This window comes from Methylobacterium sp. CM6257 (genome assembly GCF_054611515.1).
The window spans coordinates 1,359,414-1,473,039 of sequence record NZ_CM137735.1 but is presented as its reverse complement, the minus strand read 5'-3'; the positions used below and the strand labels follow the sequence as shown (position 1 = coordinate 1,473,039).

104 protein-coding genes and 1 pseudogene (1 of these 105 running past the window's edge) are annotated in these 113,626 nt (G+C 69.3%); 38 read left to right on the top strand and 67 right to left on the bottom strand.

Annotation, left to right across the window (positions count from 1 at the left end; genetic code table 11):
* The first annotated feature begins 168 nt into the window (after positions 1-168).
* From ACYCO6_RS07050 to ACYCO6_RS07040, 3 genes are read left to right on the top strand one after another with little or no spacing between them, the layout of a single operon-like run.
* A complete protein-coding gene (locus tag ACYCO6_RS07050; RefSeq protein WP_459770555.1) occupies positions 169-2,475 on the top strand; it encodes an ATP-binding protein in 2,307 nt (768 codons plus the stop codon).
* Entirely contained in the window at positions 2,472-2,840 is a 369-nt protein-coding gene (locus ACYCO6_RS07045; protein WP_459770552.1) for a response regulator, read from the top strand. Before ACYCO6_RS07050 ends, ACYCO6_RS07045 begins: the two co-directional genes overlap by 4 nt.
* A gap of 15 nt (positions 2,841-2,855) precedes the next feature.
* Positions 2,856-4,004, top strand: a complete 1,149-nt coding sequence (locus tag ACYCO6_RS07040; RefSeq protein ID WP_459770550.1) for an adenylate/guanylate cyclase domain-containing protein — start codon at positions 2,856-2,858, stop codon at positions 4,002-4,004.
* A gap of 167 nt (positions 4,005-4,171) precedes the next feature.
* On the opposite strand, the gene ACYCO6_RS07035 is transcribed toward ACYCO6_RS07040, so the two are convergent.
* From ACYCO6_RS07035 to acuR, 9 genes are all read right to left on the bottom strand, one after another.
* Complete coding sequence (locus ACYCO6_RS07035; protein ID WP_459770548.1) at positions 4,172-5,236, bottom strand: patatin-like phospholipase family protein; 1,065 nt, start codon at positions 5,234-5,236, stop codon at positions 4,172-4,174.
* Positions 5,237-5,751: 515 nt separating this feature from the next.
* The gene (locus tag ACYCO6_RS07030) at positions 5,752-6,339 is read right to left on the bottom strand and encodes a c-type cytochrome (protein ID WP_459770546.1); all 588 of its coding nucleotides are present in this window, start codon (positions 6,337-6,339) and stop codon (positions 5,752-5,754) included.
* Positions 6,326-7,600, bottom strand: a complete 1,275-nt coding sequence (gene soxC, locus ACYCO6_RS07025) for a sulfite dehydrogenase (protein ID WP_459770543.1) — start codon at positions 7,598-7,600, stop codon at positions 6,326-6,328. Before soxC ends, ACYCO6_RS07030 begins: the two co-directional genes overlap by 14 nt.
* 132 nt (positions 7,601-7,732) lie before the next feature.
* Positions 7,733-9,130: a class I adenylate-forming enzyme family protein gene (locus ACYCO6_RS07020; RefSeq protein ID WP_459770542.1), complete on the bottom strand. Its 1,398-nt coding sequence runs from the start codon at positions 9,128-9,130 to the stop codon at positions 7,733-7,735.
* Entirely contained in the window at positions 9,127-9,948 is an 822-nt protein-coding gene (locus tag ACYCO6_RS07015) for an enoyl-CoA hydratase-related protein (RefSeq protein ID WP_459770540.1), read from the bottom strand. The genes ACYCO6_RS07020 and ACYCO6_RS07015 overlap by 4 nt, the downstream gene beginning before the upstream one ends.
* A 20-nt stretch (positions 9,949-9,968) precedes the next feature.
* Positions 9,969-11,207, bottom strand: a complete 1,239-nt coding sequence (locus ACYCO6_RS07010) for an MFS transporter (protein ID WP_459770538.1) — start codon at positions 11,205-11,207, stop codon at positions 9,969-9,971.
* Positions 11,208-11,213: 6 nt separating this feature from the next.
* Positions 11,214-12,434 carry an ABC transporter substrate-binding protein gene (locus tag ACYCO6_RS07005; RefSeq protein ID WP_459770536.1) on the bottom strand — a complete coding sequence of 407 codons (1,221 nt, stop codon included), beginning with the start codon at positions 12,432-12,434 and terminating at the stop codon, positions 11,214-11,216.
* Between the two features lie 149 nt (positions 12,435-12,583).
* Positions 12,584-13,567: an acrylyl-CoA reductase (NADPH) gene (acuI, locus tag ACYCO6_RS07000; protein WP_459770534.1), complete on the bottom strand. Its 984-nt coding sequence runs from the start codon at positions 13,565-13,567 to the stop codon at positions 12,584-12,586.
* 23 nt (positions 13,568-13,590) lie between these two features.
* Complete coding sequence (gene acuR / locus ACYCO6_RS06995) at positions 13,591-14,217, bottom strand: acrylate utilization transcriptional regulator AcuR (RefSeq protein ID WP_459770532.1); 627 nt, start codon at positions 14,215-14,217, stop codon at positions 13,591-13,593.
* A 120-nt stretch (positions 14,218-14,337) separates the two neighbouring features.
* Here acuR and ACYCO6_RS06990 point away from each other — a divergent pair, with 120 nt between their 5' ends.
* Both ACYCO6_RS06990 and ACYCO6_RS06985 read left to right on the top strand, forming a co-directional pair.
* Positions 14,338-14,505 carry a nitroreductase family protein gene (locus tag ACYCO6_RS06990; RefSeq protein WP_459770530.1) on the top strand — a complete coding sequence of 56 codons (168 nt, stop codon included), beginning with the start codon at positions 14,338-14,340 and terminating at the stop codon, positions 14,503-14,505.
* Positions 14,506-14,618: 113 nt separating this feature from the next.
* Entirely contained in the window at positions 14,619-14,750 is a 132-nt protein-coding gene (locus ACYCO6_RS06985) for a hypothetical protein (RefSeq protein WP_459770528.1), read from the top strand.
* A gap of 26 nt (positions 14,751-14,776) precedes the next feature.
* Here ACYCO6_RS06985 and ACYCO6_RS06980 read toward each other — a convergent pair whose 3' ends face one another.
* Entirely contained in the window at positions 14,777-16,420 is a 1,644-nt protein-coding gene (locus ACYCO6_RS06980) for an isovaleryl-CoA dehydrogenase (protein WP_459770526.1), read from the bottom strand.
* A 365-nt stretch (positions 16,421-16,785) separates the two neighbouring features.
* Between ACYCO6_RS06980 and ACYCO6_RS06975 the strand changes: the two genes are divergently transcribed.
* Complete coding sequence (locus tag ACYCO6_RS06975; RefSeq protein WP_459770523.1) at positions 16,786-18,051, top strand: class I SAM-dependent methyltransferase; 1,266 nt, start codon at positions 16,786-16,788, stop codon at positions 18,049-18,051.
* An 81-nt stretch (positions 18,052-18,132) separates the two neighbouring features.
* Here the strand turns inward: ACYCO6_RS06975 and ACYCO6_RS06970 are convergent.
* Positions 18,133-18,381 (bottom strand): annotated as a pseudogene (locus ACYCO6_RS06970) (lysozyme inhibitor LprI family protein); the annotation flags it as partial.
* Between the two features lie 83 nt (positions 18,382-18,464).
* Positions 18,465-19,619 (bottom strand): hypothetical protein, encoded by a 1,155-nt coding sequence (locus ACYCO6_RS06965; protein ID WP_459770520.1) that lies wholly within the window; start codon positions 19,617-19,619, stop codon positions 18,465-18,467.
* A 326-nt stretch (positions 19,620-19,945) separates the two neighbouring features.
* On the opposite strand from ACYCO6_RS06965, the gene ACYCO6_RS06960 reads away from it, so the two are divergent.
* The 4 genes from ACYCO6_RS06960 (at position 19,946) to ACYCO6_RS06945 (ending at position 25,789) form a co-directional block, all read left to right on the top strand.
* Positions 19,946-22,276: a heavy metal translocating P-type ATPase gene (locus ACYCO6_RS06960; protein WP_459770518.1), complete on the top strand. Its 2,331-nt coding sequence runs from the start codon at positions 19,946-19,948 to the stop codon at positions 22,274-22,276.
* Positions 22,277-22,722: 446 nt separating this feature from the next.
* Positions 22,723-22,995 (top strand): hypothetical protein, encoded by a 273-nt coding sequence (locus ACYCO6_RS06955; RefSeq protein WP_459770516.1) that lies wholly within the window; start codon positions 22,723-22,725, stop codon positions 22,993-22,995.
* Between the two features lie 575 nt (positions 22,996-23,570).
* Positions 23,571-24,515 (top strand): exopolyphosphatase, encoded by a 945-nt coding sequence (locus ACYCO6_RS06950; protein WP_459770514.1) that lies wholly within the window; start codon positions 23,571-23,573, stop codon positions 24,513-24,515.
* 239 nt (positions 24,516-24,754) lie between these two features.
* Positions 24,755-25,789 (top strand): TRAP transporter substrate-binding protein, encoded by a 1,035-nt coding sequence (locus ACYCO6_RS06945; protein WP_459770508.1) that lies wholly within the window; start codon positions 24,755-24,757, stop codon positions 25,787-25,789.
* 251 nt (positions 25,790-26,040) lie between these two features.
* Here the strand turns inward: ACYCO6_RS06945 and ACYCO6_RS06940 are convergent, their stop codons facing one another.
* Entirely contained in the window at positions 26,041-27,933 is a 1,893-nt protein-coding gene (locus tag ACYCO6_RS06940) for a TRAP transporter large permease (RefSeq protein ID WP_459770506.1), read from the bottom strand.
* Positions 27,934-28,842: 909 nt separating this feature from the next.
* Between ACYCO6_RS06940 and ACYCO6_RS06935 the strand changes: the two genes are divergently transcribed.
* Complete coding sequence (locus tag ACYCO6_RS06935; protein ID WP_459770504.1) at positions 28,843-29,904, top strand: patatin-like phospholipase family protein; 1,062 nt, start codon at positions 28,843-28,845, stop codon at positions 29,902-29,904.
* Positions 29,905-31,837: 1,933 nt separating this feature from the next.
* On the opposite strand, the gene ACYCO6_RS06930 is transcribed toward ACYCO6_RS06935, so the two are convergent.
* From ACYCO6_RS06930 to ACYCO6_RS06910, 5 genes are all read right to left on the bottom strand, one after another.
* Positions 31,838-33,895: an ATP-binding protein gene (locus ACYCO6_RS06930; protein WP_007565629.1), complete on the bottom strand. Its 2,058-nt coding sequence runs from the start codon at positions 33,893-33,895 to the stop codon at positions 31,838-31,840.
* Positions 33,892-34,347, bottom strand: a complete 456-nt coding sequence (locus ACYCO6_RS06925; protein ID WP_230364976.1) for a hypothetical protein — start codon at positions 34,345-34,347, stop codon at positions 33,892-33,894. Before ACYCO6_RS06925 ends, ACYCO6_RS06930 begins: the two co-directional genes overlap by 4 nt.
* A 74-nt stretch (positions 34,348-34,421) precedes the next feature.
* Positions 34,422-35,705, bottom strand: coding sequence for an SIR2 family protein (locus ACYCO6_RS06920; RefSeq protein ID WP_007565626.1), 1,284 nt, complete (start codon positions 35,703-35,705; stop codon positions 34,422-34,424).
* A gap of 312 nt (positions 35,706-36,017) precedes the next feature.
* Positions 36,018-36,686: a uracil-DNA glycosylase gene (locus ACYCO6_RS06915; RefSeq protein ID WP_007565624.1), complete on the bottom strand. Its 669-nt coding sequence runs from the start codon at positions 36,684-36,686 to the stop codon at positions 36,018-36,020.
* Positions 36,683-37,834, bottom strand: a complete 1,152-nt coding sequence (locus ACYCO6_RS06910) for a nucleoside triphosphate pyrophosphohydrolase family protein (RefSeq protein ID WP_007565623.1) — start codon at positions 37,832-37,834, stop codon at positions 36,683-36,685. The genes ACYCO6_RS06915 and ACYCO6_RS06910 overlap by 4 nt, the downstream gene beginning before the upstream one ends.
* 204 nt (positions 37,835-38,038) lie before the next feature.
* Between ACYCO6_RS06910 and ACYCO6_RS06905 the strand changes: the two genes are divergently transcribed.
* Both ACYCO6_RS06905 and ACYCO6_RS06900 read left to right on the top strand, forming a co-directional pair.
* Positions 38,039-38,566, top strand: coding sequence for a hypothetical protein (locus tag ACYCO6_RS06905; RefSeq protein ID WP_007565621.1), 528 nt, complete (start codon positions 38,039-38,041; stop codon positions 38,564-38,566).
* Between the two features lie 7 nt (positions 38,567-38,573).
* On the top strand, positions 38,574-39,167 hold the full coding sequence (locus ACYCO6_RS06900; RefSeq protein WP_007565619.1) for an Nmad2 family putative nucleotide modification protein: 594 nt from the start codon (positions 38,574-38,576) through the stop codon (positions 39,165-39,167).
* Positions 39,168-39,784: 617 nt separating this feature from the next.
* On the opposite strand, the gene ACYCO6_RS06895 is transcribed toward ACYCO6_RS06900, so the two are convergent.
* From ACYCO6_RS06895 to ACYCO6_RS06885, 3 genes are all read right to left on the bottom strand, one after another.
* On the bottom strand, positions 39,785-43,078 hold the full coding sequence (locus ACYCO6_RS06895; protein ID WP_007565618.1) for an efflux RND transporter permease subunit: 3,294 nt from the start codon (positions 43,076-43,078) through the stop codon (positions 39,785-39,787).
* 3 nt (positions 43,079-43,081) lie between these two features.
* Entirely contained in the window at positions 43,082-44,311 is a 1,230-nt protein-coding gene (locus ACYCO6_RS06890) for an efflux RND transporter periplasmic adaptor subunit (protein ID WP_007565617.1), read from the bottom strand.
* 70 nt (positions 44,312-44,381) lie between these two features.
* The gene (locus ACYCO6_RS06885; RefSeq protein WP_007565615.1) at positions 44,382-44,693 is read right to left on the bottom strand and encodes a hypothetical protein; all 312 of its coding nucleotides are present in this window, start codon (positions 44,691-44,693) and stop codon (positions 44,382-44,384) included.
* 107 nt (positions 44,694-44,800) lie between these two features.
* Here ACYCO6_RS06885 and ACYCO6_RS06880 point away from each other — a divergent pair, with 107 nt between their 5' ends.
* Positions 44,801-45,073, top strand: a complete 273-nt coding sequence (locus ACYCO6_RS06880; RefSeq protein WP_007565613.1) for a metal-sensing transcriptional repressor — start codon at positions 44,801-44,803, stop codon at positions 45,071-45,073.
* An 8-nt stretch (positions 45,074-45,081) separates the two neighbouring features.
* Positions 45,082-46,416: an MFS transporter gene (locus ACYCO6_RS06875; RefSeq protein WP_007565612.1), complete on the top strand. Its 1,335-nt coding sequence runs from the start codon at positions 45,082-45,084 to the stop codon at positions 46,414-46,416.
* A 299-nt stretch (positions 46,417-46,715) separates the two neighbouring features.
* On the opposite strand, the gene ACYCO6_RS06870 is transcribed toward ACYCO6_RS06875, so the two are convergent.
* Together ACYCO6_RS06870 and ACYCO6_RS06865 are read right to left on the bottom strand one after the other, a co-directional pair.
* Complete coding sequence (locus tag ACYCO6_RS06870; RefSeq protein WP_007565609.1) at positions 46,716-47,840, bottom strand: nickel/cobalt efflux transporter; 1,125 nt, start codon at positions 47,838-47,840, stop codon at positions 46,716-46,718.
* A gap of 13 nt (positions 47,841-47,853) precedes the next feature.
* The gene (locus ACYCO6_RS06865) at positions 47,854-48,132 is read right to left on the bottom strand and encodes a metal/formaldehyde-sensitive transcriptional repressor (RefSeq protein WP_007565607.1); all 279 of its coding nucleotides are present in this window, start codon (positions 48,130-48,132) and stop codon (positions 47,854-47,856) included.
* 87 nt (positions 48,133-48,219) lie between these two features.
* On the opposite strand from ACYCO6_RS06865, the gene ACYCO6_RS06860 reads away from it, so the two are divergent.
* Positions 48,220-48,435 carry a DUF1289 domain-containing protein gene (locus tag ACYCO6_RS06860; protein ID WP_007565605.1) on the top strand — a complete coding sequence of 72 codons (216 nt, stop codon included), beginning with the start codon at positions 48,220-48,222 and terminating at the stop codon, positions 48,433-48,435.
* A gap of 78 nt (positions 48,436-48,513) precedes the next feature.
* Here ACYCO6_RS06860 and ACYCO6_RS06855 read toward each other — a convergent pair whose 3' ends face one another.
* The 16 genes from ACYCO6_RS06855 to ACYCO6_RS06780 all read right to left on the bottom strand — a co-directional run bounded on the left by ACYCO6_RS06855 (position 48,514) and on the right by ACYCO6_RS06780 (position 66,611).
* The gene (locus ACYCO6_RS06855) at positions 48,514-48,738 is read right to left on the bottom strand and encodes a hypothetical protein (RefSeq protein ID WP_007565602.1); all 225 of its coding nucleotides are present in this window, start codon (positions 48,736-48,738) and stop codon (positions 48,514-48,516) included.
* Positions 48,739-49,207: 469 nt separating this feature from the next.
* The gene (locus ACYCO6_RS06850) at positions 49,208-51,067 is read right to left on the bottom strand and encodes a TniQ family protein (protein ID WP_007565600.1); all 1,860 of its coding nucleotides are present in this window, start codon (positions 51,065-51,067) and stop codon (positions 49,208-49,210) included.
* Between the two features lie 10 nt (positions 51,068-51,077).
* A complete protein-coding gene (locus ACYCO6_RS06845) occupies positions 51,078-52,205 on the bottom strand; it encodes an ATP-binding protein (RefSeq protein ID WP_007565597.1) in 1,128 nt (375 codons plus the stop codon).
* 10 nt (positions 52,206-52,215) lie between these two features.
* A complete protein-coding gene (locus tag ACYCO6_RS06840) occupies positions 52,216-54,477 on the bottom strand; it encodes a DDE-type integrase/transposase/recombinase (RefSeq protein WP_007565595.1) in 2,262 nt (753 codons plus the stop codon).
* Complete coding sequence (locus tag ACYCO6_RS06835; protein ID WP_007565593.1) at positions 54,459-54,680, bottom strand: hypothetical protein; 222 nt, start codon at positions 54,678-54,680, stop codon at positions 54,459-54,461. The genes ACYCO6_RS06840 and ACYCO6_RS06835 overlap by 19 nt, the downstream gene beginning before the upstream one ends.
* A complete protein-coding gene (locus tag ACYCO6_RS06830) occupies positions 54,677-55,372 on the bottom strand; it encodes a TnsA endonuclease N-terminal domain-containing protein (protein ID WP_007565591.1) in 696 nt (231 codons plus the stop codon). Before ACYCO6_RS06830 ends, ACYCO6_RS06835 begins: the two co-directional genes overlap by 4 nt.
* A complete protein-coding gene (locus ACYCO6_RS06825; RefSeq protein ID WP_007565589.1) occupies positions 55,372-56,571 on the bottom strand; it encodes a hypothetical protein in 1,200 nt (399 codons plus the stop codon). Before ACYCO6_RS06825 ends, ACYCO6_RS06830 begins: the two co-directional genes overlap by 1 nt.
* A gap of 108 nt (positions 56,572-56,679) precedes the next feature.
* On the bottom strand, positions 56,680-56,850 hold the full coding sequence (locus ACYCO6_RS06820) for a hypothetical protein (RefSeq protein ID WP_007565587.1): 171 nt from the start codon (positions 56,848-56,850) through the stop codon (positions 56,680-56,682).
* Between the two features lie 464 nt (positions 56,851-57,314).
* Positions 57,315-57,728 (bottom strand): hypothetical protein, encoded by a 414-nt coding sequence (locus ACYCO6_RS06815; protein WP_459770488.1) that lies wholly within the window; start codon positions 57,726-57,728, stop codon positions 57,315-57,317.
* A 624-nt stretch (positions 57,729-58,352) separates the two neighbouring features.
* On the bottom strand, positions 58,353-59,759 hold the full coding sequence (locus ACYCO6_RS06810) for a hypothetical protein (protein ID WP_007565582.1): 1,407 nt from the start codon (positions 59,757-59,759) through the stop codon (positions 58,353-58,355).
* A gap of 510 nt (positions 59,760-60,269) precedes the next feature.
* Positions 60,270-61,145 (bottom strand): 3'-5' exonuclease, encoded by an 876-nt coding sequence (locus ACYCO6_RS06805; protein WP_230364973.1) that lies wholly within the window; start codon positions 61,143-61,145, stop codon positions 60,270-60,272.
* A gap of 68 nt (positions 61,146-61,213) precedes the next feature.
* Positions 61,214-62,194 (bottom strand): metallophosphoesterase family protein, encoded by a 981-nt coding sequence (locus ACYCO6_RS06800; RefSeq protein WP_007565578.1) that lies wholly within the window; start codon positions 62,192-62,194, stop codon positions 61,214-61,216.
* Entirely contained in the window at positions 62,191-64,134 is a 1,944-nt protein-coding gene (locus tag ACYCO6_RS06795) for an AAA family ATPase (protein WP_007565576.1), read from the bottom strand. The genes ACYCO6_RS06800 and ACYCO6_RS06795 overlap by 4 nt, the downstream gene beginning before the upstream one ends.
* A gap of 84 nt (positions 64,135-64,218) precedes the next feature.
* Positions 64,219-65,010 (bottom strand): metallophosphoesterase, encoded by a 792-nt coding sequence (locus tag ACYCO6_RS06790; RefSeq protein ID WP_007565574.1) that lies wholly within the window; start codon positions 65,008-65,010, stop codon positions 64,219-64,221.
* Positions 65,011-65,061: 51 nt separating this feature from the next.
* A complete protein-coding gene (locus ACYCO6_RS06785; RefSeq protein WP_007565572.1) occupies positions 65,062-65,493 on the bottom strand; it encodes a hypothetical protein in 432 nt (143 codons plus the stop codon).
* Positions 65,494-65,582: 89 nt separating this feature from the next.
* On the bottom strand, positions 65,583-66,611 hold the full coding sequence (locus tag ACYCO6_RS06780) for a hypothetical protein (protein WP_007565570.1): 1,029 nt from the start codon (positions 66,609-66,611) through the stop codon (positions 65,583-65,585).
* A 759-nt stretch (positions 66,612-67,370) separates the two neighbouring features.
* Between ACYCO6_RS06780 and ACYCO6_RS06775 the strand changes: the two genes are divergently transcribed.
* From ACYCO6_RS06775 to ACYCO6_RS06760, 4 genes are all read left to right on the top strand, one after another.
* Complete coding sequence (locus tag ACYCO6_RS06775; RefSeq protein WP_007565568.1) at positions 67,371-68,156, top strand: hypothetical protein; 786 nt, start codon at positions 67,371-67,373, stop codon at positions 68,154-68,156.
* Between the two features lie 17 nt (positions 68,157-68,173).
* Positions 68,174-68,506 (top strand): hypothetical protein, encoded by a 333-nt coding sequence (locus ACYCO6_RS06770; RefSeq protein WP_007565566.1) that lies wholly within the window; start codon positions 68,174-68,176, stop codon positions 68,504-68,506.
* A gap of 628 nt (positions 68,507-69,134) precedes the next feature.
* Entirely contained in the window at positions 69,135-69,449 is a 315-nt protein-coding gene (locus ACYCO6_RS06765) for an ArsR/SmtB family transcription factor (RefSeq protein ID WP_007565564.1), read from the top strand.
* Positions 69,450-69,636: 187 nt separating this feature from the next.
* A complete protein-coding gene (locus ACYCO6_RS06760; RefSeq protein WP_007565562.1) occupies positions 69,637-70,959 on the top strand; it encodes a hypothetical protein in 1,323 nt (440 codons plus the stop codon).
* Between the two features lie 200 nt (positions 70,960-71,159).
* Here ACYCO6_RS06760 and ACYCO6_RS06755 read toward each other — a convergent pair whose 3' ends face one another.
* The 23 genes from ACYCO6_RS06755 to ACYCO6_RS06645 form a co-directional block, all read right to left on the bottom strand.
* The gene (locus ACYCO6_RS06755; protein ID WP_007565560.1) at positions 71,160-72,548 is read right to left on the bottom strand and encodes a DNA-binding protein; all 1,389 of its coding nucleotides are present in this window, start codon (positions 72,546-72,548) and stop codon (positions 71,160-71,162) included.
* Positions 72,549-73,185: 637 nt separating this feature from the next.
* On the bottom strand, positions 73,186-73,920 hold the full coding sequence (locus ACYCO6_RS06750) for a DUF4396 domain-containing protein (RefSeq protein WP_007565557.1): 735 nt from the start codon (positions 73,918-73,920) through the stop codon (positions 73,186-73,188).
* A 92-nt stretch (positions 73,921-74,012) separates the two neighbouring features.
* Positions 74,013-74,846, bottom strand: a complete 834-nt coding sequence (locus ACYCO6_RS06745; RefSeq protein ID WP_007565555.1) for a hypothetical protein — start codon at positions 74,844-74,846, stop codon at positions 74,013-74,015.
* An 11-nt stretch (positions 74,847-74,857) separates the two neighbouring features.
* Positions 74,858-76,219, bottom strand: a complete 1,362-nt coding sequence (locus ACYCO6_RS06740) for a hypothetical protein (RefSeq protein ID WP_007565553.1) — start codon at positions 76,217-76,219, stop codon at positions 74,858-74,860.
* Between the two features lie 609 nt (positions 76,220-76,828).
* Positions 76,829-78,001: an SIR2 family protein gene (locus ACYCO6_RS06735; RefSeq protein WP_007565552.1), complete on the bottom strand. Its 1,173-nt coding sequence runs from the start codon at positions 77,999-78,001 to the stop codon at positions 76,829-76,831.
* A 99-nt stretch (positions 78,002-78,100) separates the two neighbouring features.
* Positions 78,101-78,403, bottom strand: coding sequence for a metal-sensitive transcriptional regulator (locus tag ACYCO6_RS06730; protein ID WP_007565550.1), 303 nt, complete (start codon positions 78,401-78,403; stop codon positions 78,101-78,103).
* Positions 78,404-78,470: 67 nt separating this feature from the next.
* A complete protein-coding gene (locus ACYCO6_RS06725) occupies positions 78,471-79,226 on the bottom strand; it encodes a DUF4111 domain-containing protein (RefSeq protein ID WP_007565548.1) in 756 nt (251 codons plus the stop codon).
* Between the two features lie 10 nt (positions 79,227-79,236).
* Positions 79,237-81,675: a heavy metal translocating P-type ATPase gene (locus ACYCO6_RS06720; RefSeq protein WP_007565546.1), complete on the bottom strand. Its 2,439-nt coding sequence runs from the start codon at positions 81,673-81,675 to the stop codon at positions 79,237-79,239.
* A 68-nt stretch (positions 81,676-81,743) separates the two neighbouring features.
* The gene (locus ACYCO6_RS06715) at positions 81,744-82,235 is read right to left on the bottom strand and encodes a DUF305 domain-containing protein (RefSeq protein ID WP_007565544.1); all 492 of its coding nucleotides are present in this window, start codon (positions 82,233-82,235) and stop codon (positions 81,744-81,746) included.
* A 56-nt stretch (positions 82,236-82,291) separates the two neighbouring features.
* Positions 82,292-82,624: a four-helix bundle copper-binding protein gene (locus tag ACYCO6_RS06710; protein ID WP_007565541.1), complete on the bottom strand. Its 333-nt coding sequence runs from the start codon at positions 82,622-82,624 to the stop codon at positions 82,292-82,294.
* A 412-nt stretch (positions 82,625-83,036) separates the two neighbouring features.
* Positions 83,037-83,471 carry a hypothetical protein gene (locus ACYCO6_RS06705; protein ID WP_230364971.1) on the bottom strand — a complete coding sequence of 145 codons (435 nt, stop codon included), beginning with the start codon at positions 83,469-83,471 and terminating at the stop codon, positions 83,037-83,039.
* A gap of 130 nt (positions 83,472-83,601) precedes the next feature.
* On the bottom strand, positions 83,602-83,814 hold the full coding sequence (locus ACYCO6_RS06700) for a heavy-metal-associated domain-containing protein (protein WP_007565540.1): 213 nt from the start codon (positions 83,812-83,814) through the stop codon (positions 83,602-83,604).
* Between the two features lie 281 nt (positions 83,815-84,095).
* Positions 84,096-85,811 (bottom strand): DUF2326 domain-containing protein, encoded by a 1,716-nt coding sequence (locus ACYCO6_RS06695; protein WP_007565538.1) that lies wholly within the window; start codon positions 85,809-85,811, stop codon positions 84,096-84,098.
* Positions 85,801-86,043: a hypothetical protein gene (locus ACYCO6_RS06690; RefSeq protein ID WP_007565536.1), complete on the bottom strand. Its 243-nt coding sequence runs from the start codon at positions 86,041-86,043 to the stop codon at positions 85,801-85,803. Before ACYCO6_RS06690 ends, ACYCO6_RS06695 begins: the two co-directional genes overlap by 11 nt.
* The gene (locus tag ACYCO6_RS06685) at positions 86,036-86,995 is read right to left on the bottom strand and encodes an SMEK domain-containing protein (protein WP_007565534.1); all 960 of its coding nucleotides are present in this window, start codon (positions 86,993-86,995) and stop codon (positions 86,036-86,038) included. The genes ACYCO6_RS06690 and ACYCO6_RS06685 overlap by 8 nt, the downstream gene beginning before the upstream one ends.
* A 230-nt stretch (positions 86,996-87,225) precedes the next feature.
* A complete protein-coding gene (locus tag ACYCO6_RS06680; RefSeq protein WP_007565532.1) occupies positions 87,226-87,702 on the bottom strand; it encodes a DUF411 domain-containing protein in 477 nt (158 codons plus the stop codon).
* Positions 87,703-87,722: 20 nt separating this feature from the next.
* Entirely contained in the window at positions 87,723-90,875 is a 3,153-nt protein-coding gene (locus tag ACYCO6_RS06675) for an efflux RND transporter permease subunit (RefSeq protein WP_007565530.1), read from the bottom strand.
* Positions 90,872-92,395: an efflux RND transporter periplasmic adaptor subunit gene (locus tag ACYCO6_RS06670; protein WP_007565528.1), complete on the bottom strand. Its 1,524-nt coding sequence runs from the start codon at positions 92,393-92,395 to the stop codon at positions 90,872-90,874. The genes ACYCO6_RS06675 and ACYCO6_RS06670 overlap by 4 nt, the downstream gene beginning before the upstream one ends.
* Positions 92,392-92,796 (bottom strand): FixH family protein, encoded by a 405-nt coding sequence (locus ACYCO6_RS06665; RefSeq protein ID WP_459770474.1) that lies wholly within the window; start codon positions 92,794-92,796, stop codon positions 92,392-92,394. The genes ACYCO6_RS06670 and ACYCO6_RS06665 overlap by 4 nt, the downstream gene beginning before the upstream one ends.
* Before the next feature lie 81 nt (positions 92,797-92,877).
* A complete protein-coding gene (locus tag ACYCO6_RS06660) occupies positions 92,878-93,291 on the bottom strand; it encodes a hypothetical protein (protein ID WP_007565524.1) in 414 nt (137 codons plus the stop codon).
* 577 nt (positions 93,292-93,868) lie between these two features.
* The gene (locus ACYCO6_RS06655; RefSeq protein ID WP_039903393.1) at positions 93,869-94,111 is read right to left on the bottom strand and encodes a hypothetical protein; all 243 of its coding nucleotides are present in this window, start codon (positions 94,109-94,111) and stop codon (positions 93,869-93,871) included.
* A 359-nt stretch (positions 94,112-94,470) separates the two neighbouring features.
* On the bottom strand, positions 94,471-95,121 hold the full coding sequence (locus tag ACYCO6_RS06650) for an NrsF family protein (RefSeq protein WP_007564152.1): 651 nt from the start codon (positions 95,119-95,121) through the stop codon (positions 94,471-94,473).
* On the bottom strand, positions 95,118-95,672 hold the full coding sequence (locus ACYCO6_RS06645) for a sigma-70 family RNA polymerase sigma factor (RefSeq protein WP_039903061.1): 555 nt from the start codon (positions 95,670-95,672) through the stop codon (positions 95,118-95,120). Before ACYCO6_RS06645 ends, ACYCO6_RS06650 begins: the two co-directional genes overlap by 4 nt.
* Positions 95,673-96,194: 522 nt before the next feature.
* Here ACYCO6_RS06645 and ACYCO6_RS06640 point away from each other — a divergent pair.
* The 11 genes from ACYCO6_RS06640 (at position 96,195) to ACYCO6_RS06590 (ending at position 105,828) form a co-directional block, all read left to right on the top strand.
* Positions 96,195-96,806, top strand: coding sequence for a DUF2231 domain-containing protein (locus tag ACYCO6_RS06640; protein WP_007564148.1), 612 nt, complete (start codon positions 96,195-96,197; stop codon positions 96,804-96,806).
* Between the two features lie 236 nt (positions 96,807-97,042).
* Complete coding sequence (locus ACYCO6_RS06635; protein WP_307354561.1) at positions 97,043-97,480, top strand: hypothetical protein; 438 nt, start codon at positions 97,043-97,045, stop codon at positions 97,478-97,480.
* Positions 97,481-97,648: 168 nt separating this feature from the next.
* Positions 97,649-97,945 (top strand): hypothetical protein, encoded by a 297-nt coding sequence (locus ACYCO6_RS06630; RefSeq protein ID WP_007564146.1) that lies wholly within the window; start codon positions 97,649-97,651, stop codon positions 97,943-97,945.
* A 47-nt stretch (positions 97,946-97,992) separates the two neighbouring features.
* Positions 97,993-99,525, top strand: coding sequence for a TolC family protein (locus tag ACYCO6_RS06625; RefSeq protein WP_007564144.1), 1,533 nt, complete (start codon positions 97,993-97,995; stop codon positions 99,523-99,525).
* A gap of 41 nt (positions 99,526-99,566) precedes the next feature.
* Complete coding sequence (locus tag ACYCO6_RS06620; protein ID WP_043380886.1) at positions 99,567-100,985, top strand: multicopper oxidase family protein; 1,419 nt, start codon at positions 99,567-99,569, stop codon at positions 100,983-100,985.
* Positions 100,986-101,148: 163 nt separating this feature from the next.
* Positions 101,149-101,439 (top strand): copper-binding protein, encoded by a 291-nt coding sequence (locus ACYCO6_RS06615; RefSeq protein ID WP_007563975.1) that lies wholly within the window; start codon positions 101,149-101,151, stop codon positions 101,437-101,439.
* 75 nt (positions 101,440-101,514) lie between these two features.
* Entirely contained in the window at positions 101,515-102,225 is a 711-nt protein-coding gene (locus tag ACYCO6_RS06610) for a copper-binding protein (protein ID WP_007563973.1), read from the top strand.
* Positions 102,225-102,935: a transglycosylase SLT domain-containing protein gene (locus ACYCO6_RS06605; RefSeq protein ID WP_007563971.1), complete on the top strand. Its 711-nt coding sequence runs from the start codon at positions 102,225-102,227 to the stop codon at positions 102,933-102,935. The genes ACYCO6_RS06610 and ACYCO6_RS06605 overlap by 1 nt, the downstream gene beginning before the upstream one ends.
* A 121-nt stretch (positions 102,936-103,056) precedes the next feature.
* Positions 103,057-103,854 carry a GNAT family N-acetyltransferase gene (locus ACYCO6_RS06600; RefSeq protein WP_007563967.1) on the top strand — a complete coding sequence of 266 codons (798 nt, stop codon included), beginning with the start codon at positions 103,057-103,059 and terminating at the stop codon, positions 103,852-103,854.
* A 66-nt stretch (positions 103,855-103,920) separates the two neighbouring features.
* The gene (locus tag ACYCO6_RS06595; RefSeq protein WP_007563965.1) at positions 103,921-105,225 is read left to right on the top strand and encodes an ABC transporter ATP-binding protein; all 1,305 of its coding nucleotides are present in this window, start codon (positions 103,921-103,923) and stop codon (positions 105,223-105,225) included.
* Between the two features lie 201 nt (positions 105,226-105,426).
* Positions 105,427-105,828: a MerR family DNA-binding transcriptional regulator gene (locus tag ACYCO6_RS06590; protein ID WP_328505086.1), complete on the top strand. Its 402-nt coding sequence runs from the start codon at positions 105,427-105,429 to the stop codon at positions 105,826-105,828.
* Positions 105,829-105,957: 129 nt separating this feature from the next.
* On the opposite strand, the gene ACYCO6_RS06585 is transcribed toward ACYCO6_RS06590, so the two are convergent.
* Together ACYCO6_RS06585 and ACYCO6_RS06580 are read right to left on the bottom strand one after the other, a co-directional pair.
* Positions 105,958-106,182: a GDCCVxC domain-containing (seleno)protein gene (locus tag ACYCO6_RS06585; RefSeq protein ID WP_007563961.1), complete on the bottom strand. Its 225-nt coding sequence runs from the start codon at positions 106,180-106,182 to the stop codon at positions 105,958-105,960.
* Positions 106,182-106,604: a hypothetical protein gene (locus tag ACYCO6_RS06580; RefSeq protein WP_007563959.1), complete on the bottom strand. Its 423-nt coding sequence runs from the start codon at positions 106,602-106,604 to the stop codon at positions 106,182-106,184. The genes ACYCO6_RS06585 and ACYCO6_RS06580 overlap by 1 nt, the downstream gene beginning before the upstream one ends.
* A gap of 69 nt (positions 106,605-106,673) precedes the next feature.
* Between ACYCO6_RS06580 and ACYCO6_RS06575 the strand changes: the two genes are divergently transcribed.
* Positions 106,674-107,099 (top strand): MerR family transcriptional regulator, encoded by a 426-nt coding sequence (locus tag ACYCO6_RS06575; protein ID WP_007563956.1) that lies wholly within the window; start codon positions 106,674-106,676, stop codon positions 107,097-107,099.
* Positions 107,100-107,244: 145 nt separating this feature from the next.
* Here ACYCO6_RS06575 and ACYCO6_RS06570 read toward each other — a convergent pair whose 3' ends face one another.
* Positions 107,245-107,790, bottom strand: a complete 546-nt coding sequence (locus ACYCO6_RS06570) for a MerR family transcriptional regulator (protein WP_007563954.1) — start codon at positions 107,788-107,790, stop codon at positions 107,245-107,247.
* A 67-nt stretch (positions 107,791-107,857) separates the two neighbouring features.
* On the opposite strand from ACYCO6_RS06570, the gene ACYCO6_RS06565 reads away from it, so the two are divergent.
* The 6 genes from ACYCO6_RS06565 to ACYCO6_RS06540 all read left to right on the top strand — a co-directional run bounded on the left by ACYCO6_RS06565 (position 107,858) and on the right by ACYCO6_RS06540 (position 112,794).
* Complete coding sequence (locus tag ACYCO6_RS06565) at positions 107,858-108,613, top strand: cation transporter (protein ID WP_043380901.1); 756 nt, start codon at positions 107,858-107,860, stop codon at positions 108,611-108,613.
* A gap of 47 nt (positions 108,614-108,660) precedes the next feature.
* The gene (locus ACYCO6_RS06560) at positions 108,661-109,647 is read left to right on the top strand and encodes a cation diffusion facilitator family transporter (RefSeq protein WP_007563951.1); all 987 of its coding nucleotides are present in this window, start codon (positions 108,661-108,663) and stop codon (positions 109,645-109,647) included.
* Positions 109,648-109,654: 7 nt separating this feature from the next.
* A complete protein-coding gene (locus ACYCO6_RS06555; protein WP_007563950.1) occupies positions 109,655-110,341 on the top strand; it encodes a ZIP family metal transporter in 687 nt (228 codons plus the stop codon).
* A 12-nt stretch (positions 110,342-110,353) separates the two neighbouring features.
* Positions 110,354-111,100 (top strand): response regulator transcription factor, encoded by a 747-nt coding sequence (locus tag ACYCO6_RS06550; RefSeq protein ID WP_007563949.1) that lies wholly within the window; start codon positions 110,354-110,356, stop codon positions 111,098-111,100.
* Complete coding sequence (locus ACYCO6_RS06545; RefSeq protein WP_007563947.1) at positions 111,097-112,431, top strand: ATP-binding protein; 1,335 nt, start codon at positions 111,097-111,099, stop codon at positions 112,429-112,431. Before ACYCO6_RS06550 ends, ACYCO6_RS06545 begins: the two co-directional genes overlap by 4 nt.
* 99 nt (positions 112,432-112,530) lie before the next feature.
* Complete coding sequence (locus ACYCO6_RS06540) at positions 112,531-112,794, top strand: hypothetical protein (protein WP_007563945.1); 264 nt, start codon at positions 112,531-112,533, stop codon at positions 112,792-112,794.
* 213 nt (positions 112,795-113,007) lie between these two features.
* Here ACYCO6_RS06540 and ACYCO6_RS06535 read toward each other — a convergent pair whose 3' ends face one another.
* Complete coding sequence (locus ACYCO6_RS06535) at positions 113,008-113,247, bottom strand: hypothetical protein (RefSeq protein ID WP_007563942.1); 240 nt, start codon at positions 113,245-113,247, stop codon at positions 113,008-113,010.
* A gap of 172 nt (positions 113,248-113,419) precedes the next feature.
* On the bottom strand, positions 113,420-113,626 hold the 3' portion of the coding sequence (locus tag ACYCO6_RS06530) for a hypothetical protein (protein ID WP_007563940.1). The gene runs 30 nt beyond the window's last position; only the last 207 of its 237 coding nucleotides appear in the window; its start codon lies off the right edge, out of view; the stop codon is at positions 113,420-113,422.

Below are 113,626 nucleotides of genomic sequence, written 5' to 3'. Positions count from 1 at the left end.
GTGCGCGTCAGAGTCTCGCGCGAACGCAGGTGATCGAGCAATAGCTTGTTTTCAGTTGCTCAAAGTTCGCTGTTCGACCATGCTGGTTGTAGAGCATTCGATCGTGGTCCACGCCACCCATTGTGGGGACGGGCCGTCCCTGCCGGCCCGGCATTGTGGAGTCTGCCGATGCGGACGCGAGGCGCACTCTCGTCGGCGCCGAGCTTGACCTGGCGAGGCAGCCTGTTCCGCAAGTACGTGCTCACGCTTGTGAGCCTTGTCGCCCTCGTCCTGACGATCAATGCGGCTGTCGAGACGTGGTTTCTGTACCGGGAAACCGTCGAGCGCGTCGCCCGCTCCCAGGCCACCTACGCGGCCGGCGCGACGGCGGCCGTCGAGGAGACGCTGGCAGAGATCGAGCGAGAGGTCGGCTGGGTAACGCGGGCGAGCGCGCAGAGCCTCGCCCAGCACCGCGAGGACTACGCAGCGCTTCTCGACCAGACGCCGATCGTCCTGACCCTCGCCTACTTCGACAGCGAGGGTCGCGAGCGTGTCCGGGCGCGTCGTCCAAACAGTCCTGACCCCATGGCCTCGGCCGATCTCGGGCCGGTCCCGCAGCGCAAGGGATTTCAGGACCTTCAGATCGTCGGGGGCGAGATCTACGCGAGTCTTCTGCTGCCGCATCCGGCCGCGGGGACAGGCGTCACCCTGGCCCGCGTCCGGCTGGCCGCCCTGGCGGGGAGCCTTCCGCTCCCGACCGCGGGTGCCGGAAGCTACGCCGACCTCGTCACGCCGGACGGGATCGTCGTTGCCCACTCGGACAGAAGCCCGCATGCGACGGGCGATCGCCTAGCGCTGCCGCCCTCCGATTCGGTGGCGTATGCCTACGATGCCGCGGGGAGGCCAGTCCTGGCCACGCCATATCCTCTCGGCGTGCTGCCCGCCTCGCTCGTCGTCGCACAGCCCCTCAACGAGGCGCTCGCGCCTTTGCGCGACCTGCTCATCCGTCTCGCCTGGCTCCTCGCGTTCGGCCTCGTCGTCGCGATCTGTGCCAGTCTCCTGCTGGCCCGCCGCATGCTGGTGCCGATCCGAGCGCTGCATGCCGGGGCCGAGCACTTCGCGGCCAACCGCTTCGAGCATCGCATCGCGGTGCACACGGGGGACGAGTTCGAGGCTCTGGCGACGCGGTTCAACACCATGGCCGATGCACTCTCGACCTCGTACGCGCGGCTCGAGAGCGAGATCCAGCGTCAGACCCGGGACCTTGCCCGCTCCGTCAGCGAGTTGCGCGCCCTTGAGGAAACCGGACGTGCCATCGTGGCCTCGCTGCATATCGATGATGTCGTTCGGGCGATCGCCGCGCGGGCAGCAACCCTCGCAGGTTCCGACGCCAGCGCCGTCTACCTGGTCGAGGCGCCGGGCGAGACGTTCCGCCGCGCTGGCGGCCACAACCTCCCGCCCAGCGCGGTCAGCGACATTCTCCCTGCAAATGCCCTGGCGAAAGCCGGCGACGCCGCGGCTGAAGTCATCCCGGTCCGCGATCTGACCACGATCAGCGGGCTTCTGACTGGCGCCGCCGACGGGTTCCGGGCAGCCACGCTCATCAACCTCGTCGACAGTGACGGTCGCCTCGGCTTCCTCCTCCTGCTCGCCCGCGACGAAACCCCGCCCGTGGGCAGTTCCGAGCATGTCCTGCACACCTTCGCGCATCAGGCGGCCCTTGCGCTCCGCAACGCGCGCCTGTTCCAGGAGGTCGACGAGAAGGGCCGGCAGCTCGCCGCCGCCGATCTCCACAAGACGCAGTTCTTCGCCAACATGAGCCACGAGCTCCGCACGCCACTGAACGCCGTGCTGGGCTATTCGGAGCTGCTCGCCGACGGCCTATACGGCCCGCTCAGCGAGAAGGCGAGCGAGGCGTTGGAGCGGATTCAGATCAACGGTCGTCACTTGCTGAGCCTGATCAATGACGTCCTCGATTTCACGAAGATCGAGGCTGGCCTGCTCACGCTTGATGTCCAGGATTACGCGCTGGGCGCCCTGATCGAGTCCGTCACGGTGGCGGCCTCTTCGCTGGCCCACGCGAAGGGTCTCGCCTTGAAACTCGACGTCCCGGAGACATTGCCGATCGGGCAAGGCGATGAGCGGCGGCTTACACAAGTGCTCATGAATCTCGTGGGCAATGCCATCAAGTTCACGCAATCCGGCTTTGTGGAGGTGGCTGCCCGGGCCGTCGACGACACCTTCGTCATCACGGTTTCCGATACTGGCCCCGGCATCTCGCCCGCCGATCAGGCGCGGATATTCGACGAATTCCAGCAGGTCGACAGCTCGAGCACACGCCAACAGGGGGGCACGGGACTGGGTCTCTCGATCGCCCGCCAGCTCGTCCTCCTGCACGGCGGCCGGATCGAAGTGCGATCGGAACTGGGACAGGGTGCCGTGTTTCAGGTGACCCTTCCGATCCGGACATCGATCGAGAGGAAGAAGGCCTCATGAAGCGCATCCTGATCGTCGAGGATACGGAGGACAATCGCCGCATCCTGCGCGACCTTCTCTCTGCTGCGGGCTACGGCATCGTCGAGGCTCCGGATGGGAGGCGCGGCGTCGAGGTGGCTCAAGCCGAGCAGCCCGACCTCATCCTGATGGATATTCAGCTTCCAGTGATGGACGGTTATGAGGCCGCGCGGCACCTGAAGGCTGATCCCTCCACGCGCCACATCCCCGTCGTTGCCGTGACCTCCTACGCCCTTTCGGGGGACGAAGAGCGAGCCCTCGCTGCGGGCTGCGACGGCTATGTTGCCAAGCCGTTCAGCCCGCGCAAGGTCCTGAGTCTGATTCGCCAGATGCTCGTTGATGCCTGAGGCGGAGCGGAGGCCGTGCCGGCGCATATTCTCGTAGTCGACGACAGTCCTGAGAATTTGGAAATCCTGCGCGTGCGCCTGGAGGCGCAGGGCTACGAGGTCGGGATCGCGCCGGACGGCGAGACAGCCCTCGCGCAGGCGGCTGCCAGTCCGCCGGACCTCATCCTGCTCGATGTGATGATGCCGCGTCTCAGCGGACTGGATGTTCTGCGCCGCCTCAAGGCGGACGAGGCGCTGCGCTACGTGCCCGTCGTGCTGCTCACCGCCCGTGCTGAAACGCGCGACGTCGTGGAGGGGCTCGATGCCGGCGCAGATGAGTACCTGACGAAGCCTTACGAGCATGCTGCTCTGATGGCGCGGGTCCGCTCGATGCTGCGCCTCAAGGCGCTGACCGACACGGTGCGGGCGCAATCGCGTGAGCTTGCGGATCAGAAGTCAGCACTCGCCGAGGCAAATCGTGATCTTGAGGGCCAAGTCGCCGTCAAGGCCGCCGAGCTCCAGCGGATCGGGCGATTGCGGCGGTTCCTCTCGCCCCAGATCGCCGATCTGATTGCCGCCGACCGCGGCGACCACTCGCTTTTGGAGCCACACCGGCGTGAGATCACGGTGGTGTTCTGTGACCTGCGCGGCTTTACGGCTTTCACGGATACGGCCGCCCCAGAGGAGGTGGTCGCGGTTCTTCGTGAGTACCACACGACCGTCGGCCAAGCCGTGTTCCAATACGAGGGAACCCTGGAGCACTTCGCTGGCGACGGGATCATGACCTTCTTCAACGATCCGTACCCGTGCGCGGACCACACCGAGCGCGCAGTGCGCATGGCCTTTGCCCTCCGCGAGCGCGTCGGCCGCCTGTCCCGGCACTGGGAAACGCGCGGCCATACCATCGGCTTCGGGATCGGCCTCGCCAGAGGCTATGCAACTCTTGGACAGTTCGGCTTCGAGGGTCGCTTCGAGTACGGGGCTCTTGGGAGCGTGACCAATCTAGCATCCCGCCTCTGTGACACGGCGCAGGCAGGGCAGATCGTGGTGAGCCGGTCCGTGTTGAGCGCTGTCGAGGCCGTCGCTCAAGCGAGGCCACTCGGCAACCTGGCCCTTAAGGGCTTCCTGCGCGAGGTGCCGGCGTTCGAGCTTGTGGCCCTATCGGAGGGTCGGACCGACCCCTGACCCATGCTCCTGAAAAGCCTTCAGGAGGCCGCCAGACGTCTAATCACGAGGCGAGATGCATCATCATAGACTGGTTCGCACTTGACTGGCCGCCTTACATATATGTCTCGCGGAAGCTGCCCGGCTCTCCGGGCGACCGCCGTGCGCGCATCTGAAACCGTCGTGGGTCAAAGGTACTTGGCTTGCAGATCGACCGTCGAGCGCTCGCCAACTTCGGCAAATTCGCGGGCGAGCCACGCGTCTGCCCGTTCTCTCCCGATTCTATGCAGGTGAAGCAGGAAGTTCAGATCTGCGTTAAGCTTTGAGGCGGCGCCGAGCGTCTGCATGACGGTCTCGGCCTCAATCGCGTGGATGCGGATCGTTCTGATCTGATTGCCCTGTAGAATGCCGTCCTCAATCAGCTTGTTGGCAAAGCTGATCGCGCGCATCTCGCGCATAAGCGAGGAGTTGAAACTGATCTCGTTGATCCTGTTCATGATTTCCGGTGCACTGGTGGGCACGTCCGGGCGATAGATTGGATTAATATGCACGATAACGACATCCGAGCAGTCGCACTCGTAGATCAGCGGGAAAACGGCCGGGTTGCCCATGTAGCCACCATCCCAATAGTGTTCCCCATCAATTTCTATGGCTTGAAATAGAAATGGCAGGCACGCCGAAGCTAGAACGGCATCGGCGCTGATCTCGCCCGCGCCGAAGACGCGGACCTTGCCAGTCCGCACGTTGGTGGCGGAGAGAAAGAGCTTGACGACGGAGCAGCGGCGCAACGCGGCAAAGTCGATGCTGCTCTCCAGGACCTGGCGGAGTGGATTGTAGTTCAACGGATTAGTTTGGTAGGGCGAGATGAGCCGCGCAAGAGTATCGAAGAGCGGAAAGATGACGGATGTTTCGAGCCCGTAATTGCCGAAGATCCGGTCCCATGGCGAGGCTTGAAGTGGGCTGAACAACGCTGCCTGCGCGATCTGCCGCCAGAATGTGTCGAGAGCCCGTCGGGCGCCTTTACGGCCGCCGACCGTCAATCCGTAAGCGAGAACTGCAGCGTTCATCGCCCCGGCGCTTGTGGCGCTGATGCCCTCGATGGTGGGTCCATCTTCTTCAAGCAGGCGGTCTAGAACGCCCCAGGCGAAAGCTCCGTGCGCCCCGCCACCCTGGAGGGCGAGATTAACGCACTTGTTAGCCCCTTCCCCGTCACTGCCAGTCGCGAGATGGCCCGGTTCCAAACGCTCGACCATGCCGGGGGCTCCTCTTCCGGAGATCGGACACCGAAGCGTCGCACCGAACATCACCGGAGCCACCATGTCCATTAGGTGCCTTGCTCCCACAGTCGCAACCTGCTGCAGGATTTCGGCAAAGAGGACTAATGCCAGCGACCGCCTCGATCTGCGCAGCCTCCCCGGCGCTCTCGGCGCTGCCAGGATGTTTGGTCGTGGCATTCGCTGGAGCGGATAGGCCCGGAGCGGTCGGGCTCAGCGGCCCGGGCATTGCAGAGAGCCTCGCCTTGTATGACGTTCCGTCAAGACTTGAAGAGACGGCTAAAAGTGTAGGTGCCGCCGAAGTCTGCGAAGTGAGCACGTAGCGGCTCGCGACTGTCGTAATGCGGACTGTTGGTTGCGAGATGCTCGCGGCCCGGCCCCTCGTACCCGTCCACCATGAGGGCACATGGCCTGATCGCTTCGATGCGGGTGGACCGACGCAAGGTTTCCGCCCGCACCCCAGATACCAAGCACCAGCATGCGCTTGAGACGCGCTATCGGTACAGACTCAGCTCAGGCCGAGGATCGAGAATGAATCCGTCACGGTTCGGCATCTGGACTTTCGGCAGGCTGGCCGCGTCCAGCGTTTCGTCTGGCCTGATGACATGTCCTTCCGACAGGATATAGGCGACGACCGCGTAGACTTGATCGTCCGTGAGCGAGCCCGGCGCATTGAATGGCATGGCGCGCTTGACGTAGTCGAACAGCGTCGTGGCGTACGGCCAGTAGCTCTCGGTCGTCTTGATCGGATTCTCCGACGCGAGACTGCCGCGACCGCCGACCAGTCGGTCTGCACCGATGCCGGGCGCCATGTTGCCCTGGAGCTTCTCACCGTGACAGGCGGCGCAGTGCTCCTGAAAGACCGCAGCGCCTTCCCGGGCGCTGCCGTGACCCGGCGGCAAGCCCTTCCCGCTCGGCGGGATCGAGAAGTAGGCTCCAAGCTCGGCTTCGGTGACCGGCTTGCCGACGCCGAGCCGGGTATCATCCGCCGTCTGAGACCCCGCGGGCGTCGCGAGAAGCACAAGGCCGAGAAGAACTGACGACGTCGATCCGAGGCCGCGTACGCACTCACGCATGGACATTGCTGACCTCCCCAGTGCTCGAGACGGCCCAGCTCTGGATCGCGTTCAGGTGGTAGATCGAGGCGGATGGGCCGTGATCGCCGCGGATGGCGAGCAGTTGCTGGCGCGTCGGCTGGACGTAGCCGGTCTCGTCCATGCACCGGCTCTGCAGAATGGCGGGCGTCCCATCCCAGGTCCACGGGAAGGTGAAGCGTACCGTACACATTGGCTCTGGCGTGGAGCCGAGATAGGCCGGATACCAAGTCTTGCCCGCATCCAGCGAGACGTCGACTGACTGCACGCGCCCGCGTCCTGACCAGGCGAACCCGGTGACACTGTAGATGCCGGGACCCGGCAGACGCATGTCGCCGGACGGGAACGTGATGACCGACTTCGCGTCCATGTCGAGCGTGAACTGCCGCGCGCGGCCGTCCGCCATCAGGTCCGTGTACTTGGAGGTTTCCTCCCGGGTCATGAAGGGCTTGTCGCTGACCTCCAGCCGCCGCAGCCACTTGATGTGGGTGTTGCCCTCGTAGCCGGGCAGCAGCAAACGGACCGGGTAGCCCTGCTCGGGGCGGATCGCCTCGCCGTTCTGGCCATACGCGATGATCCCATCCCTGAGCAGCTTCTCCAAAGGTATGGAGCGGGTCATCACCGCGGCATCCGCGCCTTCGGCGAGAACCCATGCGCCTCCTTCCTTCAGGCCGACCTCGCGGGCCAACGTCGAGAAGAGCACGCCGGTCCACTCCGACGTGCTGAGCAGCCCGTGCGTGCCCTGGACCGTCTTGAGCGTCGGCTTCTTCCACTCGGTCAGGCCGTTGCCGGAGCACTCGATGAAGTGCTTGCGCGTCACCGATGGCAGCCGCCGGAGGTCGTCCATGCTGAACCGCTTCGGGGTGCCGACCATGCCGTGGACGACGAGGCTGTGGCGGTTGGGATCGATGGTCGGAATGCCGCCGTGGTGCCGCTCGAAGTGCAGTCCGGAGGGCGTGATGTTGCCGACCAGCGCGGCGAGCGGGGTCAAGGACCAAGATGTGTTCTCGTTGGGCGTCGGGTAGCGCACCCGGGCGGCCTTCTCGAACTGGGATCGTGTGCCATAGCCGCCGTCCGCGCCGACGGCGCGACCCTGCTCCTTGGTCGGATCATCGGGCACGTCGAAATGGCGCGCGCCGGCGGGGGCTCCGTCGTCGGCCAGAGCCCGACCCGCCGAGAGAGCTGCAGCGACGCCGGAACCCGCGGCGAAGAGAAAGCGGCGTCGGTCGGCGCCGCGCCTGGCGAACATCCCGTCGCGACAGGGACAGGCGTCGTCTTCGGTCGTGGGCGAGGGAGCATGCTGGACTGGCATCATTTCCTCCGCTTCGTTCTAGGATTCCATCGGTGGGCAATGCATGCTGGCCGACGATATATCGGCGCCTCACAGCGTGAGCGTACTGACCATCGCACGGCTCGCCTTGCCGGTCGCTCCCGATGGCAGCATGTCACTGAAGACGATCACGTCCGGTACTTTGTAGCGTTCGAGATTGGCCGACGCCCAGCGCCTGAGCTCGTCCGCCGTCAGCGCGAGTCCGGGCTTCAGCACGACGACCGCGTGGATCGCCTCGCCGAGGCGCTCGTCGGGGACGCCGGCGCACAGAGCGGCCGCGATATCCGGATGCGCGCACAGGGCGTTCTCGATCTCCAGCGGAGAGATCTTGTTGCCGCCGCGCGCGATGATCTCCTTCGAGCGTCCGACGAGCTCGACCTGACCGTCTGGACGCAGGCGCGCGAGATCGCCCGTCCGGAAGTGATCCGCCTCGAACGAGGCTCGGGTCAGCTCGGCGTTGTCCAGGTAGCCCAGCATGCCGCACGCGGTGTGGATCCGCAGCTCCCCGACCTCACCCGGCGGAGCTGGCGTGCCATCGTCCCGGACGATGCGGAAGGATACGCCCTCAGTCGGTTCGCCGATGGAGCCGGCCTCCGCAGCGTCCCGCGGCCGGTTGCAGAAATCGCACGAGCCGGTCTCGGTCGAGCCGTAGAGGTCGACGAGCTCGGCCTCCGGCCAGCTGCCGCAGACCGCCCGGGCCAGGGACGGGCTGAGCGCCTCGCCGCCGGTCAGCACCGCGCGCAGACGCGGTGCCGGCGGGACATCCTCGGCGAGCAGGACCCGCAGCATCGTCGGCACCGCGGCCAGGACGGTCGCCTGCGCCGCGAGCAGGCCCGAGAGCGTCGCGGGGGTGAACTTCTGGACGAGGACGAGAGTCGCTCTGGAGCGGATCGCCAGGAGGCTCGCCCAGATCCCGAAGATGAAGGTCAGCTGAAGCGGGACCACGACCATGTCGTCCGGGTGGAAGCCGAGCAGTCGGTCGAGAACCGCGAGCTTGCGCGCCAGGGCATCGTGCCCGAGCACCACGCCCTTCGGTGCGCCTGTGCTGCCCGAGGTGAAGACTACGAGCGCGGCCCCGTCCAGAAGAGGCCGCTCCGGTGGCGCCTCGTCCGCGAGCCTATCCAGGCTCAGCCCGTCAACCAAGAATCGGGCGCGCGTCGCCCGCTCGACCGCCGCACGGGTGAGCGGCGCGGCGGCCCGATGCACGGGCACTGCGACGGCTTCCGCCCGCCAGACGCCGAGCATCGTCCCGAGATCCAGGGCCCGGTTGCCGATGGCCACGTGCACGGGCTCGTGTGGGCGCACGCCTGCCCCACGCAGCAATCCCGCCACGAGGTCCGCGTGCGCGTCGAGCTCGCGCCCCGACATCCCGGGGCCGGAGACCTCGTCCACCCGACTGCCTTGGCGGGCGAGCCCCTCCCGCATGATCGTCGCGAGTGCGCCCGTCACTTCTCGGCTCCCGGAAAGCGGCTGTCGCGCCACGCCAGCGCGGCCTTGAGGCCCTGAGATCGGGCGATGTCCATGAAGGCCCGCTTGTCCGGCGAGCCCTCGCCCTCGATCAGCAGGTCGATGTCGAGGGCCGTCTCCAGGGCTTCCAACATGCCACGCGCCTCGACCGACCGGTTGATCGCCCGCTTCGTCTCCTTGACGAGATTCGGGTCGATCGCGGCGATGTGCCGGGCGAAGTGAAGCGCGCTTGCGTCGAGGTCGGCGGCGGGCACCACCCGATTCACCATGCCGATCTCGTAGGCCCGCCGCGCCGGGATGCGGTCCTCGCCGGTGAGGATGATCTCCTTGGCGACTTTCGGGCCGACGATCCAGGGTAGAATCATCACGACGATGCCGGCCCCGAACTTCAGCTCCGGTTCGCCGAAGAATGCGTCCTCGGCCGCTACGGTCAGGTCGCAGGCCAGAGCCAGCTCGCAGGCGCCCGCGAGGCACGGGCCGCGCACCGCCGCGATCGTCGGCTTAGGACAGTGCCAGAACCGCATCGGCACGTCGAAATCCTTGCGCAGGATCGGGCGCCATTGGCTCACCCCCTCGGGGCGCAGCGCCATCTGATCCTTGAGGTCGAAGCCCGAGGAGAAGGCCGTACCGGCCCCGCGTACAATCACGGCGCGCACCGCGACGTCGGCCTCGGCTGCGTCCATCGCCCGCGCGAGTTCGTCGAGCATGGTCGCGCTGATCGCGTTGGTGCGCTCCGGGCGGTTCAGCGTGATCCGGGCCACGGGCGCGAGCGTCTCGTAGGTGATCGTCGTGAAGGCCACTGCCGGTTTCCTCCTCGCTGTCACTTGCGTCCTCCGGCCAGCCGCTTGGCCTCGGGCAGGCGTCGCAGGCGCAGCATCGAGGCGAGACCCAGGAACGGCCCGATGGCGAGCAGCGCGAAGGCGAAGCGCCAGCCGAGGACGGTGCCCGCGAACGCGATGAGCTGGATGCTGACGAGGGTGAGCAGGAAGCCGACGCAGGTCTGCACGGTCAGCATCGTGCCGATCAGCCGGCGGTCGCTGAGCTCGCTCACCGCAGCGGAAAACTGCGCCGAATCCGCGATCACGGCCACGCCCCAGAGCACACCCACCGACAGAACCGCCCAGGCGGGGCCTCCGAAGAGGAAGCCGACCGCGATGGCGCAACTGCCGCTGGCAAGCATCGAGGCGCCGGTGACGAGGGTGCGGCCGAACCGGTCGGCCGCCCAGCCTCCCAGCATGGCGCCGAAAGCCCCGGCCGCCACGACGGCGAAGGCAGCGAGTTCCGGCGGGAACGGAGGGGCGTTGCCGTAGCGTTCCCGAAAGCTCGCCGCCATGAAGGCGCCAATCCACGCCCACATCGCGTAGAGCTCCCACATGTGGCCGAGATAGCCGAGGTTGGCCAGGCGCACCCCGCGGTTGCGCCACGCCTCCAACGCGTTCTCCAGACGCAGGGGCGGCGCCTCGGAGCGGAGCGGCCCGAGACGCACGAAACGGATCAGGGCTGCCGACAGGAGCGCACCGAGCGCCGCGCCGAGCACGGGCAGGTGCCAGTCGAGCTGGCCGAAGGCCGCGACGAGGTGCGGCAGTGCCGAGCCGAGGGTGAGCGCGGCCACCAGCAGCCCGATCAGCAGCCCGAGATCGCCGACCGCCCAGGTCGCGGCGATCTTCATGCCGACGGGGTAGACGCCGGCCATGCAGGCCCCGGTCACGAAGCGCAGCAGCGGCACCACCGGCGAGGTCGGCTCGAAGGCCAGCATCAGGAGGTTGGCGAGGCCGGCCGTCGCGGCGGCCCCGCAGAACAGCCGGCGCAGGTCGAACCGATCGGCCAGCCCGAACAAGGCGCTCACCAGAGTGCCAGCGACGAACCCAGCCTGCACGCTGTTGGTCAGCAGCGCCTCCTGGAACGGGCTCAGCGCCCAGTGTGTGCGGATCGCGCCGATCGAGGCCGTCGTAGCGAACCACGTCGCCATCGCCGCCACCTCGCTGAGGAGCAGGAGCACGACCGCCGTCCGCTTGGCGGCGGCGTCGCCGTCGACCGCGTCAGGAAGCGCCTTGGCCACAGCGCCTCACTTCGCAGCCGTGTAGGCTACGAGGGGGCAACTCCCGTCGGCCATGGGCCGGAACGCCTGGTCGCCGGGGATGGTGTCGAGGAGCTTGTAGTAATCGTACGGTCCCTTCGACTCTGAAGGGTCCTTGACCTGGAACAGGTAGAGGTCGTGGATGGTACGGCCGTCGGCGCGGATCGAGCCGTGCCCGAACAGCGGATCGTCCGTCGGCATGGCCTTCATCTGCGCGACAACGTCGGTGCCGCGATGCGCTTTGTCCTTGTCGAGGGCGGCGATAGCCTTCATCCAGTGGAGCATCGAGGCGTAGGTGCCCGCTTGGTTCATCGTCGGATAGCGGCCGCCGTTGCGCGCGGCGAACCGCTTCGCCCAGGCGCGCGTACCGTCGTTGAGGTCCCAGTAGAACGCCTCGGTCAAGGTGAGACCGTGGGCGACCTTCAGACCGACCGAATGGATGTCGGAGATGAAGGCCAGGAGCGCGACGAGCTTCTGGCCGCCGTCGGTGAGGCCGAACTCCGACGCTTGCTTGATGGCGTTGATCGTGTCGCCACCGGAATTGGCGAGCGCGACGACCTGCGCGCCGCTGCCCTGGGCCTGGAGCAGGTAGGAGGAGAAGTCGGTGCTCTGGAACGGGGCGAGGACGTGGCCGAGAGACTTGCCGCCGGCCTTCGTCACGGCTTCGGTGGCGTCACGCTCGAGGGCGTGGCCGAACGCGTAATCCGTTGTGAGGAAGTACCAGGATTTTCCGCCTTGCTTGATCACCGCACGCGCCGTGCTGTTGCCGAGTGCCCAGGTGTCGTAGGTCCAGTGGACGTTCGTGCGGGTGCAGTTCTTTCCCGTCAGATCCGAGGAGCCCGCGCTGGCGATCAGGAACGCCTTGTCCTTCTCGCTCGCGATGTTCGACACAGCGAGCGCAACCGACGAGGTCGGCACGTCGACGATGGCGTCGACATGGTCGACGTCGAACCAGCGCCGCACGATGGCCGCGCCGATGTCGGGCTTGTTCTGGTGGTCGGCGGATAGAACCTCGACCCGAAAGCCCTTCGCTTCCGGCTTGAAGTCCTCGACAGCCATGCGCGCAGCCTCGACGGAGCCGGGACCGGCGATGTCGGCGTAGAGGCCCGACTGATCGTTCAGCACGCCGATGCGGAAGGTCGGCAGCGGATCGGCGTGCGCAACAGATATGCCGCCGAACAGCATCGCCAGCGCCAATACACCCTTCATGATTGTTCCTCCATTGTCATGAACGGACTGCGATTGTTTTTGTCAGTCCGGCGGCGGCGCCGCATTCGTCGCTAAGCCATCGCGCCCAGATATTCCCTGTCTGTTTTCAATTGTTCTGCTGCTGGACTACTGCTTGGGGATGAGGGCGCCTAGCGATTGACGTCGACCACGACGCGCCCGCGCACCCGGCCCGCCATCAGGCGCTCCGCGGTGGCCACGACATCTGTCAGGCCGATCTCGTCCGTGATCGCGTCGAGCTTGGCCGGGTCGAGATCGCGGACCAGCCGGTCCCAAGCCTCGAGCCGCTCGGGCCGCGGGCACATTACGCTGTCGATACCGATCAGGCTGACGCCGCGCAGGATGAAGGGTGCGACGCTCGCCGGCAGGTCCATGCCCTGCGCCAGACCGCAGGCCGTGACGACGCCACGGTACTTCGTGGCGGCGCAGACGTTCGCGAGCGTATGGCTGCCGACCACATCGACGGCCCCGGCCCAGCGCTCCCGAGCGAGCGGCTTGCCCGGCGCAGAGAACGTCGCCCGGTCGAGGATCTCGGCCGCGCCGAGACCGCGCAGGTAGTCGGCCTCCTCGGGGCGCCCGCTGACCGCCACGACCGTGTAGCCGAGGCGCGATAGGAGAGCGACCGCCGTGCTGCCGACGCCGCCGGCCGCGCCGGTGACGACGATTTCGCCCTTCTCGGGGCTGACGCCGTGGCGTTCGAGCGCGATCACGCACAGCATCGCGGTGTAGCCGGCAGTGCCGATCGCCATCGCCTGACGCGGCGTGAACGCCTCGGGCAGCGGCACGAGCCAATCGCCCTTGAGGCGCGCGACCTGCGCGAGCCCGCCCCAGTGGGTCTCGCCGACGCCCCAGCCGTTCAGGATGACGCGGTCGCCCGCTCGATAGCCGGGATGTCGGGATTCGCGCACAGTGCCGGCGATGTCGATGCCCGGCACCATCGGGAACTTGCGCACCACCGGACCCTTGCCGGTGATCGCAAGGCCGTCCTTGTAGTTCAGCGTCGAGTAGGCGACGTCCACGGTAACGTCGCCCTCGGGCAGCTGCGCTTCATCGATCTCGCGCAGGCCGGCGCGGTAGCCAGCCTCATCCTTCTCGATCAAGACTGCCTTGAACATCCGCTATACTCCGAGGGTGGCGCTCAGCGCGCCAACGAGGTCAGGAACAGGTTGGCGAAGAGGTCGAGGGGCTCAGGACTGCGCTCAAGCTTGGCGCGCAGGACAGCGCCCTCCCAGCCGATCCAGAAGAAGGCTGCCAGTGCCGCGCAATCCGCCTCCGCGCCGATTTCGCCGGCGGCCTGGGCGTCCCGGAGGCAGCGCTCCGTCCGCGCCTGCCAGTCCAGCAGAACCCCATGCAGGCGGCCCCGGAAGAGCTCCGGCAGGGCGCTCATCTCCTGCCCGAGATTGCCGACGACGCAGCCGCGGCGAAACGCGTAGCGCGCCATGCCGGTACGTGCGTCGGCGACGAAATTCCTGAGTCGCTGGAGCGGAGCCGTGCTCTCGTCGAGCAACCAACGGTCGAGCTTGCGCGCGAAGTAGGTCGCGTATGCCTCAATCAGCTCCGCACCAAAGACGTCCTTGCTCGTGAAGTAGTGATAGAATGAGCCCTTCGGAACGCCGGCGTTGCGCAGCACCTCTTCGAGACCGGTGGCCGAGTATCCCTTCTCAGCCAGAAGTGCGACCCCGGCGCGGATCAGGGCCTCGCGCGACGTGCCGTAGGCCGGCTCCAGCCGCGGGGGGCGCCCCCTCCTGCGTGCCGTGCCTGTCATGGCTGATTCGAGCGTCATGATTTGGAAATAGACCGGTTGATTACTAAATACAACCACCTTCAGGCGCCGCTGCTGAGCTTGTCTCCTGTCCGGCTTTCACACGGAGGCGAGGCCTCTCAGATGAATCGGCTCCCCGATGGGACTCTGGAGACGACCGTTGCGGCCGCGTGGTCGCCATCGAGCTCGCCTGGCCTGCAGCAGTGGAGCGTCGTGGCGGTCTCGGGCGAGCAGAAGCAGAAGATTCAGGAGCTGGTCGCGGCCACGATTCCAATGGACCGCATCCCGTAGATGGCCGACATGCCGGTAGTGGTGCTGCACCATGACCGTTACCTCACAGGGGCCATCGGGACCACCCCCGCGGTTGCGTAGAGGCTTTCCGGACCTCCTGCGAAGAGCGGGGCATGAGCGACGAGACATGGCAGGAGGCTATCTGCATGTCGGCCGCCGGCATGGCTTACATGAGCGGCCGCGAGACCCTGCGCGAAACGGTCGTCGCTTCAAGTCGCCCGGCTGATTTCCTCCGGATTCCTTGATCTACAATCTTAATCTGAGCCCTCCTCTAGCTCAGTTGACGCGCAAGGATGCTGCGCACGTCCGCCTTCATCGGCAGGACACCATACGAGTGGGCCCAGTCTCCTGATAAGCGCGTTGCGCAGAAGGCATCCGACACAGCAGGCGGAGCAAACTGCACGAGCAGAGCGCCTTGCAACACCAGCGCCATACGCTCCGCGAGGAAGCGCGCCCGCGCCTCGGAAGGAGGGCCCATCGCGAGTTCATCGACAAGGTTCCGAGTAGCGGTATCCAAATTGGTGTCGGCACCGCCCGCCTCGGTCACAACCTCGCGGTATGCCTCGTACGCGGCCGGGTCCCGCGCCAGCGTGCGCAGGATGTCGAGCGCAATGACGTTGCCCGAGCCTTCCCAGATCGCGTTGACGGGCGCCTCCCTATAGAGCCGCGGCATCGGTGTCTCCTCGACGTAGCCGACGCCACCGTGGCACTCCATGCATTCGAACACGAAGCCGGGATTGCGCTTTGTGAGCCAATACTTCGCGATCGCGACAGCCAGGCGCGCGTAAGCCCTGCTCTTCTCGTCCGTCCTTCCGAAGGCGCGCGCCACCTGGGTCGCGAGGACGACAGCCGCCTCGTACTCGACGCAGAGGTCTGCGATGACAGCGCGCATCAGCGGCTGGTCAATCAGCGCCCTTTGAAAGGCCCACCGTCCGACGACATGGTGGACGGCCTGTGCCAGCGCCATCCGCATGATGCCCAACGTGCTCGCGACGGTGCCGAGGCGGGTATGATGCACCATGTCGATGATGACGTTGACGCCGCGACCTTCCTCTCCCAACAGGATCGCCGAGGCGCTTTGATATTCGATCTCCGCAGACGCGTTAGACCGGTTTCCGAGCTTGTCCTTGAGCCGCATCAGATGAATGGCATTCCGCTCACCCGCAGACGTGATGCGAGGGACGAGAAAGCAGCTCAGACCGCCGGGAGCTTGAGCCAGCGTCAGAAAGCCATCGCTCATGGGCGCGGAGCAAAACCACTTGTGTCCGACCAGTCGGTAATCACCATCTCCGGTCGGCTCGGCTCGCGTAGAGTTCGCGCGAACGTCGCTGCCGCCCTGCTTCTCGGTCATCGCCATGCCGATCGTTAGGCCGGCCTTGTCACCGATTGGGCGCAGCGGCCCGTCGTATCGTCCGCCCAGCAGCGTCTCAAGCCAGACGCGGCCCGCCGCGGGGAAAGCGCGCAACACCGGCACGGCCGCGTAGGTCATGTTGATCGGGCACATCACGCCGGCTTCCACTTGCGTGAACAGTGCGAGCAGGGCCAGATGAGCGACATGAGCGCCCGGCTGATCACAGGTCCAAGCGATATCGTGAATGTTGTGGCGCATCGCGAGCGCCATCAGCGCGTGGTAGGCGGGATGGAATCTCACCTCATCCAGCCGCCGCCCGTACCGATCGAAGGTTAGCAGTTCAGGCGGAAAACGGTTCGCCAACTCGCCGAGTTCGCGAACTTCCTCCGATCCCATCTCAGCCCCGAGCGCATTCATGCGGACGTCGAGCCAGGAGCCCGCCTCGCGCATCACCGCATCGCGTAGAGGCTGATCCACGCCGTAGAGGTTCAACTCCGGAAAGTCCGGCGGTTGGTTCGTGATCTCATGTGTAGGGAGATGCGTCGTTGGGGCATAGCGGGGCATGCGCGAGGACTCCCGAGGCACTCGCTGAAACTTCATCATATTTCTACATTGGCAGCAAATCGGCCCCGCGGAACGCTCATGTTCCGCCGGCCATCAATCATCTGCGGATGTATTTGCTGAGTGCTGGGAGGGCGGGGCCTAGAACACAGAGGTTCCTAGCTTTCTCAGATTGCGGATAGCCATATTCAGGGCGGGGCGTCTCTATTCGCCCGCAGAGCACGCATAACAGCATCTTTTTCCTTGCAGAACTATCGCCGGAACTCCTGTGGTGGGAGTGGCGTCTTATCATAAAGGAGATTGCGTATCAGACTAGTTCCTTCGCGCTGAGGCTCGGTCACGGCCCTGTCTGCTCGAAAGCTACCCCGATGACGACTGTCACAGAGAAGGTCTTCAGTTGGATATTGCAGGCGCTGCCGCTCGCAGGCCGCCTCGCTGTTGTTGCGCCCGACGGCCGCAGGATTGTGGCGGGGCATGGGGGCGGGCCGGCCGTGACGTTGCGGCTGCAAGATCCGGCGGCACCTCGCAGCCTGCTCCTCGATCCGGAACTCAGGCTAGGGGAGCTCTACGTCGATGGCGGGGTCGTCCTGGAAGAAGGAACGCTGCCTGAGTTCATGGAAATCCTCCTCGCCCGCAGTCATGGCCAGGTGCCGCTGCCCTCGATGACCGCGATGGCGGCCCTGCGCAGCCTCGTCCGACGCATCGGGTTGGGCAACACGCCACGACGCGCGCGCCGCCATGTTGAGCACCATTACGAGCTTGACGAACGCCTATACGCTCTCTTCCTCGATCCCGCATGGCAGTATTCCTGCGGATATTTCACGTCCGATGCGGATGATCTTGAGGCGGCACAGCGAGCCAAGATGCGCCACATCGCTGCGAAACTTATGGTCGGGCCTGAGCAGCGCGTGCTCGACATCGGGTGTGGCTGGGGCGGCCTGGCTCTCTACTTGGCCGGGGTAGCGGGATGCGATTTCGTACGCGGGATCACCCTATCGGAAGGGCAGCTCGCCCGGGCCCGCGCACAGGCCGAAGCGCATGGTCTCGCCGAACGGGTCCAGTTCGCTCTGGAAGACTTTCGTCGAACCACGGGCACATACGACCGCATCGTCTCGGTTGGCATGTTTGAACACGTCGGCCCCGCAAATTACGGCCGGTTCTTTCGCGTTGCTCACGAGCGTCTCGCCGAGCGGGGCGTGATGCTTCTACACTCGATCGGCCGCACGGGCGTGCCCTATCCGACGAATGCCTGGATCACCCGATACATCTTTCCGGGTGGCCATCTGCCGACGCTGTCCCAGATCATGCCGGCGATTGAGCGCTCGGGCTTGATAGTGACAGACGTCGAGGTACTGCGGCTCCATTATGCCCGTACGCTCGCCGCTTGGCGCGAACGCTTCGAAGCAGGGCGGCCAGCCGCGCGTGACCTTTTTGGCGAGCGCTTCTGCCGGATGTGGGATTGGTACCTAGCGAGTTGCGAGGCTGCATTCCGTTACGAGGACGCGGTCGTGTTTCAGATCCAGCTCGCACGCCGCAACGATGTGATACCGCTCACTCGCGAGTACATCGCTGCAGCCGAAGCCAGGCTGCAGCGGCGGGAGGAGCTGTCCGGAGTGCCAGCCGTCGCCGCCTGAGCGCGCTGTTCCGTTCCGTGCGCTCCTGACCGGATGCGGCAGGATACAACAATGCAAGCATGAGGCTGATTACTATAACTTTCACGAAATTCTTGGGCGCCTGCGCGGGCACACCGACTGACGTGCATCGATTGTGGCACCTCCGCCGATGCCTCCGGATAGCTCTTGATGGAGCAGGTGGCGGCTGAGGAGGTCAGCGATCCGCTGTATAGCCCTTTCGTAACGGCGAGCGGGGATTGCCGGGTTTGCGCCACCGCCATCGGCCCACTCACCGTAAGTGAGATCCCCGCAATCGGCGTCACGGAATGCGATCCAGGCGCGCTGCGCCTTCTCGAGCTGAGGCTTTCAAAGCTTTGCGCAGCACGGGGAGCCCGAAGTTCGGGAGGGAGCCCGTGCGCAGGATGGTCCGGCGTCTACGGTTCAACGGCTGTCCGGGGCGGGCTTTGAACGCGGAAGCCGTAGTAGCCCTGGTCGGCGTCGTAGAGGACGTCGAAGCCGTTAAGCACGTGCAGTCCGGTGTTGACGAAGCGCAGAGGCCGTGTGGTGTTGAGGGTGATGCGTTCGGGCGCGAGCGGCGCGTCCCGGTCGCCGACGGTGACCGCGTAGCCGGCCGCGTCGCCGAACCGGAAGCTCAGGCGTGTCCCGGGCCGCAGCGTGGCGGGACCGCTCGCCGCGCTCAGGACGCTGTCGGCGACCTGCTCGGGCGGCAGCGTCAGGAACATCTCGGTGACGCCGGTGTCGAGCAGCGCGCGGCCGCAGGCGCCCGGCTCCCGCCCGTCGACGGTGATGCATACGCCAACACCGAGCCAGTCGCCCGGGACGCGCGGGTGCGGATCAAGCTTCACGAATCGGTAGAGGCCGCGCGTGTTGGCCCGGGTCAAGCCGACATGCACGCCCCGCCGGGTCAGCACGTAACCGCGGCGGACCGCACCGGGTCCGGGCGGTTCGACGTTGAGCAGGGGATTGGTGTCCGGCGTGCTCTGGGCTTGGCTGTCGTCCTCGCGGCCGAACCCGATGCCCATCATGGCCACATGGGCCGGCGCATCCTCGGGCACGCAGTTGCGTGGTCGCGCGGTGCAGTCGATACGGTCGACCGCCAGGACCGGGATGGGCCGCGTAATCATACTTTCGCCGTCGCGGCCCCACACGGTCACAGGCATCCGCACCCAGCGGCCGACCATGATCCGGCCGGAACTCGTGTAGGTCAGGCGCCCGGGCCGGCTGGCCAGGGTCTCGAGACCGGAGATGCGGGCGGCCGAGACCACGATGCCGGTCGAGCCGGTATCCACCAGCACGGGACGGATCTCGCCGCCGAAGGAGAGGCCGAGTCGCGGCGACCGCGCGAGGTCCTCATCCGGTCCCGGCGCGGTGAGGAAGCGTAGGAAGATGCCGCGGTCGTCCGCCGCGTAATCCGGGCGCGGCTCGGCCGCGACCGCTCCGGCGAGTCCGAGCAGACCTGCACAGAGAACCCCGCAGCGCAGAAGCGCGAGGCGCAGACGGCCGCTTCGTTGGCGCGACGATACGGAGTCGCGGACCTGGCTGGAAAAACGCTTGCTGGCTCGTCGCATCTTCCCCCCGAACCGAGTGCGCCCGGCACCGAAATCGGAACATTCTCGGATCCGCCCTCCCAGGCGCATCGAGGCCGATCAAATGCGGCGATAATTCCCGGCCTCTCGCCAGAAGCTGCTCTCGACGGCTCGGGACGCTTCACTTGCCGCCATCATGCGCGACACTGCCACTTTTCATGAGGTGCCGGCACCCTCTTGCTCTGGATCAATGCTCGGACGGGACGACGAGATAGGCGTGCGATGATGCTGCGGACGGCCGCCGCGAGGATCTTGCGGCGCGGGACGGGGCGGTTCGACGACGTCGCCGGACGGAGGCTGACCCGAGCATGGCCGAATACAAGCGCGCGCTCAATCTGGCACTTCTTGGTCTGGCCCTCGCCGGATTGATCGGTGGGCTGATCGCCCGGAGCTTCCATCGCGACGAGTGGGCGGCCTGGATATTTCTCGCCGGTACTGGCCCGGTGCTCGTCGCCGTCCTCGCCGACAGCGTCGCGAGCCTGCTGCGTCGGGAGGTCGGGCTCGACATCATCGCCCTTCTCTCCATCGGCGGCGCTCTCCTGCTCCAGGAATATGTCGCGGCCGCCGTCATCGGACTGATGCTGTCGGGCGGTAGAGCATTGGAGGACTTCGCCGACGCGCGGGCGCGCCGCGAGATGTCCGCGCTCCTGTCCCGCGTTCCGCGCACGGCCAGCCGCTACGACGGCGGGCAGATCGCGAGCGTGCCGCTCGACGCCGTGCGTGTCGGTGACCGCCTCCTCGTGCGAGCCGGCGAGGCGGTGCCCGTCGACGGGTATCTTGCGGCGGGCACGGCCGTGCTCGACGAGGCCGCGCTCACGGGGGAGCCTCTGCCGGCACGGCGACTGCAGGGCGAGCGCTTGCGCAGCGGCAGCGTCAACGCCGGCGGCCCCTTCGACCTGACCGCAACGGCGACGGCAGCCGACAGCACCTTCGCGGGGATCGTGCGCCTGGTCCGAGCGGCCCAGGAAGCCAAAGCGCCATCGGCCCGGCTCGCCGATCGGGCTGCCTTCGTGTTCACGCCGCTCACGGTCGCGCTCGCCGGCGCGGCCTGGGCGTGGAGCGGCGATCCCGTGCGCGGCCTCGCGGTCCTGGTCGTCGCAACGCCCTGTCCGCTGATCCTGGCCGTGCCGGTCGCCATCGTCTCTGGTCTGTCACGCTGCGCCGGGCGTGGCGTGTTGGTCAAGGGTGGTGGCGCCTTGGAGCAGCTGGCGCGGCTGCGGACGCTCTTCCTCGACAAGACCGGGACGCTGACCGGTGGCCGGGCGCGCGTCGCGGTCATTGAGACCGAGGCGGGGGTAGGGAGCGACGAGGTTCTGCGCCTTGCCGCAAGCCTCGACCAACTCTCGCAGCACATCATCGCCGACGCGATCGTGGAAGCCGCTCGCGGCCGGACCTTGCCGCTCGGTGTTCCGTCTCACGTGGAGGAGGAGCCCGGAGCCGGGCTGACGGGAGTTCTGGAGGGCCGCCGCGTCTCGGTCGGGAGCTACGCATATGTGTCGGCCCGGGCCAAGCGATCCGACTGGAGCAGGCGCTTCCTGCAGCGGATGAGCTATGAGGGAGCAACGGGGGCCTTCGTCGCGGCGGACGGGCAGATGCTGGGCGCCATCCAGCTCGCCGATGAGATCCGCCCCGACTCGGCGCGCGCCCTGCGCCTGCTGCGCCGGGCTGGGATCGAGCGCACCGTCATGCTCACGGGGGACCGGCGCGACGTCGCCGAGCGGATCGGGGCGGCGCTCGGCGTGGACGAGGTCCGGGCTGAGCTGCAGCCGCATGACAAGCTCGCCGCCATCGCAGAGGCGAAGGCGGAAGCCGTCTGCGCAATGGTCGGTGATGGGGTGAACGACGCCCCTGCGCTCGCCGCCGCGGATGTCGGGATCGCCATGGGGGCCCGCGGCTCGGGGGCCTCTTCGGAGGCGGCTTCCGTTGTCCTGCTGGTCGACCGCCTCGACCGCCTGGCGGACGCACTCGCCATCGCCCAGGGCGCACGGCGTATCGCGCTTCAGAGCGTCTGGATCGGGATGGGACTGTCCATCGCCGCCATGGTCGTGGCAGCGCTCGGCTTCCTGCCTCCCGTCGCTGGGGCGCTGCTTCAGGAAGCCATTGACGTTGCCGCCATCCTGAACGCGCTGCGGGTACTGCAAGTGCGCATCCCCGGACATCCGCGTGTCAGCCTGCCCATCGCGGAGGTCGCGCGTTTGAGAGAGGAGCACGAGCGTCTCGCGGGACCTCTCGCGCGCGTGCGTGCGGTTGCGGATCAGCTGGCGACTCTGCCGCCCACCGAGGCGGTCGTGGCGCTCGGGACGGTTGAAAACCTCGTGCGTGAACAGCTGCTGCGGCATGAGCAGGAGGATGACGCGCAGCTCTACCCAAGGATCGAGCGGGCCCTCGGCGGTGACGATCCGATCGCAGCCATGCACCGAACCCATCGCGAGGTGCAGGAGTTGGGCATCTTGTTGAGCCGCATGGTGGCCGACCTGCCGCCGGACGGCCCGGACCCCTCGGCGATGAACGAATTCCGGCGCGTGCTCTACGGCCTCGACGCGATCCTGCGCTTGCACTTCGCCCAGGAGGACGAGCTGTATCATGGCCTGGCCAGCACCCGCGCGGTCCAAACCGAGCCTCAGGCGGCACCCGCCTGATCCTGGGGGCCGCGGTGCGGCTCCTCATACCTCAAAAGGGCGAAGGCCTATTGGCCAGAGGCGGCAGGACGCCCTCGCGATTCGCCTAAAACCGTGATGACCGCCTCCAAGAGGCCCGCTGCTGAGAAATGCCAAGTGGGAGGCGTCTTGCCTCCGCTCAGCGCCATATGTCAGCCTTGAGCATTGCTAATGAATGCGGAGCTCTCCAGATGATCAGAGCGGCAGCGCTGGGAATGTGCATAGCCTGCAGCGTCAACGCGGTCGCTCATGCTGGAGACCAGTGCCGCCGCATCGCTCCGAGGTTCGCGCAAGAGCGGTGCTACGCCCAGCAGCCAGGTATGAACACGGGCCTGGATGGTGAGCGACGGCGCACTCAAGCTGTACTCTACCTACGCATCGGTGAAGCCGTCGCAGCCTCATACCTAGCCTCGGAGCGATGCGACGAGATGAAGTTCAACACCACTCTGGCGATGTCTCAGCTCAAATCCTTCGGCTACACGAATCCGGAGGAGCTAAAGCCCTTCATTGATGATGTTGAGGCTCGGTTTGATGCCGACAATCAGCTTGCCTGCCGCGTGGCTTGGGCCATGCACGGGCCGACCGCGCAAAATGGATTTCGTTTTATCTATTTGGTGGGACCAAAATACTCAGATCCGCAGCAGACGCCTCCCAAGGGCTTTATCGATGCGTTCGAGCGCGGCCGTTCGGGCAACCGATGACCTTGTCGATGGCTCTTTTCGACATGCGGTCAGGAAAGCTGTCGCGGGGCACCTTCCTCTCGATTTGCGACGGACGTCCACTCCGCCGGATCTGCATAGGGTGTCTGCATCTGGAGTCCCTCCAAGCTTCTCGGAAAGGCAGCAATGGGCGGATTGTATTGAAAATCTGGGAGGAAGCGTCTTAGACGTGATTCAAGGTGTCGGCCAGGGGAATATTTATCTATCTCGGCGACACAACGCCACGATCACGGCAGTTTTTGTGGGAAGCAATAGCGGAAGTTCCTGCAGCTGGCCTTGCCGGCGCCGCGGCTTCGACCGGTTTTCGCATTTTCTAACGCAATCGGCGCGAAGCGGTCGGCCGGAGCCGGCCGATAGCGGTCTGGCGGCCTTCCGCACCTGAGCCACGGAAGCAGACTTTCTGAACCCTCTGTTCGGCCAGCAACTGACTGGCTCGGCGGCATCCGACCAGGTAGAGAAAGCCTCTCTAAACCAAGCTCAATTCAGGCCGAGTAGGCGTAACGGTACCTTCAGCACGCGCTGGGACACTCCTGCGTCAGTTGGAAGAGTGACCCACCATGCCGCAGAAATTCCGCCTCGTGACGCGTAGTGACTTCGATGGACTCGTCTGCGGCATGCTGTTGCGCGAGCTCGACTTGATTGATGAAATCAAGTTTGTCCATCCCAAGGACATGCAGGACGGCATCGTACCGATCACGGGTCGCGACATCATCACCAACCTGCCCTACGTCGAGGGCTGCCACCTCGCCTTCGATCATCACGCGAGCGAGATGATGCGCAACGCCGGGCGGACCTTCCCGAACCACGTGATCGATCCGACGGCGCCGTCCGCGGCCCGCGTCGTCCACCGGCATTTCGGCGCGGCGGCCTTCCCGCGGATCAGCGACGAGCTGATGGCGGCCGTGGACAAGGCCGACTCGGCGCAGTTCACACGCGCGGAGATCCTCAACCCGCAGGGTTGGGTGCTGCTGAACTTCCTCATGGACTCGCGCACCGGGCTCGGACGCTTCCGCGATTTCCGGATCTCGAACTACGAGCTCATGATGCAGCTCATCGAGCATTGCCGCGACCACAGCATCGCCGAGATCCTGGCTCTTCCGGACGTCAAGGAGCGGGTCGACCTGTACGAGGCACACCGCGAGCCATTCGCGGACCAGCTCCGCCGCTGCACGTCGGTCCACGGCAAGCTGGCGCTCATCGACCTGCGGGACGAAGAGATCATCTACGCGGGCAACCGCTTCACCGTGTACGCACTCTTTCCCGACTGCGACGTCTCGGCCCACGTGTTGTGGGGCTTGAAGAAGCAGAACATCGTCTTCGCCATCGGCAAATCGATCCTGGACCGCGGCTCACAGGTCGATGTCGGCGCGCTCTGCCTCGGCTATGGCGGCGGCGGGCATCGGGCTGCCGGTACCTGCCAGATCCCCATCGCGCGCGCCGAAGCCGTCAAGGCCGAGCTGATCGCGGCGCTCTCGCGCGAATCCCGCAAGGCTGCGGCCTGAAACGACCCGGACGCCCCGGCGCCCCAAGCACCGGGCGGTCCTTCGAGCCGGGGGCGGGCTCGGCCCCCGGGACGCCGCCCGTTACGAAAGACCACGAATTCGATAGGGGTAAACCGTAGCGGCCCTTTGACTGCGTCCGGCCAGCGGCTAGAGGCCGTAGGCTCAGGATCAAGTCCGCGCGCGAACGATGCGGATCCGAGGAAACGCCGGGCCACTGCGCCCGCATCAAGAGGGCCCCGATGTCGCTATCCCGCTTTCCCCTGTCCCGCCGGAGCTTCCTGGCGACCGGCTCCACGGCCCTCCTCGTCGGCCCGGTGGCGGCGCCGCATGTGGCGCGGGCACAGAAGGCAGATTTCACCTACAAGTACGCCAACAACCTGCCCGATACGCACCCGATGAACGTCCGCGCCCGCGAGATGGCGGACGCCTTGCGCACAGAGAGCGGCGGACGGTTCGACCTCAAGATCTTCCCGTCGAGCCAGCTCGGCTCGGACACCGATACGCTGAGCCAGCTCCGCTCTGGCAGCGTCGAGTTCTTCACGATGTCGCCGCTGATCCTCTCAACGCTGGTTCCCAACGCATCGATCAACGGCATCGGCTATGCGTTCCCGAGCTACGAGGCGGTCTGGCCGGCCATGGACGGCGAACTCGGCGCCTGGGTCCGCCAGCAGATCGCCAAGGCCGGCCTCGTCGCCATGGAGAAGATCTGGGACAACGGCTATCGCCAGACCACCTCGTCGACCCGGCCGATCGCCACGCCCGACGACTTCAAGGGCTTTCGGATCCGCGTGCCGGTCTCGCCGCTCTGGACCTCGATGTTCAAGGCGTTCGACGCCGCGCCCGCCTCGATCAACCTGAACGAGACCTACTCGGCCCTGCAGACCAAGATCGTCGAGGGCCAGGAGAACCCGCTCGCGGTGATCTCCACGACGAAGTTCTATGAGGTGCAGAAGTACTGCTCACTCACCAACCACATGTGGGACGGCTACTGGTTCCTGGCGAACCGGCGCGCCTGGGAGCGTATCCCGCCGGACCTGCGCGCGATGGTGGCCCGCCACATCGACGCCGCCGGGATGAAGGAGCGGGCCGACGTCGCCCAACTCAACGCCAACCTGCAGGCCGATCTCTCGAAGAACGGCATGATCTTCAACAAGCCCGACCCGGAGCCCTTCCGCGACAAGCTGCGCAAGGCGGGCTTCTACGCTGAGTGGAAGGGCCGGTACGGCGAGGAGGGCTGGTCGCTGCTGGAGAAGGCCTGCGGGAAGCTCACCTGATGACCGCTTCCGGGAAGGCCACGGCGATCTCGGCGCAGCCCAGCAGCGCACCGTGGATTGGCCGTCGCCGGCCCGGTCGGGCACGTCGAGGGCAAGCAAGCTGATCGCGTCGGCCATCCGGGCTGTGAGCGTGGGATTGGGCGTGTCGGGCATGACAGCAGCTCCGGCGGTCTGGATTCACAGCGTGCGGAAGCCGCCCGGACGGCACCGCAGCCGTCCGGGGATGTTCACCCGGATCCGATCGGATGGCCTCAGAGGAAGCCGATCGAGAACCAAGGGACGAGGATGATGACGAGAAGGCCGATCAGCAGGGCCACGATGTAGCCGACGATCGGCCGCATCCCGGCATCGGGATGGATCCGGCTGATGGCGCAGGCGGCGTAGTAGCCGACGCCAAAGGGCGGGGCGAACAGGCCGATCCCCATGGCGAGGATCACCACCATCGCGTAGTGCACCTCGTGCACGCCGACCGCCCGGGCGATCGGGAACAGCAGCGGCCCGAACAGCACGATCGCCGGGATCCCTTCCAGCACCGAGCCCAGCACGATGAAGGCGGCCGCCGAGACGAACAGGAAGCCGAGCGCGCCACCCGGCAGGCTCTTCATCACCTCCGCCAGCGTCTGCGAGAAGCCCGACTGGGTCAGCGCCCAGGCCATGCCGGTGGCCGCGCCGATGATCAGCAGGATCGCCCCCGACAGGGTCGCGGTCGTCACAAGCATCGGGTATAGCCGCCGCCAGTCGAACTGGCGGTAAATCAGCAGGCCCGCCAGCGCCGCGTAGACGATGCCGATGGTCGAGACCTCGGTGGCCGTGGCGATGCCCTCGACCACGGCGAAGCGGATCACGAAGGGCAGCGCCAGCGCCGGGATGGCAATGACGAAGGTCCTGCCGATGACTCGACCGGACGGGCGGGCGACGTGGCTCAGGTCCTCCCGGCGGTAGCGCCACCAGACCAGGGCGCAGAGCGTCGCGGCGAGCACCAGGCCCGGCAGGAGGCCGCCGGTGAACAGGGCGGTGATCGACACGCCGGTGACCGAGCCGATGGTGATCAGCACGATCGACGGTGGGATCGTCTCGGTCTGCGCGCCGGTGGTGGCCAGCAGCGCCACCAGATCGCCTTCCCTGGCGCCGCGCGCCTTCATCTCGGGGAACAGCACCGGGGCGACCGCGGCCATGTCGGCGGCCTTTGATCCGGAGATGCCGGAGACGAGGTACATCGCGCCCACCAGCACATAGTGCAGGCCGCCGCGCACGTGGCCGAGCAGGCTCGCCAGGAACCCGACCATGGCGCGAGCCATGCCGGTCATCTCGATCAGCAGCCCGAGGAAGATGAACAGCGGCACGGCGAGCAGGATCAGGTGGCTCATACCCTCGTCCATGCGCCCGACGACCACCATCGCGGGCGCGTCGGTGGTGAGTGTGATGTAGGCGAAGGTCGACAAGCCGAACGCGAAGGCGATCGGCACACCGGAGAAGACCAGCGCGCCGACGCCGAGGACGAAGAACAGCAGCAGGTTGAGGTTGCCGAGGGTCGTCAGCCAAGGTTGGAGCGCCGCGAGCCCGGCGGCGACGCCGGCGCCTAGCACGAGCGCCCCCGCGGTGAGGCGCCAGTCGGCGGTCTCCAGAAGGCGGATCACCGCCACGATCAGCATGAGCCCGAGGCCGATCGGCAGGGCAGCGGCGCGCCACGCGTTGTTCAGCTCCAGCGCGGGCGTCTGGACGAAGGTCTCCTCGCTGGCGAATTCCCAGGCCGGCTCCAGGAGCAGCGCAACGAAGATCAGGCCGGCCGCGAGGGCGACCGTCTCAAGGAATGCGCGCAGGCGCGGGCCGCTCATGGCCACGAACGCGGTCATGCGCATGTGCTCGGCGCGGCGGAAAGCGACGACGGCGCCGAGCATGGCGAGCCAGAGGAACAGGATCGAGGCGAGCTCGTCCGTCCAGACGAGGGGCTCGCGGAAGACGTAGCGGCTCACCACGCCGCCGAGCAGCACCCCGATCTCGGCCAGCACGAGCAGCGCCGCCGGAATCTCCACGAGGTATCCCAGCCCGTCGTCCAGCCGGCGCAGCCAGCTCCGCGCGCGCAGGGGCGGGCCCGTCAGTTCAACCCCTGCCGCAGTCTCGACGGCCGCAATATCGATCTGCATGGCGCCCTCCCGTCGGGTCCGCGTCCCCGGCATCGCCGGTGGAAACGGCTCCTCGTGTGTCTTGATGCGCTCTCGGTCGCCGGAATCGGTATCCGCTTCGGCGAAGAGCGCTTCAGGTGAGTTTGCCCGACACGCCCTTAAGAGGCGACTAGGCCGCGTCGCCGTACTTGGTTTTTCAGGCAGTCGGCCAGTGTCCGCTTCCGGAATCCAACCGGATTCGTCTGGACGGCGGCAATGGGCGCATTTCTGTCATTGCCCGCCGGCCCGCCGGCATTCCAGAGGACGGTCCGCCGCGCATGAGTGTTGGCGCTGCGAAAATCTCTGCTCGCGTGGGGACAGGGTGATCGGGTAAGTAGTCGGAGGCCCTCGCCGAGCTAGCGCGTCGCGCACTCCGATGGCGCTTTCATATCTCGTCCAACCGGGACTGAGCTTCGTCATTCTCGATGCGGGCCCGTTCGAGGCACCGCGTCTGGCGACGGTTAAGCTTAGGCGCTGGATCCCGCCCGGGTTTCATAGGACTTGGTCTTCGTCGGCTTGAGGCAGCTCAGTTGCGACCGGCTGGCCCCCGGACTGACACCGGCTGAGTCCTCGCCCGCTCCTATCTCACGGGCAGAACTTCGGCCGGGAGAGCGCGATCGTCCGCAAGGGGCGAAAAGCCAAACGTTTGCATTTCGGCATCAAGCCGGCCTCAGATCGCGGGTCGTCGTTCCGTGTGGCGAGTGCTGCCGAGCCGCTCAGAGGAGGCCAACACCGGGCTCGGAACCCTGGTGCCGGGCCGCCACTTTGGCCTCACGAACCCAGCGTCATGGGTTGTGATCAGCCCCAGGTTGCTGCCCGACACTTTCAGGAGGACGGATGCCGGACGAGGTATTGGGCAGCGAAGCCGGGCGGGGGGAGCAAGCCATCCGGATGACAGATTTTTCCGGACAATCTGCGCCAGGTGACAAGCCGCGTCTCGCTCTCGTGCTGGGCGGCGGCAACGCCCTCGGCGCCTACCATTCCGGTGCCTATCAGGTTCTGGACAGCCGAGGCTTGCAGCCGAGCTGGATTGTGGGCGCCTCGGTCGGCGCGGTCACAGGTGCCATCATCGCCGGCAATGCGCCCGAGGAGCGCGTCAGCAAGCTCCGCGCGTTCTGGAGCGGGGCAACCCAGCATACGGCGCCAAGCCCGACCGAGTGGCTGAAGCCGCGCCAGATCTACAACGGCCTGCACGCGCTCCTGGCGCTCACCTATGGCCGGCCCGGCATATACCGGCAGCGCTTTCCTGGCCTGTGGTCGGCTCTGCCGTGGGTGCCGAACGATGTCGCCGTGTTCGACCACAAACCTCTGCTGCGCACCCTCGAGGAGCTGGTCGACTTCGAGCGGCTCAACCGGGGCGAGCCACGCCTGACGGTGGCCTGTGCCGATACCGAGACCAGCGAAGAGGTCTACTTCGACAGCGCGCGTCAGGAGATCCGGCCCGAGCACATCCTGGCGAGCACGGCGATCCTGCCAGCCTTTCCGCCGGTTGAGATCAACGGACGGGTCCTGTGCGATGCGGGTTACGTCAACAACCTGCCGCTTGATCCGCTCTTCGCGACCGAACCGGAGCAGGATCTCCTCTGCTTGGCCCTTGAGCTGTTCAGCCTGCGCGCGCCTCGCCCCGGTTCGCTCGACGCGGTACTGGAGCGGGCCAACGACATGATTTTCTCCAGTGCGGGGCGACGCACGATTGCGGCGCTCGCGCGTGAGTACGCGCTGCGGCAGCGGCTTGAGCCGAACGGGCCGACGGTGACCCTGCTCCACCTCGTCTATCAAGCCGGTGCTGACGAGCTCGCGGCCAAGAGCTTCGACTTCTCGCCCTCCTCGATCCGGGATCGTTGGGCGGCAGGCGAGCGCGACATGACCAGCGGTCTGCGGTTGCTGGATAACAGACGTGCTGCCGAAGCTCGCTTCCGGTACTTAGACCTGCACGGCTCCTCAGCAGCCTAATCTTCTCCTGCTGACGCAGAGCAGACGGTCAGGCGTACTGGTTCAAGGTCCGCTCCGGAGGAGCGCATCAGGTTGACTGAATGGCTGAGACGGGCGCGGAGCCGAACGTCCGCTCGCGCCCCCACTCGAGCATCGAGGCATTTCTCGACTCACCGGCGTTTCTGCCCCCTTCCGAACCTTCCGCTTTGCCGGTCTGGAAGTCTGCTTGGAAGGAAGAGGCGGACTTGACGTCGGCGGCCATCACAGCGGCATGTCGCGGCCCGTCATCGGCGGAGCCGACGTGACCGAGATTGTGGACGGCAGGATCGCGCGCCTCTGGGTTCTGCTGAACCCGTCGGCAGCCTGAGTCTGACACCGTGTGAAAGTCACAAATTCAGCAGATTATAGTCGGCCGGACCCAACCTTCCGCGCCAACGGTAGCTGTTGGATGACGAGCGGCCATGTCGTTGGCCCTGAGCGAAGGTCCGGACGTGGCGCAAGCCGGACCCGGAACCTTCGCTAGAGCAGCGTCCGCTCTTGAGATCATCAAGCCTATGTCTGAACGGCGGCAATGGACGCAGAGTCGAATGTCCGCTTTCGGGCGGCGGTCCAGTGACGGCTCACCACCCCGAGCGGACCTCGACCAGCTTGTCATTTCTCGGCAAAGCTTGTCCTGATTTGAGGGATCCCCACAGGGAGTGCTCTCAAATGAGCTTGGCCCAAAGCACACGGAACTCTGTCCTTACAGATCCATGCTTACAGAGAAGTTTGACCTTGTTCGCGAACGGCCCCTCACGTCCGCTCAGCCTCGCGTTTCCGCGTTCTCGACCGACTGCGGCTTCCTCAATGGCTCGGAGGATAACAGATTGCCCTCGTCTCACCGTCACGCCGGCACAGTTTTTCGGATTGAGGCGGCTGTACTACAGCCTGGTTCCGGAAACGAGTCTGCGCAGCACAGCCCGCAGTAGATCCGACAACCCGCCTTGGTGCAAGCTAACATGAGAATTTGTTTTGATTTCTGTTACTCCCCGAGGGGCGGCCTCATTTAAGTTTATCTCGATTTGTAGGGAACGTGGTCCGCCTGCTCCCTAGACCCGACATGCCCAGGCGCGGATGCCTGGTCCAACCCTTGGAAACAGAGGCCGGCATCAAACCCGATGCCGGCTCGATCATAGGGCCGATGGGTCCAGACCGCACCCTTAGTGTGATCTGCGGACCGGGCCATGCCCTTCGGGTTTCCGTACTTTCTTTTCGGAATGGCCGCGAGGATACCACCGGCCCCCAACGCCGGGGTGGGCATCCGGTCGAGCGCCCAGATCGGTCAGGCCCGCGAAGGCGTCCTGGCGGTCGGCTCGGCTGGCTTCGCCGATACAGTCGCTGCGGTCCTCACGTGGTCGGATCGGCCGCTCCACGATGATCTGGACGGCGGCCCGGCACGCACGAGGAAGCCGCCTCGGGACGAGGCGAGCCGGACGGCTAGGACAGCCGAGGCAGACTATCAGGAAAGCGTGTCCCGATTTGCGGCCCTGCCAATGGTATGCACTCAAGAGAGCTTGTCCCGATTGTCAGGGAATCCTGTCCTCACGCCCGGGATGTGCTTGAACCCGATGGCCTCCGCAGAGGGGCGCCCGTGACCGCGCGCCCCTCTGCGGACATGATGATCCCCGTGTCGGGCTTGAGCCAGGACCGCTGGCCGGGACGAAACCTTTTCGATTTCGCGGCCTGATCGGGCATCCACTCCCCGGAATTGCCGCGCGCAGGAATGCTCTCCGCTTTCGACGGGCAGGGCGCCACCCACGTCGGACGGGGTCTGCGGAGAGCGGGGAGCGTTTGCGAGGCGGTCGTCGAGCTCCCTGCCCTCTTCCCTCGTCGAGGTCACGAAATCGGGGACCGCGGGTCGAAGCACCGGTCCGGGGCGAGCACAGTCCCGACGCCGTCGGTAATCAAGGCCGTTTCAGCTCGCCGCGCTCAGGTCCCTTGCCCTCCTGAGCACGCCGACCATGGCTGGTGCGATGTCCGTCGAGCGAGTGACCGAGGCACCCCCGCCGGGAACAAGATCCAGGTCGTGGCGGCGACCGAGCGCCGTGGGCTCGCTCATGAGGCGCCGGCACAGCAATTCCGCCAACGACGGATCCTCGACGGCACAGACGATCTGCCGGCCCGACCGCTGCAGGGCCGACAGGACCTCGACCAAGTGCAAGGCCCGGAAATCATCGATGTGCTGGACCGGGTCGTCGAGCATGAGCGTCCGCCAATTGCACCACGGCCGGGACAGGTGAACGGAGAGGAGGAAGGCCAGCCCGGCCGCACGCCTCTGCCCGCTGCTGAACACGAATTGCGGGTTCAAGCCGTTGCCGACCCGCAGGCTCAGGAAACGCCTGACGTCGCCGCGTATGCCGTAATCGATGGTCCGCCACTCGGAATGCGGGCGAAGCCGCTGGTACAGCTCGTTCAGCAGCGGGCTGATAACCGCCAGGCGCTCGTCGATGATCTCGGCATTCGTCCTGCGGACCGTACGGTCCAGCGTCCGGGCGGTCGTCACCGCAGCGTGGGCGCGCGCGAGCCGGTCGCTCGCGTCGTCGGCCTCTGCCCGAAGCGCTTCGAGGCGCGCTTCGAGCTCCGTTACGCGTTCCACCGCCTGCGAAGCTTCCAAGGTGAGGATGCTCCGTTCCAGGTCGATCAACCGACTCCGTTCGGCCTCCACCACCTCCTCCAGGGCCTCTGGGTCGTAGGCCAGCTCTCCATCCAGGGAACGTCGCACGAGCTCGGCCGAAAGCGCCTCTTCCCGGGCTTCCAGCTCGGCTTGGGCGGACGCGAGGCGATGGACGACCGTCTCGGCCTGCTTCAGGATCTCGCCGGCATCCTCGACCCGGGTTCGGGCCGCCGCGACCTCGCCTCGCGCCTCCGGCACTGCCGACCGCCGGGCGGCGAGGCGCTGGCGCGCGGATGCGAGCCCCGTCTCGAACTCGGGGGCGCCCTGCGGCGCGCGGCATAGCGGGCAACGGTCGTCATGCAGGCCGATCCGGCTGCCGTGATCGACCAGGATCGCGAGCGACGCGGCGAGGCCGTCGCTTTCCTGTTCCCGGTCCAGGCGCGCCTCGGCGGCCTGCAGCTGGCGGCGGGCTTCCTGGACCGCGACCTCGGCTTCGGCCACCGCCACCGCGTCCCGGCCTGCGCTGTCGCCCTGTCGCGCGACCGTGTCGCGCAATGCGGCCACCGCGCGAGCCTCGTCGGCGACCCATCCCATCTCGCCGAGGTTCGACCGGCGCCTGGCCAGCGTCTTCCGAGCTGCCGCGACCCGAGCTCCCAGGTCGGGGCCGGCCCCAGGCGTAAGCTCGTCCAGGGTGGCAAGGACGGCCGCGACGTCCCCGGCCTGCAGGGCGACGTCCCGGATCTGCTCCAAGTCGGTCAGCGCCGCGGTCAGACGTGCGCGCGCCTCCTCATAGGCCTGCGCGACGGCATTGTGTACGGCCTCGGCGGAGGACAGGGCCTCGCGAGCCTTGGCGGCGTAATCCGGACCCTCGATGGCGCCCAGCGCCGCGCGCACGAACTCGAACCGTTGCGTTTCCGTTAGGTCGAGGCTGAGCGCAGCGATCCATTCGTCGCGAATGATGGATGTCCTGCAGACCTGCTGGAGGGCCCGCTCGGGCTTCGCGCCCGGAACGCAGAGCATCGCCTCGATGCGTGCCGCGTCCCGGTCTGCGCCGGTCTCGCGCGAGCGCGTCACCGCGAAGCCGCTCCCGTCATCGGCGCGGAATCCCACGGTGACGAAGTGCGCCTCCGGCTGGCCTTCGCCGCGCCACCAGACGTAGTCGTCGAGGCTTTCCTTCGCCGCCTTGTCGACGAGGTATTTGTCGATTTGGCCGGTGAGGGCGAACTCGACCGCGTCGCACAGCGTGCTCTTCCCGACGCCGTTGCGTCCGCAGATCACGGTGAAGCCAGTGCCGAAATCCACCCGTTGGCGCTCCAGGAAGCCCCGGAAGCCGCACAGTTCGAGGTAGTCGAGCCTCATGGCGCATCCACCAGGATGCGCGCCACCTCGGAAGCGCTCGCCGCGCCCAGGAACGCGGCCACCGCGTCGTCCGGCAGGTCGCTCAACCGCGCCCGCAGACGGGCCCGGTAATCGGCCCCGCCGATCTCGGGTGCGCTGAGAACCGGCAGGAGGGGCAACAACGTTCTTCGCAAATCGGCGACCGTGCGCAAGTCGCCGCGCGCGATCTTTCGGGTCATGGAGAAGTCCTCCTCGATCCGCTCGATCTGCCGCGCGAGGGCCGGTTCGGAGCCGCAAGCCAGGAACAAGGCGTAAACGTTCCAGGCCTTTGTGCCTGCAGAGCGCAACGAGGCCGCATGCCGGCCGAGCGTGGTCTGCTGGATTTGCTGCCAATCGGCGAGCAGGCTCTCGCCGCTCGCGAAGACGTGCAGGAATCCGACGACCGCCGCGTTCTCGAAGCAGACGACCGGCACGCTGCCGCCCGGCCAGGTCCAAGTCTCATAGCCTGCCGACCGGAGGAGCACCTCGGACTGGGTCGCTATGTCCATCACACTTCGAGCTCCCTGCGGGCGGCGGGAAGGTCGAGCCATGCCGCGGAGGCGCTCGGCCGGATTATGTCGCCCGGTCGCCCTTCCCGAACGACGTTCAACGGCAGGCCGACGTCGGTGGCTCCGGCGCAGACCACGATGTCGGCGACCTCGAACGGCGTCTCCCTGAACCGGTCCTGCACCGTCTGGAGCAGCATGCCCGAGCCGTTCACGACCCTGATCCGGCGGCCCGCGAGATCATAGCCGACGGGGGTCTGGCTGGCACCGGCACGCCGCAGCAACAGGTGCGCGTAGCCCAGGACCTCGGACGGCCCCGGGTTCCGCAAGGTCGCCGCGGCGGTGGCCGGCACGCCCTCGGCGTCCCGTCGAAGGTCGTAGAGTTCCTCGCTGCCCAGGTCGGGCGGATCGAGCCAGCCCGCCTCGCACTCCGCCCCGAGCTCGCTCTCCAACGCGGCGCGCCCGGCGTGCAGGACCTTGCGCAGGTACGCCTGGGAGAACGCCCTCCGGAGTTCGTCCAGGACTTCGGCCCCCGAACGCTGAACATGCGTGAACCGGACGTTCTCCGAATTGGCCAGGGTCCAGAGTTCGGGCGCCTTGGCCTGCAGGACGTCCTCGGGCGCCAGGTCGACCAGCGTCACCGACAGCGGCGCGACGCCCGTCAATGCCTCGGCGAGAACGGTGTTGAGATAGGACCAATCCGACCAGAAGCCGACGACGAGCAGGTCGCTCTCGCGGAGGTGGTGGGCCATCCACGTCTTCGTCTTCTCGATGCGCGCGGCGATCACCCGGTCCTCGGTGAGCTGTGAGGCCGTCCAGACCGTGGCGCGCCGCTCGCGGACGGAGCAGCCATGAAACTTGAGCAGGGGCGCGTGCTTGCGGGCCTGGACCTTTGCCTCGTCGCCGTCGAGGGAGGCGAGGAGATCGAACCCGTATTCCTGCGCGCGGCGCTCGATCAGGGTGTCGTAATTCGCCGACACGACACCGGCGGCCAAGCGCGTGATCAGGAAGTCCGCCACCGCGGCGTGCCCGACGTTGGGCGGCCGGACGAAATCCTCCCAGGGCACGAGAGCGTCGATGAAGACCGACCCGAGCATGTCCTCCTTGGCGAAGATCTCCGCCAGGGACTCCAGGTCGCCGCGCAGTTCCTGCGGGCACGCCGGATCGATGCTCATGACATAGCGGTCGTAGCACCTGGCGGCCACGGTCCAGGCCGACGGCAGGGAACTCGGCGGCGCCATCGACAGGCCGGCGCCGCAGAGGAGGACGAGGCGCCCGGCTTCCATGGAGGCGAGCAATCGCGCACGAACCGCCGCGTCCAAACCGCCCCCCTTCGTCCGCCGGATCTTCGCCAAGGCGATAGACCGGAGGCACGCCTAAGGTAAAGCAAGGTGATCCGGCTTCCCGTTGCCCGCCCCTAGGGTTCACCGGTGCGTCGCACCCTGGAAGTCTCGCCGGCATAGGTGCGCGTGGCCGCCGGGGCGATGGGAAGGTTCGAGGCGTCTCATCCCGGGCCAGCATACGAACACGTGCTGGTGCGTCATGCCTGACCTGGAGGCCCGCCAGACCAACGTCGGGAAGATCCGGCTGCGGTTTCCTTACGGCAGCGTGAGTTGCACCGCGTGCGGAGCTTTGGCGGGTAGGCCGTACAACTCGCCCATCCGAGCGACGAACTCGGTCTGACCTCCGTAGCTGGGGTGCCGGACCCGCTCGGCCGCCATACCCAAGTCCGCCAACGCCGCCTCGGCATCCCTCCCGATGGCGACCAGGACCCGGGGCCGCAATTCCGACACCAGCCATTCGAGGAGGTGGCGGGACGCCTGCCGTTCCCGGCGAGTGTGGCAGCGATTGGACAGCGGGTCGCCCGACGCGTGCGGATGGAGCGGGAAGACGTTCCAGAGGAAGATCGGACGTCGCAGGTCCCGGAGAACCTGCCAGATCACCGTCGCCGTGCGCTCGGTCATCGCGGGGCCGCGGGTTGCCCGCGCCAGCGGCAATTGACCGTAGAGGCCGGCATGGGCGGAGAGGTGGGCCTCGTCCGTGAGCGCCAGGCCCGTGCGCCGCCCGCCACGGTACCCGAGGTCGCGCGCGATCCAGATCGAGTCGACGCCTCCGGCGAGGGCCGCCTCCAGCACGAGGCGCAGGTTCTCACGCCGGACCTGGGGCGCACCGACGCCGTCGTGGTCCGGGCAGGCCTCGGCGTAGGGGTTGAAGGTGTCGATGAAGCGAAGCGCCGCGAGGGCCTCGATGAAGGCGCCAGGTGTCATGTCGGCAGGTCCTCGACCAGCATCTTCCGCCCGACCAGATCGAGCCGAAGGCGCCCGCGGCGCTTCTCCCGCAAGAAACGAAACGCTTCGTTACCGGCGAGGATGGCCTCTTCCCAAAGCCAGAGCGGGCAGGCCTCGACCTCGTAGCCGCGCACGAATTGCCTCACCGATTTCAGGAAGGCGAAGCTCAGGTCGCCCGGGCGCTGTCCTTCGAAGAAGCCGAGCTGCTTCGCCTCACCGAAGACGAACGTCGCCACGCCCTCCTCGATCAGGATCGCGCGCGCTCCGTCCTGCCCCTCGTCGACGCGGGCCTCGCTTTTCCTCTTCAGGCGGAACAGCGCGCGCGTCACCGGCGACCAGCCGAGGACGGCGGCGTAGGCATAGTGGAAGGCGTCGTGGAACCGGTAATCGTCCGGCTTCATGATGTTGTCGGTCAGGCGGTCGCCGATGAAGATGCCGTTGCATCGCTGCACGACGTACCGCCTGTCGTTCCCGCCGGTGCGCTCGAAGATGTCGATGGTCAACGCGCGGGGCAGGCGCTCTTCGTCCGGGAACGCCTCGTCGAACAGCGGCGGGGCGACGCGCGTCGCCGGCCAACGGTCCTCGGCCTTCGCGAGGTTGCGCATGGCGGCCTGCTCCAGGGTGACGCCGGCCTCGTTCGCGGCCGCGACGAGAAGGCCGAACACTGCGGAGAGACGCTCCAGGAGGTCCGGGCTTCCCGCGAGGTCGCCCCGCGCCCCCAGCGCGGCCAGCCGGCCGACGGCCCCGGCCAGCTGTAGCAGGGTGTGCTCGAAGGCGACGGTCGGGACGTGCAAAGGCAAGGCACGCTGCGGCTGCAGGTCCGCGAAGGTCGGCTCGGGTCCCCCGGCGAGGTCCCGGCCGGCGAGATCCCCCAAGCGCAGCCCGGCGTGATCGGCGATCACCGCCAGGTACCAGAGCGCGTCGCCCATCTCCTCGACGACGCTCGCCTCGTAGCCGAGATAGGACCGCGCGTCGCGCTGCTTCTTCTTGGTCTCGCTCAGCAGGCTGCCCGTCTCGCCGAAGAGGCCGAGCACGGCCAGGTCGAGGCCGGTGCCCTTCCCTCGCGTCCGGTCCGTCCGGACCGCCCCGGCTTGATAACCGTTCAGGCTAAGCGGCACCGTATCCATGTCCCCTCCCCGCTCCCGGTTGGCCTATCCTCAGGTTGCCATCGTCGGACCTTTCCGGCGCTCAGTCCAGGGTTGCCTGTACCCACACACGCTCCGGACGCACCCTTGCCATACCGACCGCGGCTGACCACCTAAGCTTTACTGAGCCAGGCTCCCGGGCGGAATGCGCGACGGAAGGACCTGGGCACCGGGGAGAAGCCGCACATGCCGAAGGTTTGCGTGCTCGGTCCTGTCGACGACGAGGAACGCACGGCCCTGCTCAAGCTCTTGGCCGAGGCGGGCTGCGAGGTCGTGGACGAGGAGGTCGCCGCCGTCGAGCCCGACGAAGGGGACGACGACGAGGAGGAAGACGGCGAGCACGTCGAGGATCCCGTTGCACCGGAAGACGACGAGCCCGCGCCCGCGGATGACGAGGCCCCGGCCGGTCACGCCGAGACGCCGGACGAGGACTTGGGGGTGATTGTGCTGTCTCCCGATTGCCTCGCGGACGAGGAGCTGGGGCGCGTGATGCAGCGGGCCGCCGCCCAGGGTCGTCGCGTGATCGGGATCTGGCCTCCTGGAACCCAGGACGAAACGCTGCCGCGCGCGTTCGAGGATTACGGCGGGGATACCGTTCCCTGGGATGCGGGCAGCCTGCGGGGCGCCCTACCGCGGAGGAACGCGAAGCCCGAGTGGTTGAAGCCCGACGCCCAGCCGCGGGCGGAGCGCCAGACCAAGCGGAACAAGTGCTGAGGCCGGCGTGCGCGTCCACTCCTACGTGATCGACCACGACCTCGGGTTCGCGCCCAATCCGTTTCACCGGGTGTGCACGCTGAGCGCGTGCAAACCGCTGATCCGGCAGCACGCGAGCGTCGGGGACTTCGTGGTCGGGACCGGCTCGATCCCGAACGGGATCAAGGACCGTGTCGTCTACTGGATGCGGGTCGACGAGATCCTCACCTTCGACCGGTACTGGGACGACGCTCGCTTCGGCGCCAAGCGACCCGTGATGTCCGGCAGCCGCATGCAGATCTACGGCGACAACATCTATCGCCGCTTGGCCGACGGCACCTTCGTCCAGGCCGATTCCTTCCATAGCGAGCCGGGGGGCGTCACCAGCCTGCCGAACCTGGTGCGCGACACCGGTCGGACGGACCGGGTGCTTCTCGGGCGCGAATACGCTTACTGGGGCGGGTCGGGCCCGCTGGTCCCCCAGGAACTGCGCGATCTCGTGCACAGCACGCAGGGCCATCGAAACCAGTTCACGCCCGAGCGGGTGAGCGCCTTCGTGACATGGCTCCGCGGCATGCCGGGCCGCGGCTTCCTGGGTCGGCCGGCGAACTGGCCAGCCTGAGAGCCGAGCGCCCCGGCGGCCCCACCGCCGGCGAGGACGGCCGGCGAACCCGGCCACGAGGCCATGGGCGTGACCCGCGGCGAGGTGGCCTCACCCCGGTCCTTCGGCGACATCGACGCCGCGCGCCGGCTGCCCCCGACGGGCGGCTCGGAAGGCGCGGCGCCTGCCGGAATGAGCCTGGCTCAGAAGCCTCTACCGCCGAGTTGTCCCGTGCGATGCCCAGGGGCTTTCGAGTAGGGGCGACGGGCGGCGACCTTTCATCCGAGCCGGTCGGAAGCCCGGGCGGACAGCCGCTCGTGGCCCCCGATCTGGCCTCGATCCGTCGAGCCACGGTGGCGGCACGCGATCAGAGACAGGGCGTTCCCAAAGGCGATGAATGACGGCGGCACGCATCGGGTTACGCCGCCCCGCCGCTTGGGCGCCATCTCATTCGGTCCGGGCAGCCTCGGTGATGCCGATCCATGCGCGCGGCTGCGCAGGACACACTCTCATGAAAGCTTGTCCCGTTTTCGGCTCCGCGACAGCGCCGCTCTCAACACAGCTTGTCCCGATTTGCCCGGGACCTTGTCGCGCCGCGATGCGGACGCCCTGATCCGACCGCTCACGAGGTCGTCCGGCTAAGGTGTTGGTGTGTCGGTCCACGCCACGACATGGCCTCGTGGAGCGGACGGGAAGGACGCCTTGGCCTTGCCGAACCGGACGTAAAGCGCCGGAAGGACCAGCAGCGTCAGGACGGTCGCGCTGGCCAAGCCGCCGATGACGACGGTCGCCAGCGGCCGCTGCACCTCCGCACCCGTGCCCGTCGCCAGGGCCATCGGCACGAAGCCCAGGGCGGCGACCAAGGCCGTCATCGCCACCGGCCGCAGCCGGGTCAGGGCGCCCTCGCGGACGGCATCCGGAATCGCCGTTCCCTCCTCCACGAGCGCGCGGATGTGGTTCAGCAGCACCAAGCCGTTCAGAACCGCGACGCCCGAGAGCGCGATGAACCCGACCGCTGCCGAGACCGAGAAGGGCATCTCGCGCAGCCACAGGGCCGCCACGCCGCCGGTCAGGGCCATCGGTACGGCGCTGAACACGATCAGCGCGTCACGCCCGGACCCGAGCGCCCCGAGGAGCAGGATGAAGATCAGCGCGAAGCAGGCCGGCACGACCACCGTCAGGCGCTGGCGAGCGGCCGTCAGGTTCTCGAACTGCCCGCCCCACTTCACCTCGTAACCGGGCGGCAGCCGCACCTCGGCGGCGATGCGCGCCTGCGCTTCGGCCACCAGCGAGCCGATGTCGCGCCCGCGCACGTTTGCGGTGACCACGACGCGGCGGCGGCCGTTCTCGCGGCTCACCTGGTTCGGCCCCTCGCCGAAGGCGAACGAGGCGAGCTGCCGCAGCGGCACGCTCATCCCGCCGGCCGGCGCGGGAGCGGCCGGGACCCCGGTGCCCGACCGCGCGGGCGCGGCCTGCGGGGGCGGTAGCGGCACCGGCAGGTTCCTCAGCGCCTCGACGTCGCCCCGGACGTCGTCGGCCAACCGGACCACGATGGCGAAGCGGCGGTCGCCCTCGAACACCAGCCCGGCGTCCTTGCCGCCGACCGCCGTGCCGATGACGTCCTGCACGTCCGCCATGCTCAAGCCGCGCCGGGCGATCTCGCGCCGGTCGACCTTGATCTCCAGGAAAGGCAGCCCGACCGCCTCCTCGACCTTTACGTCGGCGGCGCCCTCCAGGCTGCGCAGGATGCCGGCGATCTTGCGGGCGCCCTCGACCATCGGGCCGAACTCCTCGCCGAACACCTTCACCGCGAGGTCGTCGCGAACGCCCGCGATCAGCTCGTTGAAGCGCATCTGGATGGGCTGCGAGAACCCGAGCAGCGTGCCAGGGATCAGCTTCGCCTCGGCGTCCATGCGGGCGATCAACGATTCCTTCGCCTCGGACGGGTCCGGCCACTCCGCTTGGGGCCTCAGGATCAGGTAGGTGTCACAGGCGTTCGGCGGCATCGGGTCGGCGGCGATGTCGGGCGTGCCGCAGCGCGAGTAGACGAAGGCCACCTCCGGGAACTTGCTCATGGCGTCCTCGACGCCGAGCTGCATGGCCTGCGACTGCGAGATGGCCGTCGAGGGGATGCGCCGCGCCTCCATGACGATGTTCTTCTCGTCGAGCGTCGGGGTGAACTCCTGGCCGAGCCGCGTCGCCAGGGCCCCGGCCAGCCCGAGGACGACCACCGCGCCGCCTATGAAAGCCAAGGGCGTCCGAACCGCCCCGCCCAGCACCGGTCGATAGGCCGCCTTCAGTCCTCGGATCAGCAGGTTGTCGCCCTCGCCGACCCGCCCGGTGATGAAGGTCGCGACCATCGCCGGGACGAAGGTCAGGGACAGCACGAAGGCCGCCACGAGCGCGATCAGCACCGTCAGCGCCATGGGTGCGAAGGTCTTGCCCTCCACGCCGGTGAAGGTCAGCAGCGGCACGTAGACCAGGATGATGATGGCCTGCCCGTAGACGCTCGGCTTGATCATCTCCTCGGCCGAGACGCGCACGGTCTCCAGCCGCTCGTCCAGGCTCAGCTTCCGTCCCAGCGCGTGCTGCCGCTCCGCCAGGTGCCGCAGGCTGTTCTCGGCGATGATGACCGCGCCGTCGACGATGAGCCCGAAGTCGAGCGCGCCGAGGCTCATCAGGTTGGCGCTGATGCGGCCCGCCAGCATGCCGGTGGCCGTCAGCATCATGGCGATCGGGATGACCAGGGCCGTGATGATTGCCGCCCGGATGTTGCCGAGCGCCAGGAACAGCACCGCGACGACCAGCAGCGCCCCCTCGGCCAAGTTCCTCGACACCGTCCGGACCGTGGCGTCGACGAGGTCGGTCCGGCTGAGCAGCGTCCGGGCCTGGATGCCCGGCGGGAGAAGCTTGTTGATCTCCTTGATCTTGGCGTCCGCGGCCGCCGAGACGGTTCGGCTGTTCTCGCCGATGAGCATGAGGGCGGTGCCCAGCACGACCTCGCGGCCGTTCTCGCTGGCCGAGCCGGTCCGGAGCTCGCGGCCGATCCCGACCTCGGCGACGTCCCTCACCAGGATCGGTATCCCGGCCCGGGTCGCCACGACGACGTCGCGGATCTGGTCGACGTTCTCGATCAGCCCTCTGGCCCGGACGACATAGCCCTCGCCGTTGCGCTCGACGTAGTTGGCGCCCCGGGTCACGTTGTTGGCTCCGATGGCCCGGGTCAGGTCGGCGAAGCCCAGGCCATAGCCGACGAGCTTCATCGGGTCGGGCTGGACTTGGTACTCCTTCACGAAGCCGCCGATGGCGTCGGCACCGGCCACGCCCGGCACGCTCTTCATCTGTGGCCGGATGATCCAATCCTGGACCGTGCGCAGGTAGACCGTGCGCTCGAAGTCGGACCTCAGCCGCTCGCCCTCGGGCGTCAGGTAGCTGCCGTCCGACTGCCAGCCCGGCAGGCCATCGCGGACCGGGGCGCCGTCGCCGGCGGCCTGGTACTCGACCGCCCACCAGTAAATCTCGCCGAGGCCGGTCGAGATCGGCCCGAGCCTGACCTCGGCCCCGGGTGGCAGGGTGTTGCGCACCTCGCCCAGGCGCTCGTTCACCTGTTGCCTGGCGAAGTAGACGTCGACCTTGTCGCTGAAGACGGCCGTGAGCTGGGCGAACCCGTTGCGCGAGAAGCTTCGCATGCTCTCCAGGCTCGGCGTGCCGGCGAGCGCGCGCTCGATCAGCACCGTGACCTGCTTCTCGATCTCGACCGGCGTCAGAGCCGGCGCGATGACGTTGATCTGGACCTGGTTGTTCGTGACGTCCGGGACCGCGTCGATGGGCAGCCGCGCAAGCGACCAGGCCCCGAAAGCGGCCGCGATGAGCGTCACCAGAATGACCGCGTAGCGGTTGGCGACGGAGAAGGCGAGGATCGGGCGGATCACGGTTCAGTCCTCCGCCGCGGCCTTGCCGAGCTCGGACTTCAGCGTGAAGGTGTTGGCCACCGCCACGGCCTCGCCGGGCTCCAGCCCCTCCGTCACCTCCACGGCGGCGTCGTCCGACCGCCCGAGCTTCACCGGCCTAGCCTCGAAGCCCGCGGCCACCCGCACGAAGACGTTCGGTCTGCCCTCCAAGGTCTGGATGGCCGAGGCCGGGATGAGCACCCGCACCGGCTTGTCGGAGATCACGATCTCGGCACCCACGAAAGACCCGGGCCGCCAGGTCTCGTCCGGGTTGGCCAGTTCCGCGACGACCCGCGCCGCGCGCGTGGCCTGGTCGAGGACGGGCACGATGATGACGATGCGACCGCGCGCGGCCTCGCCGGTCGCCTCGGCCCGCACGGCCACCGTCTGGCCCTCGCGGACCAGCGGCAGGTCGCCGGGGCTCACCGCGAGATCGACCCAGACCGTTGACAGGTCGACGACGCTGTAGAGCTCGGTCTCCAGGTTGTCCCGGCCGACGGCCGCCCCGAGGTCGACGCGCCGCTCCACGACCTTGCCACCGAGCGGCGAGCGGATCTCCTGGCGCTCGAACTGCGCCTCCGGCTGGTTCGGCAACGCCTGGATCTCGGCTTGGCTGAGGCCGAGGAAGGTCAGCTTGCGGCGGGCCGCGTCCTCCTTGACCTTCAGGTCCTGGTAGCTCGCCTGCGAGCGCAGGTACTGCTGCTCGGATGAGATGCGCCTGTCCCAGAGCTCCTTGTCGCGCTCGTAGAGCGTCTTCTGCAGGGCGGCCGACACGCGTGCCGCCAAGTATTCTCCCTTGGCGTCGGCGATCTCGCGGCTGTCGAGGAGCGCCACGACCTCGCCCTTGGCGACCTTGTCGCCGAGCCCCTTGCGCAGCTCCACCACCGTGCCGGTGGTCTTCACCGCGATGCGGGCGGTCAGGTTGGCGTTCGGGACGATGGTGCCCGGCACGTGCAGGTGGCGCGAGAGGTTCCCGCCACCGACCCCGTCCGTGCGGATGCCGGCTTTGCCGACTTGGTCGTCCGTCAGCTTGACGAGGCCGGATCTCTCCGGCTCCGGACCGGCCGCCGCGTGCGGTTCGGGCTTGGCGGGCGCGGCGGCCCCCCTGGCGCCCGCCAGCATGGTGCGGACCGCATCGGGAGCGCCGGGCCACCAGGTCGCGATCAGGACGCCGCCGGCGAGGGCCAGCAGAACGGGGATGAGAAGTCTGGACATGTCGGTGCCATGGACGGGCGGCCGCACTCGCACGGCGCCGTCGTTCGAGGATGGGAAGAGGCGGAAAGCCTCAGGTCCTCGGAGGCTCGAACGGTCCCTGCGCCCCGCCCCCGGCTCGAAAGACGTCGTCCAGGCAAGCGAACGACCGCGCCGCCGACGTGGTCACGCTCGCGGGAGCCTTGGCGGCGACGGGCATCACGCCCTGCGCGTGCGATTGCGCGTGGTGGACCAGGTCATCGGCATCCTGGTGGGCCTTGGCGTGGTCCTGTCCCGCCACCGGCGGCATGGCGATCGCGACGGGACCGGAGGCCGCGTGCCGGGCCTCGGCGAGCAACGGCATCACCGTCACGGCCGCCAGGAGCAACGCGACGGCCACCGTCATGAGACGCCGTCCGAATGACACCCGACACCCTCTTCCCGGCGAGCGCCGTCCATCCCGGCGCGTCGAACACCCTTCCCTTATCCCCTCCGGGGGGATAGCATGTCAACATGAATCACGTGCACGCCTCCCACCCGGAGATCATCAAGCGGCTGAGGCGCGCCCACGGCCATCTCGCCGGCGTCATCGCGATGATCGAGGAGGGCCGCCCCTGCGTGGACCTCGCCCAGCAGTTGCAGGCGGTCGAGAGCGCCATCGCCAACGCGAAGCGCACGCTGATCGAGGACCACATGGAGCACTGCATCGGCGACGGCGTCGCGGACGGCGGCAAGTCCGCCAAGGCGGCGCTGGCCGAGTTCAAGGCGCTGGCCAAGTACCTGTGAAGGCCCCGATGCTGAGCGTCCTCGCGAACCGCACCTACCGGCACCTGTTCGCCGCGCAGGTCATCGCCCTGATCGGCACCGGCCTGCTGACGGTGGCCCTCGGCCTGCTCGCCTACCGGTTGGCCGGGGCAGAGGCCGGGGCGGTGCTGGGCACGGCGCTCGCCATCAAGATGGTGGCCTACGTGCTGGTGGCGCCCATCGCGAACGCCTTCACCGGGCAGTTGCCCCGCCGCGCTTTCCTGGTTGCGACCGACCTCGTCCGGGCCGGCGTCGCCCTGATCCTGCCCTTCGTCGACCAGGTCTGGCAGGTCTACCTACTGGTGTTCGTGCTGCAAGCCTGCTCGGCGGCCTTCACGCCGACCTTCCAGGCGACCATCCCGGACATCCTCCCGGACGAGCGTGACTACACCCGGGCGCTGTCGCTCTCGCGCCTCGCCTACGACCTGGAGAACCTGCTCAGTCCGACACTGGCCGCCTTGCTGCTGACGGTCATCGACTTCCACTGGCTGTTCGGCGGCACGGTCGTCGGATTCCTGTGTTCGGCCGCCCTGGTCGTCTCGGTGGCGCTCCCGTCCCCGACGCCGCCCGAGCGCCAAGCGGGGGTGTACGAGCGCACCACGCGGGGGCTGCGGATCTACCTCGCCACGCCGCGGCTGCGCGGGCTTCTCGCCCTGAACCTCGCGGTGGCGGCGGCCGGCTCCATGGTCATCGTCAACACGGTGGTGATCGTGCAGGCCCTCCTGCAACGGCCCCAGAACGACGTCGCGGTGGCGCTCGGGCTGTTCGGGGGCGGCTCGATGCTGGCGGCCCTGCTGCTGCCGCGGGTGCTCGACCGGCTGCCCGACCGCACGGTCATGCTCCCGGCGGCGGCGTTCCTCGGCGTCGTGCTGCTCGGCTTTGCCGCCACGACCTGGGGCGGCGTCATCGGCTGGCCTATGCTGCTGGCCGCCTGGCTGGCGCTCGGGATCGGCTACTCCGCCGCGCAGACCCCGACCGGACGGCTGCTCCGGCGCTCCGCGACGCCCGGCGACCGCCCGGCCGTGTTCGCGGCCCAGTTCGCGCTCTCGCACGTCGCCTGGCTCTTGACCTATCCACTTGCCGGTTGGCTCGGCGCGAAGGCGGGCATGCCGGTCACGCTGGCGGTGCTGGGCGCGCTGACCTTGGTCGCCATCGCCGCGGCGGCGGCGCTCTGGCCGGCCTCGGACCCGGACGTCGTCGAGCACGCGCACCCCGACCTCGAATCTGGCCATCCGCACCTGGAAGGCGTCGGGACGCGCCGGCATGCCCACGCCTTCGTCATCGACGACCTGCACCAACGCTGGCCCGCGGCCCGGCCGGGTTGAACCGAGCCGGATGTTCGTCGGGCGCTTCGGTCACGAGGCCGTGGATGCCACGCGCCGCGGCTTCGATCGAATGGCGAAGGTGCGGGGCGATGCGCCGCCGGAACCCCGCCATGCGGGTCTTCGCGGTGGCAGCCCGGTAAGTCCGTCGGCTTGACCCACGCGTCCTGAGGCTCAACCGGTTCGCTCCGAGCGGGCAGCCGCGTCCATCTCGCCTAAATCCGCCGATGCACCGGCGCCTCGACGGCTGTGGGCTTTCGCGGCGAGGACCGGCGGGGCGACCAAGCCCGCCGGGACCGCGCTTACGATGGGCTGACCGATGGGACGATCCCGACCGCGTGCGCCGCGGGGTCGGGATGGATGCCCTGCCAGCCAAGCCAGCCGGTGTAGAGGCCGACGAGCACGATCAGGGCTGCCGAGGCGTAGGGCGCCCGACGGGCGAAGGCACCGAACCCGGACCACCGCGACGCGACGTGCTTGACGCTGAGGGCGGCCAGCACCCCGGCCGAGACCATCGTGACCGCGAGGCCGATGCTGAAGCAGACGACCAGCGCGAAGCCGAGGCTGAACTGCTTGAGCTGGATGCACAGGAGCAGGACGGTGATGGCGGCCGGGCACGGGATCAGGCCGCCGGTCAGCCCGAACAGCACGATCTGTCCAGTCGTCACCTGACGCCCGGCGAAGCGTCGCCGGATGTCCTCCGCATGCGCCCGGGCATGGGCGTCGTCCTCGTCGCCCAGGTTCATGTGACCGTGGTCGTGATCCTGCTCCTCGAACGCGACCTCGTGAGTTTCCGCACCCTCGGACCCGTCAAGGCGCAGTCGCGCCGTGAAGGCGTGCGGCTCGGGGATCTCCTCCAGGCTCTCCAGGAAGTCGCCCCCATCGGCGAAGGCGAACGTCTGCCGCCCGCCGTCCGGACGGACCGTCTCGACGGTGACCGCACCCGGCGCGGGCAGCGGACCCGTCCCGGCCCGGAGGCGCCAGCGCGGCGGCACGCCGTCCTCGTACACCTCCAGCGTCAACCGGCTGTCGCCGGTCACGACGTGCCGGTGCTCGCCATGGTGATGATGGTGACCGTGGTGCTGCTCGCGCCAGGTCCGCCACGCCATCCAGAGCGCGATGCCGACGATGAGCACCGCCGACGCCAGCTGGAAATACGGCTCGGCCGTCTCGCCTCCCCATTCCTGGCCGAGATACTGTCCGCCCAGCGCGATCACCCAGACGACCGCGGTGTGCGAGAGCGTCGCCGCCAGCCCGAGCAGGACCGCCTGCGTGACCGTGCCCCGGACCGCGATGATGAAGGCGGCCATCATCGTCTTCGAATGGCCGGGCTCCAGGCCGTGCAGGGCGCCGAGCAGGATCGCGCTCGGCACGAACAGCCAGGCATGCGCGGTCCCCTGCTGCAGCAGGTCGGCGAACGGGGTCATGGGGCGGCTCTCGTCATTTGAGGTAGGTCCGCACCACCTCGATCAGCTCGGCGGCGCCCCGGGCGCGCTCGGCGTCCGGCTCGGCGTCCGGGTTCACGACGTGGTGGCGGATGTGGTCTTCCATCAGCTCGGCGGTCAGGCCGTTGATGGCCCCGCGCATCGAGGCGACCAGCATCAGGACGTCGCTGCAGCCGAGCTCGGCTTCCAGGGCCCGCTCGACGGCTTCCGCCTGTCCTTTGATCCGGCGCACCCGCGCCAGCAGCTTGGTCCTGTCCTTGATCGTGTGAGCCATGAATGGCGTCCTCGTACTCGCAATATATAGGGGGGTACCCTATCTGTGTCCAGCGACCGATGCGTCGCGTGGCGGGGAGGCCCTAGCATGAGGAAGGACGACCCATGCATCGGGGTTTGCCAGTGGGATGGGCGGACCGGCTGGTGCCTCGGTTGCGGCCGCACGGTCCCGGAAATACGCGCGTGGCGGAAGATGACGCCTTACAGGAAGGCCGCCCTCGCTCGCGAACTGCCGCGGCGCGTTCAGCAGGTCGCCGTCGCGCAGGTCGAAGTCGAGCCCGGCAGGACCCCGAGCCGCTCCTAGATCGCAGGATCCGCAGGGCGGAACGGCGGCCCCGGTCAGATCGTCCCCGACATGGGTTTCGTCCAGCCGGACGCCCCGTCAAGCCACGCCGGTGTAGCCGAGCCGGAATCGAAAGGCGTCGTGACCGGTGACCGTCACCGCCGCGATTGCGTCCGGCACGTCGGGCGGCATGCGTCGGACGATGCGCTCCATCCCACAGCAGCAAGCCCGGCGGACGAGGACGGCGAGCCCCGATCCGTTTCCGGCGGTCGCGGTCGCCGTCTTATTGCGCCGGGACACGCCGGGCCAGACCACGAGGCTCACCAGCCCCGCCGCTGCCGATGCCCGAGGCGCGAACCGAGCCCGCCGGCGTCGATGGGCAGGTGCAAGCCTGACCGCGAGGGTGGACGTCGGCACCGTCTCGGCCTTGCAGGCCGGCGGTGACCTCATAAGCGCGTTGGAGGCCGAACCCGAGCGGCGGCAGGACGGAGATCCAATCCAGCCAATGCCGGGCGATCCGGCAGGTCGCCGCCTGCAGCGCCGCCAGCACCGCGACGCCGGTCGCACCGAGGACGGATCCGAGCGCGAGGCCGCGCCAGCCGAACCGATGGGCCGCCGCGATCACGGTCGCGGCGATGATCCAATCTGTTCACGTCCCCTGGAAGGCGACGGGGTCCCCGAACCAAGACGGCGTAACATCCTTCCTCGGTCGACGCCCCGCGCAGATCCTCATCGCCCCGCTCATGGCTTTGCGCCGACGGCGCTCGCGCGGAACGGCGGTCCCGGCGTGCTCCTAGGGTCGCGGCGCGTGGGTCTTGGCGATGCGGCGCCGAAGGTCCGTCGGGACATCCATCCGGCGCCATACCGTCGTGGTCTTTCGGCATGTGATCGCGAAAGCTGGCCTGACGCCGGCCCGATCCAAGGCTTCCCGCACCCACCGCGCGCCGGATCCCATCTCCCTGGCGAGCGCACCCGTGGTGGCGTACTCGGCCTCGTAAGCCGCGAGCGCATCGTCCCGCACGAGGATCTCCCCGCACGGCATCGCTGTCCCCGCCATGAGGCCCGCCCGGACGATCAGGCCGACGCTGTCCGTCGGGACCGTGAGCCGCCGGCCGACCTCTTCGAGGGTGAGACCCCCACCTTCGCGCGAACGCCGCGCGACCCTGATGTCCTCCGGGTTGACCAGGAAGCCCGCGAGGCCGGGTACGTCCCGCAGGACCGCCCTGACCCGAAGCTGGCCGGCCAGGATCATGTCGCAGGTGCCGCGCACGCCGTCGACCTTGCCGTGCTGGCTGGCTCGCGCGAGCGGAAGGAGGCCGGCGGGCGTGGCCCCGACGGTCGGCGCCGAGCCACGGATCCGGGATAGCACGGCGGCCACGGCATCCCGGTCGAAGACGTCGGCCTTGATGCCGGCGCGCGCGTGGATCTCGGCGGGTGGGACGATTCGCGCCGCGACCAACATCCGCGTCTGGCGCTTCGCCAGCCCGAGCGCCGCCGGCAGATCCTCCGCGCGGAGCGCGCGGTCGAGGATCGCCCGGATCTGGGCGGCGGTCTCGCGGGCGATGCCGATGGGCGTACCCCTCCTCGTCCGTTGCGGCCAGGCGCCCAGGGCCTTGACGTAGCCGGCGATGAACTCCGGCCTTCGGCCGCATTCCGCGGCGATGTCGGCGAGGCTGACCAACGGGACGTCGGCATGCCGGATCACCACCGAGGTCTTGTGAACCGGGCCCCGACCGGCGTGATGCGCGTATAGGGCCGCCCGAACCGCATCCCCGCTCGCTCCCGCCGGCAGCCGCTTCGCCCAGAGATACAGGTAGCCATAGACCTGTTCGGCCCCCCAGGCGCCGAGGCCGACATGGTCGGCTCGGGCCATCCCGTCGAGCAGGGCGTCGAAGGCGTGCGGCCAGTCCCGGGCGGTGGCGAGACCGGCCGAGAACACCTCCGGATGGCGCTCCGCCGGAAACTTCGAGAGGGCCCCGTCGGCGCCCCCGAGCAGGGCGACGCCGAACCGCTCCATGGCGTCGCAGGCCTCGGCGAGCGTCAGGCCGTCGAGGAGGGGCACGCTGGTCCGGGCCATGCCGCCGAGGCGGCCGACCACGTAGGCGTCCGCCAGCGTCGTCGCGGGCGGGACCCTGGCGCCGTCGCAGGCGAGAAGGGAATGGCCGTTCCTGCAACGGGTCAGCGAGCCGGCTTCCCAGGTGACGCCCGTCCGGCAAATCGGGCAGGACGCCTCCAGGCGGACATGATGGAGGGGACAGGTGCCGACGGCGGCCACGTCCCACCAGAAGCGCCGGTGGATGTTCCAGTGCGCGTGTCGTCCCGACGGCGTCCTGCGAAGGTCGTCCTGCCAACAGCAGGGGCACCACCGCCGCACGTTCGTCGTCCAATCGTCCCGGTGGACCACCTCGTCCGCGATCACGACCTTTTTCTTGGTGATCTCGGTGGGCGTCCAACCCCGGAACGCGTCCTCGCCACGGCCGAGCCGATCCGCGAGGGGGCCGGCGGCGCGGCCCTGCAGGATGTCGCTCATGGAATGGCCCGCGGTCCTGAGGCGTTCGCGGCTCCACGGCTCGCCGTTGACGTCGAAGGCGCGCAGCAGGTGGGCCGCGGCGGATTCCCCGTCGATGACGGGCGGGATGATGGTCAGCCGCATCGGTTTCCCCCTACGCGTCGTCGGCTTGCGTCTCGACCCCGGCCTCGGCGGTCCCCGTCAGGCGCGTGAGCCTCTCGAACTCGATCTCCTTCATCTTCGGCAGGGTCGAGATGTCGACCACCAGGAACGGGTTCCTGCGCGGACCGAGCTCGAAGATCTCCTCGAAGACGAAGCCGAGGTGGTCGACCTGCCCGATGCTCGGCTTGCCCGACTGGATGGCGCGGAAGGCCGCCTTCTTGACGAGGTGCATCATGCGACCGGTGTAGCCGTTCGAAGCCTTGAGCATGCGCTGAACCATGTCGTGCTCCGACAGGCCGCACGCGGCCGGGAAGCCGAGCCTTGCCTCGACCAGCGACAGGAATTTCGTGGCCTTCTTCACGCAGGCTTCCGAGTGACCCAGCGGCTTGATCGGCTTGAAGACGCAGCGCCGGAGGAGCTGGAAATCCTCCTTCAGCACCTTCTTGAGCCAGGGCATGCCCGAGAGCACGAGGGAGACGGGGCGCAACTCCGCACCGGGCGGCCGAAGCGGATCGTCCGGATCCGGGATGACGAGGTTCTTCAGCGTCTCGACCAGGGTGCGCCGCTCGTCACCGGTGCGTCCGCGGAAGGCATGGTGGAATTCGTCGATCATGATGATGGAGACGAGTTGGGCGTGCATCTGGTGGCGCACCCGGGTCCAGATATCGTGCTCCTTCAGGTTGGCGCTGAGCTCCTTCTCCGTCATGGCGAGGTACAGCGCGAGACCCAGCGTCTTCAGCGTGCAGGGGCTCGGCGCCTTGATGTAGACCAGCGGCCGCACGGGGCCGAACTCGTCGCGGAACGGCACGAGCGCCGGGCGGAGCTGCAACCGGGCGAGCAGATGCGACTTCCCGGCCCCGGAAGCGGCCGGGATGACGAGGCACTGACCCTCGACATCGTCGCCGAGGTCCTTGAGCATCTCGTCGAAGCGCGCGACGGTCTTGATCACGACGTCGGTGTTGACGTGGATGGTGTCGACGCGTCGCTTCCAGGCCCGCCGTTCGAGGTCCTGCGGGCTCAAGCGGATCGCGAACCGCTCACGGCGGACCGGGGCGGCCTGGGGGCCGGGAAGGATGGTGACGTCGGGGCGGAAGATCTCCCCGTCCTGGCTTTGCGGCATGCGATGGCCCTCACTCGGCAGTCCAGTTGTCAGGATCGTCGGGGTCGAACTCGGCGCCGACATCCGCCGTCACGCTCCGCGGATCGGCCTCGGCGGCGACGGGCCTCGGACCGGCCGGTCGGGCCGCCGGCGCGGCGTCCTGCGGGGCTTCCTGCGGGGCGCTGGCCGGGCGCGGGGCGGTCTTGCGGCCACCCTGCCCGACCCGGGGCGCGGGTGCCGCGTCGGCCGCGGCCGGCGGCGCGGCCTTCCGCGGGCGTCGGGTCCGCAGCCGCTCTTCCTCGTGGGCGCCCTCGTCCGCGACGTCCCAGGCGACCTCGAACATCGGGTCGTCGGCGTGGTCGCGGAACCAGTCGACGTCGGCGCTCGCCAGGCGCTTCGGCTTGACGCCGGCCTTGCGGCATTCGGCGCGCAGCAGCTCCATCGCGCGGACGAGCGTCGCGCGAGCGACGCGCTGGCCTTCCTGCGTCATCCGACGCGCCGTGCGGACCACGTCTCGCCACTCCGCCAGAGACGTCCCGTCGGCCAACCCGTCCTCGCAGGGGACCTTGATCCAACCGGCCTCCTCGTCCACCAGGACGAGGAGGTGGCCGAGATCGGACGCTTCGGCCTTGACGAGGAATTCGTCGCCGAAGTGGAAGCCCTTCCTGCGACGGACGCCCTTCAGTTCGTCGGACTGGTAGGTGAGGCCGAGGAAGGTGATCCCGTTCCGCTGGATGGTCCGCGGGACCACCAGGGCGATGAGCGGGTCGAGGTCGTCGGCCGACGGCGGCAGGCGCGTGCCATAGCCCGCCAGGTCCTGCCAGCGCAGCAGGGGCGTTCGTCCGAGCAGCCCGCCATGCTTGCGGTTGTGGTAGATGTCGACGACCCAGATGGTGAAGAACTCGACGAGTTGGGCCAGGGTCAGGGCGGCCTGCCCGACGCTGTCGTAGTCGCCGCGCTCGCGCACGTCGCGGAAGGTCCGTCCGGGAAGGTAGGCGCAGAAGTCGCGCGCGATAGTGCCGAGGGCGCGCTCGACCTTGCCCTTCAGGTGGGGCTTGCGCCGGGGCATGTAGCGGAGCTCAAACCGCAGCTGCCCGGCGGCCGCCTTCATCGACCGGGAGTGGAATTCCTTCCCGTTATCGAGCTTGACCACTTCCGGCACGCCGAACACGGGCCACGCCGTGTCGACCCGGATGCCGGTCAGGTCCTTCGGCAGCACCGCCATGCGCAGGCAGTGCATCACCGAAGTCCAGGAGGGACGCTCGTCACTGAGGTGGAATCCCACGATCATGCGGGTCGCGGCGCAGATCGCGACCGTGAGCCAGACCCGCCTCGTGCGCTTGTCCTTGCGGCGCCGGTCGCGCGCCGGCGTGCCGTCGCCCTCCAGGACCAGCACGTCGAGGGGCGTGTGATCGACCTCGACGATTTCGAGCGGCCGCGTCGCCTGGGGGGCCTTCTTGACGTGCCGGAAGGCCTGCTCCGCCGCCGCGGGGCCCTCGCGATGGTAGATCACGTCGAACTGGCTGACGTTCGCCTTCACCCAACGCCGGATCGTCATGCCATCGGGCACGTCGAAGGGCACGGTGCGCGTCTTGTTCTCGCGCTCGATCCTGCCCTGGATGAAGACGATGACATGGCTCAGCGGCGGTCCGTTCCGGGTGAGCCAGTCCTCGCGCACGCGCTCCGCGATGATCATCTCGACCTCGGGATCGAGGCGGAAACCCGCCCGTCCCTTCAGGTCGTCCAGCGGGATCAGCGCCACGATGGACTTGCCGCCCTTGCGCCAGCGCCCGTACCAACCCTTCAGCGAGGAGCCGCTCACCCGTTCGAGCGGCACGTCGTCGGGATGGGAGCCCTCGTTCTCGATGGCCCGCTGCCGGCGCTCGGCCGCGACGAGCCTCGCGATATCGGCGTAGCCCTTCGGGACCTTCCTATGGGTCCGCTCGGCGAAGCACCGGTCGCAGGCCTGCACGTAGTCGAGGCGCATCAGCGCCGCGTCCTGCTGGCGAACGTCGAAGGTGTCGATGTTGCGCAGGAGGTTGTCCCTGACGCCTTGGGGGAGCCCGGCGGCGGTGTCCTCCACCAGTTGGAGCCGCCTGGGCTCGCCGAAGTAGAGGTCGGCCAACTCGGCATGGGTCTTCGTGACCGTGACCGGCCTCGCCCCGAGGGTGCGCAGCGTGACGCCGGCCTCGTCGCGCGAGAGCACCTTGTGGTAGACGCCCTCGACGATGACGAGCGCGTCCGCTTGGAGACGGATCTGGCACGCGCCCATGGTCAGCGCAGCCCCCCGCATGCACCGGGTCCCGCCATGCGCACCCTCCCGCCGCGGTGGAGGTCCACCAGGACGGCGTCGCTCAGCACGACGGTCTCGGAACCGCCCGCGAGCCTGCGCAGGGCGAGGCCCGCCCGCTCGCGGGCGACGGAGGCGTAGGGGACGCCGTCGACGACGACGACCGCGCCGATGGGAAGGCGGAACTGCTGGTCGAGCCTGTTCAAGGTGCACTCCTGAGGTTCGCGGGGCGGCGGATCATGGCGTGGTCGTCGAAGGGTCGGCCGGGGTCGGCCAGCTCGGCCTCGCCTCGCGCGACCAGGGCCACGACGGCCCGGAAGGCGCGGGCCTGGAGCCCCGATGCCGCCCGGAGGTCCCGGACGAGGCCCTGGCCGCCGAAGCGGTCGAGAACGACGCGCATGGTGTGCTGCTCCGCCTCGTCGGCCACGAAGGTGCGCTCGCTCGCGACGAGCGCGGCGTTCGCGACGCGGAGCGCGTCGACCTCGACCTCGGTCCAGAGCTCGAAGCCGTCGTAGCCGGCGGCCTTGGCGCCGGCTTCGATGCGGGGCCGGATCCCGTCCCAGCCCAGCCTGATCACCCTCTTCCGCGGCTTGACCTCGACGGCGATGCGCCGCCCGTCGTCGATCTCCACGGCGAAGTCGGCCGTGTAGCGGCGCCACCGGACGCCGTCGTGCCACCGGAAGGGAGCGGGCTCCTCCTGGTAGCGCAGGACGGCATCGTCCTGCTCCAGGATCAGGATGAAGTCCCGCGCGAGGAGGCCCTCGTAGGCCACCATGCGATAGCCCATCCCCACCTTGCCGGAGGGGACCTCGCCCGTGATGCAGTCCCGTCGGCCGGTGACGACCGGGCGCGACGGGCTCGGCTTGCCGACATGACGGCTTCGCAGGGTCGCCGGCATCAGGGCCGCCGCCGGGTGTCGCGGCCGTCAGGCCCCTCGGCTGCGTCGGCGCCACCCGATTCCTCGCCGGTCCGGATCGCGGGAGCGGCCCCCGGCGACAGCCGGATGGGATAGCGAGCGACCCCCTCCTGCCAGCGGTCCAGCGGGGTCCGCCGGTCCGCTCCGGAGCGGCGGAAGTCCAGATCGGCGAGCCAGGCGTGCGCCCCCGCCATCAGGCCTCCTGCGTCCTCGACCGCCTCCCCCCGGGCCGTCAGCCAGCGCTGCAGGCCCGCTGCCCGGCAGGGAGCGCCCGGATGGTCGACCCCGGCGAAGTGCAGCCGGATGCCGAGCGCCGCCGCGGAATGCTGGAACGTGGCGCCGAGGAAGGCGGGATCATGGTCCAGCACGATCACCTCCGGCAGCCCCATGCACAGGCGGGCGGCGCCGAGCGGCTCCGCGGCAGCCGTCGCGGTCCGCGCCCCGAACAGGCCGAGCAGGTCCTCCCCGTCCGGCGGCGCAATGCCGAGCGCCGCCGCCACGATCACGCCGCTGTAGCTGTCGCGTGCGGTGACCAGGTGGACGCGGTCGGCGCCGAGTTCCGGGATGGCGAGCCGCAGGACTTCCCGGGCGACGACGACCTCGGCGAGAGGACGCCCGCACGAGAGCTGCCGGTACCGATACGCCTGCTGCAGGGAACGCAGACGGTCGCCGACCATCCGCACGAGGGTCCGGAAACCGGGAACGTGGGCGGCCGCGCCGCCCCGCGCAGGCGCCGCTTCCAAGCACCTCGCCTGTGCGAGGCGGGCCATGGCCGTCAGCGTGACGCCCAGGCGCGGGTCGGCCTCGGCCACGACCTGGTCGACAAGCTCGCCGATCCACGGGGCCCAGTGGGTCTGCTGCCGGGGCAACCGCGCCATCCGCCGGTCGGCGAGGCCGGCCGGGTTGCCGCCGGCCTCCCTAAGCCGCGCTTCCCATGTCCTGACCTGGCGCGGCGTGGGCGGATCGACGTCGTCGCTCAGCTCGCAGACGGCGCGGATCGCGGCCCGCAGGTGGCGGTCACCCCGCCGTCCCTGCGGGAGGTCCTCGACCGCCCGCACATAGCGGTGGCGGCGCAGCGCGGCGGCGCGCTCGCGCTCCGTCATCTCGTCGAGGGCCTGGATCTCGGCCCGGAGACGGTCAGCGTCGGCAGTCGTCGACGGAAAAAGTTCGAGCTGCTTCATGGTCGTATGGGTCCTTGAAAGGCGGACGGGGCCAGCCTTGTTGATTGGATGGGATGGGATGGGATGGGATGGCGGCCCCGGCCCGGAGGCCGGGGCTTCGTCGGCGGCTCAGAACTCGGTGGGCTCGCTGGCCTCGGTCTCCCGCTCGAACGTCCCCCGCGGGACGCCGAGCAGCGCGGCGACGTCCCCGTCCCAGGCATCGAAGGCTCGGTCGATCAGGGGGGCGAGGGGCGGCTGGAAGTCGGCCGTGAGGGGCTCGACGCGGTACGGCTCGTTCATGATGCTCTCCTCGGATGGGGTCGCGCGGGGCCGGTCCGGATCCGTCGCGGGGACGGTCCGGGCGCGGCCGGCTTGGGCCGGCGGATCCCGAGGAGGCGGAGCGCAGCCCGCTTGCTTTCGCAGGCGAGAGCTGGCATACGTCGTCGGTCTCGAATGTCGGCCTTGATCCCGGTGGTTGGCCGGTCTGGTTTTCGGCAATCGTGATCACGAGGTCTGGCAATGACGCGGTCGAGAGGGCTCAAGCTCTCGGCCGACGGGCCAGTCCTAACCTGCTACGGCTTCGCAGCTCGGTTGCGGGCAAGCTCAAAGCGTGCGGTCCGGATCGGACCGTGCGCTTTTATTTTGCCGCTCCGATCACTTCCCGATCCGGTGGGTCGCGCGAGCGCGCGCGGAGGGCTGCGCGAGATATGTTGCGCATTGCCATTCTCCTCGATGATTGATGAGTTGTTGGATCTAGACTGGTCTTATGACGCCGAGGCCTTCGTTGGATCTTTCAGATACCAATGTTGTGCCTTGCGATCATGGTAAACGAGGTTTTTATTCTTAAGGCGGGTCTTGTTTTTCTCCGAGGCATCGAGCGTGAAGCCGGCGTCCCGAACCGCGTCATTGACTTCGCTTCCCGACAGCCCCTTGGCGCCCGCCTTCGCGAGTGCGTCGACGATGACTTGGGCGACCAGGCCCGAGACTTGCGGCACCGGCTCCCGCTCGGCCCCGCCCGAGACCGGCTCGTCGGCCGGCAGCGGCTGGGCCGGCGCTTCCGTCTCGGCCTGGTCGGCCGCCGGCGTCGGCTCCGGCGCGTAGGCAGCCCCCTGCCGCAGGGTCGCGATCACCTGGTCGAGGCGGGCCGCCTTGGCTGTCTCCGCCGCGATGGCGCTCACGTGTTCCAACATGAGCTCCTGAAGCTGCCGCGTCCTGTCCGCGGCGGCTTGCCGGGCCCGGTCGCGCTCCTGGCACATCTGAATGATCACATCCATTCGGCACCCCCGACCAGGTCCAGGTCCGCATCCAGGTCCGGAGTAGCTCCGCGACCTGCTGATCGGACCATAGACCGGGTGCCCGCCAGGCCGCAAGTTCTTTCGCCCAGGTCCACCGGACGTGGTAAACGGAACCTCACCCGGTCGGCCCGGTCGACCGGGTGAGTGAAACCGGATCGCGCACCCGGCCAATCTTGTCCGTCGCGTCCCCGGGTCATCCTCCGGCGGAGTGTCGCGTGTATCGAACGGCTGGCGACCATCGAAGTGACCAAGGGCGCCCGCAAACGCCACGTCCGCGTTCGTCGATCTTCAAGTCGATGAAGCATTCATTCGAGCACAGGCCGCCGTACCAAATGTCGGTCTGCGTATTCTAATCAGCATCTGCGCCGAGACGAAGGCGTATGCCGCAGTTCATCAAGCTGGCCCTCGGGGGTCAGCGGGTATCGCGACCCTCGCACTGGCCGAGCGGCTTTGCCGTCGACAGGGCCCCCGAGCCGGTCGGCGACCCGGCCGTCCCGGACCTGGTCGTCATGGGCCTGGCCGACCGGTGGGTTGGGCCGGGGCGCGGATCAGGCACCGACCGGCCGGCCCGTCGTGCCACTCGAAGCCGATCTCGACCAAGCCGGACGCCAGCACGAGGTCGCGGACCGGGTCGAACCTGACGGCGCTTCCCTCCTCGTCGGCGGTGCGGACAAGCTCCTCCAGCAACCCGGCATCCTGCGTCCGAACCGCCTCAGGAGCGACCTGGAGCTCGCCGGTCCCGTTGACGTGCATGTGGAGGATGGGCGCGCGGTCCAGCCGCGAGAGGCGGCGCATCGCGCGATGTGCGGGTGTGTCGAGCTCGTCGGGGATGGACGCATCGAGGAGTGCATCGGTGTCTTCGGGCGCGAGCGTCGTCGGCGCGCCGTCCGACGAGACGACCGCGGAGGATTGCTCGAACCGCCCGGCGGCGACGTCGAAGCGGACCGTCAGGAGCAGCCTGACGCCGGCGCGGGACAGGGCGAGGTCTAGCCGGCCTCCGTGTCCCTCTTGCCGGGCATAGCGGGCGTCCCCGATCTCCAGGCCGGCATGCCGGCGCAGCAGTCGACCTGCGGCCGGCGCGAGCGCCTCGTCTATCAGGTCGCGGGAGAGCGCGCCGGCGAGGCTCCGGCGCCATTGCGGACCGCCCCGGTCCGATGTCCGGGCGCCGCGCGCGGGCGGCGCGAGGAGCGCGGCGGCCGTCCAGCGCAGCGCGGGGACGTCGGCCGCGGCCGGGGGGGCGCGGTGAACCAGGTCGGCCAGGTCGCCGATCAAGGATGGAAGGCCCGGCGACAGCGCCGCCCTGAGCCGGCGCTGGACCAGTGCGGCGGCGTCGGCAAGGGCCGCGGAACCGGGTCCGGACGCGGGGCGGCCCGTTCGAGTGGCGCCCGGCGCGAGGTCTTCGAGGTCGGCGAGGGCCTGCAGGATGAGCGGCAGCATCCGCAGGTACTCGAAGGCCCGCCCGAGGTGCGCCCGCGTGCCTTCGGCATCCTCGGGGACCCAACGGGCGATCCGTTCCAGGGCGGCCAGCACCTCGGCGTGGGCCCTCAGGGCGAAATCCTTCGGGATCGCGTCGAGCACGGCGCGGTCGGCCGGATGGCGCGACCGGGCGAGGGGGGCGACGATGCCATCCATCCAGGCCTGCCTGACGTGTTTGCGGATGGCGCTCTGCAGCCCGGGGATCTTGGAGACCTGGAGACCGCCCCCGGAGAGCGCCGCATGCAGGGTGCCCATGGCCGTATCAACGATGGGCCGCGTGTCGGGATGGGCCAGGGCGGAGATGGCCTGCCGCGCCCGCGCGAGTTCGTGCACGTCCGCCCGCGCCGGGCGGACGCCGGCGGGGGAAACCGGGAATTCGGGGTCGGGATGCATGGCCGGACGGTGCCCCAGGCGCGCGGGCGTCCGGTCGAGGCGCACGGCACGACCTCGCACCGGGACTGTGCGCGGAGGCCGGGCCGGGTCGGTCCTGTCCTTGGACGGCGCCCGGGATTCGGGCGCACAGCCCATTGTGCGAGGCGCGCGGCAAGGCACAAACGCCGTCCCCGACCCTGCCGGGACGTGCCGCCGCGCCGCCGCCGGCCGCGACGTTCCCGACGGCGACCCCGGTGAAGTTCCGCTCGCGCGTTCCGCCATGTCCCGCCTCGACATCCAGGGGTTCTCGGGGACCGGGCCGCCTCAGGCGGCACGGCGCGAACGCATGGGGCGCCGGACCGCGGCGCGCCGCTTCGGCATCCGTCGCACGACGGCGCCCGCGGTGGGCGTCACCGGTCCGGGCGCGTGCGCCGGCGGCCGGTCCGGTGTGCCGGCGACGCCGCGCGGCCCGGGCCCGAGACGCGGCGATCTGGACCGGGGCCCCGAGCCCGATCCGGGTGCCGCGCCCCGCGCCCCGCGACCCGGGAGGACGGGACCGGGACCCGAGGGCGAGGGTCATCCGCCCCGGCGGTCCCTGTCGACGACGAACGCCGGCCGCGTGTCGGACAGGCGTCGCCAGGCATCGAGGTAGGCGCCTAGATGCGGTCTGCGGGTCCGCTCCAGCTCCAGGTAATCCTGGAGGCCTGCGATCGCCCTGTCGTGGGCCGCGGCGTCGGTCCGGCCGGCGAGATACGCATGGCGGACGTAGATGCCGAAGGTCGTCATCGTGTCGGTCTCGCAATACGCCCGGACGCGCTCGATCTCGCCGGCGGCGACCATGTCGGCCACCAGCGACCCGTGCTCGCCGAGTTTGCCCGGCATGCCGACCAGCGCGGCCGCCTCCTCCAGGGTGAGCCGGCTGGCGCACCCGAACCCGGACATCTCGTCCATGACGTCGACGTGGGCGCCGCCGTACCGGTTGCCGTAGCCCGACCAGCGCGTGCCGCGCCGGAACCAGGCTTCCGCCGAGATGCCGTGGAGCATCGTGCGGTGGAGCAGCGTCGGCATGTCGAAGCCGCGGCCGTTCCAGGTGACGAGCCGGAATCTGCCGGAGGCGAAGTGCCGCCAGAAGCCGCGCAGGATGCGGGCCTCGTCCCAGCCCGCCTCGCCGCCGCTCCTGCAGGCGGTGACCCGATATTCCTCCAGTCCCGTGTCGCCGTCGCGCAGGATCTCCGCCTGCACGAAGCTGACCGCGACCACGGCGTGCCACGCGCATTTCGGAAACCTGTCCCGGGCCCACACCTCGGGCGGCGGCATCAGCGTTTCGTCCGGCACGGTCTCGATATCGACGACGAGGAGCGCGTCCGCTTCCGCGCCGGGTTCCGCCGCCGGCCGACGGTCGTGGCGGACGGCGGAGCGCGCGCCGGCCGCGGGTGCGCTCGCGTCGGACATGGAGGGGAGCCGAAGCCGGGGCGACGGGGAGCAGGTCTCGTGCATGGGGCGGTTCTCCGGGGCGGCTGTCAGACCAGGATCGTGCGGCTGGCGTCGAACCCGTTCGTCGGGTCGTCCGGGTCGTAGGGGTTGCTCACGACGCGCGTGCGCCCGAGCCGCAGGTCGCAGGCCTGCGGCACGTTCCCGTGGATCCAGACGGCCGGGGCGCCCCACCCCTCCATCACGGGGTCCAGGGCGGAGGCGTGCCAGCAGACCCGCCACGGGTCGAGCACGGGCCTCGCCAGGGTGGGCGGCAGGCAGGACCGTGATGGGGCGAAGCCGGTGACGACCGCGGCCCGGTCGCCCGGGCCGATGTCGCGCAGGACCGGATTCGGCATATGGCCGTACGGGCCGGCACCGACGGCGACGGCGTTGAGGGCGTCCTCGATAAAGGCCCGCGAGCGGGCGTGCGCGCCGGCCGCGTCGTGCGGGAAGAAGGGCACCCCGGGCGCGCTCGCCGCCCTGTCCGTCACCGTCCAGCGGCTCCGGGCGTGGGCGCGGGCGGTCCGGGCGTTCTCGACGCCGTCGAGGGCGAAGTCCGTCCAGAGCGTCGCCCCCAGGATGACCAACCCGGGCCGGAGCGGATCGCCGAGGCGAACGGCGCCGTCGTGGAGCACGGTGATGCCCAGCGCCGCCCCGAGCGGCACGGCCTCGGCGAGCGCCTCGCCCACGGGTTCGCCGTCGAGGTACTCCGCCGGTCCCGGGACGAGGACGACCGGCCGCCGACCCTGGCGGCCGCCGAGCGCGTCCGCAAGCCAGCGCACGGACCGGCACAGGCCGGGCGCGATCCCGCCCGGGACGAGCAAGGCGTCGAAGTCCGGCAGCGGGTCCGGCAGCACGTGGGGCGCCCGGTCGACCCTGAGGTCGGACAGGGTCCACAGACGGAACGGGACGGGCTCCGACGGGGCGGACCGCGCCCCGGGGGCGGCCGGCACGGCGGACGGGCCTTCCGTCGGTACCGGTGCATGCACCTCGGTCCGGGCCACCGGATCGGGAACGTGGAGCGTCACGGCTGTCCTCCGTCCTGCGCGGCGCGGTGTTGGTCCGCCTCGGCGATCAGCGCCCGGAGCGCGTCGCCCGAGACCAGGCGCCGCGCGATCAGCAGCTCGGCGACGGCCGCCACGGCGGTGCGGTTCGCCTCCATGACGGCCAAAGCCTCGCCGCTCAGCCGGTCGAGGTCGCGCTCGACCGCCCCGAGAAGGGCGGGGTCGAGCGACAGCGCGACCGCGACCTCGTGGGGGGCGCCGCGATACGTCAACCGGTCGCCGAGGCCGAGCGAGGCGTGGTTGCCGGCGAGCAGGGTCGTCACGCGCGCGAGGTCCGAGCGGCTATCGCCGCCCGCCCCGGCGCTCGGCTCCCCGAGGAACAGGATCTCGGCGGCCCGTCCGCACAGGAGCGCGACCGCGAGGCCCTCGATCTCCGCGCGGGTCGGCGACTGGCCGAGGCGGGTCGCCACGGAGGTCGCGCCGAGCGAATCCCGGCGCGGGACCAAGTCGACCTGGGCGACGCGGGCACCGATCCGCTCGAACGCCACGGCGTGCCCCGCCTCGTGGTACGCGCTCCGACGTCGGTCCGCCGGGCTCCCTTGATCCGGCGGCGCGACGCGGCCGAGCAGGTCCTCCGGGCGCATCGGCCGTCCGGCGGCGCGCGCGGCGGCACGGGCCTCGGACACCCACCCGGCGACCTGGGCGCCGCTGGCGCCGAGCGCAAGCGCGCCGAGCGGCGCGAGGTCCATGTCGGGCACCTCGCCGTCGTCGAGGTGTTGCCGGAAGATGACCGCCAGGTCGGCGGCCGAGGGCGGCTTGATCTCGATCACCCGGCCCAGCCGTCCGGGCCTGATCAAGGCGGGATCGAGCCTGTCGCCGTGGTTCGTCGCCGCGATGATGCACACCTCGGGGGCGCCGGGCGCGTTGAGCGCATCGAAACCGAGCAAAATGCTCGTGCACAAGGGGGTCCACCACTCGCGCGCGTGGTTGTCCATCGTGGCTCTGTTAGGAATACTATCAGCCTCATCTAGGAACAAAATACTAGGCGCCAGCGCGCACGCGTGCGTGTACGCGGCATCCCAGGCGCGGAGCACGCCACCCAGGTGTCCGTCGGATCCGGTGAACCAGGCGCCGACCGAGGTCGCGACCAGCGGCAGGCCCGCGGCCTTCGCGAGCGAGCGGACGAAAGATGATTTTCCTAACCCCGGGGCGGAACTGAGGGCGACGTGCCTGTCGAGCCGCTGGAACGCGGGCGCGCCGCCGGAGGCGCGCCAGGTCGCGATCTCGTCGATGAGGCGCGTACCCCAGGCATGTGCATCGCCGAAGCCGACCAGGGTCGCGAAATCGGGCGCCGACCCGACGGCGGGATCCGCGGTGGCCTTCGAGCGCGCCGCCGCGGCGAGGCGCGCGACGCAGGACCGCGCCGTCGTCCCGCGCACCGCGGCGGCGATCTCGAAGAAGTCCAGCCCGCGGGCGATCCCGGGCGGCAGGGTCGGACGCCGCCCCGTGGCGGCCCGGACGACCCGCGCGATCACGGCGTCGGTCGCGCCAGGGAGCCGAACGTGCAGGTCCGCCGCGGCGACGAGGGCCGAAGGCAGGTAGCGCGCAGGCGATTGCGAGACCCCGAGCACCCGGTCGCCGCGGGCGAGCCGGTCCGCCACTCGGTCGTTTCCGCGGTCCGCACGGTCCTCGCTTCTCGAACCGCCGTTGCGCGCCACCACGTGACCCCACGCCGCCAGGCGCCCGCACGCCTCGCGGACCGGCTCGACCCAGTCGGCGGCCGGAACCTGGACGACGAGGGCGAAGGCGGGGTCGGCGGCGATGCGGCGGCGCTGGGCGGGCGAGAGCGCCGCTTCGAGCGCGAAGGCCGCGAGCGTCTCGGTCGCGGGACGGCGCTCGTCGGCGGCGACGTCCCCGGTCTCCGCCTCGTTCAGGTCGTCGCGCAGGAATGTCAGGTGGGGCATGGTCGCCTTGCTCCGAGGATGGGTCGAGGTCCGGGGCCGGGTCACGTCGGGCCCGGGTCGCGGCAGGCATCCGCCGGCGACGGCCTACGACGGCACCTCGACGACGCAGGCGGGGTCGAAGGCGGGGTTCTCGCCGTCGTAGCCGAGGGGGTTGCACAGGATCCGGGTCGGACCGATCCGGTGGTCGCGGCTGGCGTGGACGTGGCCGTGAAGCCAGAGGTCCGGGCGGCTGGCGGCGATGAGGCCGCCGAGGTCGCTCGCGAAGGCCGGGTTCAGCACGCTGCCGGCGAAGCTCGGGTCGAGCGAGGCACGGGCGGGGGCGTGGTGCGTGACCACGACGTGCGGTCGCGCCCGCGCGCCCGGCGGGTCGACCTCCAGCAGCGCGCGTTCCAGGAAGGCGCGGCTGGCGGCGTGCAGGGCCGCCGCGTCTTCCGGCCGGAAGGTGCGCCAGCCCGGGTTGCGCGTCGTCGCGATGCAACGGTGATCGTTGAGGCCGGCCTGCGCGGCCGCCACGGCCCGCCGGCGGTTTCCCGCGCCGTCGAGGCCGTAGTCGGTCCAGAGCGTGCCGCCGGAGAAGGCGACGCCGCCGATCTCGACGGTGTCGTCGTCGAGCAGGGTCACGCCGTGCCGTTCCGCGGCCCGGCGTCCGAGCGCGCGCTCCTCGTCCACGGCCGAGCCGTAGAATTCATGGTTTCCCGGCACGACCACGACCGGCATGATCGGTCGGATGGCTTGGCCCAGCCAGAGGATGGTGTCCGCCAGGCCCTGCCCAACATCGCCTGCGACGACGGCGACGTCGGCGTCGGGGATGTGCCCGGGCGTCCACGGCGCCCGCGACAGGTCGCGGTGCAAGTCGCTGAAGGTCCAGATCCGCACGTGATCGACTCCTTGGTTGTCGGGATCGTCCCGTTGTTCGGGATGCGGCGGTCACCGCCGCGGCGGGGGGCGGCGTCCGGGCCGCCGCCTTCCGGGTCGGCCCGGACGCCCGCCGCGCACGTCCGGCGGCAGGCCGGCGAGGACGTGGGCGAGGACGGTGCGGGCCGCCGCATCGCCCCGCCAGGCGGCGACGAGCACCGTCGAGAGCGCGAGGTCCACGACGGCGGGGTCCGGTTCGGCGCGCCGCGTTAGGTCGAGCGTGACGGCGATGGCGGCCGCGGCCTCGCCCCTCCGGGCCGCGGGCCAGGACCGATGATGCAGGCAAACGCCGCCGGCGAGAGCTCGGCGGACCTCCCGGATCGCGGAGGCCTCGATGTCCGGAAGCCGCTCCGTGCGCCAGAGCGCGAGCGGATGGCTTCCCGCGGGCGGCTCGCGGCGCGGGAGGGTCCGGTCGCGGGGATGGGAATCGTCGCTCGCGCGCATGCGTCCTCCGGGCTCGTGACGGGCAAGACGGACCCGCTCCCGCGCGCCGAGGCGCGCGGGCGGGGTTCGTTCGGACGGGATGGCGGTGGCTAGTGCCGGTCGAGGCGCTCGGCGCCCGTGTCGGGTTGGCCCAGGACGAAATACCTCGACAGGGTGCGCGCCCAGCGCCGGCCATCGGACGCGTACAGATCGCTCGTGGTGATGCGGCGGCCGTCGGGGAAGTTCGGATGCCCGTGGACCTCGCCGGTGAGCACTCTCACGGACCGGGTGGAGGCCCGCCACCGCTCAAGGCGCGGGGCGCCGTGCAGGTCCTCCCGCGTCGGCTTGACTTGGTCGCGGATCCCCTGGAGCTCGTCGGCGAGGTCGCGCAGCCGGTCGCCGGCCTCGCGCTCGTCCGGCGCCCGAGCCTGTTCGACGTCGACACCGAGGTTCGCGGCGAACGCGGCGGGGTCGACCTCGGCGGCATGTGGGTTCGCGGCGGCGGCGCGCAGGGCGGCGAGCAGCGTGACGGAGGCCCCGAGGCTGCGGCTCGTGCGATCCCCTTCGGCGATGCGCTGTGCCTCCCCGCGGCCGAACGCCGGCACGACCGTCGGCAGGGTCCGGACACGGCCTCGACCCGGCACGAGCGCCTCGTGCCCACGCATGACGCGGCCGAACGCGTCGGCAGCGGCGGCTCCGCCGCTGCGCCCGCACCCGAGGAGCCAGGGCGGCGAGACCACGTCCAGACCGAAATCCTCCGACGGGTTCATGCCCGCGAGCGCCGACGCCGCGGCATGCTCCTCGAAGGGGGTCGGGCCCACCGGCAGCACCGGCGCGTCGATGCGCGCCCTCAGCCCGAGGTTCCCCAGGCACGCCGCCGGCAGGTCGAGGACGAGATCATCGTCCCGCCCCACGGCCTCGGCCGCGATCTCTCCCGCCTCCCGTGCGTCGCGCGCCTCGCGCTCGCTGACGGTGAGGCCCTCCTCCGTGACCGTCCGGCCCGGCAACGGGGCCTCCTCGGGGAACCTGACGCGCAGGAGCGTGACGGGGCGGCCGAGAACGCCATAGGCGTCGGCGAGAAGGAGCGCGGCGTAGGCGGCATGGGTCCGGCCAGCGGAACCGAAGAAGGCAGAGATCAAGGGCAATCTCCATGACGGAATCCGGACGCCGGCACGCCCGGTGGAATGGCCACAGGGCGCGCGACGTCGGACACGTTGTGATTGATCCGCGAATCTTAAGGCAAAAGAGCGGAAATGAACAGCATATTCCAACTATTATCAAGAGCCATATTTTTGGAATGGTTAACGGTGGCGTGGCGTACAGTGTTGGGCGCCTCGAATTACTTACGCATACGCCCGAGGTGAAACGGCGTCACGATGCCGGAGGCCGCTCCCCGCGACCGGCATGAGGCATCGTGTGACACTTTCGAACCGCGCCCGGCGACCCGAGCGGCTACCTGCGGTCGAAGCCGGCCGGTCCTTGGATTTCCACGCCCCAGGCGGTCGTCGCGCAGACGACCCGCTGCGCCCCTGAGAGCCGGCCTTGACCGACCGTCGTGATCGCCGGTTCGGCGCGACGGTCGCCCGTTCAGGCGCCGATGCCGGGATGAGCCGGCGGCGGCGTCGCACGAGGGGACCACACCTCAGGCCTTTCAGGAATTGACGGGTGCGGATCTCGCGGGCGCTGACGGACGCGACAAGGGGCCGTGCCCACGGCCCGGCCTTCGAGGAGGGCGGGACGCCGATGGCGGTCGTCACGAGCACGGGACCGCGCGAAGCGCGATAGACAGTACGCCGGGCGCGACCAGGGATCCGATAACCAGTAATTTCTGTATTTCTAGACTTATGGAAATATAGATGGCAAGATTCCCTCGATGCATCGGCCCAAAGGAGGACGCCGTGATCGCGACCATCCATTCCAACGACCGCACCGGCCTCCTGGCCGCAGCGCTGGTGGCCGGCGGCCTGACCGCCGCCGGCACCCGTCCGACCGTCGTCGCCGTCGGCGCCAACGGCGCCCAGGCCTGTGGCCTGGCACGCCTCTCGGGTTCGTTCGACCTGCTCCGCCCCGATCCCGGCGACGCGGCGGCCGTCCTCTCGGGACTGGCGGCACGGTCGGAAGGCGACGTGATCGCCGTCCTGCCGACGGACCTGCTTCGCGAGGGCGGTCCGGGCGAACCCGGGCACCTTCGCGTCGTGGCCACCGCGTGCCGGCTGACCGCGGCCCAGGCCCTGCACGCGACCGCGTCGGGGGCGTGGCACCTTCGCTGCGACAGCGGGCTCGGCCAGCCGGCCTGGCGGATCGCCCCGCGCGTCCTGCCGCTCCGGCTGCCGAGGCTCTCGCCGCTGGAACAGATGCGGCTGCTCGCGGGGGATCTCGGCGGCGGCATGCGGTACGCGGCGGTCGCGCTCGCCGCCACCCTCCTCGCCGTTTCGGCGGATCCGGACGCCGAGCGCTTCGAGGCGGGTGACCTGGCCGCGCTCATGTCGCCGCTCTCCCCGGCCCGGGACCGTGCCCTGCACGAGCGGCTCCTCGACTGCGCCGCCGCCCTGGGCGACCCGCTTCTCCGGGACGCGCCCGTCGGCACCGCCGAGGCCGTCGGCGACCGCGTCCGCAAAGCCCGCCCGACGCCGGTGGCGACCGCTCGCCTCCGCGCATTGCAACCCGCCCGCCTTCGCGCCTGACGGAAAGGACCAGAGCGATGATCGACCGCACGAAACCGAACCGCGTCTCGCCGGCACCCCGGCCGCGCGTCGCCTCGCCCGGGACCGTTCGTCCCGGTCGCTCCGGAAGCGCTCGCCGGGTGCGCGCCGGGGCGGGCTCCTCGCGCGCCCGGATCGGTCAGGGCGACCTCTCCCGCGACCGGGCGCCGACGGCGGCTCCGCACCGGGACGCGAACCCCTACGAGGCGTTCTACGCCTTGTCGGCGGACGGGGTCGGCCTGCTCGACCCCGGTTTCGACGACTGGGACTTGGACCCGTGCGTTCTCGTCGGCCTGTCGCCGTACCGCGGCGACGAGCCGGACGACGCTTGACCGCTTCCCAGGCGGCCCACGGCAAGGGCGCCCGGAGGATGCGAGCCGACGAGGACCGGCTTCCGCTTCGCAGCGCGAGCCGGCGCACGTCGAAAGACCGGCGTTCGAAGCCTCGGAAATCGTCCCGGACGCGCCCTCTCGACGAACGTGTAACGGGTATCGTTATGCGTAACGCGTTACGGGTGGCCGACTCCCGGCATAATCGGCAAGCCGGGACACGGGGGTTGCGCCATGGTCAGGGAACGGTCGATCGAGCTGCCCAAGCTTTGTCCGGGAGGGACGAGGCGACGGCGCATCGGGGATGCCGCGCCGCTGCCGGACGCCCGGGCAGGCGGTGCCGCCGGAGACGGTTCGGGTTCGCGTGCGTGCCGGAAGATTGAGCCGGTTACCGTGGTCACGCGCCTCGCGACCGATCTCGGCGCCGGTGGCGATGGATCCGCTGCCCCACGGCATCGCGCCGCGCTGATGGGGTCGGGCATCCGAGCGTGAAGGGGCGCAGCGGTCGGTCGCGAGGGAGCGGAACCTCCCTGCGTCGGCGCGCGTGGTCGAACGCCCATTCCGCGGCGATAGTTCTAGATATATAGAAATAAGGGTTGCGCACCCCGTCCCGCGTCTTCATGGTGCTTCCATGGAGCTCGAACTAGCGGCACGACAGTTGGAGGCGCTCGGCAATCTGACCCGCCTGAGGGTGTACCGTACGCTCGCGCGGGCGGGCCGAGACGGCCTGCCGGTCGGTGCCCTCCAGCAGCGCATCGATGTCCCGGCCTCGACGCTCTCCCATCATCTCCACCGTCTGATCCAGACCGGTCTGGTCGCCCAGGAACGCCAAGCCACGACGCTGGTCTGCCGGGCGGTCGATCCGGCGATGAACGCCCTGATCGGCTTCCTCGCTGAGGGGGGGCACCGGAAGTGGTCGGCCGGTCCCGGTTCGGTGTCGGCCTGATGGACCGGGCTCGCGACCGGGCATGGAACCGCCGCCCGAACGGCGCCGTCCCGACCGCCGCGACCTGTCCGGGCCCGCGCGGCCTTGCCCGGCAGAGGCGCGCCGCTGAGACTTGCCGACGACAGCGCCGACCGGGGCGGCGATGGTATGCTCCGGCCCGAATCCGGATTTTGGGAATGCCGCGCCGATGCGCCTGACGGAAGAGACCGGGACGGATCACCGCCCCTCGGACGACGCCTGGATCGGCAACCTGATCCGGCATTGGCGCGAGGACCCCGGCGCCTCCTATCGGACCTGGTTCCTGTGGGAGGAGCGCATCAAGAACTTCCGCTCGATCCGGCGCGGCCTCCAGGCGGTGATCGACGAGATCCGGGCCGACGCGTTCGGCAACGCCTATCGCGGTTCGTCCTTGGAAACGGTGGTCCACTCCATCGCGGAGCAGCGCCAGGTCTTCAAGGGCGCCGACCACGCCTTCCTCTGGAAGCCTAAGCTGCGCATCCCCGACATCTACGAAGACCGCGCCAACCAGGTTGCGTTCGGCCGGTTCCTCGACGCCTGCCTGTGCTGCAGCGCAGAGGACGGGGTGCTGGCCGCCATCCACGCCCTCGACCGGCAACGCATCAAGGGGCTGGGTCCGGCCGCGGCGAACCTGCTGTACTTCCTGCACCCCACCCTTGTGCCCCCGTTCAACACGGCCATCGTGAAGGGCTACAACGCCGTCGCCGGCGCCAATGTGAAGCTCGGCAAGTGGGACGAGTACCTCGCCATGCGCCGGGGCATCGTCGCCCTCAACGCCGCCCATCGCGGCCTGCTCTCCAACGATTACGGCGCCATCGCGGGCTTCCTGTTCGACGTCGGGTCCGGGCGATACCCGCTGCCGGAGCGCGACGGGGCCGCCGCGCTGGCCCGCTGGCGCGAGGACCTCGACCGCGTGCGCGCGGAGGCCGCCGACACGGCCTCCAAGGCCGCGCTGGCCGCGCGTGAGGCCGACCACACCCACACCGAGGTCCAGGGCTGGCTGCGCGACCTCGGCCTCGCCCTCGGCTTCGACGTCTGGATCGCGTCGAACGACGGCAACCGCCCCTACGCCGCGGGCCGCCTGTCCGACGGCTGCCTCGACCGCCTGCCCGGGCGCCTGACGGCGAACGGGTCGGCCGAGACGGTCCGGCTCATCGACGTGATCTGGCTGGACAAGTCGGCCGGAGACGTCGCGGCCGCCTTCGAGGTCGAGCACACGACGAGCATCTACTCGGGCATCGTGCGGATGCTCGACCTGGCGCTCGGGGTCGAGGGCGGGGCCGCGCGCAACTTCTTCCTGGTGGCGCCCGACAACCGCGAGGAGGACGTGCGCGCGCAGTTCGCCCGGCCCGCCTTCTCGCGTGTGGCCGAGCTCGACCTGCGCTACCTGCCCTACAGCGAGCTGCGCGGGCACCGGGAGACGATCGCCCGCTTCGGGAGCGGCCTGAAGGGCGTGCTCGCCATCGCTAAGCCCGTCGGGCGTCCGCGCTGACCCCGGTGACCGGCGCGACGAAGCCGGCCGGAGGGATTCGGTCGTCATTCCAGCGGCTGGCCGAGAGCGTCCGGAGGTCGCGCAACCGCATCGGCCTCCATCGCGCCGTCCTCGACGAGGGACCGACCAACCACCACGCCGACGCCCTGGACCCGACCCGCTGGTGCCGTCCGACCATCGCGCGATGGGCGAGCACCGTGTCACGGGTGGCCGCCGTCGTCATCGGGCGTCCGGCCGCGGGCGCGGGTTCCGAGGGCGCCGGACCGCACGCGCAGATCCCGACGGTCGCCGAAGACGTTCGCGGCGCGGCCGATGCCCCGCCGCCGGCCGGGATGCCGGTGGCCCCACGACAACGAACCCCGCCGGTGCGGCCGGACCCCGCGGCGTAGCCTGCGGGCGGGCGTCGGATAAGTCGGCTGTCGCGCCGCGGTGGCCCCGCTCGCCGCGGGCCTCGGCCGCGGGCGTCGTCCGGCCCTCGCCGCCGGGACCCCGGCCGGGCTCTCACCGTCCCAGGGAGCTTCGCCCACGAGGGCGGCGAAGCGCCCATCCGGGAGTTCCTCGAACGGCCTCCGCTCCGCTATGCGCTGGCGCAGCTTCCACCGGAGCAGCCGGGGCGTGATCCTCTGGAAGCGCCCCGTCGCCGCGACCAACTCAGGATCCAGGCCGCCGAGGATGCCTTCCGCCGTCTGGGCCCCGCTCCTGGCGAGAAGGGCGTGGACCTCCCGCATGAACAAGCGCCAGAACGGCCGCTTCCCCATCGCCGCGACCGCCTCGGCGAGTGGCGGCTCGGACGTCGCCGCGACGTCCGGCTCGGGCTCGGGCTCGGCCAGCCCGAACCGGTGGCCGACGAGGGTCAGCCCGTTGCCGTCCTGCACCAGGCGCAGGAGGTGATAGCGCAGCCACGCCTCTGTGAGCGGGAAACCCGCCCGCTCGCCCTCCTGCTTGAGCCGGGTCGAGAGCGCTCTCAGGAGCGGGTGGACCGCCATGGGGCCGCGTTGGCGCACCGCCGCTTCGACCGCGTCCCGCACCTGTCCCCAGAAGTCGTTCGCCTCTCGCGCCAGCTTGAGCCCGTGCGCGGTATCGACAAACCTGGGCCCGGCGCGACCCTGCGCGAGGGAGTCCGCCTCACCCGCGGCGGAAACGGGCGGCGCGGCCCCGCCGGCCTGAGTGCCGACGGCCCGCACCCGGTCCAGCTCGGCCTGCAATGCCGCGACCCGCTCCTCCAAGAGATCGACCCGGTCCAGCGCCTCGTCGAGCAGATCCCTCGCCGCGGCCCTGCAATCCTCCGCTCCGACGAAGTCCGCCAGACCCGCCCGGGCCGCTTCGACCCGGGCCATCTCAAGCAGCTCCCGCCCGATCACCGTGAGCCGCCTCTCGAACGCCTCCGGCAGGTCCGCCCGCTCGATGGCCGGCCGGTAGTCCTCTCTGTCCTTCCACTTCCTGAGCTCGCGAGCGATGTCGCCGAACGACCCGCCGCCGAGTTCCCTCCGGACCGTGCGGACCGAGACCCGCTCCTTGGTGCCACCGGGCGGTGCCGGCCTGGCCCGTATCCGATCCGCGGCTGTCCAGACCCCGTTCTCCGTCACCATGCCCGCCATCCCAAGCCGTTACCGGTATCATCGCCGCGAGCGGTGAAGAAACGGTCGCGGTCCGCGTGGAGGCTCGGTGTGGGCGCGAGAGCGAGCCGGACCCGAGGGCGACCGGACAGATAGGCCGCGGGAGGCCTTCGGATTGAGGAACGCCCAGTCGGCGAACGCCCCCGTCGTGTAACGCGTACGCATAACGTTACTCATTATGCGTACGTCTCTGAGTCGCGTGCCAACCGCCGGCGGCAGCAGCCGCCATCCCGCCTTGAGCCGCCGGAAACCTCGCTACCACCGAAGACGTACTTCGTCGGCCTGCCCCGCCGCACTACGAAGGCATTCAGGACCATCGCGGTCGACCAGAGGGTGATCCTGTCGGCCCGTACGCAGAGGCCTCACCGAGGTGCGGCGGCCCGCGAGATCTCGGCACGGGACGGGAGGGGCGCCCATGCTCTTATCCAAGTGCGGTTGCTGCGGGCGGACGGTTCGCACCGAGGCGACGAGGTGCCCGAGCTGTCGCGCCGCCACCGGGGCGGGCATGCGCCCTGCCCCGAACGAGGCGGCATACCGGATCTGCATGCTCGCGACCGCGTGCGCCGTCCTCTTCTGGCTCCTCGTGATTCGCCGATAGGCGCGGACCGGCCTACATCCGCTCCTTGATGCCGGAGCCGACGAGCCACCAATTCACCGGATAGCTGGTCAAGAATCCCGCCACCATCGCGACCTGCATGGCGAACCAGAACTCGACCGAGTTCACCGGCGCGCGCTGGCCGGTCAAGTGCGGGAACAGGAAGAATTGGGCGAACGCCATGAAGCCGTACATGCCGACCTGCCAGGCGATCAGCGAGACGGTGTCCGCCTTCACGGCCGCCACCAGACCCTCGCCGGGAGAGAGCCCGCGCATCGGCACGATGGCGTAATACTGGAACGCGATCCCGAGCGCGTAGGCGAACACGAAATCCAGCACCCAAACCGCGTACATCTTCTCCTCGAACAGGGAATGCCAGCCGAACCAGACGGCGACGCCCGGAACCAGGAAAGCGAGCCACTCGGCGGCGACGTCGCCCAGCATGCAGCCGCTGCCGCAGTGGAGCGCGCCCTTGCCCACCATGACCGGGAACGGGGTCTGCGTCATGTTCGGCGGCTTCTCGCCGCGCTCCTTGGCGTTATGGTGCGCCTCCATCGTGGCTAGCCGTCCATAGCGGTAATACGCCCAGACGACGACGAGCGTCCCGAACAGCGCGCTCACCGGCCAGACGACGTTCATGACCGTCATGTGCTGCGGTTGCCGGATCACCTGCACCGACAGCAGCAGCGAGCACGCCGCGCCCAGCAGCAGGGCGCAGACGGACAGGATGTGGAACCACTCCGGGAACATGCGGCACCCCCACGGAAATGCCGGTGCAACATACCCCCTAGGGGTAAGGTTCCCCGACGCGGTGCAACCCTCCCATGCCGGCGGTGGGCGGATCAGCGCGGCGGGTCCCAGGAGTACGGGAAGCTCAGGGAGTGCTGCAGGCCGGCCGTGACCCGGAAGTCCTGCCGGCGGTCGCCGCCGAAGCCGACGCCGACCGCCCCGACCAGCACCGTCTGCGGCGTCGCCATGTAGCGAGCGCCGATCTCGGCCAGGTTGACCGCCCGGCCGCGCTCCCGGTCGGTCTCGCGGTAGACGTCGGCGACCAGCACGACGGAGTTCGAGACCGGCTGGCTGTAGGCGACGCCGACCCGGTAGCGGTCGCGCCGCTCGGCCTCCCGGCCGGTCGTCGGGTCGTAGTTGTGGAACCACGACGCGTTGAAGTGAACTTGGCGCGGGACGTAGGAATACGGCGACAATCCCTCCGGATCGGGGGTGCCGAGCGACTTGGTCGCCAGGAACTTGAGTTCGGTCTCCGTGCCGCCGGCCATATGGCCGTAGGGCGTGTTCACCCCGAGCGCGACCGCCATGGCGGGCAGGACTAGCCCCTCCTGGTTGAAGTTGTAGAACCCCTGCGCCAGGAATTCGCCCTGGTCGGTGTCGCTCGCGTTGCCGAGCCGGTACGGGGCCTCGACCGAGAGCTGGAAGTTCTTGAACGCGCCCCATTCCAGGCGCGGCACCGCCATCAGGCTGCTGGCGCCGCGCGGGTCGTTCCGGATGCGGTTGTACTGGAAGTAGGACTGCACTTCGAGGCCGTTCTCCTTGATCGGGTAGGCGTCCTCGATGGTGATGGGCAGCCCCTCCTCCAGGTTGGAGTGGTCCGCGGCGATCGCCGAGCCAGCGGAGAGGGCGAGGAGGGCCGCGAGGGCGGTGCGGACGAGCTTCGGCATGGCGCGGCTCCTCAGCGGACGGCGACACGGGCCGGGCCGAGGCTCGGCTCGACGGTCATGTCGATGGGCGCCACGTCCGGGATGCCGGCGGCCTTGGCGTTCCAGGCGGAGAGCATGTGCTCGACCATCATGGTCGGGGTCTCGCCGGGTTCGGTCGAGCCGGGCATCATCCGCATGCCGGGGGCGACCTGCATGAATGCGTCGTGGAGCGAGCCGGGGATCTCGCCGGGCTCGATCCCAAGCCGCCCGTTTTTCATCATCTGCTGCATGATGGCGGCGTGGGATGCCTTGGACAGGCCGCCCGGGTACATCATCGGCAGCATCTCCATGAGCATGTCCATCATGATCATGCCCATGGCGCCCTGGGGCGAGCGCACCCACGCCGGATAGGTCCTCGGATCGAATTCGGGATGGGGCTCCCGGAACCTGCGCGTGTAGGCCTCGTCGCCGGGCTGGTAGCCCATGGCCTCGATGACCCGGTACATTTCAGCCCGCTTCTCCTCGATGGACCAGCCGGGATAGGCGAGGATCGAGTAGGCGATCCCGTGGAGCATGTGCAGGTTGTCGAAGATGTTCGCGCTCTCGGGACTCATCCGGGCGTAGCGCGGCATGATCTCGCGCGAGAGCAGCATGCGGCCGGGCCGGTCCGCCATCACCTCGCGGTACATGAGGTCGATGGTCTGGGCCATCGCGGCCTCCTGGTCGCTGTTGCCCGAGATCATCTGCGTCTCGTACGCGGCCGGGTGCCACCAGTGGGCGACGTAAAACAGGCTCTGGTCGAGCGGGTAGAAGTTCCGGAAGTAGTTGAAGTATGGCTTCATCATGATGCCCGCCCGCCGCATGGTCAGCTCCAGCGGGGCGACGCTGCGGGGCACGCCCGGCGTCTGCATCGTGAGGTAGTATCTGACCGCGCGGTCGGTCCACGCCTTCTTCTCGGCCCACGGGATCTCGCGGAACGCCATCACGTCGTAGGTCTGCTCGTGATGCATGTGCGTCCAGTCGATGGTCCGGAACAGCGTGTGCATCGCCCGGTCGACGTAGTTGGAGTAGTACGGCATCTCCGGCTCGATGGCCGGCGGATCGCGCAGCCATTCCTGCGCCTCCTTGTCGAAGCGGGCATCGACCCCGGCGCGGTCCTCGAACCGCGTGTGCTGCAGCAGGTCGTGCTGCTTCGAGTGGAAGAAGTGCATCCCGGCGCCGATGCGGTAGGCCTTGTTGAGCCGGTAGTAGAAGGCGAGGTTGTAGGGCCCCCTGAGGAAGCTGACCTCGTCCCGCCGCTCGATGCCGTCCAGGGCTCGCGCGGCGGTCCCTGCCAAGGGGGCCGAGGCCGCCGACGCCAGGGCGCCGGTGAGGAATGTCCGCCGTCCGATCATGCCACCCTCCGACTCGATACCCCTTAGGGGTATTTTGGTCGGGCGGATATTGGAAGGGTCGGTCGGGCGAATGCACGCCTTGGACAGGCTTTCCGCCGCCGGTGTTGCGGAAGAGCTACTAACGCGCTTCTGAAGCCCCGTATCATCCCAGCCGACTGCAACTGCGGATACCGGAAGCAAGATTTACATCCATCTCCGAAGACCTCGGGCCGTCGCTCGGCGCATCAACCCGATGGAACGGCGCCGTCATCCTGCAAGGAGGGCTTGCATCGCCTCCGACGACTTCCGCGGAACGCTGGCCGCATACCGCTTGGCCAAGCTCGTCAACCGAACCCTTGGCTCTGTCGACCGACACCGGTCCCGCGACCCTGCGGGCAGGGATCATGATTCCAGCCAAGACATACCCGGCACCTTCGACCAGGGCGTCGCGGCGATGCTGGCCGCCCCGACGGGAGGCTCGCCAGCGCAACGTCGACTTGGCGTCGGCGCCTGAGCTGCGCCACCTCCTGGACGGTGCGGAATCGGAATTCCTTCGGTACGGTCCCGGAGAGCCACGGTCCTTCGGCACCGCCCTCCGGGTCGTTGCGCACCAGTCCCTCGACCCGAACGTCACGCCAGACGCGCGAGCACCTTGGATGGCGCGTCGCAGGCTGCGAGCATGCCGTTGTACCAGATGGCGAGGGGCGTCGCGGGGTCCAGGCAGGTCTCGAATTCCCGGGCAGCCCTGAGATCCGCGACCGTTTGCGGGGCGGAGTAGCCGAGGGCGCGCATGGTCCTCGGCTCGGTCAGGAACGTCCGGACCATCTCGTCGACCATGGCGTTGGGGCCTCCGAGATCGGCGCCGCCCATCGTCATGGCGTCGTCCCGAGCGAAATCGATGATGGCGACCGGGCGGTTCCGTGCATCCCGGAAGCCCTCGAAGGCCACTGTCAGATGCTCGTCGCCGAACCCGTACCCGGCGAAGAGCACGGCGTCGCAGCCGGCCACGAGGCGGTCGAGTTCGGAGTAGTAGGTGCGGAAGGGCCGTTTCAGGATCTGGGTCGTCTTGCCGTATCCCGCGACGATGACCGAGGTCGGGAAATCGATGCCCTCGACGTGGGAGCGCGTGCTGCGGCCACCGGCGTTCTGATGGAAACGGCCGCGGATATCCGGCTGCCAGCGGATCTCGTGCATGTCTCCGGTCGGGCCGGGCTGCATGTCGAAATGGACGGACCCGTGGAGGTGCAGCATGCATGCCCAGCCGGACCGCCGGAGGATGCGCTCCTGGTCGAAAATGCCGGTCGCCGGGTCGAAGCCGGTCTCGATCCCGGGAAAGGCGCGGTACATCACGTTGTCGTAGTTCAGGGTGACCACCGCGACGTCGAACTCGGCCTGCAGCGCGGCGACCAGCACTTGAAGCCTTGCGAACTCGGACGCCTTGTCCGCCTCGCTGGCGGCGCAGCGCTCGCGGAACGCCTCCACGACGGCATCAACCGACGCGCGGCCGAGATCGCGCAGGGTGTCCGGCCCGACCGGCGTGGCGTGCCGACCGAAAAGCGAGACGTCGGGCATCCCCTTGGCTGTCACGACCGCGCCCAACGCCGAGGTCGCGGCGCCAGCGGGGTAAGCCGCGGCGACGGCGAAGATGGCGTACAGCAAGTCCTCGTAGTGCGGCTCGCGGCGCAGGAACTCGGGCACCGTCCGCTGCCAGTGGGTCCTGACCAAACCCTCGACATGCTCGTAAAGGTTCGTCGCGGGCTCGGCGAGCAACGGGTAGCGAACCTGGATGGCGTCGTTGATCATGGCCCGAACCCCTGCGACCGGGGGCATCCCGAATTCGAGGGACGCACCGGCGCCGACGACAAGCAAAAGTTTTCTTCTCGGCACGGCGCTCCTCCCCCTTCAGACCACCTTGGCGATCAGGCGGCTCATCTCGTCGGCGAGGCGACCCCGCTCCTCCTCGGGCAGGTTCCCGGTTAGCGTGGCCTGTACCAGCGCCTGCAGGTGGTCGCGCAGCATGTCGGACTGCACCCGCCGAAGGGCCGCGATGACGGCGTCGGCCTGGTGGGCGACGTCGACGCAGTAGCGCCCGTTCTCGATCATCTGCTGCAGGCCGCGGACCTGCCCCTCGATGCGGCGCAGCCGGGCGATCTGGCGGGTATGGTCCACGGCCACGCCGCCGTGTCTGTCGTCCGGTTCGCTCATCTCGGGCCCGTGTTGCGACTGCCAAGATAGGCGCTCGGGCGCGCCGCCGGAACCCCGGGGCGCGCATTCAGGGCAGGGACAGCCCGTCCTCCGCCGTCGCCTCGACGAAGGCGAGCGCGTCCCTGCGGCGTTCGTCCTCGTTCAGGTACAAAGCCGGCACGTCGGGCGTGCGGCGCAGGCGCAGCGCCTCGTCGATGATCCGCCGCCAGCGTTCGTCGAGAGCGATCAGGCCGTAAAGACCGGCCTCGGACTTCGAGGGTATGCGCCGGAGCGCGAGCAGGTAGTGCAGCCGGCAGGCGCCCAGCACGGCCTCGTCGACCTCGGCCGTCCCAGCCGAGTCCCGCAGGGAACCGAACGCCTCGGCCGCCCACCCGTCGACCCCGGGCACGTTCAGCCAGCCCGGCGGCGGACCCCGCAGGGTCAGCCCGTGCTCGGCGAGGGCGAGCCTGTCCACCGGGCGGCGCCTGTGCCCGGACAGCGGCTCGAAGCGGCCGACCCGGACCGCCGGACCCTTGTCCTCCGGTCCTTGCCGGTCCGCCGCGGCGACGTAGATCCCGTCGAGGGCGGGGCCGCCCATCGCGCCGAGGCCCTCGTGCAGGTCCGCGAGCCGATCCAGCGCGTCGGCCCCCGGGGGCCAGGCGACGACGGCGACGAAGTCGAGGTCGCACCGTCCCGGCACGAAGTCGTCCAGCGCCGCGGAACCGACCACGTGGAAGCCCGAGACGAGGCCCGGCAGCGCCGCGTCGACCGCCGTCAGGTACCGCTCCGCCGCCGCCGCGGCGAGCGGGTGCATCACAGCCGTCGCGTCCAGGAGTTCGGTCACGCGGCCCGTCTCACAACCGGGCGGCCCGCAGGCGCAGGGCGTTGCCGATCACGCTCACCGACGACAAGGCCATGGCGGCCGCCGCGATGACGGGCGAGAGCAGGATGCCGAGGAACGGGTAGAGGATGCCCGCCGCCACCGGCACGCCGGCCGCGTTGTAGACGAAGGCGAAGAACAGGTTCTGGCGGATGTTGCCCATCACCGCCCGCGACAGACGCCGCGCCCGCACGATGCCGAGGAGGTCGCCCTTGAGCAGCGTCAGGCCCGCGCTCTCGATGGCCACGTCCGTGCCGGTGCCCATCGCGATGCCCACGTCGGCCGCGGCGAGCGCGGGGGCGTCGTTCACGCCGTCCCCGGCCATCGCGACCACCTGCCCTGCCGCCTTGTGGCGCTCGACCACGGCGGCCTTCTGGTCGGGCAACACCTCCGCCTCGACCTCCTCGATGCCGAGCCGACGCGCCACCGCCTCGGCGGTCGTGCGGTTGTCGCCGGTCAGCATCACCACCCGGATGCCCTCCGCCCGGAGCGCCGCGAGCGCCTCGGCCGTCGTCGCCTTGACCGGGTCGGCGATGGCGAGGACGCCGGCGACCCGTCCGTCGACGCCGGCGAAGATCGCCGTGGCGCCGTCGCGCCGGAGCTCGTCGGCTTCGGCGTCATGGGTCGATACGTCGACCCCTTGCTCGCGAAGGAAGGCGGCGTTGCCCAGCGCCACGCGGCGGCCCTCCACGGTTCCGAGCGCGCCCTTGCCGGTGGGGCTGTCGAAATCCGTGACGGGAGCTGTGGAGAGCCCGCGCTTCCCGGCCGCCGCCACGATGGCCAGGGCGAGCGGGTGCTCGCTCGCGCGCTCGACGCTCGCCGCGAGCCGCAGGAGCGTGTCCTCGTCGAAGCCGGCCGCCGCCACGATCCGGGTCACGGCCGGCTTGCCCTCGGTCAGGGTGCCGGTCTTGTCGACCACCAGGGTCGTGACCCGCTCCATCCGCTCCAGCGCCTCCGCGTTCTTGACGAGCACCCCGGCCCCGGCGCCGCGGCCGACGCCGACCATGATCGACATCGGCGTGGCGAGGCCGAGCGCGCACGGGCAGGCGATGATCAGCACCGCCACCGCGGCCAACAGCGCGAAGGTGAAGCGGGGCTCCGGCCCGAAGGCCATCCAGGCGGCGAAGGCGAGAACCGCCACGCCGATGACCGCCGGCACGAACCAGCCCGCGACCCGGTCGGCGAGGCGCTGGATCGGGGCCCGGCTCCGCTGGGCCTCGGCCACCATCTGGACGATGCGGGCCAGCATGGTGTCGCGCCCGACCTTGGTCGCCTCGACGACGAGCGAGCCGGACTGGTTGAGGCTGCCGCCGATGACGGGGGCGCCGGCCTCCTTGGCGACCGGCATCGATTCCCCCGTCACGAGGCTCTCGTCCACGGAGCCGCGGCCCTCCACCACCGCACCGTCGACCGGGACCTTCTCGCCGGGGCGCACGCGCAGGCGGTCGCCGACCCCGATGGCATCGAGTTGCACCTCCTCGTCCTCGCCGTCCGGCCGGATGCGGCGGGCGGTCTTCGGCGCGAGGTCGAGGAGCGCCCGCAGCGCGCCGCCGGTGCTCTCGCGGGCGCGGAGCTCCAGGACCTGCCCGAGCAGCACAAGCACGGTGATCACCGCCGCCGCCTCGAAGTAGGCCGGCACCGCCCCGCCGTGCCCGCGCAGCGCCTCCGGGAACAGCCCGGGGGCGAGCGTCGCGACCACGCTGTAGAGGTAGGCCGTGCCCGTCCCGAGGGCGACCAGGGTGAACATGTTCAGGTTCCGGGACAGGACGGAGTGCCAGGCCCGAACGAAGAAGGGCCAGCCGGCCCAGAGCACGACCGGGGTGGCGAGCGCGAACTGGATCCAGTTTGAGGTCTGCTGGCCGAGGCGGTCGGTCAACCCGAGCAGGTGGCCGCCCATCTCAAGCACGAACACCGGAACGGTCAGCACCAGCCCGGCCCAGAACCGGCGCGTCATGTCGACGAGTTCCTCGCTCGGACCGTCGTCCGCACCGACCATCGCGGGTTCCAGGGCCATCCCGCAGATCGGGCAAGCCCCTGGCCCGACCTGGCGCACCTCCGGGTGCATCGGGCAGGTGTAGATCGAGCCCTCCGGCACCGGCTCGGACTTCGCCGCGGGGGAGGCGGGGTCGACGTAGCGGACGGGGTCGGCCTCGAATTTGGTCCGGCAGCCGTTCGAACAGAAGTAGTACGGATGCCCGTCGTGCTCGGCCTGGTACTTCGTCGCGTGCGGGTCCACCGTCATCCCGCAGACCGGGTCCTTCACGCGGAAGGCGCCATCGGACGAGGCAGGTGCGGCATGGCTGTGCGCACGGTGGTCGTGCCCGTGGCCGTGCGCGTGCGCGGAATGATCGTGGCCGCCGACACAGGCGTGGCCTCCCGCAGATTGAGGATGTCCCTGCGACGCGTCGCTCATCACCGCTCCTTCCGTATGGCCGAGGGCCTGGCCGCCAGACCGCGAACGGTCCGGCGGCGCGCGGCGCCTTACCGGTTGCCTTCCTTCTTCGCGTTCTTGTCGAGCCAGGCGACGAGCTCCTGAATGCTCTTCTCCTGCTCACCGATGGTCTTCTCGGCGAGGCGCTTGCTCTCGGCGTTGTCGGCGCCCTTCAGCGCCGCTCGGGCCATGTCGATGGCGCCCTGGTGGTGGGGGATCATCGTGCAGACCCACGCGACGTCGGGATCGCCCGCCATCATCCCCTGCATCATCGGGCCATTCATCGACATCATCGCCCGCTGCAGGCCCTTCTGGGTCTCGGTCATCTGACCGCCCATGCCCTGCATGGCCTGGGACATGTGCGCCTGCATGTCCTTCACCATCGCCTCCTTGCCCGCCGAGGCCGCCTTGCACGCTTCCGGCAGCCTCACGGCGGATTGCATCGAGCCGTGGTCGTGATCGTGGTCATGGTCGGCCGCAACGGCCGCTCCGGCGCCGGCGAACGCCATGGTCGCGGCAAGGACAAGGTTACGAACGAGCATAATTGCCTCCTCTCATCTTGTGGAAGGGGCAGCCGTCGCCGGCCGCCCCGATTGGCTCAGGCGGCCATCTTGCGGCAGCTCTCGGCGCATCGCCGGCACCGCTCGACGCAGTCCTGCATGTCGCCGACCTGCTCGCAGCTCCTGGCGCAGGCCTCGCACACCTCGGCGCAGGCGCGGCAGGTATGCTTGTGCTCGGGGGTACCGATCAGCATCAAGTGAGCCGAAGTCCGGCACGTCTCCGCACAGGCTAACATCAGCCGGAAATGCGCCGGCTCGACGTGCTTGCCGCCGGCCGGAAGGCAATGGTTCGAGGCCATGCCCATGCAGGTCTGATAGCAGCGAAGACACTCATCGATGCAGGACTGCATCTCGTTCGACATCGTATGCATTCCGAGTCTCCATTAAGACGGTTCACACTGTTCGATAAACCGAGATTTACGCTAAAAAGCGATTTTATTTCTCAGCACAGCGCAGTCATAAAGATAGTGAACTGACGTCTTGTTCAACGCGAAAGACGAAAATCTTTCGCGGCGACGTTCGAGTTTGGAAAGTCGGTCCCGCGGCCATCGTGGACCGGTCCCAGCGCGCCGGGATCGTCCGATCACGAACGACCCGATGGGACGCCGCCCTTTCGAGCTCACGGTTCGGCGCGTCCCGCCGGGGCGACCCGAAGCGGCGCCGCCGCTCCTGAGGCGACGATTGGGCAGATCGACAGGGGATCAGTCTCGACCGGCGACGAAGCGGGCGCAGGTCGTGGCCGCGGGCGCACCTCAGGCGTTGCGCGCCCAGGTGCGCATCACCTCACGCGACGGTTCGTGGCGGCTTGCGAAGCGCCTCGGGGCCTGCGCCCTCGTGCCCTGCGACGTCGTCCGGGACCATCACGACGGCCTTGAAGAGGGGGGCTGACAAGGATGTTGGGGCGGCGGGAATACCGAGGGTGCCACAAACGGCCGTCCCGCAGCGGCAGCGCTTGCAGGCGCCGGGGCAGCAACCCTCGTCGGCATCGGCGGCTTTGAGCGAGGCCGTCGCCCGAACCGGCAGCGTCCGGAGACGCGGTGCACCGCGAAGCCATCCCATGAACCCTGGGACGTGCAGCGAGGTTGCGAGGGCTGGTCCAGCAAGCGGTGCCTTCGCATCGACCATTGCCGCCGCGCGCCGATTGTGACCGCAGTGGACATGGCCATCGTGAGCCTCGACGGCGGACGGCGCGACGTAGGCGATGATCGCGAGGATCATCGCCGCTATCGAACGCACCACATGCCGCCTGAAAGCCATCCCGGTCGCTAACCCCGATCTTGCATGTCGCGACGAAGTCGCACCTTTGACGAGAATGCCTGCATCCGCATTTGGTTGCCGGCTCGTCCCATCACGCGGTCGCGCGTACCTGCTCGGCCGGGTAGCCGGCGGCGGTGACGGCCAGTGCGATGCGGTCTGCCGGCCCGACGGCGCCGGACACGGTCACGAGCTTGGCCCCGAGGTCCACCGCGACCTGGGCGTCCGGCTCGATGTCGATGATGGCCCGGGCCACGGACTTGACACAACCTCCGCAGTCCATCTTGTCGACCTTGAAACGATGCATGACGCTCTCCCTATGACGGCGTCACCTTCAGATAGGGCTTCCCATGGTGGGAAGGTCAAGGGTCGGGGAGCGCTCCGCATCGGGCTGGAGCGCGTTCGCTGCAGGCGACATGGCCGTCGTGACGCTGAAGCCGGTCGATCCTCGACATCGTCGACCGGTGCGGCGACGCTTGGCGTGGTTCCATCGCTTAACCCTGAAGCATCATGTCCATCGGCCTGCGCACGTGCGCTTGAACCCTTGATCGATGGGCATCGCGGTGAGGAGGGACCTGGTCCGAACGATCACTCCCGGCCAACCTCCTGGTATTGCGCCTTGAGAAAGCGATTGCTTTTGGTGAAAGATGCCACGACGCTCTGCTCAAGCTCGTAATACCACACCTCCTCCCGTGCATGCTCGATGCGGTCGACATTGAGCGTCAGGATGTACTGCTTGTTCTCGTCGAGTCTTGCCCGAGTGAGGATGAACTCCAGGCTTTTTCGTAAGGTGTCGTCGTCGACGTCGAAGATATTATCGTGAACCAACAGCCCGGGGTGACGGGATTTGGTGTAATCGTTCAGCAGCAGCGCGATGTCGTATATGAAGACTTTCTCCCTCTCCACGCTATGACTGCCGTCATCGTCGATCCGCAGGACGATATCGACGACGTGCTTCCTGGGGGTGGTTCGCACCTCGAAGGAAGCCTTGCGGTTGCCCTGGATGAACTGATGAATGGCGAGGATCGTCCGTTCGAACGACCGCAGCCGATCCGCGGCGGCAGAGATGCTGGCCTGCAATGCCAGCCTTTCGGCCTCGATCTCGGACTTCTTGGTCTGACGTTCGATCAGCAGTTGGTCGTAACGGCTGAAGAAGCTTTTGAGCTGTCCAAGTTCATCGCTCTTCGCCTGGAAGGAGGCATAGGTCTGGCGTAGGTTGCGCAGCTGCCCTTTCTGATCGAGAACCGCCACCAGCTTTGCGTACCGCCTATCGAGTTCGGCGAGCTGCTTGTTGAGGTTCCGGATCTCGACGTCCACCACCCTCGACTTCTCGTCCAGCAGGTGGCGCTGGAACTGCTCGATCTTGGACTTGAAAGTAATTACCTCCGCGAGTTCGCGGACGATGCTGGTGCCCAGGCCGGCACGAAGCTGGTCGTAGAAGTCGCGGATCTCGCCGCTGTCTATGCCGGGTTCCAGGGCAATCGGTGCCAGGTTTGCAGCGCGCTGGACGAGCACGTCCTTGCTGCGGCGCAGGTCCGACATCCGGTCTTCGATATCGAGGATCTCGCCCTTCACGATGTCGTAGGCCGGGGCGTTCTCCAGGGCATCGATGCCTTGCCGGATCGTCTCGACCTCCTCGTCGAGGGCGTTGAGGTCGGACCGGGCGTCATCCAGATCCTTCTGGCGGACGAGCCTCACGCTGTCCTTGATGCGAGCCTCCTCGGTGGCGATTGCGTCGAGTTCCCTCTGTATGCCCTTGATGGCACGGTAGATGCCGAGGTCGATGCCGAGGAGCATGAGGTGCGGCGCGTAGTTGTCCGGTATTCGGGCCTTGGTGTCGAAGCAGCCTACAATCGACTTGAACTCGGATCGCTCGTCCCGGATCAGCGGCCCCAGGATCTCCCGGAACCCGACCTGCTCATCCTGGTCGGGGAACAGCCTCCCCGTCAGGAAATCGGTCGCATCCTTGAGCTTGGCGTAGACCGTCTCGCGCCCGTCGACGATGATCCGCGGGTGCTCCGCCTCTTCGAGCGATCTCTTGATGGTGTAGCCGATCCCGTGCAGCCGGAAGTCGACGCAGATGAGGTTGCGCGGATCGAAGCTCTCCTTCGGGATTCTCGCCACGCGACTTTCCGTTTTGCGTTTGAGCAATGCGAAGTTCAAGAATTCGATGCAGAGCGACTTGCCGACGCCGTTGTTCTTGGAGCTGGTCACGTCGCTCTCACCCAGGATCACATTGACCCCTGCCGTGAAGACGATGGGATCGATGGTCGCGGGCTCGGTGTAGAGACGCTCAATCAACATCACGGACGATCAGGTATGGTTCTTCGAAATCGACCAGGCCAACGGCGTATAGGAAGGTGATGCCATAAAAGAACGAATTCCACGCGAACCAACTCTCGCGTTTGAAGCGCTCCACCACGTCGAAGATACTGACACGACCCTTGCCCGACTGCCTGATGTACCGCGCGATCTCGAAACCGACGATTGGCGGAGACTTGTCGAGTGCCTCGTCTTTGAGGAAGATGCTAGGCATCGAGCGCGCGCTTGTTCGGGAACACGTTGCAGGCAATCAGCTGATCGACAAGGTAATATCGAATGGCGCAATCGTCGAATGCGACGGCGCTGGTGCCCATCATCCGAAGGACCTTTTCGGTCAGCGCATCGAGGGCGGCTTTGGGATCGCCTCCATATTCCGTCAGGACACGGTCGCTCCAATTCATGAGGTAGACCTGGAGCTTGCGCACACGCACGTGCCCGAGGTCGGTATGCCTGTTCACTTCCGCCAGCGCACGTCCATATATCTCGTGCAAGTCGACGTACTGCTGTTCGAGGAAGGCGGCGTGATCCGCGAATCGGTCGCGGATCTTCCTGTCGGGATCGGGGTCCTCCCGGTTGTCGCCGACCGAGATCCCTTCCTCGGCGGCGCTGAGAACCTCGATCAGGCGGATCAGGGTACCAACCTCGTTGGACTGCCGGGGCTCGGGGATCTTCAACTCGTCGCGCAGGAACTCGCAGCAGCGCTCAAGCCTGTCCAAGCGAAGGTCGCCGACCTTCCTCAGGAGCTCGGGAATGTCCCAGACGTCGTCCACCAGGGACATGCTGAACACGCCGTCGCCGCCTAGGGACGACTCCCGGTACCTGCGCTTCTCTCCGATGATGAGAACGACCAGGCGGTCGTATCTGCCGTCGAGGCCGCTCGCCACGAAGCCCTTATGGGTGTGCTTGATCTTGTCCAACTCCGACGTCGACGTCACCTGGATGGCGATCCGTTCGTCCTCGTCGCCCAAATCGATAGCTCGCGCGTTCCTCTCTACTATGTTGATGTTCTTCAGCTTATAGTCAAACACCAAGTTCAGAAAATCTCGAAAGAACGCTTCCGCATGGACGTTGACGTCTTGTAGGTTGAGGCTATTGAGGTGCCCGACCGACATCCTCAGTTGCGTCAAATAGTGCAAAGCGACCCCGATGAGGCTTGCGCGATTCATGGTGGTGACGAGACTCTCTCGGATCCCCCGAGTCCTAGCGTTGCGGCGTCCCCTTCGCCACTCCGATCTTCATGCCGCCGGGGCGAGTCTGTGAACCGAGTTCCCGCCCACGCTAAGCCCGCCTTCGGGGGATGTCCGGGCACGAAGCGGGGCGTCGGCTCTTGCGCGGCGGCGCGACGACCGTTGACCACCGTGGACGGCGACGGCGATCATCCGCACGTCGGCCGCGCTCAGGCCGGTTCGCCGCCACGATAACGGGCGAAGGTGTCTCGCCCCTCGGGTCCGAACAGGATCACCGCGTAGGCGCCGGGATCCCTGCCCTCGACCTCCATGCCGGGCGAGCCGGCCGGCATGCCCGGAACGGCCAGCCCGGTTCCGTTCGGGCGCTCGGCCAACAAGCGCCTGATGGCGTCCGCCGGCACGTGTCCCTCGACCACGTAGCCGTCAACGAGAGCGGTGTGGCAGGAGGCGAGGTCCCTCGGCACGCCGAGACGCGCCTTCACCGGGTTCACGGGACCCTCGGTCACCGTCACCGTGAAGCCGGCCTGTCGCAGGTGGTCCACCCACTTCGCGCAGCAGCCGCAACTCGGGTCCTTCGTCACGGCGACGGTCGGCAGGCTCTCCCCCATCACGGGTCGTCCGAGGGACACTCCCGCCGCCAAGCCCGCGAGCACGGCACGCCGGGACGGCATCATGTCTGACTTCATCATTCGCTCCTGTCGATTCCTCATTCGGCCGCCAGAGGCATCCGTGCACCCTCCGCGGCGGCCTCCGGCAACCCGCGACCTTTCACCAACGCGTAGACGGCCGGAATCACGACGAGGGTCAGCACGGTCGAGGACACCATCCCGCCGATCATCGGCACGGCGATGCGCTGCATGACCTCGGAGCCCGAACCGGTGCTCCAGAGGATGGGCAGGAGACCCGCCATGATGGCGACCACCGTCATCATCTTGGGCCGCACCCGCTCGACGGCGCCGACCATGATGGCCTGCCGCAAGTCCTCGCGCGTGAGGGGGCGTCCCTCACGCCGGCACCCTGCCCGGACCTCGTCGAGGGCGTGGTCGAGGTAGACCAGCATGATCACGCCGGTCTCGGCCGCGACGCCGGCGAGCGCGATGAAGCCGACCGCCACCGCCACCGACATGTTGAAGCCCATCCACCACATCAGCCAGACGCCGCCGACGAGCGCGAACGGCAGCGAGAGCATGACGATGAGGGTCTCGGTCAGACGGCGGAAGTTCAGGTAGAGGAGCAGGAACACGACGAGCAGCGTCAGCGGCACAACGATCCTGAGGCGGGCTTCGGCGCGCTCCAGGTACTCGTACTGCCCGCTCCACTGCAGCGTCGTGCCCTGGGGCAACCTGACCTCCCTGTCGACCGCGGCCCGGGCGTCGGCCACGTAGCCGCCGAGGTCGCGCCCAGTGAGGTCGACGAAGATGTAGACCGCGAGCTGGCCGTTCTCGGTCCGGATCGAGGTCGGCCCCCGGGTAAGCTCGACCTTCGCGACCTCGCCGAGCGGCACCGTCCCGCCGGCCGGCAGCGGCACCTGCACCTCGTCGGCGATGGCCCGCGGGTCGGAGCGGAAGGCGCGCGGGTAGCGTACGTTGACGGTGTAGCGCTCGCGGCCCTCGACCGTGTTGGTGACGCTCTGCCCGCCGAGAGCCGAGGCGACCACGTCCTGGACGTCGCCCACCATGAGCCCGTAGCGGCCGAGCGCCTCCCGGTCGGGCGTGATGTCGAGGAAGTACCCGCCGATGACCCGCTCCGCGTAGGCACTCGACGTGCCCGGCACGTCGCGCACCACTGCCTCGACCTGACGGGCGACCTTCTCCATGGCGCCGAGGTCGGTGCCGAGCACCTTGATGCCGACCGGCGTCCGGATGCCGGTCGAGAGCATGTCGATGCGGGCCCGGATCGGCTGCGTCCAAGCATTCGAGACGCCCGGGAACTGCAGCGCCCGGTCCATCTCCGCCTTGAGGCTCGCGAGCGTCACGCCCGGGCGCCACTCGGCCTTAGGCTTGAGGCTGATGATGGTCTCGGCCATCTCCATCGGCGCCGGGTCGGTCGCGGTGCTGGCGCGCCCGGCCTTGCCGTAGACCGAGGCGACCTCGGGGAAGGACTTGATGATCCGATCCTGGGTCGCCAGCAACTCGCCCGCCTTCGTCACCGAGATGCCGGGCAGGGTCGTCGGCATGTACATCAGCGTCCCCTCGTCGAGTTCCGGCATGAACTCCGAGCCGAGCTGGCGCGCCGGCCAGACGGTGACCGCCAGGACGCCGAGGGCGAGCAGGATGGTGGGCAACCGCGCCCGCAGTACGCCTGCGATGACCGGGCGATAGAGCCAGATCAGGAGCCGGTTCACCGGGTTGCGATGCTCCGGGACGATCCGTCCGCGCACGAACAACACCATCAGCGCCGGCACCAGGGTCACCGACAGGAGCGCCGCCGCCGCCATGGCGAAGGTCTTGGTGAGCGCGAGCGGCCCGAACAGGCGCCCCTCCTCGCCCTCCAGGGTGAAGATGGGCAGGAAGCTCACGGTGATGATGAGGAGTGAGAAGAACAGCGAGGGGCCGACCTCGCCCGCCGCCTCGACCAAGATCTCGACCCGCGGCTTGTCCGGCCGCGCCCGCTCCAGGTGCTTGTGGGCGTTCTCGATCATCACGATGGCCGCGTCGATCATGGCGCCGACCGCGATGGCGATGCCGCCGAGCGACATGATGTTGGCGCCCAGCCCCAGCGCCTTCATCCCGGCGAACGCCATCAGGATGCCGACGGGCAGCATCAGGATGGCGACCAGCGCGCTTCGGACGTGCAGGAGGAACACGATGCACACGAGGGAGACGACGACGCTCTCCTCGACAAGCGTGTGCCGCAGCGTCTCGATGGCCGCGTCGATGAGTTGCGAGCGGTCGTAGACCGGCAGGATCTCGGTGCCGGCCGGCAGGCTTTTCGCCACCTCCGCGAGCTTCGCCTTCGCGTTCTCGATGACGGTCAGGGCGTTCGCGCCGAACCGCTGCAGGACGATGCCGCCGGCGACCTCGCCGTCACCATTCATCTCGGTGATGCCCCGCCGCTCGTCAGGCCCGAGTTCGACCCGGGCGACGTCCCGCACCCGCAGGGGAGCACCACCGGTGGTCTTCAGGACGATGTTCTCGATGTCGGCCACGCTCCGCAGGTAGCCGCGTCCGCGCACCATGAACTCGAACTCGGAGAGCTCGACCGTGCGGCCGCCGACGTCGGCGTTGCTCGCCCGGATCGCGTCCCGGAGCTTGTTGAGCGAGATCCCCTGCGCCCGTAGGCGGTTCGGGTCGACGACGACGTTGTACTGCTTGACGAAGCCGCCGACGCCCGCGACCTCGGCCACGCCCTCGGCCCGCGACGCCCCGAAACGGACCACCCAGTCCTGGAGGGAGCGCAATTCCGCGAGCGTGCGCTCCTTGGCCACGACCACGTACTGGTAGACCCAGCCGACGCCGGTGGCGTCCGGACCGAGGGTTGGGGTCACGCCCGCCGGCAAGCGGCTGGCCGCCGCGTTGAGGTATTCGAGCACGCGCGAGCGGCCCCAATATGGGTCCGTGCCGTCCTCGAAGATCACGTAGACGAAGCTGACCCCGAAGAACGAGAAGCCGCGCACCACCTTCGCCTTCGGGACCGTCAGCATGGCGGTCGTGAGAGGATAGGTGACCTGATCCTCGACCACCTGCGGGGCCTGGCCCGGGTATTCGGTGTAGACGATGGCCTGCACGTCCGAGAGGTCGGGGATGGCGTCGAGCGGCAGCGTTCGCAGCGCCATGACGCCAGCGGCCACGGCGAACACGGTGCCGACCAGCACCAGGACGAGGTTGCGGGCCGACCAGCCGATGAGGCGCGCGATCATGGCTTGCCCTCAAGGTTCGAGGCCTGCCGGTCGCTCGCCTTCGGGGCGGACATGGACTGAAGCGCCGCCTTCAGGTTGCTCTCGGCGTCGATCAGGAAGTTCGCCGCCGTGACGACCCGGTCGCCGGCGGCGACGCCGTCGCGGATCTCGACGTAGCCCGTGCCGCGAACCCCGACTTTGACCTCGCGCGGCTCGAAGCGCCCCCCGCCCCTGTCGAGCAGCACCACTTGCCGCGCACCTGTGTCGATGACCGCGTCGTCGGGCACCGCCACGACGGGCTTGCCCGCCCCCGTGGCGATCTCGACCTCGGCGTACATGTCGGGCAGGAGCGCGCCGTCCGGGTTCGGCAGCTCGATGCGCACCCGCGTGGCCCGGGTGTCCGGGTTCACCTGCGGATAGATCACCCCGACCTTGCCGGAGAAGGTCCGGCCCGGGGCCGAACGCAGGCGCACGGTCACGGCCTGTCCGGCGCGAACCCCGGCCAGGTCGCGCTCGGGCACGTCGGCCAGCACCCACATGACCGAGATGTCGCCGATCCGGAACAGGGTGTCGCCGGCCGCGGCTTTCATGCCCTCGACGGCCGAGCGCTGCAGCACCACGCCGTCCCGGGCCGACGACCAAGTGATGGCCATCGGCACCTTCCGGGTGCGCTCCATGTCGTCGATGACGGCCTCGGAGACGTTGAGGTTCTGCAGGCGTCGCCGAGCTCCGTCGAAGCCGGGGTTGGCGATGAGCTGCGCGGCGGCGGCGTTGATTTCGGGGGAGTAGATGTGGACCAGCGGCTGGCCCTTGCGGACGCGGTCGCCGGTGGTGACGTCCTCGACATGGTCGACGTACGCGTCCGACCGGGTCGCGATGACCGTCACGCGCCGCTCGTCGAGGGCGACGGTACCGGGCACGCGCACCGGCTGCGCCACCACCCGCCGCTCCACTGTTTCGGTTCGGACGCCGGTCCGCTGGACCTTGCCGGGGGAGACCGTCACGACGGCGCCGCCCTCGTCCTCGCCCGCGTAGACGGGGATGTAGTCCATCCCCATCGAATCCTTTTTCGGGGTCGCCGAGGTGTCCGGCAGCCCCATCGGGTTGCGGTAGTAGAGCAACTTGCGCGTGCCCCCGTCGGGCTTCCCGGCCGCCGCCGTTCCATGCGCCGCCATGCCGTGCCCGGTCACGTCGTGGCCGGCCATGTCGGGGGATGTCGTCTCGCTCCCTTGTGCCTGGTCGAAGCGCACGTCCTCGCTGGCCCGAACCGCCCGGAAGTCGTGCCCCTCCGCAGTCGTTCTCGGCGACGCGGAGTAGACCGGCTTCCCATCCGGATCCTGGTAGTAGACCACCGGACCCGTGACCTTCGCCGGCGCCGGTGCCTGCGGACCCGGCATGCCGGTCGGAAGCCAGTGGGCGAACTCGGTCCGTGCGCGCTCGACGAGGACCGGAACGGGGCTGCCATCACGCCCCGCCCAGTACCCGGTGCCCCCCGCCGCCAACGCGGCGAGGATCCCGGCGAGCCATGCCGAGCGGCTCACTTGACGGCCTGGAAGACGAGCCTGTCCTCGACGGTGCCGGTTTCGCCCTGGACCTTCGCCCCCAGCGAGAGCCGCCAGCCCCCGGCCATCGTGAGCTTCGCCTTGAAGCGGTAGAGGGCAGGCTCCGTCGACGGGACCTGCTCGATCGTCGAGGTCATCTCGTCCATGCTGTGGGGCGCCATGTCGATGCGCTTGGCGAAGATCACCGCGTCCGGAACGGGCTTGCCGGTGCGCTTGTCCATGAGTCGCACCGAGAGGATGGTCTCGCCGACCTTCGCCTCCGTCCGGATCAGCACGAAGGCGTAGTCCTTGATGCCGGCGAGCGCCGGCAGGGCCGGGACCGACAGGGCGGCACCGAGCAGCGCGGCACCGAGGGCGCGCGCGAAGGGGTACGTGGTCACGGATTTCGTCTCCTGAACGCGATGGATGGCCACGCGTGGACGCGCGGCGTCGTGCCGGCGTTCACGCCGGCGTCATCGGGCTCAGGCTCGGGGGGGCTCAGGTAACGGGCGGCCGGACACGCTGGCGAAGGACGCCGCATCGGGCCACACCCGGCTCGTCCGCGTCGCCACCGGGGCCGGGACGGACGCCGCGGTCGGCAGGAGGGAGGCGACGCTGGCGAGGCAGAGCGCCAAAAGCGGACAGCCGGCCTTGGCGCAGTCGGGCTTCGCCGCCTTCCCGGGCGGGCAGCACGGCATGTCGGCCATGTCCGCGTCGCCCACGTCCATCCCCTCCATCTCGGCATGGGCAATGGCCGAGGTCGCCTCAGGCGCGGCTTGCGCCATGATGAACGCGCGCATCCCCGCGGCGGCCGCGGGCGCGGCCACCGGCGTCAGGGCGAGGCTGAGTACCGCCAGGAGCGGCAACAGTCGCCGAAGGGCGATCAAGAACGTCACGCAGGTACGATGCCAGCTTTTCGATCCGGGCGGAAGGCCAGTGTCACGGGAGACGGCGCGTCCCAAGTCTTGAGGGTCAAGGTTTCGTTCCGTCGGGCGGCCGATCCACCGACCGACCTCGCCGGGCGGGCGTCTCGGCGACCCGTTCCTCGTGGGCCCGCCGGACCGCGCCATGGCGCGTCCGGCCTGCCGTGCAATGGCCGTCCCCGAACGGCAGGCAGAGGCCGGATCGAGGCCGCCACCCATGGAAGCCGCATCGACACCGTCGGTCCCCTGGCAAGCCCCCGGACATGGAGTGGCCGTCTGCCGAGCGCGCAATCTGGAAGGCGGTCAACAGGGGAATGGTCGCGTGCATCGCAGGCGTGAGCCGGTCGTCGTTCTCGGGCTGTTGCGCTGGCCGCCCATCGCAAGGGCGCAGGTTCCGGGCTCCCGGCATCCGCGCGCGTGCTGTCCGGGCATCTGGGAAACCTACCGCACACTTGACCCTCCGCGCGGTAGGCGGTGCAGGGCGGCGCGCCGAACCTCACCCCGTACCACCCCAATCGGCCGGTCCGGCGGTTCGGACCCCGCGGGAGGTTCAGAAGTGCTGGGCGGGGGGGGCCGACCGGGCGGCGGCAGGGCGGCGGGGCACCGCGCTGATCGATCCGGTCGTCAGGCCGACGTCCGGAGCTTCGACCTGAGGCGTTTCGGTCCGTTGCGATTGATGCGTCTGGGGCAGGAAACGGGGTGGGACGTTGTCCATCCATCCCGCGAGCGCGTAACCCGGCAGTCCGGCGAGCATGGCGATTCCTGCAAAGGCGGGGATGATCTTGCTTTTCATGGCGGAAACCGTTGATCTGACGAGAAGCTTGCCGCTCCTTGTCTTTAAGTCCGGATGTCTTGGACGTACCGTTACAGCGCGCTGCGAACCTTTGTGGGGTTGGGCCGGGGTCGCCCGGCGCGGCGCCTCGCTCACCGGGGGGATAATCCTGCAAGCGATTGTGGGATGCGCGACGGCCGCATTGCCTCGCGCGGCCGGGCGGGTGGGAGGGTCAGGCCAGTCGTCGTGCCGGATCCCATCCGCGGCGTTACCGCGACGAGGCCCGTGACATGAAGCGTCGGCCGGCGACAGGCCCCCAAGCCGTCGCGTCGCCCCTCGAACCCCGGCAGGCGATCCGGAGGATGTTCCGAACCGGCTCGCTACCAGCGAAGGAGGCGCGGTCCCAGGAGCGCTCCGACGAGCGTGCACATCGCGATCGTCCCCCCGTACCATACGGCGACGAACGGTACGGTATCGTCCATGCAGTGCAGCGAATAGCCGAGCGCGCTCACGGCTCCCGCGGAGAGGCCGACCAGGGCACCCGCCCGCACGAGATCCGTCGGCGCTCCGAACCGTCGAACCGCCCACGTGACGACGGCGAACGGCACGACGGCGATCACGGGGATCGAGATGAGGCATTCGAGCCAGGTGTGACCGGATACCATGCCGTGCCAATGTTCGGTCGGCGCCATCAACAGGCTCACGCACGCCAGCGCCGCGACCACGAGGAACGGCAAGGCGGCGACCCCGAGATGGACGCGGCTCTCGCCGCCGGGCCTGGCCGCCCTGACGAGATACCGGAGCGCGAGACCCCCGACCGCGGCCGCAAACGAGAACTTGAACGCGAGGAACAGGAGCGGCCGGACCTCGGTCAGGCCGGGACGCAAGCCCAGAAACGCCAGCGCCAGGCACAGCGCGGCCGTCGCGCCGACCGCGACCGCCAGCGCGAGCCGGCGGGTCATCCAGGGGGCCCCGACCGGTTCGCGCTCGAAGCTGGCGCCCAGCAGGCCGATGAGTTCGTCGGTCTTCATCTCGCCTTGCCTCCCACGAGATTGGCCAGGGTCTTCAGGCCGCGGTGGACGCTCACCTTAATCGCGGTCTCGGACATCCCGGCACGTTCGGCCGCCTCGGCGGCGCTCAGGCCCTCGACCTTCGTCGAGAGGATCGCGTTCCTCATCTTGGGCGGTAGGTGCGCCAGGAGGCGCTCGACGTCGAGCGAACTCTCCGCCGCGACATGATCGTCGCGAGCCACCAGCACGCCGGCATCCTCGACAGGGACGTCGGCCGCGGCCGTACGCGTACGCCGAAAATGGTCGATGAGCTTGTAGCGGGCGATGGCGTGGATCCACGGCGTCACCGGTTGCGTGACGTCATAGGTGTGCCGCCGCACATGGATCACCATCAGCGTCTCCTGGACGAGATCCTCCGCCTCGGTGTCGGTACGGCCGGAGCGAGCCAGTTTGCCTTTGTAATACGCGCGCAGGTGCGACCCGAGCCGCCCCAGGAAGCGCCGGTAGTCGGCCGCGCTGCCCGCAAGGCTGGCGATAAGCAGCGCGCGCAGTTCCTCTTCCACCTGCAGCACCGGGACTAGGCGGGCCGGTTCGTAGCCGCTGAGCGGATGCCAGAGATACGTCGCATGTTCCGCCACCCCACCGTGTCCTCACGACCGCAGCACCATCCTGCAGGAGCGTGTCGTACGGCGATCCGCGCCCTGAGGCTCGTCGGCCGAAGGCGACGTATGATCGGCCGCGCCGCTCGGAGAACAATCCGCAAGCGGCCGCCGAAACGTTACAGCGCTCGCGGCATGCCCGGGAGCGTAGGCATGTGCCGCCCATAATTGCCAAGCCTATGCCCCGATCTTAGACCCAGCCGGACCCAACGCCACGCGCCGGGCGGGAAGCCTCCGGAGCCTCGCCGCCCGCGCTCTCCCTTCGCATGGAAAGGCCTGCCGAGAGCGCCGCCGAGAGGGCGGTCTCCGATCCGGGGACGACGGCGGATTCGTCCCGGAGCGGGCGTTCGGCGCCATCGCTTTTCCCCTCACCGGGGGCGGTCCGGGCAAGAAGCCGGCCCGTCCCGCCATCGACGTTTCCCTAGGAGCATGATCATGATCGAGGTGATACCGAACTGGCATCCGGTCGCGGTCCATTTCACGGTCGCCCTCCTCATCACGGCCAGCGTCCTCTTCGCCGCGGGGACCCTGTTCAGGAAAGCGGCATCGGGTGGCGCGCTCACGGCCGCCGCCCGATGGAACCTCGCAATCGGCGCGGCCGTCACGGTCGCGACCCTCGCCACGGGTTGGTCGGCGTACAACACCGTCGCCCACGACGCGGCCTCGCACGCGAACATGACCGTCCACCTTCGCTGGGCCATCGCCACCGCGCTCGTGTTCCTCGCCGCCGCCGGCGTCGCCTGGCTGGAGCGCCGGAAGGTCGCAGGCGCGGGCGTCGTGCTGCTGGCGCTCCTCGCCGGAGGTTCCGGGGCCCTCGTGGTCACGGGCTGGCTCGGCGGCGAGAACGTCTACCGTTACGGCCTGGGCGTCATGGCGCTCCCGAGATCGGGCGACCACGTCCACCCCGCAAGCGGCGGCCATCCCCACGAGCACGGCCACGACCACGAGACCGCGGACGCCCCAAACACGCCCGATGCCGCCGCGGGCAAGGTAGAGACGCGCCCGGCGCCGGACGCCCCCTCCGCACCGCACGAACACGCTCATTGACGGACGGGCCGCGGTGATACCCGTCCCGGGTACCCCCAAGCGCCCGTCGCATGAACGCGGCGGGGGTCCTGGCACCGGTGTGGCGGTCAATCCGCCGAGTGCGGCTTCGCCGTCGACACCGGCATGTGGCGAACTTCCAACACGCTGAGTTTGTGGGACATCGGTCGAGCACCACGGATTGCAGCTTCCACCCCGGCGTGAGAATGTCCGCGAAGATTAGGCAGGGGCCCTGATCAGTGAAAGTCGTGCGCGCATTGCTGCTTGCCGTACTCGCCTTGGCCTTGGCCATCGCGCCGGCAGCGCCGTGCACCATGGGCCGGCAGTCGACGGCTCACCGGCACATAGCCGCCGCCGCGGCGACGCATCTCGCGCACGCCGCCGGCACCTTGGGCAGCCAGAACAAGCCGGACGAGGCTGGGATACGGGGGACTTCCCTCGCCTTGCCGGCTGCGGCCGCCGACGAAGGATGCCCCGGCCATCGGCATCGCCCCAAACATCCTCCCTGCCCGGCTACCTGCTGCCCGCTCGCGTGCCAAGCCGCGCTTCCCACCCTGCCATGGGCGAGCATCACCCTGGAATTTCATCCGTCCGAGCGGGTCCTGATCGTCCAGGTGGACGGGGCCGTCGACGCGCATCCGCTACGGATCGAGCGGCCGCCGAGGCGCCAAGCGTGACGCGCGGGCGGATCTAGCGCCCGCCCTCGGCCGCTCCGACAGGACGGCCTCGCACACCCACAACGAGCCGACGCCTTCGCCGGGCGCGACGCCGTCGCCGCTCGACCCGCGGCCCGTGCCACGCCTGGGCCTGCCTTCGGCCGTCCGCCTCACCTCGGGAAATCCAAGATGTTCAAGTTGCCGAGACCGGCCGCGCTCGCGGCGGTCCTGCCGCTCGCCGGCTGCATGCCCGCCGCCGTTCCCGCCGGGCTCGTCCTGCCCTCGGAGCCGGACATCCCGGTCCGGCCGCCCCGCTACGCGAAGGTGACGCAGGGCGTGAAGGATTTCGGCGTCGTCGACCCAAAGGATTGGCGCGAGCTCAATCGCCAGGTCGCGCCGAAGGCCGGGTCCGGCGGTACGGGGGGCATGCCGGGCATGGACGGGATGCCCGGCATGGGCGGCAAGCGCGATTCGGGGGGCCGGTGATGGCCCGTCGCTGTAACCAAACGGGCGGCGGCGCCGGACTACCGGGCATGAGTGGCACGACGACCGCGCCGGGACACGCCGGTACGAGCGCGCGACCGCCGGACGAGGCCGTCCGGGGGCGGTTCGTGCGCGTGGCCGCGAGCATCACCGGCCTCGGCCTCGCCTTGGCAGGCTGCGCGAGCTTCTCGCCGGACGCGGGCCTCTCCGTGGCCGGCGGCTACGCGGCGCTTGAACTGCGCAAGGACATCGTGAAGGCGGACGACCAGGGCGTCGCGCCGAGCGCGGACGCCCGCGTGGACGCGTTGCTGCGCCGTCCCTTGACCGCCGACGGCGCGGTGCAGGTCGCGCTCCTGAGGAACCGGGGCTTGCAGGCCGCCTTCAACGACCTCGGCGTCTCCGAGGCGCAGTACGTGCAGGCCACGCTGCCGCCCTCGCCGCGCCTCTCGATCACGCAATGGGGATTGGGTTTCAACACGGAGATCGAGCGCTCCGTCGCCGCCAGCGTGCTGGAGTTGGCTACGCTCCCGGTGCGCGCCGAGATCGCGCGGCAGCGGTTCACGGCCGACCAGTACAACGCGGCGGAGCAGGTCCTGCGGCTCGGGGGCGAGGCGCGCCGGCAATTCTACCGTACCGTCGCGGCCAACCAGGCGACCGCCTTCCTCGAACAGGCGCTGGCCGGCGCGGAATCCGCCTCGACGCTGGCCAAGCAGCTGGGCGAGACGGGGGCTCTGAACAAGCTGGAACAGGCGCGCGAGCACGCCTTCTACAGCGAGTTGGGCGCGCAGCTCGCTAAGGCGCGGGTGCAGCAACGCGCCGAACGGGAGCGGCTGACCCGACTGCTCGGTCTCTGGGGGCGGGACATCGATTTCCGCCTGCCCAACGGCCTGCCGCCCCTGCCCGGGAGGCTCGTCGACGGGCACGCCATCGAGGCCGAGGCGATGATCAAGCGGGCCGACGTGCAGGCAGCCCGCTTCGAGCTGCAATCGCTCGTGGGGCAGTTCGGGCTGAACCAGGCCAGCGGCTTCGTCAGCGTCTTCGATGCGGGCTTCGCGAACCGGTTCTCGCGGTCGAGGACCGCGGGGGGCGAGGGCGGTGCCCCGAAGGTCGACAAGGCCAGCCTGAACGGGTTCTCGGCGGATCTCGTCATCCCGATCTACGACTTCGGGGCCACCGCTGTCCGGGGGGCGCAGGAAAGCTACCTCGCCAGCGCCAACCGCCTCGCCGAGCGCGCGGTCAACGCCCGCTCCGAGGTGCGCGAGGCTTACCAGCGCTATCGCGGCCAGTACGACATCACTCGGCATTACCAGACGAGCGTCCTGCCCCTGCGGCGGACGATCCAGGACCAGGCGCTGCTCCAGTACAGCGGCATGCTGCTGGACGTCACGACGCTGATCGTCGACGCCCGGGCCAGGATCCTGAGCAACATCCAGGCGATCGAGGCGCAGCGCGACTTCTGGATCGCGGCGACCGACCTCAAGGCGGCGACCGTCGGCGGCGGGTTCTCGGGGGGCAACTTCGGCGGCGAGGCCGCCGGGGGCACCCCGGGCACGAGCCTCGCCGTCGCGACGCCCGGCGGCTGAGGTCGGGGGCCCGCGCCGCCCATGACATTCGGAGGGAAACCATGACCGACATCTCGCGCAGAGGGATCCTGGGAGCGGGCGGCCTCGTGCTCGCCGGCACGTCGATGATCAGCGGGCGCGTCCAGGCCGCGGGCCTGCCCGAGGCCCCGATCATGGACAAGGCGACCATGCAGCCGCCGCTCTATCCGACGAGCGGGCCGGACTACCAGCCGGTGGTGACGCTCAACGGCTGGACGCTGCCGTGGCGCATGCGCGGCGACTGGAAGGAGTTCCACCTCATCGCCGAGCCGGTCGTGCGCGAGATGGCGCCCGGCATGGACGCGCGGCTCTGGGGCTACAACGGCCAGTCGCCGGGACCGACCATCGAGGCGGTCGAGGGCGACAAGGTCCGCATCTTCGTCACCAACCGCCTGCCGGAGGCGACCGCCGTGCACTGGCACGGGCAGACGCTGCCCAACGGCATGGACGGGGTCGCCGGCCTGACCCAACCCGGCATCCCGCCGGGCAAGACGTTCGTCTACGAGTTCATCCTCCGGCGCTCCGGCACCTTCATGTACCACCCGCACTCGGACGAGATGGTCCAGATGGCGATGGGCATGATGGGCTTCTTCGTCGTGCATCCGCGCGACCCCGCCGAGCGGCGGGTCGACCGCGACTTCGTCTGGCTGCTGAACGCCTACGACATCGAGGCCGGGTCCTATGTGCCCAAGGTCAACACGATGCTCAACATGAACATGTGGTGCTTCAACAGCCGGGTGTGGCCGGGCATCGATCCGATGGTCGCGCGCCAGGGCGACAAGGTCCGGATGCGCTTCGGCAACCTGACCATGACCAACCACCCGATCCACGTCCACGGCGTCGACTTCAAGGTCACCGGCACGGACGGCGGCTGGATCAACGAAAACTATCAGTTGCCGGAGGTGTCGGTCGACGTCGCGGTCGGGCAGATGCGGGCCATCGAGTTCAACGCCGACAACCCGGGCGACTGGGCGATCCACTGCCACAAGTCGCACCACACCATGAACGCCATGGGCCACAACGTGCGGACCTACATCGGCGTGAACCTGAAGAGCACGGCCAAGCAGATCCAGAAGATCGCCCCAGGTTACATGCCGATGGGTTCGACGGGCGGTGGCATGATGTCCGAGATGGAGATGCCGCTGCCCGAGAACACGCTGCCCATGATGACCGGCGCGGGCCCGTTCGGGTCGGTCGAGATGGGCGGGATGTTCACGGTCCTGAAGGTCCGTCCGGGACTGGCGGCCGGCGATTACCGCGACCCCGGTTGGTACAGGCATCCGGAAGGCACCCTCGCATACGAGTGGACCGGCGAGCCGATGCCGGAGCCGGCCCGCGCCCCGGACACCCCGAAGGCCCGGCGCGCCCGGCAGACCGACCTGCGGGTCGTCGATCCGCGGACGCGCCGCACGGCCTCGAACGCGGGCGGCCACGAGCACTAGGCGGACGCCCACAACGCGCCAGACGGCCTGCCGGAATCGCCACGAGCGAGGCAGGCGAACCCGTTCGGAACGGGAGCGATCCCGTCCGAAGTCCGCCGCGCCGGTCGCCGATCCCCTCAACGGCGCCGGCGTGGCGGTTCAATCGACCTGAGGAGAAGAAACCATGAGAAGCAAGTTCCCGCTCGCCGTCCTTTCGGCGGCCTTCCTGGCGATCGCGGCGCCTGCATGGGCGCAGTCCGTGAAGGGGACGGTGACGAAGGTAGACCCGGCCGCGGGCAAGGTCACGCTCGACCACGCGGCGATCCCGAAGCTCGACATGGATGCGATGACGATGGCGTACCCCGTCAAGGATCCCGCGATGCTCAAGGATCTGAAGGCCGGCGACAAGGTCGATTTCGACGTCGCGGAGGCCGGCGGCGCGTACACCGTCACGAAGATCCAGAAGACGAAGTAGCGCCCTGGAGGGAAGCCCCGTGCGGCTTCCGCCCGGTCCCGCGCGAGGGCTTCGGAGCCCTGAGATGGAGCAACCATGCGACGCCTGATCCTGTCCACCGCGCTCGCGGCCGCGCTCGTCGGCCCGATCCCGCAGCACGCCGGCGCGCAGCCCGCCAAGGGCGCGCCCGCAGCCCTGGAGCGGGCGCGCGAAACGATGTCGAACCGTTTCCGGGACACGAAGCTGACCGGCGACCCGGACCGGGACTTCGCGGAGCTGCTGATCGCCAGCTACGAGGAGACGTTGTTCCTGGCCAAGACGCAGCTCGACTACGGCGGAGACCGGCAGCTGCGCGAGCTCGCGCAGAAGATCCAGGACGAGCAGCAGGCCAAGATCGACGCCCTGAAGCAGTGGCAGGTCCGCAGCCGCGAGGCCGGCTACCGGCCGCAGCCGAACCAGACGCCGTCGGGCGAGGGACCGTTGGACCGTCGAGCGAAGGGCGACCCGGCCCAGGGTCAGCCGGAAACGCCCCCCGCGGAGAAGGCGGCCCCGCAGCCGGCTCCGCAGGCGACGCCGTCGAACGCCCCGCTCGTCGCCGGAACCGTCAAGAAGGTCGACGACGCCGCGGGCAAGGTGACCCTCGACCACGAGACCATCCCGAACATCGGGATGGACGCGATGACGATGGCCTACAAGGTCCAGGACCCGGCCATGCTCAAGGGCCTGAGGCCCGGCGAGCGGGTGCGGTTCTCGGCCGACCGCGTGAACGGTTCGATCGCCGTCACCCGCATCCAGAAAGCCAAGTAGTGGGATACGGCCGGAACGTCCCACGCCCGGCGGCACCTCGCGCCCTGGGCGTCCTCCTCGGCCTCGCCGCCGTTGCCGGCGCCGGGGCGGCCGCGGCGGAGGGCACCACGGGACCATCCGCGACGGCCACGGCCCCCGGGAACGCCAAGGCCCGCGGTCGCACCGCCTATGGCGAACTCCTCATGCGGGAGGCGACGGCACGCGGGGTCCCGCCCGCGCTCGCCGAGGCGGTCGCGTTCGTCGAGAGCGGCTACGACGCCGGGGCGGTCGGAACGGTCGGCGAACTCGGGTTGATGCAGGTCCGGCCGGCCACGGCGGCGATGCTCGGTCATCGCGGGCCGGCCGCGGAACTTCTCGACCCTGCCACGAACATCCGCTTCGGCGTCGCCTACCTCGCACGGGCCTGGAGCCTCGCGGGCGGCGATGTCTGCCGTGCCCTGGCCAAGTATCGTGCCGGCCACGGCGAGGAGCGCATGACGCCGCACTCCGTCGATTACTGCCGGCGCGCCCACGACCGGCTGGCCGCCATGGGGTCGCCGCTCGCGGCGGTCGCGGCGACGGCCGGTCCCGGCATCCCGCGGACATCCGCATCGAAAACCCGCGCGGCGCCGACGGCCGTCATGTTCCTCGCGAACCGGTTCTGGGCCGCGCACGTCGCGCGCGTCCGGGCCGTCGAGATCCGGACCGCCCGGATCATGGAGGGCGGCTGATGCGGCCCGAATGGGCGGCGCTCCCGCCGCTCCCCTGGGTGCGCCGGAAGGCGCCGGTCACCCGTGCGCGTCGACGCATGGCCGCCCTGGTGCGCCGGCGGCGAATGGAGGGAGGCTCGGCATGACGTTCAAGCCTTACCCGCACGCGCGCGGCGACGGCTCCCTCGGCGATGGCTTGGCGATGCTGCGCGCCAGGGTGGCCCGGCGCATCGCCCTGGGCCCCTACTCCAGGCGGGTCTCGATAGGTTTTGGGCGGAACCTGTCGGTCGCCATCGAACCGCCGGTCGCCAAAATCCCGGTGCGATTGCGCGACTTCCGGCCGGACGACCTCGCGGCCCTCTTCCCCTCCGGCGGCGACGAGGCGGCGAAACGCGAACGCGATGACGTCGAGTGGCGATTGCGTGCCGCCGCGCACGGCGTCCTGCCGAGCCGCTGCTACGTGCTCGAAGAGGTCAGGTCGGGCCGCCCGTGCCACGTCCAGTGGCTCACCGACCCGGGTTACGGCGACGCGGTCCGTCGGTCCGGGGCCCTGCCGGTTCTGGCAGCCGACGAGGCCATGCTGGAGAACGCCTTCACGCCGAAGGGCTTCCGCGGCCTGGGCGTCATGGCCGCCGCCGTGTACCTGATCGCCGAACGCGCCCGGTCACTGGGCAAGGGACACTTGGTGGCCTTCGTCGACGCCGACAACGCCGCCTCCCTCAAGGCGGTCGAACGGGCGGGCTTCAGACCCTGTTCGATCCGCACGAGACGCCAGTTCGCCTTCGGGACGTTCCGAACCGTCCGATTCGAACCGCGGGCGGGGGCCGTGGGTCGCGGCGCGCGCGCCACGCCGCGGGACGAGGGCTACGGCGCTCACCCAGGGGACGGCATCCAGTCGGAGGTGGACGCACGAGAGGCGGAGCCGCCGGATGCCGACTGAGCCCATCAATCACGCCGGGCCGCGAAGCGCGCCCTCCCCTCCCGGACATTCGGACCGATCCGCCCCGTGACGGCAATCGAAGCCATCCACGCACTCGCCCACAGGCTCACGGGCCTCGACTACCCACACGGCCACTGGTGGATCGTCGCCGATGCCCTCCTCGTCTTCGTCGTGGCGCCTGTGTGGACCGCGTGGCTCGTCGGCCGCGCCGCGCTGCGCCGCCGTCGGCGGACGGCGGATGCTGTCGCCGCGGCGGGAGCCACCGATGCCCTGCGGGACGCCCCGTCCCGTGGCCGTCGGCATCGCGGCTTCGCGCTCCGGCCGGGACGGCGCCTGGAGGCATACGTCCTGGGTGCCACGGCGGGCATCCAGGTCCGCTTGGTCTTCCTGTCTCTCGCCACGCTGCCGGCCGCATGGCTGACCCTTGAGATACCCAAGCACATCGTCAACCACACGCTCGACGACGCGCGGGGCGACGGGCATCCCGGCATGACGTTCCTGGGACTCCCCCTCGGCCGCACGGAACTCCTGTTCGCCCTGTGCGCCGGCTACCTCGCCGTCCTCACCGTGAACGGCCTCCTGAAGTACGCGGCGAACCGGGTCCGCGGACGCGTCAACGAGCGGGTCGTGCGACGCCTGCGCCTGGCCGTCCTGCGGCGCGTGCGGACGGAGCGCTCGGTCGAACGCCGCACGACGCTCTCCGCCGTGGCGGTCCAGGAAGTCGAGCCCATCGGCTACTTCGGCGGCAGCCTCGTCGCGGTCCCCATCGTGCAGGGGGGCGTGCTGGTCACGAGCGTCGCCTTCCTCCTGCTCCAGGACGTCGCCCTTGCCTTCGCCGCGCTGATCATGCTGCCGGTGCAGCTTACGGTCCTGCCGCGCCTCCAAAGGCGTCTGAACGCGAAGGTCCGGCAGCGCGTCCTCGCCACGCGGACGCTGGGCGCCCTCGTCACCACGCCCGAGGTCGCCGGGCGTCCGGGCCTCGCCCCTTCCGCGGCGGAGCGCGATGCATCCGCCTCGTCGTTGCGGCGCCACATGGCGCACGTCGAGGAGCTTGAGCGGCTCCGCGTCGCCATCAACGACATGAAGGGCGGCATCAAGAGCCTGTACAATTACACGTCCAACCTCACGCCGTTCTTCTTCTTCCTGATCGGCGGCTATCTCGTCGTGCAAGGCCGCCTCACGCTCGGCGCCCTGGTGGCGGCGCTCGCGGCCTACAAGGAGATCGCGCCCGCCCTCAGGGAGCTGTTCGATTTCGCCCAGGATTGGTCGGACGCGGCGGCGCGCTTCGCCGAGGTCACGCGGGCCGTCGACCTTCCGGCTGCCGTTCAGCCAGGCATCACGAGGTCGGTTTCGGCACGGGAGGCGGCCTAGCCGACGGGCGCCCAACCTGTGCCGTTCCCCGACCGCGGCCTCCCCCCGCTCCGCCTCCCGGGGCCCGCACCATACGAGGTCCTGGCGCGGCCGCCCCCGGTAGCGAAGGCGACCGCGGCCCTCGGGGCTCCACCGTCGGTGCTTCCGGCCACGGCGACGTCGCGTGCCCTAAGGCCGTCCGGCGCGGCTCGGCCGGCGGCGATGCGAGCACGCTCCGGATCACGCCGGCGTTCGAGCCGAGCGAAGCGGTCGCGGGGCCGGGTCGGTCGCGGCGTCCAGACTCATCCGGGTGCGCCGACGTGCCTCGACGGAACTAGGAGTGGGGCGATGAGGATCGGGGAGGTGGCACGCGCCTGCGGGATCTCGCCCAAGATGATCCGCTACTACGTGCGGACGGGCCTGATCCCGACACCGACCCGGTCGGTGTCGGGCCTTCGGGTTTACGCCGAGGACGAGGTGCGCAGGCTGCGGTTCGTGCACGCGCGGCATCCGTCGATAGTCGCGCCGCCGCTGGCTGCCATGGGGCGCGCGTGCGCCACGTTCACAATCCTACGATTCTGGGCAGGTTTCTGGCTGCTGCGCCGGCAGTGTTTTTGTCCTTAGCGCGCCAGACTGGGACGCTTTGCATCAGGCGACCCGCACGGCGTTCGGATGGGTTTGCGCAAGCCGACCTCGGTTTTGGCGCAGCGCCGCTCACCGGGTGGGCGTGATGGAGCTAAACAGTATGGCTGCTCAGCCCTTGCAGCAGCTCGCCGGTTCATTTCGTTCCTGAGCTTCCTGGATCGGCGGGCACGGGACATCGCCGTACGAGCAGAATACACAGCAATCGCCCTTCTTCGGGCGGAGCAGAGTGCCGCAGCCAGGGCATTCGTAGAAGAACTGGCAGGCGTCGGTCGGCATCGTTTCCGAAGCCCGGTGCCCACAATGCGGACAGGTCAGGATCGAGATCAGCTTCATCAGGCTGTCCGTAGCATCTTGATCAGGGCGGGCTCAAAGTAGCTCCCGGCCGCAGCGGCGGCGATGAACAGCGTGGCGAGGCTGAGAAGCACCAGGGGGGCGGATGACCGACGCGGAGCTGGGCATGATCCATCCGGCCCGCAAGCAGCCCGTCGCCGCCGCGCGTAGAAGAACCAGCCGGCGATGACCGCCAGGACGCTGACGAGCATCAGCGGCGTGCGAAGAGAGGCGAGCACGCCGAGGACCGTGAAGACCCCAGCACCGATCCCGAGGCCGCCCAAGACTATGGGCAGCACGCAGCACGACGAGGCCGCCAGGGCACCGAGCCCCGTGATGGCGCCGAGCGCAGCGATGCTGCCAACGCTGACCGCGGCCGGTTCGTGGACGGGTCGTTCGGCAGGCGGTGTCTGATCGAGGGTCATGTCTCGTATCCATCGTGATCCTCGGCTACCCTGCATCCTGTAGCCACTACAGGATCAAGGGCGATCTTCATGGGTACGGCTAAGGGGGCGCGAAGCGGGGCCCTGACCATCGGTCAATTGTCGCTGCGGACCGGCGTCAACATCGAGAACATCCGGTACTTCGAGAAGGTCGGCCTACTCCCTTCGCCCCCGCGCACCGAGGGTGGCCATCGGTCCTACGGCGTCGAGCACGAGCGCACCCTGGCCTTCATCCGTCGCGGACGCGAACTTGGCTTCACGCCGAACGAGGTTCGGGCGCTGCTCGAACTGCGTCGGCCTGGTAAGGCAACCTGCCGCGAGGGACAGGGGATCGCGAGGCACCACCTTGACCGGGTGCGTGCGAAGATCGCGGACCTGTCAAGGCTCGAACGTCTCCTGGCCGAAACCATCGAGCAGTGCCCCGGTGGGGCGGCTCCTGGATGCCCGGTGCTCGATATGATCGACCCCGCCGAGTGAGCTTCGGAGCACCCATCCGACGCCTGCATCCTCGGTAGACCCAGAGGCCCCCACCGTCGGTCCGCTCCGGCCGCGAACCAGAGCGGTTACAGGAAGCGGTCCTGGCATTCGGTTGCTTCAAACCTCGAATGTTCGGAAGTCCCAATCACGGCTGAGCCCGGCCCTCCCGAAATATCATGTCGTCTTCCTGATCGAATGTCGACGACGATGCGCTCCGGGGCCGGGCTCCCTGCTTCGCTTCCGGCCTTGTGGGACGCCGGCTCCGGGTAGCGCGGTGGCCCTCATCCTCGCAGCAGGCATGGTCCGAGAGGACCTCGATGACACGGCACTCGCCGACCCGGCCTTGGCCGCACGCGTCGGTCATGCGGGCGAGCTCGCCCTTCAGGGCCATGAGCCGCTCGATGCGGCGCTCGACCTCGGCCATGTGACGCCGGGCGATCTTGTCGACCTCGGCGCAGGAGCGGTCGGGCTGGGCGGCCAGCGCCAGTAACTCACGGATGGCGTCCACCTCGAAGCCGAGCTCGCGCGCGTGGCGGATGAAGGCCAGGCGCTCGATGTCAGCCCGCCCATAGCGGCGGCGGCCGCCTTCCGTCCGCGGCGGCGGCGGCATCAAGTCGGCCGTCTCGTAGTAGCGGATGGTCGTGGCGAGCACGCCGGTACGCCGCGACAGCTCGCCTATCGACAGCTCCATTTTTCCGCTTGCTCCTCTAGTCGCTGGAGGAAGTAGGCAGTCGTCCACGACTTGGAAAGGAGGCGTCATGGCCAAGGAGTGCTGCGGCTCGACCGTTGGCTGTCAGGCATCGAGGGCGGAACGTGCGCATCCGGCGGCGCCGCCGCAGCTCGTCGCGGGGGGCGATTGCGGCACGGGGGATGCCTGCGGCTGCTCTGGGGGCGTGCCCGTCTTCGACGGGGTCGACCCGCGCTACAAGCGCGTGCTGTGGACGGTCATCGCCGTCAACGGCGCCATGTTCCTGACCGAGATGGCCGCCGGGCACCTTGCCGGCTCGCAGGCGCTCCAGGCCGACGCCCTCGACTTCCTGGGCGACACGGTCACCTACGGCCTGAGCCTCGCGGTCATCGGAGCGTCCCTCAGGGCTCGGGCCACGGCGGCGCTCGCCAAGGGGCTGTCCCTCAGCGTGATGGCAGTCTGGGTCTTTGGCTCGACTGCCTACCACGTCCTGGTGCTCGGGGTGCCCAAGGCCGAGGTCATGGGCGTCATCGGGCTGATGGCCCTGGCAGCCAACCTCGGCTCGGTACTGCTGCTGCGCCCCTACAAGGACGGCGACGCCAACGTGCGCTCGGTCTGGCTGTGCTCGCGCAACGACGCCATCGGCAACGTCGTGGTGATGGTGGCTGCGCTCGGTGTCTGGGGTTCCGCGTCGGCCTGGCCCGACCTCGCCGTCGCGGCGGTGATGGCCGGCATCTTCCTGACCTCGTCGGTGCAGATCCTGCGGCAGGCCTGGGCGGAGTATCGCGAAGGCGCCGTCACGACGCGAACCGCGGCGTCCGGATAAGGCGCGCACCGATCCGCGTACAGACCAAGACGGATACAGGGACGACCATGACATCACACGACGCACGCGCAGGACATGATCACGGATCGCATGACCACGACGGCGAGGCGGGTCACGACCATGCCGGGCATTCCCATGGGCCAGGGCACAGCCATGCCCCCGCAAGCTTCGGGACGGCATTCGCCATCGGCATCGCGCTCAACGTCGGCTTCGTGGCCGTCGAGGCGACCTACGGGGTCCTGGCGAACTCGGTGGCCCTGCTCGCCGATGCCGGCCACAACCTCTCGGACGTGCTCGGCCTCATCGTGGCCTGGATCGCGACGGTGCTGGCCAGGCGGGCCCCGAGCGCGCGGTTTACCTATGGGATGAAGGCCTCGTCGATCCTGGCGGCCCTTTTCAACGCCGTGTTCCTGCTGGTCGCCGTCGGCGCCATCGCGTGGGAGGCGATCCAGAGGTTCGGTGAGCCCGTCCCGGTCGCAGGCAAGACCGTGATGGTCGTGGCCGCAATCGGCATCCTGGTGAACGGCATCACCGCGTGGCTGTTCGCCTCCGGGGCCAAGGGCGACATCAACATCCGCGGGGCGTTCCTGCACATGGCGGCCGACGCCGCCGTCTCGGCCGGGGTGGTCATCGCCGGCCTCGTCATCCTCTACACCGGATGGACGTGGCTCGATCCGGTGGTGAGCCTCGCCATCGTGGCCGTCATCGTCTGGAGCACGTGGGGGCTCCTGCGAGACAGTCTTACGCTGTCCCTCGCCGCCGTCCCGCCGGGCATCGACCCGGTCGCCGTACGCCGCCACCTCGAAGGGCTGCCCGGCGTCGCGGCCCTGCACGACCTGCACATCTGGGCGATGAGCACCACGGACACCTGCCTCACGGCGCACCTCCTCATGCCCGGCGGCCGTCCCGACGACGCCTTCCTGATGGCGGCGGCCACCGGCATCAGGGAGCGGTTCGGCATCGGCCACACGACCCTCCAGGTGGAGACGAGCGAGGCCACCGCCTGCGCCCTGGCTCCGGACCACGTGGTCTGAGCGCGGCATGCAAGCCTGGTCCTATACCCTGATCCCCGCCGCGGCCGCCGTCGTCGGCGCGGCGGTGGCGGTCAACCTGCGGCCGGGCCCCGTCCTGGTCAGCGCCATCCAGCACTTCGCCGCGGGCGTCGTCTTCGCGGCGGCCGCGGGCGAGATCCTGCCCGACGTCAAGCATGCCGGATCGCCCTGGGCCATGCTGGTCGGGGGCGCGCTCGGCGTCGCCGCGATGCTCCTCGTCCGTATCCTGGAGAAGCGGGTGAAGGGGCCGGCCGGGCTGATGTCGGTCACCGGCATCGACATCCTGGTGGACGGCCTCGTCCTCGGCATCGCCTTCGCGGCCGGGGCGAAGGCCGGCATCCTGCTCACCGTCGCGCTGACCATCGAGGTGCTGTTCCTGGGACTAACCGTGGCGAACGAACTCGGCGAGGGCGGCGCGTCGAAGGGCAAGGTGGTCGGCCTGACGGCCGCCCTCGTGCTGCTGCTCCCGCTCGGAGCCCTGCTCGGCGGGCCCGTCGGCTCGCTGCCCGCCGCCGTCCAGGCCGGCTTCCTCTCCTTCGGCCTGATCGCCTTGCTGTACCTCGTGACCGAGGAACTCCTCATCGAGGCGCACGAGACCGAGGACCGCCCCTGGGTGACGGCGATGTTCTTCGCGGGCTTCCTGCTGCTGCTCCTGCTCGACGGGATGATCGGCTAGGCTGTATCCGGAATGCTTGCCGCGGGCGAAACCAGGTCCCTCCCGGACGAGGCCCACATCCTGCTCGTCGAGGACGACGACGGCATGCGCGTGCTCGTCGGCCGCATCCTGCGGGAGAGCGGCTTCCGGGTCACGGGCTGCCGCGGCGGCGCCGAGATGTGGTCGCTCCTGCCCGACACGCCGGTTGACCTCGTCCTCCTCGACGTCATGCTGCCGGGCGCGTCCGGGTTCGACCTGCTCAGGGCCCTGCGGGCGAAGGGCACCGTCCCGGTCATCATGCTGAGCGCCCGCAACGAGGAGGCGGACCGGGTGCTCGGCCTGGAACTGGGCGCCGACGACTACGTCGCCAAGCCGTTCGGGCGCCCAGAACTCCTCGCCCGGATCCGGGCGGTGCTCCGCCGGTCGGCGCTCGCGCCGGTGCCGAGCGCGGCGTCGCGGCCGGAATCCCTCGCCTTCGCCGGCTGGCGGCTCGACCTGCGCAGCCGCGCCCTGACCGATCCCGAAGGCGCCGCCGTCGACCTGTCGGGCGCCGAGCACGACCTGCTGCTGGTGTTCCTGGAACACCCGGGCCGGGTGCTCGGCCGCGAGCAGATCCTGGAGATGGGCCGCGGGCGCCTCTCCGCGCCGTCGGACCGCAGCGTCGACACCCTGGTCAGCCGGCTGCGGCGCAAGCTCGAACCGCCCGCGGGGACGGCCGCCGTCATCAAGACGGTGCGGGGCACCGGCTACATGCTGGCCGCCAAGGTCGAGCGGGCATGAGGGGCGTCCTCGGCCTCGCCCGCAGCCTGGAGGGGCGCACCGTCGTCGTCCTGCTCCTGGCCGTGCTCCTCGTCCATGGCGGCGCGCTGGCGATCTACCGCCTCTCGGCGGCGGCCGCCGCCGACGAGGCCTTCGCCACCGAGGTCGCCCGCCAACTCGTCATCGCGCGCGAGGCCGTGTCGCGGCGCCCGCCGGAGGAGCGGGCTGACGAGGCCGAGGCCCTCTCGTCGAACCATTTCGAGATCGGCTGGGACGCCCCAGCGCCGGCTCGCCCCCCGGGGGCGACCGATCCCGCGCTCCGGGACCTGCGCGACCGCCTCCTCGCCCTCGAACCGGTCCTCGGGGCGGGGCTCGCCCTGAACCTGGAGGCGCCGGACGAGCCGCTCCACCGGCAGGACCTGCGCGGGATCATCCCGCTTCCGGACGGGAGCGCGCTGACCTTCCGGTCCGCGCACGCCCCGAGCCTCGTCCCCGTCGCGCCCTGGGCCTCGCTCGCCACCGCCATGGCCATCCTCGTCGGGGTGGCCGCGGTCGTCCTGATGCATCGGATCGCCGGCCCCTTGCGGGAGCTGACCCGGGCCACCGGACGGATCGGCCACGGCGCCCCCGTCCGGGTTCCCGAGATTGGTCCCGACGAGACCCGAGGGATCGGCCGTGCCCTCAACGCGATGCAGGAGCGCATCCACCGGCTGGTCGGCGAGCGGACGCAGGCGCTCGCCGCCGTGTCCCACGACCTGCGAACGCCCATCACCCGGCTCCGCCTGCGCCTCGACCACGTCGAGGACCCGGCCGGGCGCCGCGCCATGGCCTCCGACCTCGACGACATGCAGGCGATGGTCGACGCGACGCTGGCCTACCTGGGGGGCGACGCCGACCCGGAGCCGCGGCAGGTCACCAACGTCGCGAGCATTTTGATGGGGGTCGCCGACGCCTCCGCGGATGCCGGCCGGGCGGTCGCATACGGAGGACCCGGCCGGGCCCTGGCGACGGTGCGCCCAGTCGCCTTCCGGCGGGCGCTGGAGAACCTCGTGGACAACGGCGTGCGCTACGGCGCGCGGGTGCGCATCGCCCTGGCGGCCGAAGAGACAGCGCTGGTCTTGCGCATCGACGACGACGGGCCCGGCATCCCGGCATGCGACGTCGCCTGCGCCTTCGAGCCCTTCACCCGCCTGGAGGGGTCGCGCAACCGAAACACCGGCGGGACCGGACTCGGCCTGACCATCGCGCGGCGGGCCGTGGAAGCGGAGGGAGGCACGCTCATCCTGACCACGAGGCCGGAGGGCGGATTGCGGGCCGAGATCCGCGTGCCCCGGGCTGGGCGCGGCGGCTGACACACTTCGTCACGAACGCGGCGTCCCGGAGACAAACGGCTTGGCTATCTCGGACTTCGAAGCGGCCGACGCGGTCGGCGCCGAACAGGAGACCGACAGATGAAGCGCACGCTCGCCGCCGTCCTCGCCGCCGGGATGCTGGCCGCGGCCACGGGGTCCGCCTTCGCCGTGGACAGCCACGGCAATGCCTCGAACCCCGAGCGCGCCGTCCCGAACACCGGTGGCGTGTCGGGCGGCCCGGCCCATCGCGACGACCCGCGCGTCAGCGAGGCCCGTGAGAAGCGGCCCGACGGCAAGCCGGCGCATTCGGACAACGACGGGCATGCCCACGGGCACAGCCACGACAAGCCCGGCAAGAAGTGAGCTCGCCGGGCAGGCCGCGGGGGCGGGAGGCGCGGACATGCGGATGCTGCCCCTGCTCGTCGTCTTCGCGCTCCTGGCCGCGGTGATCGGCTACGCGCTCGCCGAGCCTGCTCGGCACGTCGTTCACGATGCGCCGACCCCTCGCGCGTCGTGATGCGCCCGCACCGGCGCGAGCCGGTGCGGGCGACCTCTTCTCGACGCCAGGCGGCGACCTCAGTCGTCGAAGTCGTGATGGTGATGGTGCCGCTCGAACCGGCCCGGCCCGTAATCCTCGCGGCGCGGGTGATGGTGCCGGACCACGACGTCGTCATGGTTGCCGTGGCGGTAGACATCGACATGGTCGTGCGGCCGCCGCTCGCCGTAGCCGTAGCCGCGCTCGTAATACTGGGCCGAGGCCGCGGCCGGCGCGAGGAGGATGGCCGCCGCCATCAAGCCTGCTAGGTGCCGTCGCATCGCTGTCTCCTCCGGGGATTCCTATTGCGGCGGTTTGCGCGGCGGCCGTTGAACAGGTTCTGAGACCGTCGTTCAGGAAGCCGTCACCCCAGGTTCGCCGACGTCCTCGAAATGCGAGGGGCCGGGCCGGACGTCGCTGCCCCCGGCCCGGCCCCGTCGCGATGTCAGCCGCTCAGTGGCGGTGCTCTTCCACGACGGTCTTCTCGTGATGGTCGTCATGATGTTCGTGCACGACCGGCCGGTCGCGATGGTTCTCCTCGACGGTGGTGTGCGTATGGTCGACATCGCGGCGGTGGCCGTCGCCGTGAACCCCGACTCCGCCGGGGCCGACGTCCACGTGCTGGGCGAGCGCACCGACCGGCGCGAGGGCCAGGGCGGC

Excerpts from the sequence above, each read along its gene's own strand:
- ACYCO6_RS07050 (WP_459770555.1), top strand. The coding sequence starts at position 169 with ATGCGGACGCGAGGCGCACTCTCGTCGGCGCCGAGCTTGACCTGGCGA.
- ACYCO6_RS07045 (WP_459770552.1), top strand. The coding sequence starts at position 2,472 with ATGAAGCGCATCCTGATCGTCGAGGATACGGAGGACAATCGCCGCATC.
- ACYCO6_RS07035 (WP_459770548.1), bottom strand. The coding sequence starts at position 5,236 with ATGGTCGAGCGTTTGGAACCGGGCCATCTCGCGACTGGCAGTGACGGG.
- ACYCO6_RS07030 (WP_459770546.1), bottom strand. The coding sequence starts at position 6,339 with ATGTCCATGCGTGAGTGCGTACGCGGCCTCGGATCGACGTCGTCAGTT.
- soxC (WP_459770543.1), bottom strand. The coding sequence starts at position 7,600 with ATGTTCGCCAGGCGCGGCGCCGACCGACGCCGCTTTCTCTTCGCCGCG.
- ACYCO6_RS07005 (WP_459770536.1), bottom strand. The coding sequence starts at position 12,434 with ATGAAGGGTGTATTGGCGCTGGCGATGCTGTTCGGCGGCATATCTGTT.
- acuI (WP_459770534.1), bottom strand. The coding sequence starts at position 13,567 with ATGTTCAAGGCAGTCTTGATCGAGAAGGATGAGGCTGGCTACCGCGCC.
- acuR (WP_459770532.1), bottom strand. The coding sequence starts at position 14,217 with ATGACAGGCACGGCACGCAGGAGGGGGCGCCCCCCGCGGCTGGAGCCG.
- ACYCO6_RS06990 (WP_459770530.1), top strand. The coding sequence starts at position 14,338 with ATGAATCGGCTCCCCGATGGGACTCTGGAGACGACCGTTGCGGCCGCG.
- ACYCO6_RS06985 (WP_459770528.1), top strand. The coding sequence starts at position 14,619 with ATGAGCGACGAGACATGGCAGGAGGCTATCTGCATGTCGGCCGCCGGC.
- ACYCO6_RS06980 (WP_459770526.1), bottom strand. The coding sequence starts at position 16,420 with ATGCCCCGCTATGCCCCAACGACGCATCTCCCTACACATGAGATCACG.
- ACYCO6_RS06975 (WP_459770523.1), top strand. The coding sequence starts at position 16,786 with ATGACGACTGTCACAGAGAAGGTCTTCAGTTGGATATTGCAGGCGCTG.
- ACYCO6_RS06965 (WP_459770520.1), bottom strand. The coding sequence starts at position 19,619 with ATGCGACGAGCCAGCAAGCGTTTTTCCAGCCAGGTCCGCGACTCCGTA.
- ACYCO6_RS06960 (WP_459770518.1), top strand. The coding sequence starts at position 19,946 with ATGGCCGAATACAAGCGCGCGCTCAATCTGGCACTTCTTGGTCTGGCC.
- ACYCO6_RS06955 (WP_459770516.1), top strand. The coding sequence starts at position 22,723 with ATGAAGTTCAACACCACTCTGGCGATGTCTCAGCTCAAATCCTTCGGC.
- ACYCO6_RS06950 (WP_459770514.1), top strand. The coding sequence starts at position 23,571 with ATGCCGCAGAAATTCCGCCTCGTGACGCGTAGTGACTTCGATGGACTC.
- ACYCO6_RS06945 (WP_459770508.1), top strand. The coding sequence starts at position 24,755 with ATGTCGCTATCCCGCTTTCCCCTGTCCCGCCGGAGCTTCCTGGCGACC.
- ACYCO6_RS06940 (WP_459770506.1), bottom strand. The coding sequence starts at position 27,933 with ATGCAGATCGATATTGCGGCCGTCGAGACTGCGGCAGGGGTTGAACTG.
- ACYCO6_RS06935 (WP_459770504.1), top strand. The coding sequence starts at position 28,843 with ATGACAGATTTTTCCGGACAATCTGCGCCAGGTGACAAGCCGCGTCTC.
- ACYCO6_RS06930 (WP_007565629.1), bottom strand. The coding sequence starts at position 33,895 with ATGAGGCTCGACTACCTCGAACTGTGCGGCTTCCGGGGCTTCCTGGAG.
- ACYCO6_RS06920 (WP_007565626.1), bottom strand. The coding sequence starts at position 35,705 with ATGGAAGCCGGGCGCCTCGTCCTCCTCTGCGGCGCCGGCCTGTCGATG.
- ACYCO6_RS06915 (WP_007565624.1), bottom strand. The coding sequence starts at position 36,686 with ATGACACCTGGCGCCTTCATCGAGGCCCTCGCGGCGCTTCGCTTCATC.
- ACYCO6_RS06910 (WP_007565623.1), bottom strand. The coding sequence starts at position 37,834 with ATGGATACGGTGCCGCTTAGCCTGAACGGTTATCAAGCCGGGGCGGTC.
- ACYCO6_RS06905 (WP_007565621.1), top strand. The coding sequence starts at position 38,039 with ATGCCGAAGGTTTGCGTGCTCGGTCCTGTCGACGACGAGGAACGCACG.
- ACYCO6_RS06890 (WP_007565617.1), bottom strand. The coding sequence starts at position 44,311 with ATGTCCAGACTTCTCATCCCCGTTCTGCTGGCCCTCGCCGGCGGCGTC.
- ACYCO6_RS06885 (WP_007565615.1), bottom strand. The coding sequence starts at position 44,693 with ATGACGGTGGCCGTCGCGTTGCTCCTGGCGGCCGTGACGGTGATGCCG.
- ACYCO6_RS06880 (WP_007565613.1), top strand. The coding sequence starts at position 44,801 with ATGAATCACGTGCACGCCTCCCACCCGGAGATCATCAAGCGGCTGAGG.
- ACYCO6_RS06875 (WP_007565612.1), top strand. The coding sequence starts at position 45,082 with ATGCTGAGCGTCCTCGCGAACCGCACCTACCGGCACCTGTTCGCCGCG.
- ACYCO6_RS06870 (WP_007565609.1), bottom strand. The coding sequence starts at position 47,840 with ATGACCCCGTTCGCCGACCTGCTGCAGCAGGGGACCGCGCATGCCTGG.
- ACYCO6_RS06865 (WP_007565607.1), bottom strand. The coding sequence starts at position 48,132 with ATGGCTCACACGATCAAGGACAGGACCAAGCTGCTGGCGCGGGTGCGC.
- ACYCO6_RS06860 (WP_007565605.1), top strand. The coding sequence starts at position 48,220 with ATGAGGAAGGACGACCCATGCATCGGGGTTTGCCAGTGGGATGGGCGG.
- ACYCO6_RS06850 (WP_007565600.1), bottom strand. The coding sequence starts at position 51,067 with ATGCGGCTGACCATCATCCCGCCCGTCATCGACGGGGAATCCGCCGCG.
- ACYCO6_RS06845 (WP_007565597.1), bottom strand. The coding sequence starts at position 52,205 with ATGCCGCAAAGCCAGGACGGGGAGATCTTCCGCCCCGACGTCACCATC.
- ACYCO6_RS06840 (WP_007565595.1), bottom strand. The coding sequence starts at position 54,477 with ATGCGGGGGGCTGCGCTGACCATGGGCGCGTGCCAGATCCGTCTCCAA.
- ACYCO6_RS06830 (WP_007565591.1), bottom strand. The coding sequence starts at position 55,372 with ATGCCGGCGACCCTGCGAAGCCGTCATGTCGGCAAGCCGAGCCCGTCG.
- ACYCO6_RS06825 (WP_007565589.1), bottom strand. The coding sequence starts at position 56,571 with ATGAAGCAGCTCGAACTTTTTCCGTCGACGACTGCCGACGCTGACCGT.
- ACYCO6_RS06820 (WP_007565587.1), bottom strand. The coding sequence starts at position 56,850 with ATGAACGAGCCGTACCGCGTCGAGCCCCTCACGGCCGACTTCCAGCCG.
- ACYCO6_RS06805 (WP_230364973.1), bottom strand. The coding sequence starts at position 61,145 with ATGTCCGACGCGAGCGCACCCGCGGCCGGCGCGCGCTCCGCCGTCCGC.
- ACYCO6_RS06795 (WP_007565576.1), bottom strand. The coding sequence starts at position 64,134 with ATGCCCCACCTGACATTCCTGCGCGACGACCTGAACGAGGCGGAGACC.
- ACYCO6_RS06785 (WP_007565572.1), bottom strand. The coding sequence starts at position 65,493 with ATGCGCGCGAGCGACGATTCCCATCCCCGCGACCGGACCCTCCCGCGC.
- ACYCO6_RS06770 (WP_007565566.1), top strand. The coding sequence starts at position 68,174 with ATGATCGACCGCACGAAACCGAACCGCGTCTCGCCGGCACCCCGGCCG.
- ACYCO6_RS06765 (WP_007565564.1), top strand. The coding sequence starts at position 69,135 with ATGGAGCTCGAACTAGCGGCACGACAGTTGGAGGCGCTCGGCAATCTG.
- ACYCO6_RS06760 (WP_007565562.1), top strand. The coding sequence starts at position 69,637 with ATGCGCCTGACGGAAGAGACCGGGACGGATCACCGCCCCTCGGACGAC.
- ACYCO6_RS06755 (WP_007565560.1), bottom strand. The coding sequence starts at position 72,548 with ATGGTGACGGAGAACGGGGTCTGGACAGCCGCGGATCGGATACGGGCC.
- ACYCO6_RS06750 (WP_007565557.1), bottom strand. The coding sequence starts at position 73,920 with ATGTTCCCGGAGTGGTTCCACATCCTGTCCGTCTGCGCCCTGCTGCTG.
- ACYCO6_RS06745 (WP_007565555.1), bottom strand. The coding sequence starts at position 74,846 with ATGCCGAAGCTCGTCCGCACCGCCCTCGCGGCCCTCCTCGCCCTCTCC.
- ACYCO6_RS06740 (WP_007565553.1), bottom strand. The coding sequence starts at position 76,219 with ATGATCGGACGGCGGACATTCCTCACCGGCGCCCTGGCGTCGGCGGCC.
- ACYCO6_RS06735 (WP_007565552.1), bottom strand. The coding sequence starts at position 78,001 with ATGATCAACGACGCCATCCAGGTTCGCTACCCGTTGCTCGCCGAGCCC.
- ACYCO6_RS06730 (WP_007565550.1), bottom strand. The coding sequence starts at position 78,403 with ATGAGCGAACCGGACGACAGACACGGCGGCGTGGCCGTGGACCATACC.
- ACYCO6_RS06720 (WP_007565546.1), bottom strand. The coding sequence starts at position 81,675 with ATGAGCGACGCGTCGCAGGGACATCCTCAATCTGCGGGAGGCCACGCC.
- ACYCO6_RS06715 (WP_007565544.1), bottom strand. The coding sequence starts at position 82,235 with ATGCTCGTTCGTAACCTTGTCCTTGCCGCGACCATGGCGTTCGCCGGC.
- ACYCO6_RS06710 (WP_007565541.1), bottom strand. The coding sequence starts at position 82,624 with ATGCATACGATGTCGAACGAGATGCAGTCCTGCATCGATGAGTGTCTT.
- ACYCO6_RS06705 (WP_230364971.1), bottom strand. The coding sequence starts at position 83,471 with ATGATCCTCGCGATCATCGCCTACGTCGCGCCGTCCGCCGTCGAGGCT.
- ACYCO6_RS06700 (WP_007565540.1), bottom strand. The coding sequence starts at position 83,814 with ATGCATCGTTTCAAGGTCGACAAGATGGACTGCGGAGGTTGTGTCAAG.
- ACYCO6_RS06695 (WP_007565538.1), bottom strand. The coding sequence starts at position 85,811 with ATGTTGATTGAGCGTCTCTACACCGAGCCCGCGACCATCGATCCCATC.
- ACYCO6_RS06690 (WP_007565536.1), bottom strand. The coding sequence starts at position 86,043 with ATGCCTAGCATCTTCCTCAAAGACGAGGCACTCGACAAGTCTCCGCCA.
- ACYCO6_RS06685 (WP_007565534.1), bottom strand. The coding sequence starts at position 86,995 with ATGAATCGCGCAAGCCTCATCGGGGTCGCTTTGCACTATTTGACGCAA.
- ACYCO6_RS06680 (WP_007565532.1), bottom strand. The coding sequence starts at position 87,702 with ATGAAGTCAGACATGATGCCGTCCCGGCGTGCCGTGCTCGCGGGCTTG.
- ACYCO6_RS06675 (WP_007565530.1), bottom strand. The coding sequence starts at position 90,875 with ATGATCGCGCGCCTCATCGGCTGGTCGGCCCGCAACCTCGTCCTGGTG.
- ACYCO6_RS06655 (WP_039903393.1), bottom strand. The coding sequence starts at position 94,111 with ATGAAAAGCAAGATCATCCCCGCCTTTGCAGGAATCGCCATGCTCGCC.
- ACYCO6_RS06650 (WP_007564152.1), bottom strand. The coding sequence starts at position 95,121 with ATGAAGACCGACGAACTCATCGGCCTGCTGGGCGCCAGCTTCGAGCGC.
- ACYCO6_RS06640 (WP_007564148.1), top strand. The coding sequence starts at position 96,195 with ATGATCGAGGTGATACCGAACTGGCATCCGGTCGCGGTCCATTTCACG.
- ACYCO6_RS06630 (WP_007564146.1), top strand. The coding sequence starts at position 97,649 with ATGTTCAAGTTGCCGAGACCGGCCGCGCTCGCGGCGGTCCTGCCGCTC.
- ACYCO6_RS06625 (WP_007564144.1), top strand. The coding sequence starts at position 97,993 with ATGAGTGGCACGACGACCGCGCCGGGACACGCCGGTACGAGCGCGCGA.
- ACYCO6_RS06620 (WP_043380886.1), top strand. The coding sequence starts at position 99,567 with ATGACCGACATCTCGCGCAGAGGGATCCTGGGAGCGGGCGGCCTCGTG.
- ACYCO6_RS06615 (WP_007563975.1), top strand. The coding sequence starts at position 101,149 with ATGAGAAGCAAGTTCCCGCTCGCCGTCCTTTCGGCGGCCTTCCTGGCG.
- ACYCO6_RS06610 (WP_007563973.1), top strand. The coding sequence starts at position 101,515 with ATGCGACGCCTGATCCTGTCCACCGCGCTCGCGGCCGCGCTCGTCGGC.
- ACYCO6_RS06600 (WP_007563967.1), top strand. The coding sequence starts at position 103,057 with ATGACGTTCAAGCCTTACCCGCACGCGCGCGGCGACGGCTCCCTCGGC.
- ACYCO6_RS06590 (WP_328505086.1), top strand. The coding sequence starts at position 105,427 with ATGCGAGCACGCTCCGGATCACGCCGGCGTTCGAGCCGAGCGAAGCGG.
- ACYCO6_RS06585 (WP_007563961.1), bottom strand. The coding sequence starts at position 106,182 with ATGAAGCTGATCTCGATCCTGACCTGTCCGCATTGTGGGCACCGGGCT.
- ACYCO6_RS06580 (WP_007563959.1), bottom strand. The coding sequence starts at position 106,604 with ATGACCCTCGATCAGACACCGCCTGCCGAACGACCCGTCCACGAACCG.
- ACYCO6_RS06575 (WP_007563956.1), top strand. The coding sequence starts at position 106,674 with ATGGGTACGGCTAAGGGGGCGCGAAGCGGGGCCCTGACCATCGGTCAA.
- ACYCO6_RS06570 (WP_007563954.1), bottom strand. The coding sequence starts at position 107,790 with ATGGAGCTGTCGATAGGCGAGCTGTCGCGGCGTACCGGCGTGCTCGCC.
- ACYCO6_RS06565 (WP_043380901.1), top strand. The coding sequence starts at position 107,858 with ATGGCCAAGGAGTGCTGCGGCTCGACCGTTGGCTGTCAGGCATCGAGG.
- ACYCO6_RS06560 (WP_007563951.1), top strand. The coding sequence starts at position 108,661 with ATGACATCACACGACGCACGCGCAGGACATGATCACGGATCGCATGAC.
- ACYCO6_RS06555 (WP_007563950.1), top strand. The coding sequence starts at position 109,655 with ATGCAAGCCTGGTCCTATACCCTGATCCCCGCCGCGGCCGCCGTCGTC.
- ACYCO6_RS06550 (WP_007563949.1), top strand. The coding sequence starts at position 110,354 with ATGCTTGCCGCGGGCGAAACCAGGTCCCTCCCGGACGAGGCCCACATC.
- ACYCO6_RS06545 (WP_007563947.1), top strand. The coding sequence starts at position 111,097 with ATGAGGGGCGTCCTCGGCCTCGCCCGCAGCCTGGAGGGGCGCACCGTC.
- ACYCO6_RS06540 (WP_007563945.1), top strand. The coding sequence starts at position 112,531 with ATGAAGCGCACGCTCGCCGCCGTCCTCGCCGCCGGGATGCTGGCCGCG.
- ACYCO6_RS06535 (WP_007563942.1), bottom strand. The coding sequence starts at position 113,247 with ATGCGACGGCACCTAGCAGGCTTGATGGCGGCGGCCATCCTCCTCGCG.